The organism is Paenibacillus pinisoli, assembly GCF_003605435.1.
Classification (GTDB): domain Bacteria; phylum Bacillota; class Bacilli; order Paenibacillales; family Paenibacillaceae; genus Pristimantibacillus; species Pristimantibacillus pinisoli.
On record NZ_QXQB01000005.1, the window covers coordinates 287,964 to 402,336 of the forward strand.

General features: G+C 53.2%; 114 protein-coding genes (1 of these 114 running past the window's edge). 26 read left to right on the forward strand and 88 right to left on the reverse strand.

Features of this window, described 5'->3' with window-relative positions:
* The 8 genes from D3P09_RS22320 to D3P09_RS22355 form a co-directional block, all read right to left on the reverse strand.
* Nucleotides 1–415, reverse strand: the 5' end (the start) of a protein-coding gene (locus D3P09_RS22320) for a DUF58 domain-containing protein (RefSeq protein ID WP_120113628.1). The gene continues 701 nt to the left of window position 1, outside the view; 415 of the gene's 1,116 nt are visible here — the first part of the coding sequence; the start codon lies at nucleotides 413–415; the stop codon falls past the left edge of the window.
* Between the two features lie 7 nt (nucleotides 416–422).
* Entirely contained in the window at nucleotides 423–1,382 is a 960-nt protein-coding gene (locus D3P09_RS22325) for an AAA family ATPase (protein WP_120113629.1), read from the reverse strand.
* 33 nt (nucleotides 1,383–1,415) lie between these two features.
* Complete coding sequence (locus D3P09_RS22330) at nucleotides 1,416–2,324, reverse strand: polysaccharide deacetylase family protein (protein WP_120113630.1); 909 nt, start codon at nucleotides 2,322–2,324, stop codon at nucleotides 1,416–1,418.
* 45 nt (nucleotides 2,325–2,369) lie between these two features.
* Entirely contained in the window at nucleotides 2,370–3,029 is a 660-nt protein-coding gene (locus tag D3P09_RS22335) for an MOSC domain-containing protein (protein ID WP_120113631.1), read from the reverse strand.
* 345 nt (nucleotides 3,030–3,374) lie between these two features.
* The gene (locus D3P09_RS22340) at nucleotides 3,375–5,030 is read right to left on the reverse strand and encodes an amino acid permease (RefSeq protein ID WP_165867544.1); all 1,656 of its coding nucleotides are present in this window, start codon (nucleotides 5,028–5,030) and stop codon (nucleotides 3,375–3,377) included.
* Between the two features lie 118 nt (nucleotides 5,031–5,148).
* Nucleotides 5,149–5,739, reverse strand: a complete 591-nt coding sequence (locus tag D3P09_RS22345) for a response regulator (protein ID WP_120113633.1) — start codon at nucleotides 5,737–5,739, stop codon at nucleotides 5,149–5,151.
* Nucleotides 5,740–5,755: 16 nt separating this feature from the next.
* Complete coding sequence (locus D3P09_RS22350; RefSeq protein ID WP_120113634.1) at nucleotides 5,756–6,367, reverse strand: DUF3298 and DUF4163 domain-containing protein; 612 nt, start codon at nucleotides 6,365–6,367, stop codon at nucleotides 5,756–5,758.
* A 59-nt stretch (nucleotides 6,368–6,426) separates the two neighbouring features.
* Complete coding sequence (locus D3P09_RS22355) at nucleotides 6,427–7,152, reverse strand: phosphonate ABC transporter ATP-binding protein (protein ID WP_120113635.1); 726 nt, start codon at nucleotides 7,150–7,152, stop codon at nucleotides 6,427–6,429.
* A gap of 155 nt (nucleotides 7,153–7,307) precedes the next feature.
* On the opposite strand from D3P09_RS22355, the gene D3P09_RS22360 reads away from it, so the two are divergent.
* Nucleotides 7,308–7,532 carry a hypothetical protein gene (locus D3P09_RS22360; protein WP_120113636.1) on the forward strand — a complete coding sequence of 75 codons (225 nt, stop codon included), beginning with the start codon at nucleotides 7,308–7,310 and terminating at the stop codon, nucleotides 7,530–7,532.
* A 55-nt stretch (nucleotides 7,533–7,587) separates the two neighbouring features.
* Here D3P09_RS22360 and D3P09_RS28370 read toward each other — a convergent pair whose 3' ends face one another.
* On the reverse strand, nucleotides 7,588–7,722 hold the full coding sequence (locus tag D3P09_RS28370; RefSeq protein WP_279387144.1) for a hypothetical protein: 135 nt from the start codon (nucleotides 7,720–7,722) through the stop codon (nucleotides 7,588–7,590).
* A 163-nt stretch (nucleotides 7,723–7,885) separates the two neighbouring features.
* On the opposite strand from D3P09_RS28370, the gene D3P09_RS22365 reads away from it, so the two are divergent.
* Entirely contained in the window at nucleotides 7,886–8,623 is a 738-nt protein-coding gene (locus D3P09_RS22365) for an HAD family hydrolase (RefSeq protein ID WP_120113637.1), read from the forward strand.
* A gap of 6 nt (nucleotides 8,624–8,629) precedes the next feature.
* Here D3P09_RS22365 and D3P09_RS22370 read toward each other — a convergent pair whose 3' ends face one another.
* The 11 genes from D3P09_RS22370 to pdhA all read right to left on the reverse strand — a co-directional run bounded on the left by D3P09_RS22370 (nucleotide 8,630) and on the right by pdhA (nucleotide 21,278).
* Nucleotides 8,630–10,909: a type IA DNA topoisomerase gene (locus tag D3P09_RS22370; protein WP_120113638.1), complete on the reverse strand. Its 2,280-nt coding sequence runs from the start codon at nucleotides 10,907–10,909 to the stop codon at nucleotides 8,630–8,632.
* Between the two features lie 31 nt (nucleotides 10,910–10,940).
* A complete protein-coding gene (locus D3P09_RS22375) occupies nucleotides 10,941–11,981 on the reverse strand; it encodes a hypothetical protein (RefSeq protein WP_120113639.1) in 1,041 nt (346 codons plus the stop codon).
* Between the two features lie 91 nt (nucleotides 11,982–12,072).
* Nucleotides 12,073–12,393: a hypothetical protein gene (locus D3P09_RS22380; RefSeq protein WP_120113640.1), complete on the reverse strand. Its 321-nt coding sequence runs from the start codon at nucleotides 12,391–12,393 to the stop codon at nucleotides 12,073–12,075.
* A gap of 102 nt (nucleotides 12,394–12,495) precedes the next feature.
* The gene (locus D3P09_RS22385) at nucleotides 12,496–13,983 is read right to left on the reverse strand and encodes a glutamate synthase subunit beta (RefSeq protein WP_120113641.1); all 1,488 of its coding nucleotides are present in this window, start codon (nucleotides 13,981–13,983) and stop codon (nucleotides 12,496–12,498) included.
* Between the two features lie 230 nt (nucleotides 13,984–14,213).
* Nucleotides 14,214–14,705, reverse strand: coding sequence for a dihydrofolate reductase (locus tag D3P09_RS22390; RefSeq protein WP_120113642.1), 492 nt, complete (start codon nucleotides 14,703–14,705; stop codon nucleotides 14,214–14,216).
* 18 nt (nucleotides 14,706–14,723) lie between these two features.
* A complete protein-coding gene (locus D3P09_RS22395) occupies nucleotides 14,724–15,680 on the reverse strand; it encodes a thymidylate synthase (protein WP_120113643.1) in 957 nt (318 codons plus the stop codon).
* A gap of 121 nt (nucleotides 15,681–15,801) precedes the next feature.
* Entirely contained in the window at nucleotides 15,802–16,290 is a 489-nt protein-coding gene (locus D3P09_RS22400) for an acyl-CoA thioesterase (protein WP_120113644.1), read from the reverse strand.
* Between the two features lie 185 nt (nucleotides 16,291–16,475).
* A complete protein-coding gene (lpdA, locus tag D3P09_RS22405; RefSeq protein ID WP_120113645.1) occupies nucleotides 16,476–17,891 on the reverse strand; it encodes a dihydrolipoyl dehydrogenase in 1,416 nt (471 codons plus the stop codon).
* Between the two features lie 3 nt (nucleotides 17,892–17,894).
* The gene (locus D3P09_RS22410; protein ID WP_120113646.1) at nucleotides 17,895–19,178 is read right to left on the reverse strand and encodes a dihydrolipoamide acetyltransferase family protein; all 1,284 of its coding nucleotides are present in this window, start codon (nucleotides 19,176–19,178) and stop codon (nucleotides 17,895–17,897) included.
* A gap of 34 nt (nucleotides 19,179–19,212) precedes the next feature.
* Entirely contained in the window at nucleotides 19,213–20,190 is a 978-nt protein-coding gene (locus tag D3P09_RS22415) for an alpha-ketoacid dehydrogenase subunit beta (RefSeq protein ID WP_120113647.1), read from the reverse strand.
* A gap of 20 nt (nucleotides 20,191–20,210) precedes the next feature.
* Nucleotides 20,211–21,278, reverse strand: a complete 1,068-nt coding sequence (gene pdhA / locus D3P09_RS22420) for a pyruvate dehydrogenase (acetyl-transferring) E1 component subunit alpha (RefSeq protein WP_120113648.1) — start codon at nucleotides 21,276–21,278, stop codon at nucleotides 20,211–20,213.
* A 283-nt stretch (nucleotides 21,279–21,561) separates the two neighbouring features.
* Between pdhA and D3P09_RS22425 the strand changes: the two genes are divergently transcribed.
* Nucleotides 21,562–22,299: an alpha/beta hydrolase gene (locus tag D3P09_RS22425; protein ID WP_120113649.1), complete on the forward strand. Its 738-nt coding sequence runs from the start codon at nucleotides 21,562–21,564 to the stop codon at nucleotides 22,297–22,299.
* A 639-nt stretch (nucleotides 22,300–22,938) separates the two neighbouring features.
* Here the strand turns inward: D3P09_RS22425 and D3P09_RS22430 are convergent.
* Together D3P09_RS22430 and D3P09_RS22435 are read right to left on the reverse strand one after the other, a co-directional pair.
* Nucleotides 22,939–23,445 (reverse strand): low molecular weight protein-tyrosine-phosphatase, encoded by a 507-nt coding sequence (locus D3P09_RS22430; protein WP_120113650.1) that lies wholly within the window; start codon nucleotides 23,443–23,445, stop codon nucleotides 22,939–22,941.
* 2 nt (nucleotides 23,446–23,447) lie between these two features.
* Nucleotides 23,448–24,113: a trimeric intracellular cation channel family protein gene (locus D3P09_RS22435; protein ID WP_120113750.1), complete on the reverse strand. Its 666-nt coding sequence runs from the start codon at nucleotides 24,111–24,113 to the stop codon at nucleotides 23,448–23,450.
* Between the two features lie 214 nt (nucleotides 24,114–24,327).
* Here D3P09_RS22435 and D3P09_RS22440 point away from each other — a divergent pair, with 214 nt between their 5' ends.
* Nucleotides 24,328–24,966: a thiamine diphosphokinase gene (locus D3P09_RS22440; RefSeq protein ID WP_120113651.1), complete on the forward strand. Its 639-nt coding sequence runs from the start codon at nucleotides 24,328–24,330 to the stop codon at nucleotides 24,964–24,966.
* Between the two features lie 28 nt (nucleotides 24,967–24,994).
* Here D3P09_RS22440 and D3P09_RS22445 read toward each other — a convergent pair whose 3' ends face one another.
* The 17 genes from D3P09_RS22445 to metH all read right to left on the reverse strand — a co-directional run bounded on the left by D3P09_RS22445 (nucleotide 24,995) and on the right by metH (nucleotide 47,533).
* On the reverse strand, nucleotides 24,995–26,971 hold the full coding sequence (locus tag D3P09_RS22445) for an endonuclease MutS2 (protein ID WP_120113652.1): 1,977 nt from the start codon (nucleotides 26,969–26,971) through the stop codon (nucleotides 24,995–24,997).
* A 563-nt stretch (nucleotides 26,972–27,534) separates the two neighbouring features.
* Nucleotides 27,535–29,058, reverse strand: coding sequence for a glycine betaine uptake BCCT transporter (locus D3P09_RS22450; RefSeq protein WP_120113653.1), 1,524 nt, complete (start codon nucleotides 29,056–29,058; stop codon nucleotides 27,535–27,537).
* 71 nt (nucleotides 29,059–29,129) lie between these two features.
* On the reverse strand, nucleotides 29,130–29,933 hold the full coding sequence (locus D3P09_RS22455; RefSeq protein WP_120113654.1) for an MBL fold metallo-hydrolase: 804 nt from the start codon (nucleotides 29,931–29,933) through the stop codon (nucleotides 29,130–29,132).
* The gene (locus D3P09_RS22460) at nucleotides 29,930–30,604 is read right to left on the reverse strand and encodes a GNAT family N-acetyltransferase (protein WP_120113655.1); all 675 of its coding nucleotides are present in this window, start codon (nucleotides 30,602–30,604) and stop codon (nucleotides 29,930–29,932) included. Before D3P09_RS22460 ends, D3P09_RS22455 begins: the two co-directional genes overlap by 4 nt.
* 47 nt (nucleotides 30,605–30,651) lie before the next feature.
* Nucleotides 30,652–31,326 carry a GNAT family N-acetyltransferase gene (locus tag D3P09_RS22465; RefSeq protein ID WP_120113656.1) on the reverse strand — a complete coding sequence of 225 codons (675 nt, stop codon included), beginning with the start codon at nucleotides 31,324–31,326 and terminating at the stop codon, nucleotides 30,652–30,654.
* Nucleotides 31,327–31,352: 26 nt separating this feature from the next.
* On the reverse strand, nucleotides 31,353–32,213 hold the full coding sequence (locus tag D3P09_RS22470; RefSeq protein WP_120113657.1) for a carbon-nitrogen hydrolase family protein: 861 nt from the start codon (nucleotides 32,211–32,213) through the stop codon (nucleotides 31,353–31,355).
* Between the two features lie 28 nt (nucleotides 32,214–32,241).
* Entirely contained in the window at nucleotides 32,242–33,603 is a 1,362-nt protein-coding gene (locus D3P09_RS22475; RefSeq protein ID WP_120113658.1) for a sensor histidine kinase, read from the reverse strand.
* On the reverse strand, nucleotides 33,600–34,298 hold the full coding sequence (locus D3P09_RS22480) for a response regulator transcription factor (protein ID WP_120113659.1): 699 nt from the start codon (nucleotides 34,296–34,298) through the stop codon (nucleotides 33,600–33,602). Before D3P09_RS22480 ends, D3P09_RS22475 begins: the two co-directional genes overlap by 4 nt.
* Nucleotides 34,299–34,375: 77 nt before the next feature.
* On the reverse strand, nucleotides 34,376–35,998 hold the full coding sequence (locus D3P09_RS22485; protein WP_165867545.1) for a serine/threonine protein kinase: 1,623 nt from the start codon (nucleotides 35,996–35,998) through the stop codon (nucleotides 34,376–34,378).
* 162 nt (nucleotides 35,999–36,160) lie between these two features.
* The gene (locus tag D3P09_RS22490; protein WP_207892542.1) at nucleotides 36,161–37,180 is read right to left on the reverse strand and encodes an SAM-dependent methyltransferase; all 1,020 of its coding nucleotides are present in this window, start codon (nucleotides 37,178–37,180) and stop codon (nucleotides 36,161–36,163) included.
* Nucleotides 37,181–37,229: 49 nt separating this feature from the next.
* The gene (locus D3P09_RS22495) at nucleotides 37,230–37,571 is read right to left on the reverse strand and encodes a cyclic-phosphate processing receiver domain-containing protein (protein WP_120113661.1); all 342 of its coding nucleotides are present in this window, start codon (nucleotides 37,569–37,571) and stop codon (nucleotides 37,230–37,232) included.
* Between the two features lie 48 nt (nucleotides 37,572–37,619).
* A complete protein-coding gene (locus D3P09_RS22500; RefSeq protein ID WP_120113662.1) occupies nucleotides 37,620–38,438 on the reverse strand; it encodes an Fpg/Nei family DNA glycosylase in 819 nt (272 codons plus the stop codon).
* The gene (locus D3P09_RS22505; RefSeq protein WP_120113663.1) at nucleotides 38,439–39,281 is read right to left on the reverse strand and encodes a TIGR01457 family HAD-type hydrolase; all 843 of its coding nucleotides are present in this window, start codon (nucleotides 39,279–39,281) and stop codon (nucleotides 38,439–38,441) included.
* The gene (locus D3P09_RS22510; protein WP_120113664.1) at nucleotides 39,278–40,678 is read right to left on the reverse strand and encodes a ribonuclease H-like domain-containing protein; all 1,401 of its coding nucleotides are present in this window, start codon (nucleotides 40,676–40,678) and stop codon (nucleotides 39,278–39,280) included. The genes D3P09_RS22505 and D3P09_RS22510 overlap by 4 nt, the downstream gene beginning before the upstream one ends.
* Nucleotides 40,675–42,957: a DEAD/DEAH box helicase gene (locus tag D3P09_RS22515; protein ID WP_120113665.1), complete on the reverse strand. Its 2,283-nt coding sequence runs from the start codon at nucleotides 42,955–42,957 to the stop codon at nucleotides 40,675–40,677. Before D3P09_RS22515 ends, D3P09_RS22510 begins: the two co-directional genes overlap by 4 nt.
* A 146-nt stretch (nucleotides 42,958–43,103) precedes the next feature.
* Nucleotides 43,104–44,042 (reverse strand): ribonuclease Z, encoded by a 939-nt coding sequence (rnz, locus tag D3P09_RS22520; RefSeq protein WP_120113666.1) that lies wholly within the window; start codon nucleotides 44,040–44,042, stop codon nucleotides 43,104–43,106.
* A gap of 110 nt (nucleotides 44,043–44,152) precedes the next feature.
* Nucleotides 44,153–47,533 carry a methionine synthase gene (gene metH, locus D3P09_RS22525; protein ID WP_424452506.1) on the reverse strand — a complete coding sequence of 1,127 codons (3,381 nt, stop codon included), beginning with the start codon at nucleotides 47,531–47,533 and terminating at the stop codon, nucleotides 44,153–44,155.
* Nucleotides 47,534–47,734: 201 nt separating this feature from the next.
* On the opposite strand from metH, the gene D3P09_RS22530 reads away from it, so the two are divergent.
* Nucleotides 47,735–48,274, forward strand: coding sequence for a 1,2-dihydroxy-3-keto-5-methylthiopentene dioxygenase (locus D3P09_RS22530; RefSeq protein WP_120113668.1), 540 nt, complete (start codon nucleotides 47,735–47,737; stop codon nucleotides 48,272–48,274).
* Nucleotides 48,275–48,367: 93 nt separating this feature from the next.
* Here the strand turns inward: D3P09_RS22530 and D3P09_RS22535 are convergent, their stop codons facing one another.
* The 4 genes from D3P09_RS22535 to D3P09_RS22550 form a co-directional block, all read right to left on the reverse strand.
* Nucleotides 48,368–49,156 carry an HAD family hydrolase gene (locus tag D3P09_RS22535; RefSeq protein WP_120113669.1) on the reverse strand — a complete coding sequence of 263 codons (789 nt, stop codon included), beginning with the start codon at nucleotides 49,154–49,156 and terminating at the stop codon, nucleotides 48,368–48,370.
* 27 nt (nucleotides 49,157–49,183) lie between these two features.
* Nucleotides 49,184–49,690 carry a hypothetical protein gene (locus D3P09_RS22540; protein WP_120113670.1) on the reverse strand — a complete coding sequence of 169 codons (507 nt, stop codon included), beginning with the start codon at nucleotides 49,688–49,690 and terminating at the stop codon, nucleotides 49,184–49,186.
* A gap of 11 nt (nucleotides 49,691–49,701) precedes the next feature.
* On the reverse strand, nucleotides 49,702–49,911 hold the full coding sequence (locus D3P09_RS22545; protein ID WP_120113671.1) for a DUF896 domain-containing protein: 210 nt from the start codon (nucleotides 49,909–49,911) through the stop codon (nucleotides 49,702–49,704).
* A 181-nt stretch (nucleotides 49,912–50,092) separates the two neighbouring features.
* Entirely contained in the window at nucleotides 50,093–50,467 is a 375-nt protein-coding gene (locus D3P09_RS22550) for a LysM peptidoglycan-binding domain-containing protein (protein WP_165867546.1), read from the reverse strand.
* A 158-nt stretch (nucleotides 50,468–50,625) separates the two neighbouring features.
* Between D3P09_RS22550 and lexA the strand changes: the two genes are divergently transcribed.
* Both lexA and D3P09_RS22560 read left to right on the forward strand, forming a co-directional pair.
* Complete coding sequence (gene lexA / locus D3P09_RS22555) at nucleotides 50,626–51,249, forward strand: transcriptional repressor LexA (protein ID WP_120113752.1); 624 nt, start codon at nucleotides 50,626–50,628, stop codon at nucleotides 51,247–51,249.
* 156 nt (nucleotides 51,250–51,405) lie between these two features.
* A complete protein-coding gene (locus D3P09_RS22560) occupies nucleotides 51,406–51,591 on the forward strand; it encodes a YjfB family protein (protein WP_424452482.1) in 186 nt (61 codons plus the stop codon).
* Between the two features lie 48 nt (nucleotides 51,592–51,639).
* Here the strand turns inward: D3P09_RS22560 and D3P09_RS22565 are convergent, their stop codons facing one another.
* The 5 genes from D3P09_RS22565 to D3P09_RS22585 all read right to left on the reverse strand — a co-directional run bounded on the left by D3P09_RS22565 (nucleotide 51,640) and on the right by D3P09_RS22585 (nucleotide 55,165).
* Nucleotides 51,640–51,837 carry a hypothetical protein gene (locus D3P09_RS22565; protein ID WP_120113674.1) on the reverse strand — a complete coding sequence of 66 codons (198 nt, stop codon included), beginning with the start codon at nucleotides 51,835–51,837 and terminating at the stop codon, nucleotides 51,640–51,642.
* A 97-nt stretch (nucleotides 51,838–51,934) separates the two neighbouring features.
* On the reverse strand, nucleotides 51,935–53,758 hold the full coding sequence (locus D3P09_RS22570; RefSeq protein ID WP_120113675.1) for an ABC transporter ATP-binding protein: 1,824 nt from the start codon (nucleotides 53,756–53,758) through the stop codon (nucleotides 51,935–51,937).
* Complete coding sequence (locus tag D3P09_RS22575) at nucleotides 53,755–54,156, reverse strand: hypothetical protein (RefSeq protein ID WP_120113676.1); 402 nt, start codon at nucleotides 54,154–54,156, stop codon at nucleotides 53,755–53,757. Before D3P09_RS22575 ends, D3P09_RS22570 begins: the two co-directional genes overlap by 4 nt.
* A 41-nt stretch (nucleotides 54,157–54,197) precedes the next feature.
* Entirely contained in the window at nucleotides 54,198–54,671 is a 474-nt protein-coding gene (locus D3P09_RS22580) for a hypothetical protein (protein ID WP_120113677.1), read from the reverse strand.
* Entirely contained in the window at nucleotides 54,668–55,165 is a 498-nt protein-coding gene (locus tag D3P09_RS22585; protein ID WP_120113678.1) for a TlpA family protein disulfide reductase, read from the reverse strand. The genes D3P09_RS22580 and D3P09_RS22585 overlap by 4 nt, the downstream gene beginning before the upstream one ends.
* Before the next feature lie 563 nt (nucleotides 55,166–55,728).
* Between D3P09_RS22585 and D3P09_RS27425 the strand changes: the two genes are divergently transcribed.
* A complete protein-coding gene (locus D3P09_RS27425) occupies nucleotides 55,729–56,013 on the forward strand; it encodes a translation initiation factor 2 (RefSeq protein WP_133305046.1) in 285 nt (94 codons plus the stop codon).
* A gap of 968 nt (nucleotides 56,014–56,981) precedes the next feature.
* On the opposite strand, the gene glnA is transcribed toward D3P09_RS27425, so the two are convergent.
* From glnA to D3P09_RS22685, 20 genes are all read right to left on the reverse strand, one after another.
* Entirely contained in the window at nucleotides 56,982–58,310 is a 1,329-nt protein-coding gene (gene glnA / locus D3P09_RS22590; RefSeq protein WP_120113679.1) for a type I glutamate--ammonia ligase, read from the reverse strand.
* A gap of 27 nt (nucleotides 58,311–58,337) precedes the next feature.
* Nucleotides 58,338–58,748, reverse strand: a complete 411-nt coding sequence (locus tag D3P09_RS22595; protein WP_076334621.1) for a MerR family transcriptional regulator — start codon at nucleotides 58,746–58,748, stop codon at nucleotides 58,338–58,340.
* Nucleotides 58,749–58,809: 61 nt separating this feature from the next.
* On the reverse strand, nucleotides 58,810–60,105 hold the full coding sequence (locus D3P09_RS22600; RefSeq protein ID WP_120113680.1) for a methionine gamma-lyase family protein: 1,296 nt from the start codon (nucleotides 60,103–60,105) through the stop codon (nucleotides 58,810–58,812).
* 41 nt (nucleotides 60,106–60,146) lie between these two features.
* Nucleotides 60,147–61,130 carry an AAA family ATPase gene (locus D3P09_RS22605; RefSeq protein WP_120113753.1) on the reverse strand — a complete coding sequence of 328 codons (984 nt, stop codon included), beginning with the start codon at nucleotides 61,128–61,130 and terminating at the stop codon, nucleotides 60,147–60,149.
* A gap of 301 nt (nucleotides 61,131–61,431) precedes the next feature.
* Nucleotides 61,432–62,109, reverse strand: a complete 678-nt coding sequence (locus D3P09_RS22610; RefSeq protein ID WP_120113681.1) for a YdcF family protein — start codon at nucleotides 62,107–62,109, stop codon at nucleotides 61,432–61,434.
* The gene (locus D3P09_RS22615) at nucleotides 62,106–62,663 is read right to left on the reverse strand and encodes a ribonuclease FAU-1 family protein (protein ID WP_120113754.1); all 558 of its coding nucleotides are present in this window, start codon (nucleotides 62,661–62,663) and stop codon (nucleotides 62,106–62,108) included. Before D3P09_RS22615 ends, D3P09_RS22610 begins: the two co-directional genes overlap by 4 nt.
* 186 nt (nucleotides 62,664–62,849) lie before the next feature.
* Nucleotides 62,850–63,503 carry a peptidylprolyl isomerase gene (locus D3P09_RS22620; RefSeq protein ID WP_120113682.1) on the reverse strand — a complete coding sequence of 218 codons (654 nt, stop codon included), beginning with the start codon at nucleotides 63,501–63,503 and terminating at the stop codon, nucleotides 62,850–62,852.
* Between the two features lie 27 nt (nucleotides 63,504–63,530).
* The gene (locus D3P09_RS22625; RefSeq protein WP_120113683.1) at nucleotides 63,531–66,014 is read right to left on the reverse strand and encodes a transglycosylase domain-containing protein; all 2,484 of its coding nucleotides are present in this window, start codon (nucleotides 66,012–66,014) and stop codon (nucleotides 63,531–63,533) included.
* 148 nt (nucleotides 66,015–66,162) lie between these two features.
* Nucleotides 66,163–66,408 carry an RNA chaperone Hfq gene (gene hfq / locus D3P09_RS22630; RefSeq protein WP_116044566.1) on the reverse strand — a complete coding sequence of 82 codons (246 nt, stop codon included), beginning with the start codon at nucleotides 66,406–66,408 and terminating at the stop codon, nucleotides 66,163–66,165.
* A complete protein-coding gene (gene miaA / locus D3P09_RS22635; RefSeq protein ID WP_424452489.1) occupies nucleotides 66,405–67,439 on the reverse strand; it encodes a tRNA (adenosine(37)-N6)-dimethylallyltransferase MiaA in 1,035 nt (344 codons plus the stop codon). Before miaA ends, hfq begins: the two co-directional genes overlap by 4 nt.
* Nucleotides 67,432–68,211, reverse strand: a complete 780-nt coding sequence (locus D3P09_RS22640) for a class I SAM-dependent methyltransferase (protein ID WP_120113684.1) — start codon at nucleotides 68,209–68,211, stop codon at nucleotides 67,432–67,434. The genes miaA and D3P09_RS22640 overlap by 8 nt, the downstream gene beginning before the upstream one ends.
* On the reverse strand, nucleotides 68,208–70,541 hold the full coding sequence (mutL, locus tag D3P09_RS22645; protein ID WP_120113685.1) for a DNA mismatch repair endonuclease MutL: 2,334 nt from the start codon (nucleotides 70,539–70,541) through the stop codon (nucleotides 68,208–68,210). The genes D3P09_RS22640 and mutL overlap by 4 nt, the downstream gene beginning before the upstream one ends.
* A 40-nt stretch (nucleotides 70,542–70,581) precedes the next feature.
* Nucleotides 70,582–73,278, reverse strand: coding sequence for a DNA mismatch repair protein MutS (gene mutS, locus D3P09_RS22650; protein WP_120113686.1), 2,697 nt, complete (start codon nucleotides 73,276–73,278; stop codon nucleotides 70,582–70,584).
* Between the two features lie 271 nt (nucleotides 73,279–73,549).
* On the reverse strand, nucleotides 73,550–74,941 hold the full coding sequence (locus D3P09_RS22655) for a putative amidoligase domain-containing protein (protein ID WP_165867547.1): 1,392 nt from the start codon (nucleotides 74,939–74,941) through the stop codon (nucleotides 73,550–73,552).
* Between the two features lie 191 nt (nucleotides 74,942–75,132).
* Complete coding sequence (locus D3P09_RS22660; protein WP_120113688.1) at nucleotides 75,133–75,702, reverse strand: outer spore coat protein CotE; 570 nt, start codon at nucleotides 75,700–75,702, stop codon at nucleotides 75,133–75,135.
* Nucleotides 75,703–75,977: 275 nt separating this feature from the next.
* The gene (locus D3P09_RS22665; RefSeq protein ID WP_243644401.1) at nucleotides 75,978–77,009 is read right to left on the reverse strand and encodes an aromatic acid exporter family protein; all 1,032 of its coding nucleotides are present in this window, start codon (nucleotides 77,007–77,009) and stop codon (nucleotides 75,978–75,980) included.
* Nucleotide 77,010: 1 nt separating this feature from the next.
* The gene (locus D3P09_RS22670; protein ID WP_243644411.1) at nucleotides 77,011–77,808 is read right to left on the reverse strand and encodes an ABC transporter permease; all 798 of its coding nucleotides are present in this window, start codon (nucleotides 77,806–77,808) and stop codon (nucleotides 77,011–77,013) included.
* 91 nt (nucleotides 77,809–77,899) lie between these two features.
* Entirely contained in the window at nucleotides 77,900–78,694 is a 795-nt protein-coding gene (locus D3P09_RS22675) for an ABC transporter ATP-binding protein (RefSeq protein ID WP_120113689.1), read from the reverse strand.
* A gap of 30 nt (nucleotides 78,695–78,724) precedes the next feature.
* Nucleotides 78,725–79,735, reverse strand: coding sequence for an ABC transporter substrate-binding protein (locus D3P09_RS22680; RefSeq protein ID WP_120113690.1), 1,011 nt, complete (start codon nucleotides 79,733–79,735; stop codon nucleotides 78,725–78,727).
* Between the two features lie 159 nt (nucleotides 79,736–79,894).
* Nucleotides 79,895–81,409: a carboxypeptidase M32 gene (locus D3P09_RS22685; protein WP_120113691.1), complete on the reverse strand. Its 1,515-nt coding sequence runs from the start codon at nucleotides 81,407–81,409 to the stop codon at nucleotides 79,895–79,897.
* Between the two features lie 124 nt (nucleotides 81,410–81,533).
* Here D3P09_RS22685 and D3P09_RS22690 point away from each other — a divergent pair, with 124 nt between their 5' ends.
* Both D3P09_RS22690 and D3P09_RS22695 read left to right on the forward strand, forming a co-directional pair.
* On the forward strand, nucleotides 81,534–81,869 hold the full coding sequence (locus D3P09_RS22690) for an iron-sulfur cluster biosynthesis family protein (RefSeq protein ID WP_120113692.1): 336 nt from the start codon (nucleotides 81,534–81,536) through the stop codon (nucleotides 81,867–81,869).
* A gap of 11 nt (nucleotides 81,870–81,880) precedes the next feature.
* Nucleotides 81,881–82,438: a beta-class carbonic anhydrase gene (locus D3P09_RS22695; protein ID WP_120113693.1), complete on the forward strand. Its 558-nt coding sequence runs from the start codon at nucleotides 81,881–81,883 to the stop codon at nucleotides 82,436–82,438.
* A gap of 77 nt (nucleotides 82,439–82,515) precedes the next feature.
* Here D3P09_RS22695 and D3P09_RS22700 read toward each other — a convergent pair whose 3' ends face one another.
* Nucleotides 82,516–83,046: a DUF309 domain-containing protein gene (locus tag D3P09_RS22700; protein WP_120113694.1), complete on the reverse strand. Its 531-nt coding sequence runs from the start codon at nucleotides 83,044–83,046 to the stop codon at nucleotides 82,516–82,518.
* Nucleotides 83,047–83,181: 135 nt separating this feature from the next.
* Here D3P09_RS22700 and D3P09_RS22705 point away from each other — a divergent pair, with 135 nt between their 5' ends.
* The 3 genes from D3P09_RS22705 to D3P09_RS22715 all read left to right on the forward strand — a co-directional run bounded on the left by D3P09_RS22705 (nucleotide 83,182) and on the right by D3P09_RS22715 (nucleotide 86,028).
* Entirely contained in the window at nucleotides 83,182–83,637 is a 456-nt protein-coding gene (locus D3P09_RS22705) for a hypothetical protein (RefSeq protein ID WP_243644403.1), read from the forward strand.
* Entirely contained in the window at nucleotides 83,637–83,927 is a 291-nt protein-coding gene (locus tag D3P09_RS22710; RefSeq protein ID WP_120113695.1) for a YxcD family protein, read from the forward strand. The genes D3P09_RS22705 and D3P09_RS22710 overlap by 1 nt, the downstream gene beginning before the upstream one ends.
* 172 nt (nucleotides 83,928–84,099) lie before the next feature.
* Nucleotides 84,100–86,028, forward strand: a complete 1,929-nt coding sequence (locus tag D3P09_RS22715) for a glycosyl hydrolase family 18 protein (protein ID WP_243644405.1) — start codon at nucleotides 84,100–84,102, stop codon at nucleotides 86,026–86,028.
* 67 nt (nucleotides 86,029–86,095) lie between these two features.
* Here D3P09_RS22715 and D3P09_RS27830 read toward each other — a convergent pair whose 3' ends face one another.
* The 4 genes from D3P09_RS27830 to D3P09_RS22730 are packed head-to-tail and all read right to left on the reverse strand — an operon-like array spanning nucleotide 86,096 to nucleotide 90,098.
* Nucleotides 86,096–86,242, reverse strand: a complete 147-nt coding sequence (locus D3P09_RS27830) for a hypothetical protein (protein ID WP_165867549.1) — start codon at nucleotides 86,240–86,242, stop codon at nucleotides 86,096–86,098.
* A gap of 12 nt (nucleotides 86,243–86,254) precedes the next feature.
* Nucleotides 86,255–87,445, reverse strand: a complete 1,191-nt coding sequence (locus D3P09_RS22720; protein ID WP_120113697.1) for a Ger(x)C family spore germination protein — start codon at nucleotides 87,443–87,445, stop codon at nucleotides 86,255–86,257.
* Nucleotides 87,438–88,550 carry a GerAB/ArcD/ProY family transporter gene (locus D3P09_RS22725; protein ID WP_120113698.1) on the reverse strand — a complete coding sequence of 371 codons (1,113 nt, stop codon included), beginning with the start codon at nucleotides 88,548–88,550 and terminating at the stop codon, nucleotides 87,438–87,440. The genes D3P09_RS22720 and D3P09_RS22725 overlap by 8 nt, the downstream gene beginning before the upstream one ends.
* 12 nt (nucleotides 88,551–88,562) lie before the next feature.
* Nucleotides 88,563–90,098: a spore germination protein gene (locus D3P09_RS22730; RefSeq protein WP_120113699.1), complete on the reverse strand. Its 1,536-nt coding sequence runs from the start codon at nucleotides 90,096–90,098 to the stop codon at nucleotides 88,563–88,565.
* 308 nt (nucleotides 90,099–90,406) lie between these two features.
* On the opposite strand from D3P09_RS22730, the gene D3P09_RS22735 reads away from it, so the two are divergent.
* The gene (locus D3P09_RS22735) at nucleotides 90,407–90,742 is read left to right on the forward strand and encodes an antibiotic biosynthesis monooxygenase family protein (protein WP_120113700.1); all 336 of its coding nucleotides are present in this window, start codon (nucleotides 90,407–90,409) and stop codon (nucleotides 90,740–90,742) included.
* Nucleotides 90,743–90,824: 82 nt separating this feature from the next.
* Here D3P09_RS22735 and D3P09_RS22740 read toward each other — a convergent pair whose 3' ends face one another.
* Nucleotides 90,825–91,142, reverse strand: a complete 318-nt coding sequence (locus tag D3P09_RS22740) for a sensor histidine kinase (RefSeq protein ID WP_120113701.1) — start codon at nucleotides 91,140–91,142, stop codon at nucleotides 90,825–90,827.
* Between the two features lie 109 nt (nucleotides 91,143–91,251).
* On the opposite strand from D3P09_RS22740, the gene D3P09_RS22745 reads away from it, so the two are divergent.
* On the forward strand, nucleotides 91,252–91,581 hold the full coding sequence (locus D3P09_RS22745) for an ArsR/SmtB family transcription factor (protein ID WP_120113702.1): 330 nt from the start codon (nucleotides 91,252–91,254) through the stop codon (nucleotides 91,579–91,581).
* 16 nt (nucleotides 91,582–91,597) lie between these two features.
* Nucleotides 91,598–92,110 (forward strand): SRPBCC domain-containing protein, encoded by a 513-nt coding sequence (locus D3P09_RS22750; RefSeq protein ID WP_120113703.1) that lies wholly within the window; start codon nucleotides 91,598–91,600, stop codon nucleotides 92,108–92,110.
* A gap of 713 nt (nucleotides 92,111–92,823) precedes the next feature.
* Here the strand turns inward: D3P09_RS22750 and D3P09_RS22755 are convergent.
* Genes D3P09_RS22755 through D3P09_RS22770 form a run of 4 tightly spaced genes read right to left on the reverse strand, consistent with a single transcriptional unit; the run spans nucleotide 92,824 to nucleotide 94,453 of the window.
* Nucleotides 92,824–93,213: a VOC family protein gene (locus D3P09_RS22755; protein ID WP_165867550.1), complete on the reverse strand. Its 390-nt coding sequence runs from the start codon at nucleotides 93,211–93,213 to the stop codon at nucleotides 92,824–92,826.
* Nucleotides 93,210–93,563, reverse strand: a complete 354-nt coding sequence (locus D3P09_RS22760) for a DMT family transporter (RefSeq protein WP_120113705.1) — start codon at nucleotides 93,561–93,563, stop codon at nucleotides 93,210–93,212. Before D3P09_RS22760 ends, D3P09_RS22755 begins: the two co-directional genes overlap by 4 nt.
* A 12-nt stretch (nucleotides 93,564–93,575) precedes the next feature.
* Complete coding sequence (locus D3P09_RS22765) at nucleotides 93,576–93,902, reverse strand: DMT family transporter (RefSeq protein WP_120113706.1); 327 nt, start codon at nucleotides 93,900–93,902, stop codon at nucleotides 93,576–93,578.
* The gene (locus D3P09_RS22770) at nucleotides 93,899–94,453 is read right to left on the reverse strand and encodes a TetR/AcrR family transcriptional regulator (RefSeq protein WP_120113707.1); all 555 of its coding nucleotides are present in this window, start codon (nucleotides 94,451–94,453) and stop codon (nucleotides 93,899–93,901) included. Before D3P09_RS22770 ends, D3P09_RS22765 begins: the two co-directional genes overlap by 4 nt.
* Nucleotides 94,454–94,727: 274 nt before the next feature.
* Here D3P09_RS22770 and D3P09_RS22775 point away from each other — a divergent pair, with 274 nt between their 5' ends.
* The 4 genes from D3P09_RS22775 to D3P09_RS22790 all read left to right on the forward strand — a co-directional run bounded on the left by D3P09_RS22775 (nucleotide 94,728) and on the right by D3P09_RS22790 (nucleotide 99,656).
* On the forward strand, nucleotides 94,728–95,981 hold the full coding sequence (locus D3P09_RS22775; RefSeq protein ID WP_120113708.1) for a serine hydrolase domain-containing protein: 1,254 nt from the start codon (nucleotides 94,728–94,730) through the stop codon (nucleotides 95,979–95,981).
* Nucleotides 95,982–96,087: 106 nt separating this feature from the next.
* Nucleotides 96,088–97,188: a nitric oxide synthase oxygenase gene (locus D3P09_RS22780; protein WP_120113709.1), complete on the forward strand. Its 1,101-nt coding sequence runs from the start codon at nucleotides 96,088–96,090 to the stop codon at nucleotides 97,186–97,188.
* 562 nt (nucleotides 97,189–97,750) lie between these two features.
* Nucleotides 97,751–99,103 carry a lytic polysaccharide monooxygenase gene (locus tag D3P09_RS22785; protein WP_120113710.1) on the forward strand — a complete coding sequence of 451 codons (1,353 nt, stop codon included), beginning with the start codon at nucleotides 97,751–97,753 and terminating at the stop codon, nucleotides 99,101–99,103.
* A gap of 211 nt (nucleotides 99,104–99,314) precedes the next feature.
* Complete coding sequence (locus D3P09_RS22790; RefSeq protein WP_120113711.1) at nucleotides 99,315–99,656, forward strand: hypothetical protein; 342 nt, start codon at nucleotides 99,315–99,317, stop codon at nucleotides 99,654–99,656.
* Between the two features lie 67 nt (nucleotides 99,657–99,723).
* On the opposite strand, the gene D3P09_RS22795 is transcribed toward D3P09_RS22790, so the two are convergent.
* From D3P09_RS22795 to D3P09_RS22805, 3 genes are all read right to left on the reverse strand, one after another.
* Entirely contained in the window at nucleotides 99,724–100,053 is a 330-nt protein-coding gene (locus tag D3P09_RS22795; protein ID WP_120113712.1) for an antibiotic biosynthesis monooxygenase, read from the reverse strand.
* A 97-nt stretch (nucleotides 100,054–100,150) separates the two neighbouring features.
* On the reverse strand, nucleotides 100,151–100,339 hold the full coding sequence (locus D3P09_RS22800) for a hypothetical protein (RefSeq protein ID WP_120113713.1): 189 nt from the start codon (nucleotides 100,337–100,339) through the stop codon (nucleotides 100,151–100,153).
* Nucleotides 100,336–100,995: a phosphatase PAP2 family protein gene (locus tag D3P09_RS22805; protein ID WP_120113714.1), complete on the reverse strand. Its 660-nt coding sequence runs from the start codon at nucleotides 100,993–100,995 to the stop codon at nucleotides 100,336–100,338. The genes D3P09_RS22800 and D3P09_RS22805 overlap by 4 nt, the downstream gene beginning before the upstream one ends.
* Before the next feature lie 95 nt (nucleotides 100,996–101,090).
* Between D3P09_RS22805 and D3P09_RS22810 the strand changes: the two genes are divergently transcribed.
* The 3 genes from D3P09_RS22810 (at nucleotide 101,091) to D3P09_RS22820 (ending at nucleotide 103,974) form a co-directional block, all read left to right on the forward strand.
* Entirely contained in the window at nucleotides 101,091–101,957 is an 867-nt protein-coding gene (locus D3P09_RS22810) for a class I SAM-dependent methyltransferase (RefSeq protein WP_120113715.1), read from the forward strand.
* Entirely contained in the window at nucleotides 101,957–102,664 is a 708-nt protein-coding gene (locus tag D3P09_RS22815; RefSeq protein WP_120113716.1) for an RluA family pseudouridine synthase, read from the forward strand. Before D3P09_RS22810 ends, D3P09_RS22815 begins: the two co-directional genes overlap by 1 nt.
* Nucleotides 102,665–102,735: 71 nt before the next feature.
* Complete coding sequence (locus D3P09_RS22820) at nucleotides 102,736–103,974, forward strand: CapA family protein (protein ID WP_120113717.1); 1,239 nt, start codon at nucleotides 102,736–102,738, stop codon at nucleotides 103,972–103,974.
* A 43-nt stretch (nucleotides 103,975–104,017) separates the two neighbouring features.
* Here the strand turns inward: D3P09_RS22820 and D3P09_RS22825 are convergent, their stop codons facing one another.
* Nucleotides 104,018–104,422 carry a MarR family winged helix-turn-helix transcriptional regulator gene (locus tag D3P09_RS22825; protein WP_120113718.1) on the reverse strand — a complete coding sequence of 135 codons (405 nt, stop codon included), beginning with the start codon at nucleotides 104,420–104,422 and terminating at the stop codon, nucleotides 104,018–104,020.
* Nucleotides 104,423–104,634: 212 nt separating this feature from the next.
* On the opposite strand from D3P09_RS22825, the gene D3P09_RS27835 reads away from it, so the two are divergent.
* Nucleotides 104,635–104,802: a hypothetical protein gene (locus D3P09_RS27835; protein ID WP_165867551.1), complete on the forward strand. Its 168-nt coding sequence runs from the start codon at nucleotides 104,635–104,637 to the stop codon at nucleotides 104,800–104,802.
* Here the strand turns inward: D3P09_RS27835 and gyrA are convergent.
* The 6 genes from gyrA to D3P09_RS22855 all read right to left on the reverse strand — a co-directional run bounded on the left by gyrA (nucleotide 104,783) and on the right by D3P09_RS22855 (nucleotide 113,436).
* On the reverse strand, nucleotides 104,783–107,245 hold the full coding sequence (gene gyrA, locus D3P09_RS22830; protein ID WP_120113719.1) for a DNA gyrase subunit A: 2,463 nt from the start codon (nucleotides 107,243–107,245) through the stop codon (nucleotides 104,783–104,785). The two genes, D3P09_RS27835 and gyrA, sit on opposite strands and share 20 nt — an antisense overlap.
* Nucleotides 107,246–107,257: 12 nt before the next feature.
* Entirely contained in the window at nucleotides 107,258–109,228 is a 1,971-nt protein-coding gene (gene parE / locus D3P09_RS22835; RefSeq protein ID WP_120113720.1) for a DNA topoisomerase IV subunit B, read from the reverse strand.
* Nucleotides 109,229–109,283: 55 nt separating this feature from the next.
* Nucleotides 109,284–110,270 carry an ABC transporter permease gene (locus D3P09_RS22840; RefSeq protein ID WP_120113721.1) on the reverse strand — a complete coding sequence of 329 codons (987 nt, stop codon included), beginning with the start codon at nucleotides 110,268–110,270 and terminating at the stop codon, nucleotides 109,284–109,286.
* Complete coding sequence (locus tag D3P09_RS22845; protein WP_120113722.1) at nucleotides 110,263–111,207, reverse strand: ABC transporter ATP-binding protein; 945 nt, start codon at nucleotides 111,205–111,207, stop codon at nucleotides 110,263–110,265. The genes D3P09_RS22840 and D3P09_RS22845 overlap by 8 nt, the downstream gene beginning before the upstream one ends.
* Before the next feature lie 21 nt (nucleotides 111,208–111,228).
* Nucleotides 111,229–112,059, reverse strand: coding sequence for a GDSL-type esterase/lipase family protein (locus tag D3P09_RS22850; protein WP_120113723.1), 831 nt, complete (start codon nucleotides 112,057–112,059; stop codon nucleotides 111,229–111,231).
* A gap of 186 nt (nucleotides 112,060–112,245) precedes the next feature.
* Nucleotides 112,246–113,436 (reverse strand): M14 family metallopeptidase, encoded by a 1,191-nt coding sequence (locus tag D3P09_RS22855; protein WP_120113724.1) that lies wholly within the window; start codon nucleotides 113,434–113,436, stop codon nucleotides 112,246–112,248.
* A gap of 319 nt (nucleotides 113,437–113,755) precedes the next feature.
* Here D3P09_RS22855 and D3P09_RS22860 point away from each other — a divergent pair, with 319 nt between their 5' ends.
* Together D3P09_RS22860 and D3P09_RS28520 are read left to right on the forward strand one after the other, a co-directional pair.
* A complete protein-coding gene (locus D3P09_RS22860) occupies nucleotides 113,756–114,127 on the forward strand; it encodes a hypothetical protein (protein WP_133305047.1) in 372 nt (123 codons plus the stop codon).
* Between the two features lie 71 nt (nucleotides 114,128–114,198).
* The coding region (locus tag D3P09_RS28520) for a transposase (RefSeq protein ID WP_165867552.1) at nucleotides 114,199–114,373 on the forward strand (175 nt) is incomplete at its 3' end.

A 114,373-nucleotide genomic window follows, 5' to 3' on the forward strand; every position in this document is an offset into this window, starting at 1 on the left:
TCGTATGCTGTAAAAAAACGCCTAGCAGGTCTCCCCCTGTTATCGTTACGGAATTAAGCCGGTAACAGCCTCTCTTGAGCGCTTTCACATAATGGGTGCGCGTCAGCCGCTTATAGCTGCCCAAACTGAAGAGGCTTCGATGATTCTGGTACAGATTGCCGCTGCTCACTTCAATATTTTCTCCTTGCCGGAATTGAAGCTGCGCAGGCAGCTGCGATTCCACGCGCAGCCAAGGCACAGGCAAGCTCTTGCGGTTGTCGAGCTGCTCCACCAGCTCTATCTCATCTCCTGCAAAGCAAGTGTGCTGGCGGAATTTCCGGGAGTAGGTGAGCTCGCGAAGCGCATGCCGCTTGAATAGACGCCCTTGTCCGTAGATGGCAGCCATGCTGAATAAAAGTATCCATAAGATAAACATAATGAGGCTACCTGGATGCCAGGCCTGTCTCGGCCGGCACTTCGATCCCGCGAATGATCTCTTCCAGCACCTTCTCAGCCTGCCCTTGCGTCCTGGCAATCCCGCGCAAAGCGAGACGGTGAGCTAGCGCCGGCTTCGCCATCGCCTTAATATCATCCGGCGTCACATAATCGCGTCCTCGCAGAATCGCATGAACCTGAGAGGCCCTAAGCAGCGCCTGGCTGCCGCGCGGACTTACGCCGATGGACACATCCTCCCTGGAACGCGACCGTTCCACAATCGAGAGCAGATATGCCAGCACGTCGTCAGCGATGGCTACAGAACGATAGGCTTGTCTAGCCGCCGCAAGCTCTTCCGCCCCGGCAATCGGCTTCAGCGTCTCCAGCGGATCATGCTCTTTGAACCGTCTCAGCAGCCGCAGACCTTCCTCAGTAGTCGGATAGCCCATCTTCACCTTGAACAGGAAGCGGTCAAGCTGGGCTTCAGGCAGCGTAAAGGTTCCTTGATGCTCAATCGGATTTTGCGTCGCGATAACCATAAAAGGAAGGCTTAGCTGCATCGTCTCGCCGTCGATGCTCACCTGGCGTTCCTCCATGCATTCCAGCAGGCTGGACTGCGTTCGAGGCGTCGCCCGGTTGATTTCATCTGCCAGCAGCAGATTCGTAAACAGCGGCCCCGGACGGAACTGAAATTCTCCATGCTTTTGGTTGAAATAATGTATTCCGCTTAAGTCCGAAGGCAGCAAATCCGGCGTAAATTGTACACGTTTAAAAGCAAGCGACAACGACTTCGCGAACGACTTCGCGAGCACCGTCTTTCCTGTGCCGGGCACATCCTCGAGCAGCACGTGCCCGCCCGTAAGCAGGCCGATGAACAGCAGCTCTACGACTTCTTCCTTGCCGATTATCACTTCGCTTACATTCCTCTTGATGTCATCGGCCAATATTTTAACCGCTTGTAAAGACATAGAAGCAACTCCTTATGTAATGAGTGAATTGGATTATGCGCGTCTTCGCTGCAATTGCTGCAGATCGCTCCAGCGGATCAGCTTGATGCCTTGTTCCTCGATGGCCTTGCGCACTTCCGCATCGCGGAAAATTTGAAATTCCATGCCTCGCTTCACGGGCTCGCGATGGAAGGCATTCAGCTCATCCGTCACATGGGACGGATGGATAATTAATTCCGATACGCCCGGCTTCAATGAAGCCAGCAATCGCTTCATATCCGCTTTAAATGAATCGTAGCTCTCTCCGTTCTGAAGCGTGAACGGCAAGCCCAGCAAATAATCCAGTATGACTACGCCCTTGGCATCCGCCAATGCCGCAACTGCGCGCGCTTGTTCCACCATCTCCTGCGGAGCGACTCCGCTTTCCACCTGCACAAATCTCGGCAGACGGAACGGCAAGCCGTAAGCGGCGCATACATCCAGCACTTCTGCCATAAAGTGCTTCCCAGTCTCAAGACCGTATAAGCTGCCCATATGATTATCCGCATGCGATGGCTTCATCCCGAGCTTCAATGCCCGCTCGATCTGATTAACCAGCTCCCGCTTTACATGCTCAGGCTCCGCATGCAGCTCGAAGCTGCGCGGATCCGGGTAGAAGTACCCCTCTGTCGTTGTCAGTGAGGATACATCGCCGTTATCCGTAACCGGCCCCCAGCTGTAAGACTCCCATTCGCTCGTAAAAGTCAGATGCACTCCCACATCATACTGGGGATGTGCCGCACTCCAATGAGCAGCTTCTCTTGCCCATCCGCAAGGCATCATAATGGTGGCGGAGCTGATCGCTCCTTCCGTAAGCAATTGCTGCACTGCCGTATTCATCGAATGGCATAGACCGTAGTCATCGGCGTTAATGAGAAGAAGCCGGTCATCCGATTGATACCCTAGCTCTTGCGCCAAACTCATATTCGTTCCTCCTTTCGATTATTAACGGCATAAAGGATAAGGGGGCTATGACAGCTTATTCAGTCTCGCCGTCAGTTGGTCGCGCCAGCTTGCTGCAAGCGCATCCACATCAAGGAGCGACTCGATTGCCCGCTTATTCGATTTCTCCTTATACATGACATGATTGGCTGCTGCGATAGTGAACTTTGCCCCATGGCGCTCTCGAATCATGACCATATCCCCTGCCTTTACAATGCCTTCCTGCAGCACTCTGAAGTAGAAGCCCGTATAACCGGTCTGCTGCGCGAGTGCGGGCAGCTCAGGCCATTCATTGCGCAAGCCCAGCTTGAAGCATGGCTGCCTCGGCTGGCTCACCTGGAGCACTACGTCGCCAACCTCCACAATATCGCCGATACAAAGCTGCTCCTCCGTCCAGTCCGAGAGCGAGAAATTCTCCCCGAATGCGCCATTGTGGAGGGTTCGTCCAAATCTCTCCGACCAATACGGATACCTGTTGACAAAGTAGGCGCAGATGGCCTTGTCAGGACCGCCATGATGAACGGTATCGCCTTGCCCATCGCCTTCTATGCCTAGAAAACCGACATGATGCGCTTCTTCCGAAGCCAATTTGAATATTCCGCTAAGAACTTCCTTGGAACCATGGTGGAGCAATTGGGGCCGGCCGACTTGCAGTGAGGTCAGATAGGCCGTTATGGCTGCATTCATGAATGTGCCTCTTTTCTATTATCTCTACTATATACGATGAACCTTTGAATTCCCTTTGAAAAACGAATCGAATATTCTGAGTATGCAGCCATAGAAACTCTTTAATTCCACTATATATAGTTATTATAAACTTCCCAGGGAGAAGTTGGCAATGAAAACCAATGCCATTAATGATTAATGACACTAGTTTGTGAAAGCCTTCTCCACACCTGACTTTCGACACGTTCTCCTGTTGGCGTACCTGCCGCTGTCGAAACCATTAAGTTTCTGTCCATTATTGCGCTTCCCCGGGAAATGATAAGCCGGAAATGATTCATTTCCCGCCTGCATTTCCTGTCTTCCGCTTCAGTTCAGCTTACGCGTCTCGCTGCTTCGGCTCCCGGCCCTCGCTCTCATATAGACCCATGTCTCGTACATCGTTAATAACAAGCCGAGTCCCATAGCAGCAATCGCAGCGTCAAAACTAAGAAAGGCAACCGCCAGTGCAGCGGTTAAGCCAAGCCAGCAGAAGGATATTGCATTGACAGGCCCGCTCCACTCGCCGAGATGCCACGGCGCATCCTGCCATATTCCCTCCTTCTCCTCACGCCTTCCTCCACGCTGTGAAGGCCTGCGCCTGAACATCTCTCTCAGTCTCAGTCCAATAGGAATCCCGTAAGCGATATGCATAAGAACGATCGCTGCTGCCAGCAAGCCGATGAACATCTCATTGCTCCACCAGAGCTGTGCGCCGGTCAGCAATAACAGCGCAAGAGCTGCGGCAGCCCAACTGCCGTGCGGCGTAATCCTTCCCCCGGTCGTAACGCGTCCAATCCAGCGGCTGCAAGGAATAGACTCATCCCGGGCCAGGCTGTACATCACTCGTGCGGCTACCGTCATCGACTGCAGTCCGCTGGTCCACAGCGACACGGCCACAAAAAGGATGATAAATCCGGCTCCGCCCCAGCTTGCTATAGCCGTTTCTGCGATTAAAGCGATGCTTGACGCACCGAACGCTCCCATAACAGTGTGAAGCAATGCTCCGCTCCCATAGGCAGATGCGACCGCCAAGGAAACGACCGTCAGCATGATTAGTCCGCCTATGTATGTATAAGCCGTAGACAAATAAATTGCCCAAGGAACGCGCACTCTCGGCTCCAGTGTTTCCTCCGCCCCTGCTGCCGCGCCATCCATCCCAAGGAAGAGCTTCATTAGAAGCAGCAAACCAATCAGATAAGACTCCGGACGCACATGCTCGATAAAGCCCGCTGCATCGAATTGATACAATAAGGCGGCAGAATATGAATCCGGCCATAACAGCCATATGACTGCGCCAATCACAAGGCCACCGATCAAAAGCTGCAGCCAAATTCCTGCACCATGCAGCCAGCCTAGCCAAGAAGCTCCCCATTGCAGACACGCCGCTTGCGCAACCGCGATAAGGGCAGCCAGGCATATGAAACTGAATACAGATGACGAGTAGCCGAAGTACCATGCTGCGACGCTGTCCGTCAAATAAGCGCATCCTCCTATAAACAGCGCCAGCATCACGAGATGTCCTGCAGCATGGAACCAGCCTGTCCTTCTCCCCCACTGCACGCCTCCAAGCACAATAGAAGCATGCGACAGGCTGCCTGCCGTAGGCATAGCAGAAGCGATTTCCGCAAGGCTTCCGCTTACACATATATAGAATAGCGCCAGAATCGGCAAGCCAAATCCGATCACGGACAGTCCTCCTTGCCCTACTGCCGGACCGAACCATAATGCCGAGCTTCCTATCAGAGCCATTGTGCCGAATGACAGTCCGGCTGTCTGCCAGCTGCTTCTGTCTCGCCGCAGCGGCTGAGTCAAGCCGAAGCGGTACAGGTCCTGCCTGTCCTGCATGGATTGCGTTTCCTTGCCATAGCGCATCATGCTTTGATACCTGCTGGTGCGATAGCCATTGCTTGCTTTATAAGCCAAGCTGAACATCAGCACGCATACAACTGCTGACAACAGCAATCCGATATAAGCGGCAATCATGTCCCCACCTCCATATCCTACTCTATGTGAGGTTGGCTCAGGGCATGCAACACGTCCATCTGCGCACCATGCAAAAAGAACCCCTGCCCCCATAAGGGGGGGCCAGAGGTTCTCATTGCTAGCCGATCTCCCGATGCTGAATGCCGCCGGTCATGTCACGTACGGCTTGCTTCACATGAAGCAAATCAAATGGTTTATCAAGCAGGCCTTGGAAGCCGAGCTTCCTCGCTTCCGCCAGCATATCCGCGTCAGCGAATGCCGTCATTAGGGCAACAGGCGCCGAATTGTCGCCCTTACGAATTTCTCTTAGCACGTCAATTCCGCTCATGTCCGGCAGACGGATATCGAGCAATACGCAGTCCGGATTCTCAAGTAAACTAATAGCGATTGCGTCCTTGCCCGTACAAGCCTCAAGCACGTCGTAGCCTTCCTCCTGAAGCATCTCAGCGATCAACATGCGCAAGGCATGCCCATCGTCCACGATCAGCACAAGAGGCGTCTCCCGTTCCGGCTGCAATTCCACGGGCCTTTCATTGGGCGGAGAAGACGCACGAGACACGTCTTCTGGTTGCGAAGCGGACTCGGCGTATGGCATGCGGGGAGCAGCCGAATGTTGTCCTTCTTCACGGGCCTTCCGCTTTGCCCGTATGAAGACCGCTGCCAGCACAAGCAGCGCCAAGGCAGCGGCCAGCCAATACGTAACGGTCATATTTTACTCCCTAATGTCAGTCATTTACGAGCATGGGACCAAGTGGCCCTTCTTCATTAATGATATCTTGAAGAGCATATACCGATATCGGGAAGTATAGAAACCCGTACACATATGCGGCCAGCTCATATAATTGAAAATAAACAACCAGCGAACGATCCGCGACATAGAAGGATTGATCAGGCGCGATCGATTGAAACGGCTCCAAGGTGGGAATGTCCCTTTCCTTAATCCCCTTGGCCACAAATTCATTAATTCTGGCTATATAATCGCTGCCCGGCTTGAACAGCTCGCTCAGCCTGTACATTTGGCCCGTTGACGTCTTGAACGTCAACGATTGCTGCAGCGTCATACCGTGAGCGCCTCCCGTATAGGCGTAGTTATACAACGAGAGGCTGAACACATCCTTTTCGTTCGTCTTCACTTCATAAAAGGCAATCATCTCCGCGCGGGGATCGTCCAGGCTTCCTTGGCTGTTCACGAGATGCTGCGCAGCCGCCAGTATCGCCTGATTGATTCGGGCATCCGCCTCGGCGCTTGCCCCGCCGCTTACGTAAGGAATGGACAAATCCGCTTTCGGGAACGTTGCCTTTGCCGTCTGCACGACCAGAGCCGCCTTTGGGGCCATATCGGTTCACCATCCTGTTCTCAAGATGGTTCATTGTATGCCGCGGGGCGCTCGGACCATTACAGCTGCAGCTTCTCGCGTTCCGTCAGGCGTCTTCCGTACACATCCACTACCAGATTGCCGTTATTCAGGCCTAATATGCGGTCCGCATACCGCTCTGCCCAATCTCCCTGATGCAGAACGGCAATGACGATGATGCCTTCGTTCTTGCACAGGTCCTTCAATTCGCTCAGCACGGCGTCTGCCGCATGCGGGTCCAGACCCGACACCGGCTCATCGGCGACAATAACCTTCGCTCCGTGGACAAGCGCTCTTGCGATTGCCATGCGCTGCCGCTCGCCGCCGCTCAGATGCTTGGCCGGAATTTTAGCCTTGTCCAGCAGTCCGCGCTTTTCAATCATATCCATCGCGCCCATGTAATCGTCGCTGCGAACCATGCCTGTCCATCTGCGCCATGCAGGCGTCTGGTTGACGGAGCCGATAATAACGTTTTTAAGTCCGCTTTTTTCCGGGAACAGGAACGGCTTCTCTTCCAGATAGGCAACCTGCTGCTTCACTTTCTGCTTGGCCAGGAAGCCTTCCTTGAACACATCCTTCCCGTTGAACAGGTAGGTGCCGGAGGTCCAGCTCTCCTGGAGCGCCAAGCATTTCAGCAGCATCGACTTGCCGCTGCCGCTGCTTCCCTTCACCGCTATGAAATCGCCTTCGTAAGCTTCGAAGCTGATATCGTTCAGTACCTTGGGACCGCCAGGGATCCGTTTCGACAAACCCTTAATTCTCAACATGTTCCGCACTCCTTCTGCTCGATGCCAGCCTTCTATGAATCTAGTTTAAAGTAAATAAAAAACTCTTTCCACACGAACAAATGTTTGCTATAATAAAAACAAGAACAAATGTTCTGAATATTAGAAATTAAACCTTTAAAGGAGGCTAGATCACCATGAAATCCAACTGTGAAAATTTCCGTTTTGTAGAGAGAGGGCGTTCCTCCCGCGACCTGACGTTCAAGTTTTACGACGACGGGCGGCTCGTTATTATTAATAACGACACAGAGGAGGTGATCAAGCCGGGAGACCTGCGAAGCGACAGCCGCGACTTCTACGTCCGCAAGCGCATCGCCTTTATTAAGAACCAGCTGGCGGCAAGCCAAATGAAATACGCCTGATCGCGAAGAGGAGAGAGCGGCTATCGATAGCGGCTCTCTCCTCTTTTTCGCTGTCTTACGGCTGCTTATCGATTCCGTTCAAGCTCGGAGGGCGTTTCGCTTGCTCCTTCACCTTCGGCGTGATCGCCTCTTCCTTCAGGCTCGCATTGTCCTGCTGGTTATGGATCTTCTCGCTTTTGTTGACTGGCATCCAGATCACCTCCACTTACATTATGCGGAAGCTTGAATCGTCCTATGCCTTCCCCCGCGAGACAGATTGAGCTGCCGCACATTGACTAGCGGCCGCCATTGCGGTAGATTGGTCATACAACAGCAACAGCAGCAACGGCTTATGCAAAGGAGACTGACCTATCATGAAACAACATATATTGTTTGACCTTGATGACACATTAATTTATTGCAACAAATATTTCTTTTTTGTCGTGGACCAATTCGTGGATTCGATGTCCACCTGGTTCAGCGGCTGCGGCATCGTCACGCCAGAGGCGGTCCGCGAGAAGCAAATGGAGCGGGATATTGCGCTTATCGGTGATACCGGTTTCAAGAGCGAGCACTTTCCCCAGTCATTCCTGGACACATATGTTTTCTACAGTGATGCGACCGGCAGGAAACGCTCTGTGGTCGAGGAGGATTTCCTGTGGAAGCTCGGCATCAGCGTCTACGACCATGAGACGGAGCCTTACCCCAACATGGAGCATACGCTCGACGAGCTGGCTTCCGCTGGTCATGAGCTTCATCTCTATACAGGCGGCGAGCTGCTCATTCAGCAGCGCAAGATCCAGCGCATGGGGCTGGAGCGATACTTCAACTCGCGCATCTACATCAGACAACTGAAGAACAATGCTGCGTTGGAGCAGATATTGCAGCAAGGCACCTTCGACCGGGAACACACATGGATGATCGGCAACTCTATCCGCACCGATGTTGTGCCTGCTCTCACTGCGGGCATTCATGCCATTCATGTGCGCACGCCGGAAGAATGGCATTACAACGTTGTTCAGATTGACGTAGAGCCCAAAGGCGCTTTCTTCACCTTGGATAAACTGATCGAAGTTCCGGATACGATCCATCGCTACATGAACCGTGACTAGCAGCGGCTAACGATCCGCTTCTACAGCAAGCTCTCCGGTGACGGGATTCCTCAGTACGATCCTGCCCTGTATCTCCGCCCCATCAGCCATATTCAGCTTCAGCTTGGCGGTTTTGCCTTTCTCCGCAATGGCCCTTACCTGGGCATCCGTCAAGCTCCTGCCGAAGCTTTCCTTCCAGATAACGAACGAGCAGCCGCTCCGGTAGTGGGAGCAGCCGTAACCCTTTCGCCCCATAAATAATCTGCCGCCGCAGCCTGGACGCGGACAATCCGCAATGGTGCCGTCTCCCGGGGCTTCGGCGCGTTCCTTGACCGCCGTGCTTCTGGCCGCCTTACCTGGTGAAGCATCCGGCGAAGCGCTGTTTGTCCGGCTCGTACGCCCCGACGCACCGCTGCGCGAGGAGCGCTGCCCTCTCCCTTTGCCCGGCTTCTCGTCTCCCTCGAATGCCTTAATGTCGGCTCTTGCTTGCTGACGAACCTTATCTACGATCATCGTAGCGAACTTTTTCACATTTTCCATAAAGGCGGCATCCGATGCGCCCCCTCTGGCGATTTCATTCAGCCTGCGCTCCCACATGCCTGTCATCTCCGGCGACGTCAATAATTCTACGCCGGCAGCGCGGATCAGCTCAATGGCTGTACGCCCCTTCTGGGTAATGGCAATGCGTTTGCCCTGCATCGTCACATAACCGACATTCTTAAGCCGCTCGATGGTAGCCGCGCGCGTAGCAGGCGTGCCAAGGCCGGAATCCTTCATTGCATCTCGCACTTCCTCGTCCTCAATCTGCTTGCCTGCGCTCTCCATCGCCTTCAGCAGCGTGCCTTCCGTATATGGCTTAGGCGGCTGCGTCTCCTTCTCCTTCATTACGGCGTCCGTACATTTCACGCCGAGTGCCGGATTGACGGAGAACGGCTCCAGCACCTCTTCCTCATCCTCGGATTCATCTTCCTTGTCCTTCTTGGCGCCTTTCGGCTTGTCCTTCTTCTGATCGGCGTACAGCACCTTCCAGCCTAAGCTGAGGAGCTCCTTCACCGTCGTCTTGAACGTCTCCTTCTCTACTTCAGTCAGCACGGTATGCGATTTGTATTCCGCTGCCGGGTAGAATTGAGACAGGAATCGGCGCACGATCAGATCGTACAGCTTCGCCTCATCGGGCGACAACCCGCTTGCCTTCCGGTGCGTCGGCAGAATGGCGTGATGGTCCTCCACCTTGGCAGGATTGCACACGAACTTGTTGCCTTTGTGCACAAGAGACTTGTTAGCCCCCTTGGCCCAATCATCATATGAAGTGCCATGCAAGGAAGAGAGCGTCTTATGCATCTCCGGAATATTCTGCTCCGTGACATAGTTGGAATTGGTACGCGGATACGTGATTACCTTATGTTTCTCATACAGCGCTTGCGCCGTATCCAGCGTCTTTTTTGCGGAGAATCCGAATTTCCCGTTCGCTTCCCGCTGCAGCAGCGTCAGATCATACAGCTTGAAGGGATATTCCTTCACATCTTTCACTTCATACGACGCGATCGATCCGGCCTTCCCTTTCACCTTCGCAGCTATAGCCTCCGCCTTCTTGGGATCGGTCATTCGTTCGCCTTGCCACAATCCGCGATATGCCGTGTCCTCTTGAAGAAACTTGGCCTCCACCTCATAAAACTTCAGCGAATCGAACGTCTCAATCGTTTTTTGGCGGTCATAAATAAGCGCCAGCACCGGGGTCTGCACGCGGCCGACGGACAACAGCACATTATGCTTGGTCGTAAAAGCGCGAGAGCCGTTCATGCCGATCAGCCAATCGGCTTCGCTTCGGGCAGTCGCGGCTTTCGTCAAGTTCTCGTATTCGGAGCCGTCTCTAAGCTCCGCAAAGCCTCTTCTAATCGTCTCTGGCGTCAGATCGGATATCCAGAGCCGCTTGACAGGCTGGCGCAGCTTCAGATGGCGCTGAATGAGGGAGAAGATATACTGCCCCTCTCTCCCGGCGTCGCAGCCGTTCACAAGCGAGTCGCAGCGCTTCGCAAGCTCCTTGATCACCTTCAGCTGGTCCATCGTTTTTCTGTTCGGCACCAGCTTGAATACGTCCGGAATGATCGGCAAGTCGCCGATATTCCAGCGCTTGTACCTGTCATCATAGGCATCAGGCTCCGCTAAGCCGATCAGATGGCCGATCGCCCATGTAATGATATAATGCTCGCCTTCTATATAAGTGCGGTGGTTTTTTGCTTTTGGATCGATGGCAGCCGCGATATTGCGTCCCATGTCGGGTTTCTCCGCAATGATTAGTGTTTTCAACTGGGCTCGCTCCTTTGGTCGTCCTTGGGTCTCAGGCTGTCTCCAGCGTCTTTATGATCGAAGCGAAGATAGTGCGAACACCCTTCGACCAATTAGGATCCTCTGCATATTCCCGGTTAATCCATGTGAACGGGTCTATGTCAGACGGCCTGTCCTTGCTGAGTCGCGTAATGGTTCTTGCCGCAATCTGCGAGGATTGATCAATCGTAGTATTGAATTCTTGCCAGCTATGAAAGACATTGAAGGGATTGTTCGCAATCTCCTTCGCCCGCTCATGGTTCCGCGGAACGAACCCCTGCTCCTGGCCGGTAATGGCGATCAGGAAAGCAGGATGGATATCGAACTCCCGCGCCGTCTTCATGATGGCGTCTATGTATGGCGGATCTGCTAGAATGGAAGATTTGCTCTCCAAAAAAGCAGCCAGCTTGTCCTTGTCAATAGTGTCATACTTAAGCTCATCCGGCAATTCGTTAGGCGATGCGGCCGGTGCTTCCGCAGGCGTCAGGAGGCCGCTGTCCGCCAGGGCGGACTCTGACTCTTGCGCTCCCTCTTGGGTCATCGACCAGCCAAATACTATTGATGCCGTGATCACTATAGCCGTTAATGCCCCATAAAGCGCTGCCTTCCTCCGGCGCAGCTTCATGATAACCGCGGCGCCTGCCGACGGCAGCGGAATAACAACTGCAGCCTCTGCTTCGGCAATCCCGCTTCCCGTTAACGGCATGCCTGCTGCTTGGCCCCTCCATGAAGCTTCTTGCTGTCGCGTCCACCTGCGGAGCGGCTCCGCGACAGCGGGATCCTCCAGGTCCATCTCCATGCATAGGAGATAGATATCATCGGGACTGACGGGACGCTGCTCCTCCAAGACAGTCGAACGGATGAGCTGGTGCGTTAATTGTTTCTTGGTCTCCAGATCAAAGTCGGGCAATTGATTATGAATAATGCGCGTAACCGCGTCCGCGACAATCTCCGCACGCTGATCGCTAGGCATGGAGGCATACTTATGATGAACGTAGCTGCGTATGTTGCGAACATCGGTTGGCGTTAACACATAAGCATGTTCTGCGGACATCGATATCTCTCCCTCACATCATCTCACCCTATATTTTACCACAACTTATCTAATAGAGGTTGTTCAAAAAGTCCGCTTTTGATCACGCAACTTACTGCGGAATTGTAAGTCTGGAAATCGCCTCTTGAATCTGCGGCTGCATGATATAGGCCTGCACCTGCTCCTTCTCGCTGAAGGTAAGCTGATATTCGCAATCGCAATCCTCATCCTGCGGGATCATCTGAACTACTGTGCCGTCCACCGTGCATATCACATAGACCGTGAACTGAATCAGGTCATCAGGCACCGGCGTGCGCTCATCCAAAGTCGGGCGCAAGACGATATCCACCCATTGGTCATCCCGTCGCTCCATCGTTGCATCAAAGCTGAGGAACCGAAGCTCTGTCATATGATCAGAACCGTATTTAATCATATCTTCTCTCTCCGTTTACATGACATTTTGGACAAGCAAGAAAAGCGCCCTAGGGCGCTTTCTTATTCCATCTATACAATTAGACTACCATAGCGGCGCTTATTATGGAAGCATCGAGGAGCCCATCAAATACTTATCTACCTCGCGAGCTGCCTCACGGCCTTCATTGATTGCCCAGACGACCAAGCTCTGTCCGCGGCGCATATCGCCGGCAGCGAATACTTTCTCAACGTTTGTGGTGTATTTGCCATACCGGGCTTTGACGTTGGAGCGGCGGTCTTGCTCAAGTCCGAGCTGCTCGATCAGCGTAGTTTCCGGACCTTCAAAGCCTACGGCGATGAAGACCAGATCCGCAGGCCATACTTTTTCGGTGCCTGGAATTTCTTTGTAAATTTTGCGGCCGGTTTCATCAACCGTACGTTCGATTTGAACGGTATGAAGCTCTTTCAAGTTGCCGTTCTCGTCGCCAACGAATTTCTTCGTCAAGACGGAGAATGCGCGAGGATCTTCGCCGTATAGCGCCTTCGCTTCCTCTTGTGCGTAGTCGAGCGTGTACACATTAGGGAACTGCGGCCAAGGATTGTTAATCGGATCGCGCTCAAGCGGGGCTTTCGCATGCGTACCGAATTGAGTAACCGACTTGCAGCCGTGGCGAAGCGCCGTTGCTACGCAGTCCGTACCGGTATCGCCGCCGCCGATCACGATGACGTTTTTATCCTTAGCGGAGATATAGTTGCCGTCTTCCAGGTTGGAATCCAGGTAGCTCTTGATCGTGCCGTTCAAATAGTCCATCGCCATATGAACGCCCTTCAGGTCGCGTCCCTCGATCTCTACGTCGCGTGCGCGGGTAGCGCCGCCGCACAGAACAACCGCATCAAACTTCTCCATTAACTCGCTAGCCGAAATATCTTTGCCGATCTCGGTGTTCGTGACGAACTCGATGCCTTCTTCCGTCATCAAATCCACACGGCGCTGCACCACATGCTTCTCCAGCTTCATAGTAGGGATTCCGTATGTGAGCAAACCGCCAATGCGGTCAGCGCGCTCGTATACTGTAACGGTATGGCCAGCTTTGTTAAGCTGAGCTGCTGTCGCCATACCGGCCGGGCCGGATCCTACGACGGCAACACGCTTGCCTGTACGCATCTTAGGAGGTTGCGGTACAACCCATCCTTCTTCGAAGCCGCGATCGATAATCGCTTGCTCTATTGTCTTGATGGTAACGGCATCGCCGATAAGTCCGACTGTACAAGAGCCTTCGCAAGGCGCAGGACATACGCGGCCTGTGAACTCCGGAAAGTTGTTCGTCTTGTGCAGGCGCTCCAGCGCTTCGCGCCACAGGCCTCTGAAGATCAGATTGTTCCACTCGGGAATCAGGTTGTTGACCGGGCAACCGGACACAGATCCGGCGAGCTCCATGCCCGTATGGCAATAAGGCGTTCCGCAATCCATACAGCGTGCGCCTTGGGTACGCAACTGTTCGTCGGAAAAGTGCTTATGAAATTCGTTCCAATCCTTGATGCGCTCAAGCGGGTCGCGATCGGCCGGCAATTCGCGCTGATATTCCATAAATCCAGTTGGTGTAGACATGATCGAATTTCCTCCATCCCTGTTTCCCGGTTGCTTCACGTACACGTACAAGATACGATAGGATACCACTTTCGGGAATTCATATATTATTGAACACAGCGTACTGTGTCAAATCCGGTAGCTTATTATAACATGCTAGCATTCCACGGATGAGCGCGTTAATGGACTTTCCGTACAATCATTTGCACTTTATGACATATTGTTCGTACAGACGCCCCTAAACGAAAGGATTATTTACCCGTTCGTTCATAGGTCTGGAACGTGTAGTCGTATCGGTTTCGCTCGTCTTTTCCGTTGAAAACGCTATCCGTTAATTTCCATACTACTTGATCGAATTCCGGGAAGTAGGCATCGGCCTTCTCTATTTCCACATCGACTTCCGTAAGGAGCAAACGGTTAGCATATGGCAGCATCAAGCTATAAATTTCGGTCCCGCCAATGACCATCAAATCCTCGTGTCCGAACTTCTCCAGAGCTTCTTCAGGATGGTGAAGAAGCTCACAGCCTTCAATCACCAGATTATCCTGGCGGGTCAAAATGATGTTGCGCCGGTTGGGCAGCGGTTTTCCAAGGGAATCGAATGTCTTTCTGCCCATCAGCACTGTTTTGCCGGTCGTCATCCTTCTGAAGAAAGCCATATCGCCGGGAAGATGCCACAGCAGCTTATTCTCGTATCCGATGGCTCTGTTCCGATCCATCGCTGCAATTAGCGTAATGCTCATCGTTTTCTCCCCCTTTCCTTATACTGCTACAGGCGCCTTGATCGCCGGATGAGGATCATAAGCCTCTAGCGACAAATCCTCCATCTCAAAATCAAAGACCGACTGCTTGTCCGTATTTAATAGAAGCTTCGGCAAAGGCCTTGGTTCGCGGGTAAGCTGAATCTCAATCTGCTCCATATGATTCGAATAAATATGCGCATCGCCAAGCGTATGGACAAAATCGCCTACCTCCAGCCCGCATTCATGCGCAATCAAATGAGTCAGCAATGCATAGCTGGCGATGTTGAAAGGAATGCCTAAGAAGATATCGCCGCTTCTCTGATAAAGCTGGCAAGAGAGCTTGCCTTCCGATACATAGAATTGGAACATCGTATGACATGGAGGCAGCGCCATGGACGGCACATCCTCGGGGTTCCAAGCCGATACGATCAGCCGTCTGGAATCCGGATTGCTCTTGATCGCAGCGATCACATCTTTAAGCTGGTCAATCGTACCGCCTTGAGCGGTTGTCCAGTCTCTCCACTGCTTCCCGTACACATCGCCGAGCTCACCATACTTTGCGGCAAATTCATCATCCGTCAATACCCGTTCCTTGAACGACTCCATCTGTTCATCGTATTGCGCGGCAAAAGCCATATCCGTCTGGGAACGAAGACCGAAATTGGTCATATCCGGCCCGGAATAAGCATCGCTCTCGACCCAGCGCTTGAACGCCCATTCGTTCCAAATGTTGTTCTTATGCTGAAGCAGATAACGGATGTTGGTGTCCCCTTTAATAAACCATAACAGCTCGCTCGCCACGAGCTTGAAAGGCACCCGCTTCGTCGTCAGAAGCGGAAACCCTTCGCTAAGCGGAAATCTCATCTGATAACCGAACGTAGAGATGGTTCCCGTCCCTGTCCGATCTTCCTTTCGGACGCCTTTCTGCAGCACATCCCTTAATAATTGCAAATAAGCCTGTTCGCTCGTGCTCATCGGAGACCTCCTCAGTTGAATGGCATACCTTGCGGTCATGCTATATGTTAAGCCCTGCGCTTCTGCGCGTTAAAGCAAGCTATCTCTAGCAAAATAACTATTATTATAACATTAGTTGTAATTAGTTGCCCAGCCTGTCTTTCTTGCGGTTTTTGCGCAGCTGATGGCGGTCAGGCGCAGAAGCGAACAGCTGCCGCTCCAGCTCGCTCTCTGGCACTACAGAAGGAACGGGACATGGCTTGCCGTCCTCGCCTAGCGCAACAAAGGTGAAAAATGCTGTGACCGTAACGGCGCGTGTGCCGGCGTACAGATTCTCCGCAGTAACAGACACGTAGATCTCCATTGAGCTTCGGTGCGTCCAAGAGACGAATGCCTCCACCTCAATGACTTCGCCTACGCGAATCGGCGCCAGAAAATCCAAGCTGTCCGTCGAGGCCGTCACCACTCTCGTCCTTGCATGCCGCATGGCTGCAATAGCCGCTACTTTATCCATATACTCCATCAGCTTGCCGCCGAACATCGTATCATAATGGTTCGTATCCAGTGGAAAAATGAGCTGCGTCATAATCGTACGTGAATCGCTCGATCGTTTTTGCCCTTCCTGGCTCATGCTGCTCCAGCCCCTTCTCTTCATCTGCTCATTTTGTTATTTCATTATAATATATGCAAAAAGGGATAGGCAAAGGAAAGCATATGAAATAAATGCATAGGCGGCAAGAAGCCCCGCGGCACTTTATTAGCAAAAGCGCAGCGGGGCTTCTTATTGGTCCTTCTATATCAAGTTGCCTAAGCTAATTACTTCGCAACAGTGTGGATTGGATGTCCCAGAGCTACTTCAGCTGCATCCAATACGATCTCGCCCAGAGTCGGGTGAGCGTGGATTGTCAGAGCGATATCTTCAAGCGTTGCGCCCATCTCGATTGCCAGAGCAAGCTCAGCAATCATGTTGGAAGCTTCAAGGCCTACGATATGCGCGCCCAGTACTAGACCGGAATCTGCATCTGCAACCAGCTTCACGAAACCTTCTGTAGCGTTAAGCGACATTGCGCGGCCGTTGATTGCGAATGGGAATTTGCCCACCTTCACGTTGTGGCCTTGCTCCTTAGCTTCTTTCTCGCTCAGGCCGACGCTTGCGCATTCCGGATCGGAGAAGCATACAGCCGGTACGCATTTGTAATCGATAACGCTTGGTTGTCCTGCGATAGCTTCAGCCGCAACGCGGCCTTCGTACATCGCTTTGTGCGCAAGCGCTGGACCAGCAATAATATCGCCGATTGCGAAGATGTGAGGAATGCTGGTACGGCATTGTTGGTCAACTTCAACCAGTCCGCGGTCAGTCGTTTTCACGCCGATCAGGTCAAGGCCAAGCTCCCCATCCGTGTTAGGACGGCGGCCAACTGTAACAAGCAGGTAGTCTGCCGTTACTTTTTCTTCTTTGTCGCCTACAGTGTAGGTAACAGTTACGTCTTTATCCGTTTGCTCTGCGCTTTTCGCTTGAGCGCCAGTAACGATATCCACGTTTTTCGCTTTCAGCTTCTTCGCAACGATGGAAGACATATCTTTGTCGAAGCCAGGAAGCACGGAATCGGAACCTTCGATAACCGTTACTTTCGTGCCGAACTTGGAGTACATTTGGCCAAGCTCGATACCGATGTAGCCGCCGCCGATAACGACAAGGCTCTTCGGAATTTCAGGCAGCGACAATGCGCCTGTCGAGGACACGATGCGTCCGCCGTAAGGGAACGCCTTCAGCTCGATCGGACGGGAACCAGTCGCGATGATGCAGTTTTTGAAACGGTAGCGCGGCGCTTCTTGATCGTTGAATACGCGAGCTTCGTTTTCGTTGATGAACATCACTTCGCCTTGGAAGTATTGTACCTTGTTCGCTTTCAGGAGCGAAGCTACGCCGCCAGTCAGCTTTTTCACGATACCGTTCTTGAATTCTTGAACTTTGCTGAAGTCAACCTTCGCTTCGCCCACTTCGATGCCGAATGCGGAAGCATGACTTACAGACTCATATTGGTGGGCTGCAGAGATCAGAGCTTTGGACGGGATACAGCCAACGTTCAAGCACACGCCGCCAACATGCTCTTTGTCTACAACCAATACGTTTTGACCAAGCTGTGCAGCGCGGATAGCGGCTACGTAACCGCCAGGACCTGCGCCAATGACTAGAGTATCAATATCTAAGGAAGCATCTCCAACTACCATTTGTTAGACCTCCATTATGAACAGCTCAGGCTGTGCCAGCAGCTGTTTGATATAGTTCATAAAGTTTTGTGCTGTCGCGCCGTCGATCAGACGGTGGTCGAAGCTCAGGGACAATGCCATTACAGGTGCTGCTACAATTTCGCCGTCGCGTACAACTGGCTTCTCGGAGATACGGCCAGTACCCAGAATTGCAACTTCAGGGAAGTTGATGACCGGAGTAAAGAACATGCCGCCAGCGGAACCAATGTTCGAGATCGTAATTGTGCTGCCTCTCAGCTCGTTCGCAGCAAGCTTGCCGTCGCGGCCGCGTACTGCCAGGTCACGAATCGTGTCGGCAACCATAAAGATGTTTTTGCGATCGGCATCTTCGATTACAGGAACGATCAAGCCGTTGTCTGTATCTGTAGCGATACCGATATTGTAGTACTTGCGGTACACGATTTCTTGGTTTTGCTCATCCAGCGTGGAGTTCATGATTGGGAACTGGCGGCAAGCCGCTACCAGAGCCTTCACGATGAACGGCAGATACGTAAGCTTGGAGCCTTTTTTCTCTGCGTATGGCTTGTATTTCGCACGCAGCGCTACCAGCTCGGTTACGTCCACTTCGTCCATAATTGTAACGTGTGGAGCCGTGTACACGGATTTCACCATTGCATTGGAGATCGCTTTGCGGATGCCTTTGAACGGTACGCGCTCTTCTGGACGGTAAGGCGTGCCAGCTGCTGCTGGAGCTGCTGCTTTCGCTTCGCCAGCCGAAGCCGCTTTCTCTTCAGCAGGTGCTGCCGCTTCTGCAGCTGCAGGCGCTCCGCCGAATCCGTCCACATCGTCACGCGTGATGCGTCCGTTCTTGCCAGTGCCGCTAACTTGAGTCAGGTCTACACCCTTCTCGCGAGCGTACTTGCGAACGCTTGGCGTTGCCAATACTTGAGCGTTCGTTGCTGTAGCTTCTGGAGCAGGAGCTGCAGCTGGCGCGCTTGCAGGAGCCGCCGCTTCTTCCTTCTTCGGCTCTTCAGCCGCAGCAGGAGTCGCTTGCTCAGGAAGATCGCCTTCCGCGTCAATGACGGCTACCAGTTCGCCTACGTGGCATACCTGTCCGTCCTTCACCAATACTTCCAGCACTTTGCCGTTAACCGGGCAAGGCACTTCGACGATAGCTTTATCGTTCTGCACTTCCATAATAATGTCATCGTCCGTCACTGTAGCGCCCGGCTTAATCAGTACTTTGATGATTTCGCCCTCGTGCAGGCCTTCGCCTAGCTCTGGGAATCGATATTCGAATTTAGCCACCGATCGTAACCTCCTTTAAAAAATGTTCCGTTATTTAGAAATTGATAACTTTTTGAGCCGCAGCTACGATACGTGCTGGAGTCGGCAGCCATTGGTCCTCGATTTGCGCGAACGGATATACTGTATCCGGACCAGCAACGCGAAGCACCGGCGCTTCCAGGTGCAGAATCGCTTTTTCGTTGATTTGCGCGATAACTTCAGCTGCTACGCCGGAAGTTTTTTGCGCTTCTTGAACAACGATAGCGCGGTTTGTTTTTTGGATCGACGCCACGATCGTGTCGATATCCAGCGGCACTAGGGAACGAAGGTCAATGATTTCAGCTTTGATGCCTTGCTTCTCGAGCTCAGCCGCTGCTTTTACAGCTGTATGAACCATCATGCCGTAAGCGATGATCGTTACGTCGCTGCCTTCGCGAACTACGTTCGCTTTGCCAATCTCAACCGTGTATTCGCCTTCTGGCACATCGGCTTTGAATGCACGGTACAAGTTCAGATGCTCCATGAAGAATACCGGATCGTTATCGCGAATCGCGGAGATCATCAGGCCTTTTGCATCGTATGGATTGGATGGGATAACCACTTTGATGCCTGGAGTTTGAACAGCCAGACCTTCCAGGGAATCCGTATGCAGCTCAGCTGCCTTAACGCCGCCGCCGAATGGCGTACGGAATACGATAGGCGAGTTGTAGCGGCCGCCGGAACGGTAACGCATACGCGCTGCCTGGATGAACATTTGGTCAAGCGCTTCATAAATGAAGCCAACGAATTGGATCTCGGCGATTGGACGCAAGCCTTGTACGCCCATGCCTACTGCCAAACCACCGATTGCGGATTCAGCCAGCGGCGTATCGAATACGCGCTCTTCTCCGAATTCTTCCTGCAAGCCTTCCGTTACGCGGAATACACCGCCGACTTTACCTACGTCCTCACCGAAGATGAGCACGTTCGAGTCACGTTTCAGTTCTACGCGCATCGCATCGCGAATCGCTTCAAGCATATTCATTTGAGCCATGATCGTTTCATCCTCCCCTTTTATTGAAAATCAGCCTTTTGCTCTTCCAAGTGCTGTGGTGTTGTTTCGAACATTGTATCGATCAAGCCGGCAACAGTCATTTTTTCAACTGCTTCTGCTTTTTTGATATTTTCGTTAACCGCTGCTTTTGCTTCTTCTTTTACGCGGTTTGTATCTTCTACTGTCCAAAGGCCTTTTTTCTCCAGGAATTTGCCGAAGCGGATAAGCGGATCCTTCAGCGCCCATTCTGCTTCTTCATCCTTTGTACGGTACTTCGTAGCGTCATCCGCCATGGAGTGCGGACGGAAACGGTAAGTCAGCATCTCGATCAATGTCGCGCCTTCGCCGTTGCGGCCCAGCTCAGCAGCATCTCTAACCGCTTTGATAACAGCCAGAACGTCCATGCCGTCAACTTGCACGCCTTTGATGCCAGCAGCAACCGCTTTGTGAGCGATCGACAACGCAGCTGTTTGCTTCTCGAAAGGTGTCGTGATAGCGTAACCGTTGTTTTGTACAGCGTAAATTACAGGCAGTTTGAACACGCCTGCAAAGTTCAGGCCTTCGTAGAAGTCGCCTTCGGACGAACCGCCGTCGCCAGTGTACGTAATCGCAACGCGCTTCTCGCCTTTTTTCTTGAATGCCATCGCTACGCCAGTTGCATGAAGAATCTGAGCGCCGATGATGATTTGCGGCATGAGAACATGCACGTCTTCAGGAATTTGGCCGCCGTGCTGATGGCCGCGGGAATATAGGAATGCCTGGTACAGAGGCAGGCCATGCCAGACAAGCTGCGGCATGTCGCGGTAGCCAGGGCAGATGAAATCGTCTTTGTTCAGCGCGTATTCGCTGCCGACCATCGAAGCTTCTTGACCCGATACAGGCGCATAGAAGCCAAGGCGGCCTTGGCGGCCAAGGTTAACGGCACGCTCGTCCCAAGTGCGGGTGAATACCATGCGATACATGATCTCTTTAAGTTGCTCATCAGTCAAATCAGGCATCAAATCCGGATTAATTACGTCTCCATCGAGTGACAATACAGATAGCGGCGTGACCGGTTCCGTTTGAACTTCGTATGGCAGTTTGCTCATTTTGAACGCTCACCTCAATCGAAATATTTGAAAATCGTGTATCTCTGTTATAGAATTATTATAACCCTGTTTAACGAAAATGGTCAAAGCAAAAAACAAAAAAACCGTTGTTTTTTCGCTCATTCTAGACATTCTGTTAAGGAATTGTATATGCTACAGCATTCGAAATTTAGTGGTACAGAATAATACAACAGCTTGTACTCGCCTCTTTTCCCGTATACACCTTACTATTGTTTACCCACAACAGCGGTAATCCATTCAATTGAGATAAGGAGTTTTGAACATGACAGACGCGCGGTATTTGAAAAGAACGATTTTGAAGGAAACGGTCGACAGCCGTTACTTGCCTGAAGGCCAGCGCAATCTGCGCGTATTCCTTCCGCCGGGCTATAATGAAGTGCTGAGCTACCCGGTCGTCTACTGCCAGGATGGAGAGGATTTCTTCAACTTTGGCCGTGTAGCGACGACGGCGACGCAGCTTATATTGGACGAAGGATTGGAGCCCTTCATTATAGTAGGCGTTGACGTCGACAAAAAAGTGCGCACCGAGGAATACGCTGCAGACGGCAGCCGCCATGCGGCATACCTCCGCTTTTTCGCCGAGGAGCTCCTCCCCTTCATTGAAGAGAAATATCCGGTACGCCGCGAGCCGGAGCACCGCTTGCTGGCTGGCGACTCGCTAGGCGGCACTGTGTCGCTGCACCTGGCACTCGAGTATCCGCAGCTGTTCACGCGCGTTATGTCGATGTCCGGCGCATTTTATGCCAGCTCGCAAAGCATCGTAGGCAATGCCCTCGATCTAAGCTGGCTCGATATCTACATGATTGTCGGCCTGCAGGAAGACGCTTATGAGACAGACCGCGGCGTCTACGACTTTGTTGCGCTCAACCGCAACACCCGCGCGCTGCTGGAGCACAAAGGCGCCAACATCTTCTACGAGGAAAAAGACGGCAAGCACCAATGGGGCTTCTGGCAAAAGGAGATCCCTCAGGCTTTGCGTTACTTTATTGATGTGGAGTAGGCAGGCGTAGGGCAGGCAAGCATGGAGTAGGTAAATCACTTGGAGAGTGGTACTTCCTCTCGCAGTATAAATGAGCTTCAAGGCCGGTTGGCTTTGAAGCTTTTTTGTGCGTTGCTATTGGTGCTGTAAGCCGAGTTTCTCGGTTTGCAGCACGCTCCCCAGCTGTTTTCCGCTCTCTTAGCCGAGTTTCTCGGTTTGCAGCACGCTCCTCAGGTGATTTCTGCTCTCTAAGCCGAGTTTCTCAGTTTGCAGCACGCTCCCAGCTGCTTTCCACTCCCTAAGCCGAGTTTCTCGGTTTGCAGCACGTTCTCCTGCTGCTTTCCGCTCTCTAAGCCGAGTTTCTCGGTTTACAGCACGCTCTCCAGCTACCTTCCACTCTCTAAGCCGAGTTTCTCGGTTTACAGCACGCTCTCCAGCTACCTTCCACTCTCTAAGCCGAGTTTCTCGGTTTGCAGCACAAACAAAAAAAGCTGCCCCATTAATTATGCAGCATAATTAATGAAACAGCCCATATCAAACATCACAGTTACCTGCCTAAATCAGCATGATTGCGCGCTACAAACTGCATACTCTCCACCGCTGCTACACTCCAACTTTGCTATAACAGAATGGTACAGAAGCCCGCGCCGCTTATACTAATCAAACCAACACTTTAGCCCAGCCCATATCCGCCTTGATTTGATCCAGCAAAGCGCTGCAGCCCTCATCGACCAACTCATACACATAGTCGAAGTTTCCTTCATAATACGGATCCGGCACATCCGCTACGCCTCTGCCCGGGATAAGCTCCATAAAGGTGAACACCTGGCCGGAAGCGCCATCTTCCGCAGTTTGCCCCATAATTTCGCGCGCATCCTTGAGGTTTTTGCGGTCCATACACACGATATATTGAAAATCAACCGCATCCTGCGGGATGACTTGACGGGCTTTCATGCCGGCATACGAGATACCGTGTGCATCCAGCACGCCCCGAGTCCCTTCATGAGGCTCACGGCCGATATGCCAATCCCCGGTGCCAGCAGAATCAACTGTAATACGATCCTCGAGCCCCTGTTCTGCAACGAGCTTGCGCATGACTGCCTCCGCCATCGGCGATCTGCAAATGTTGCCCAAGCATACGAATAATACACTTATATTAGGTTTCAAGCTTATTCTGCCCCTTTCTTATGTTTCAACTTGCGAGCGGCTATCTGTTCCGAAGCGGTAAAAGCACCTCTAAGCGACCTTCTTGGAAGCTTCCACTTGTAGTACACCGACAACATCCTGAACGTAATTATGATAGCGAATAAAGCCAGCAGCTCCACAGTCGACTTGAACCAGCCAAGCCCGATCGCCACCCCTGCCAGCATCGCCCATACTGCGTAGATCTCATCCTTCAGAACGAGCGGCTTGCGTCCCGCCAGCACGTCGCGGATAATACCGCCCCCGATACCAGTGAGCATTGCTGCAACGAGCACCGCGCTTAGCGGATGCTCCATCTTGGTCGCATACAATGCGCCCTGTATGGCAAATGCGGACAATCCGATCGCATCGAAAAAGGCTTCGCTTCGCCTCCAGCGCAATATCCATCTTACTGGCAGCAGGAAGACAATGGTCATAGCCGAGAGCGCCGTCAAGAACAAGTAGCCTTGGCTCCACAGCGTTGTAACCGGTACGCCGATGAGCAGGTTCCGTACGACCCCTCCTCCGAAGGCTGTCACAAGCCCCAGCACGTATACGCCCAAAATATCATATTCTTCCTCCATCGCCACAACCGCGCCGCTCACTGCAAAGGCAATTGTGCCGATCAGGCTGAATACATTGAAAATGTCCATACTCATGGTCAAGTTCACTGCCGCTATCCCCGCTTCCCGTCCATTATGCATGGCAATCACCATGCGTCCCTAACCATTTTATATCCGGCCTCATCGATTCGCAACGACAATTTTTGAGCGCATTGTCGAATCCGGCGGGAAACGCTATACTGAGAGTCGTATCCGCTTGCGGACACATGACCCTTATCTATAAGCCAGAGAGGACGTACCTTTCATGCACCATCGCATTATTATTTTTGCCGGAGGGAAGCTCGGGCCTTGGGCTCTTCAGCATATCACGCCCTCTGATACATTGATCGGCGCAGACAGCGGCGCCATATATCTGATTCATAACGGCTTAACGCCTCATATTGCGATCGGCGATTTCGATTCCGTTACGGAAGAGGAGATGAAGCTGATCCGCGAACGAAGCGGCAATACGATCTCCTGCGACCCGATTGACAAAAACTACACGGATACCGAGATGGCCTTCCGCCTTGCGCTGGATATGAAGCCTGACCAATTGCTGCTAATAGGCGTGCTTGGCACGCGTTTCGACCATTCGCTGGCGAATGTGCATCTGCTGGCACTGGCGAACGAGCAAGGCATAGAAGCGGCTATTATAGACGAGCATAATGAAATTTGCCTCATTTCAAAAACAACCCAGTTCGATCGCGGCCAACACTCGCAAGTATCCCTGCTGCCATTGTCCGAACAAGTAACGGGCATTACGCTGAGCGGCTTTCAATACCCGCTGAATGATGCAACCCTGACTATCGGCCAATCCCTTGGGATTAGCAATGTCTTGACTGCCGAGGCAGGCAGAATTGAAGTACGAGATGGCAGGCTTTTAGTTATTCGCAGCAGGGACTGACGTCAACATGCCTTTTTATTCTGCCCCCCTACTCGGGGGGCAGAATGATTTCCAGACCTTCCACATGCTTGCGGCTCATTTCATGGCGGACCTTCCGATGCTCTTTGGACTCAAAGACGATGTCCAGATCATACGATTCGCCAGGATACAGCTTCTCCTTCGCAATATAAGGCTTCAGGCGCTTCTGGTTAAAGTTTAGTTTCTCCCCTTTCACTTGAACGATCACATTCCCTCTCTCATCTGCCGGCCGGTATACGAATCCTGACCGCTTCAGCGGATAGATCCACACCACATCGCCTTTTTGAAATGCCCGTTTCGGCTTAGCCGGTTCAGCAGTTGACTCTAGCTCGCTTGCATGCTGCAGGGGCGGTCTGCCAAGCGATGGCATTAAAGAAGGCTTCTTTTCTTCCGTTGGTTTGCGTACTACTTCGGAGCGAATCGAATTGACAGCGATCGAGTCCTTATTCTCGTGATGTTCCTTCTTGTCTGTTAACAATTGCTCTGCTCGCAGCATAACCGTTTCCGGCAATCCGAATCTTCTGGCAATAGCAAAAGCGTGACTGTCGCCCGCCTCGCCAATCTCCAGCCTGTAAAGCGGCTTAAGCGTAACCGGATCAAAAGCCATCCGGCCGTTCTGGCAGCCTGGCGTCCGCGCCGCAAATGATTTGATCTCATTAAAGTGCGTAGTCGCGCCTACTAACGCCCCCCTCTCCAGCAGCATCTCCAGCACAGCGATAGACAACGCAATTCCTTCTGACGGGTCGGTGCCCGCTGCCATTTCGTCCAGCAATAGAAGCGATCTGGAGTCGGCCACATCGAACATTTCCTTCAGTACCGCAATATGCGAAGAGAAGGTGCTTAGCGATTGCTCCAGGCTTTGGCCGTCCCCTACATCCGCTATGACATGACGGAAGATGCCAAGTAAGCTTCCTTCCTCGGCTGGGATGAGCAGACCGGATTGCGCCATCAGTACAAGGAGCCCGATTGTTTTCAGCGATACCGTCTTCCCGCCTGTGTTCGGCCCTGTAATGATGAGCTGCTTCCAGCGCATCCCCAGCTCTGCGTCTAGCGGCATACTGCCTGCTCCTAGCAGCGGATGTCTCGCGCTCTTGAGCCAGATGACCGGCTGTTCGCTCAGCGCGACGCGGCGCCCTTCATACCCCCGGGCAAGCTTGCCGCGCGCCATAATAAAGTCGAAGCTCGCCATAGCCTGTGCATCCGTCTCCAGCGCATGCGCATACTCTTCAGCCAATTGGGATAGCTGCGACAGCACAACAATGCGCTCCCGCTCCTCCGCCGCGCGCCATTCTGCCAGTTCTTGCTGAAGCTCCGATACGTCCAAAGGCTCGATAAACAGCGTCTGGCCGCTGGACGATTCGTCCAGCACGGTGCCCGGCACTTGCTTGCGAAGCTCCCGCTTTACAGCCAGCACGAATCTCTCTCTTCTCTTGCTGACAATGCTTTCTTGCAGCGAGCTGCGGTACTTGCTCAGGGCATGATCCATCTTCCGGCTAATCTTGTCTTCAGTCGAGTAGATATGCCTTCGCACATAACCGAGATCAGGACTTGCTTCATCCGTGAGTCTGCCATAGCGGATGCATCTCTCCAGCTCTTCACGCAGGGGCTTGCAATCGTCCAGCGACTCGGCATATGACGCGATGGTAGGGGCGATATGCATTTTGCCGCGCATATATTTCTTCATCTGGGCAACAGAAGCAAGCCAGACGGACAGCGATTCAAGCTCCCCTTCGTTATAGCTTCTGCCTTTCCCAAGCAGCACCAGAAATGCCTCAATCCCTTCCATTGCGGACAATGGGATGCTCGCGCCGCTTCCGAGCAGCTCGGAAGCCTCGAACGTCTCAGTCTGCCATGCTTCAATTTGCCTTTTGGACAAACTCGGCTGCATATTCTCCGCCAGTCTTCTGCCCGCAACCGAAACGGTCAGCTCAACCGTCATTTGCTTGATCTTGTCATACTCTAATTTTCGCAGTGTTGCTTCATTCATGTCTTGATCCTCCTTCTGAAAATAGGCATAAAAAAAGACAGGAACGAAAACGCGAGCGCGCTTCCGTTCCTGCCTGATTATTGATGAAGCCCTTCATACCCCAATAATCCGCGCCAACTATACGGCGCAGCACTGAAAATGGGTATAAAAAAACCGTGCCTGGGAGCACGGTGATTTGGGCCTCATCCTTATCGCATGGCGGGCGGAAATCCTCATGTTCTCAACTCTTGGGATCAGACGACGAAATAAGCCTACAATTACCGCGAAAAATTTCGCAGCCTTGAGGTTATCGTGAAGCGGTCCTCAGGCAATAATGCCGCCAGGGAGCCACCTTCGTCCTGATCATATCCAATTAAGAGTTAAGAACACCGTTAATCATCAAAATTTCCCCTTCGTCATGCATATTCCCTCTTATCGTATAGAAATCAGCTTCCCATGTCAAGCTGGCTAGTCATAATAGGCAAAGTCCATTCTATTCTGCATGCTCCGTGAGCTCCTGCTATGCGCGTCACCTTTCATCCTGCCATTTGTGTTCGCCCTGTCATCCATCAACCACACTAACGCTACATATCATCAATGAGCTCATCAAGCTTCCGCTGCCGCTTTCGCTCCCGGATGCGGCGCACCTTCTCCTCCTCGCGCAAGCAGCGGATCAATGCAAAGCACATGCCGACGATAATCGCTGCGAATGGAAGCGAGGTAACAATCGACGCTGTCTGCAAGCCGTTCAGCCCTCCACTTAGAAGCAGTACGATTGCAATTGTGGATTGCAGCACACCCCATACCAGCTTCACCTTCGCTTTCGGATTCGGATCGCCGTCTTGTGACAGAATGCCCAACACAAACGTAGCTGAATCCGCTGAAGTTACAAAGAAAACAACAATAAGCAGTGTTGCTATTCCGGAAGCAATTTGTCCGAGGGGCAGCTGTTCAAGCAATAGGAACAGAACGGATGTCACATCTTTCTCCGCTGCTGCGGCGAGCGGAATATGCTTCAACAGCTCCATATGCAGACCCGTTCCCCCGAATACCGAAAACCATAGGAAACCAAGCAGGCTCGGCACAATAAGCACCCCAAGAATAAACTCCTTGATCGTCCTTCCTTTCGATACTCTCGCGATAAACGTACCTACAAATGGCGTCCATGAAATCCACCATGCCCAATAAAAAAGCGTCCAATTGCCGATCCATTTGCTCTCCGAGAATGGAGACAGCCGCAGGCTCATGCCGATCAGATTTTGCACATAAGAGCCGAGCGTATTCGTCAGAGTATCCAGAATAAAAGCGGTGGGTCCCACGCAAAACACAAATAGCAGCAAACAAAACGCCATTATGAGGTTTGCCGTGCTCAAAATTTTGATTCCCCGGTCAAGACCCGACAAAGCGGATGCCATAAATAAAAAAGTCATTACAATGATGATCCATATTTGTGTGCCTGTTGTCGTCGACAAACCGAACAAGGCATTCAAGCCGCCATTGATCTGCAGTGCGCCAAGGCCAAGAGAGGTGGCTACGCCGAATACAGTGGCGATGATGGCCAGCAGATCGATGCTTTTGCCGATCGGCCCGTAGACACGGTCGCCCAAGATAGGCAAAAACGTAATGCTGATGAGCCCCTTGCGTCCTTTGCGGAATTGATGATAAGCCAAGATCAGCCCAACGGTCGTATAGATGGCCCATGGATGAAGCCCCCAATGGAAAAACGAATACCTCATCGCGATTCTTGCCGCTTCTGGCGTACCTCCGGTCAGCCCCTCTGGCGGCACTAAGTAATGCGACAGCGGCTCTGCGACGCCCCAGAATACAAGTCCGATGCCCATCCCTGTGCTGAACAGCATGGAAAACCATGATAGCAGCGAATATTCCGGGTCATCATCGTCGCTGCCCAGCTTGAAGCTGCCGTATTTGCCAAAGGCAAGCACAAATGAAAAGATCAGAAAAGCGAACATCGACAGCAAATAAAACCAGCCGAACTTCTCGATCGTAAAATCGAATACCGTATTAGCGACTGACGATAGCTGATCCGGCTGCAAAGCGCCCCATAGCACGAACAGTGAAACAATAATGATGGATAGCCGGAAAACCATGACAAGTGCCTCCTTTTATGCCATAGCATCTCCTGCCGGTTGCAAAAATATAGGGCTGCCTGGCATGTTTTTCACATGCCGGGCAACCCTGATTCATCGCATAATGGGATACACATGCCGGTTCTTGCGAACTGTACGCGCTGCGGCAGCATATCCGTCTTGTTCACATCAATATCGTGGGACATATGAGTGAGAATCATTCGTCCTGCCTTCCATCGCTCAAATAACGCCACCGCTTCCTCCACATCATAGATCGACCTTGATTCTCTCGGGTAAGGCTCCTTGACGAAGCTCGTTCCCAATATAACAAGATCAGCTCCGTAAAAGGGCTGCTGCTGTTGCTCGGTCATATCGAAGGCGTCCGGACAGTAGATCCAGCGGTATCGGCTGGCTGTATGTACGAACTCAAAGGCGTAGGAATAGCCGTTGCGCCCATGATGAACGCGAAAGCAGCTGACAAGCCATGGCCCCAGCGCTAGCGGATGCTCCATTGGAATGAAACGTATTCGCGAGCTGATCCACGGGAATCTGGATGCAATCTCGGGGATCACTTCAGGCGGGACATGCGCCTCGCCTACTATGTCCGTCCATCTGCAGGCATCATACCATTCCGGCAATCCGCCAATATGGTCATAATGGGCGTGAGTAATCAGCATACGCTCTAAGACTCGAAGAGAGGCGCTCTCCATCTGGCGTCCCCAGTCCGGCCCGCAGTCTATCCACGTCGCGCCGGATTGGGGGTCTTCGATTTGCAAGGACGGCCGGAATCTTCGATTGCGGCCTGTTGCCCTCGCTTCCGAGCATACTCCGCAATCGCAATAAGAACGGGGAACTCCTTGCGAGTCCCCCGTTCCGCGGAATGTAATAGTGGTCATAGCGGCAACAGACGGACCTTATTCATTCCTTTCAGGTTGTCGATCATCGTCAGCCAAGCCTCAGGCTTATTCGGAAGCGCAGAATAGTAGCCCTTCAGAAAAGAAACAACCAGCGCCGCATCAACCTCTTCTACTGTCTCATCTTGCGGCAGGAATCCAAGATCAAGCTCTGTAACCGCATGGCCTTCATGATCCCAAGAAGGATGCACATAAGGAATATCCAGTCGCTTGTAACCGATATGGGACAGCACTTCTCTGCGAACATATGGATTCATTGGCGATACGCCGCCGAATTCATGGGATGCCGCACGGTAAGGATCATAGATCTCCGCGAACATGCCGATCGGCTCTGTACCCGATTCCTTGGCGAGCCGCTCCAAATCCTGCTGGCGGCTGCGCATCAAGAATCGGCCAACGCCCAGCGAAGGCTTGCCGATAATCGTAAAGTCGGTCATGGCGACACGAAGCGCAGGATAGTAACGGTACTCCGTAGAGCCGACAACCTCTTCTCCGTGCAGTGCAACATAGACATGAATGCTCTCATCTTGCAGCGGTTCTCTCCAAAGCTCGTATGCCAGCACTTCCTCCGGCGGGAAAATAGAGCCTAGCAGCTCGTGCAATGGCTTGAAGTAAGGATCTTCAATCGAAGTAATGCGATGATAGGTTAACATAAGTTCGTCACTCCAATTCTGCTTGATGTTGTCTTTGCCTGGCCTTATTACTTAGCTGCTGAGGCGCGAAATGGATTCCGCCATTCCATAATGACAGCGTGATTAAGCGATTCCTCGTCTTGCAGATAGTTCTCCGCAATACCTACCGGCACTCGTCCGCAGCGCAACAGAAATGAGATGACAGGGTCAGACCACTCTCCCGTCAGCACTTTCTCAACATATTGCTGCGGAGTTGCTTCCTGCGACTTGGTTCCGTAACCCGGCATGCGCCCCCCTCCAAGCAGGCGGTCCAGCTGAAGCTGGACAACCGTCTCATACATCGACTGCATGAGCCATTTGCCAAGTCCCGTCTTGCGGTATTCAGGAATGATGCATATATCGACGACATAAAGCGTATTGCCGTCAGGCCGATGATTGCGGATATAACCGTTATCCGTGACGGTCTCCCAGCTATGGCTATGACCGTATTCGCTTATATCGACGATAAGTCCGGTCATGGAGCCGACAATGCGGTCGTCAACTTCAGCGCACAACGCGCCTTCCCGGAACAGGGCAACGTGTTCCCTCAGCTGCTCCTTATTCCAAAGCAGCTCCTCAGGGAACGGCGGCGGAAAGCTTAAGCGCTGCGCCTCAATCAGTCCGTCAAAGTCCTGCTCCGAATAATTGCGAATGATAGCCTCGACCGGCTTTCCCTTATGCCACACATATAATTGCTTGTTCAATCGCTAAGCTCCTTTCCGCCTAAGGCTTAGCTCCAGTCCGGATACAGGTCCGATCTTCTGTCTCTCCAAGTCATAACCGAGCCGCTCTTCCTGACTTCCTCCAGCAGCGACAGGTCCAGATCGCCTACTACGAGCATATCGTCGTTAATGACGCCTTCCGCAATAATGCCTGCGGGAGGGAACGGTATATCGTTCGGCGCGAGAATAGCAGCTTGACCGAAGTTGGCGCGCATAAAGTCGACCTTGCGCAGAGCGCCGACCGTTCCCGTCGTCACGACATAGATCTGATTCTCAATCGTTCTCGCATGGCAGCAATAACGGACGCGATAGAAGCCATGACGGTCATCTGTGCAAGACGGGCAGAATATGACGTCCGCCCCCTTCGCTCTTGCCATGCGTACAATTTCCGGAAACTCAATATCATAGCAAGTGAGCATCGCAATGGTGCCGAAAGGCGTCTGGAACACCTCAACGCCGTCCCCAGGCGTCATATCCCACTCCTCAACCTCAGTAGGCGTAAGATGGATCTTGTGCTGCACGTCGATTCTGCCGTCCGGATGGAACAAGTGAGCCGCGTTGCGGCGTTTTCCGCCCTCTACTTCCACGACATGAGTACCGCCAATAATGTACATGTCGTAAGATTGGGCCAGTTCAGCAAACAGCCGTTTGTAGTCTTCCGTAAAGTCAGGCAGCCTGCCGATCGGAAGCGCCTCGCCTTGGCCATCTCCAATCGAGAGCAGCTGAGTCGTCATAAATTCAGGGAAGAGCAGGAACTGGACGCCGTATTCCGACGCGTTCCTGACATAGTGGGTAACTTGCTCTTCAAATTGCTTGAAACTCTGGATGTCGGCAAGCTTGTATTGCACCGCCGCTACACGATACTTCATGGTATTGACTCCCCCTGAATTCATTCTATTATTTGCGTTGCTTGAATTGAAGTGTAATCGTCGTGCCCAGCTCCGGCAGACTGAAGACATCAATCTTGCCCTCATGCAGATCGACGATTCGCTTGGCAATCGAAAGACCAAGACCTACGCCGCCTGTCGAGCGGCTTCTGGCGCCGTCTACACGGTAGAAGCGTTCGAACAGATGCGGAATCTCCTTCTCCGGAATGCCCATCCCTTTATCCTTCACTTCGATCTTCACAATGTTCTTCATAAGCGTGATCGACACATCGATCGGCTCTTTGGAATACTTGATCGCATTGTCAAGCAAGATCACGAGCAACTGGCGGATCTTGTCCTTGTCGCCCATCATCCGGACGACTCGCGACAACGCCTTCACGCGGATCGGCCGCTGGAATGTTGTTTGCATCATCGTCGCCAGCTCGTCAACGACCTGCACCACATCGAACATCTCCAGCCGCAGCCAATCCTCCTGCTCCGCTTCGGCAAGCGTAAGCATCGATTTGGTCAGGTTTTGCAGCCGCGTCGCTTCCTTGGCGATCGCCTCGATCGCTTCGTCGCGCACGCTCTCGTCATCCCTTCCCCACCGCTTCAGCATGCCGGCATAGCTGCTGATGACTGTAAGAGGCGTCTTCAGCTCATGCGAAGCGTCCGCAACGAATTGCTTCTGCCTCGCAAAGGTGCGGTCGAGCCGCTCGATCATCTGATTGAAGGCCCGGATCAGCTGCTGCAGCTCGGCGGATTCCTCGCGGTTCCCCATATCAATCTGCCGCAGCTTGCCGCTCCGGTCGATCTCGCGCATCGTATTGACCATCTGCTGGATCGGCGCAGTCAGCCTCGAAGTGAACCAATACGTGCCAAAAATAGCGAACAGAATAGCGCCGGCGCTCGTTACGCTAAGCGCAGCGACAAGCACCTGCAAATAATCGTCCAGCTCATCCAGTATGCGCATCACCTCAAGCATGGCGATAACCTTGCCGCCCTCAAAAAGCGGCACCTGCATGAAGATGATTCGCTCCCCGTTTCTCGTAATCATGCCGGAGTCATGATAAGGCTTGAACTCCGCCGGAATTTCCAGAATCGCCGGATGAATATTCATGCCCGTAATGCTTAGCACGCGGTTATTGGGCGCAATGATACGGACCATCTCGTTCATGCTGCTGTATTCCTCCAATATCTCTGGGGAACTGAGTCCGCGGCCGCTCTGTATTCGCGGATTCTCCAGCAGCAGATTAACTTTGGTCATGATCACTTCTTCTTCGCTCTCGGTCGTAATCTTAATGACGTAGAAGTACACGAATATATTAAAGAAGATTAATATTAATATAAGCCAAAAAATCGTAAAAAGCGTAAACCGTTTACGCAGCGTCATGCATCTGGCTCCTTTATCATATAGCCAACGCCGCGAACCGTATGGATCAGCTTATGGCGATAGCCCTTGTCAAGCTTTTGGCGCAAATATCGGATATAGACGTCAACGAGATTCGTCTCGCCGATGAAGTCATAGCCCCATACCTCGGACAGAATATCCTCGCGCGACTTCTCTTCGTTGCGGTTCTCCACCAAATAGACGAGCAGCTCGAATTCGCGCGGCGTCAGCTCGATCAGCAGATCCTTGCGGAATACTTTGCGTGTGCGCAGCTCGATTGTCAGATCGCCAAGCTTGATCAGATCGGAGCCTTCCGCTTCCTTCGGATATTGCTGGAAGATGCGCAGAATGTTCCTCACCCGCGCCAGCAGCTCCTCGACCGCAAACGGCTTTGTAACGTAATCGTTGGCTCCGTGCTCGAAGCCGCTTACCTTGTCTGGAACGGTATCTCTCGCCGTAAGCAATATGATAGGAACGGGATTGCCCGCTTGACGGATCAGGCGAAGCACTTCAATACCGCTCATCTCCGGCAGCATCACATCCAGCAGCACAAGCTGCCATTCACCGGAGGACGCCATCTCGTAGCCTTTGCGGCCGTCACTCGCCACACCTACCGTATATCCTTCATGTTCGAGCTCTAACTGCAATATGCGGGCGATCCCCGCTTCATCTTCAACGACTAATATGCGTTCATTCATGAGTTTGGACCTTCCTTCTTGTTAGAATCCCAACAATATTATCATCATAAAGAAGGATATGTCCAATTGCAAGAGAGCTATCGGCTGCTTTCGCGGTCAATATGCCGAGTCAGCTTATCGCACAGCGGGCTCATCGCCTTACTGAGCCTGTAGTCGAGAACGGTATTTTCCGTCATCCACTTATTGCTCCATAGAGCGTTCAATACCGCGTCCTGCGGCAGCAGCGGGACCGTGCATATCGGGCTGTCCGGGAAGAGAGAGAGCCACTCTGGCCTGGCGCGGAACCGCACATCCTTGTTGGCAACCCAATGCAGCATCCCGCCCGTACCCTTCAGCTTCTCTCCCAGCTCAATTAGCCGCTGCACATGATCTACCTGCCATTTTGCAATAAAGGGATCTCCGACTGCAATGACATGAGTCGATTCCATCAGCCAATACAACGCATCGGGCTCATGCCATTTGCTGGAGAAGTCCATAATATTGATTTCGCTGCCGAACTGCCTCAGCTTCTGCTCGAACAATCGGGAATCATGGCCATTCTGCGACAAATGATGGGACGGAACCACACACCAGTGAACGGGGTTACTGTCCTTCTTTCTCCGATTGTAGAACTCTGTATAGCGGATCATTCCGCTTTCGTCACTGGGGTCCTTCTTGGATCTGGCAGGCAGCAATTCGATCCATTCCGGCTGTACGCCGTAATATTCCGCAGCCGTCACGGTGCAGCCTCGCCGTCCAAGCAGCATGGACAATGTAATGGACAGCATCGTGGCGCCAGCCCCGGGAGACATCGAGATAACGCTTACAAGCGCTGGCTTCAGCTGGTTCATATGCATATCCCATCGCTTCGGACCGTCATCCGGGAGCACCGCCTGAGAGGAAAAGGCCTTCAGCGCCTGCTCCACATCCTGCATCGTCTGATAGCGATGCATCGGCATAGGGTGTAGCATCCTCTCCAGCACCGTACCGAACGAAGCTGGATAGTCCTTAGGCAATTGGGCAAGGATCGAGCGGTAATGACCGGATTCGCCGTCATAGGTCCGTACGCCGTTCGATGCAATATAGAACAATAAGGCTCCAAGCCCGTAAATATCCGTACGGGCATCGCTCTGTCGGCCGTCCCGCTGCTCCGGCGCCGCAAACCCAAGCGTGCCGAGCTTCACCGTATCTCCATGCTGCCCTTCCTTATATTTGCGGGAAATGCCGAAGTCAATCAGCTTGATATTGCCCTTCCGATCGATCATCACATTAGATGGCTTCAGGTCGCGGTGAATGATGGCAGACGGCCGCGTATGCAAATAGATTAGCGCGGAGCAAAGCTGCAGACCGATATGCACAAGCTCCGGAAACGTAAAGCCGCTCATCGACTGGTTCAGCATGCCTGCAATCGTATCGCCGTCGATGTAATCCATGATCAGCACTTCTCTGCCGCTGCCGTTCCGCGGCGGGAAATAATCGGTAATAAGCGGCAAATACGGATGGCTTAATTTCATTAGCGTATGTGCTTCCGCCGAGTAAATTCCCTGTTCTATGCTGCCCGACGTAACTTTCATCGCGCGCACCGTTCCTTCAAGCTTCATATCTTCTACAGCATAGACTACACCCATGCCCCCTTGGCCAATCACGCGGATTACCCGATAGCGTTCTTCTACTATGGTGCCGTTTTTCAATTGTGCGTTTCCTGGAACATGATCGCTCATATCTCTAGTCTCCTTCTTTTCACAACGAAAAAAAGCATCGCGAAACCACCCGCAGTCGGCAGGTCGTTTTCGGGATGCTTTCCCATTACACATATAAGATTGGTTGTGCAGTCATTATAGCACAGCAGCTCAAGGAGCTACAACGTTGTGAATACTGCCTCGTTACTCTTTGAGACGGAGATGAAGTGTAATCTCTTCCCGGTTATGGAAGAGCTGCTTGGCCTTTAGTACGGTAAACGCTGTGCCGAGACGCTCCTTGACCTCTCTGATCGTCTGCAACGGCTTGCGATGCATCAGCTTGACGGTTATGATTGCCGTGGCTTCGTGAGCCAGCGCTCCCTTCAAATCCAGAACAAGCTTGCTCATCAGCATCGGACTCCAGCTCATATCGCAGACTAGCAGATCGAATGCGCGCTTCGGAAGCTTGGCTTCGGAAGCGTTGCGCTTGATATGCGTCAGCGCTGGGCTTGCGAGCAGCGACGGATGCATATCAGCAGGATCGATAGCCGTTACGCGCAGGCCGCGTTCCAGCAGCAAGGACGTCCAGCCTCCCGGTGCCGCACCCACATCAAGCGCTTGCCGGTAGTCCGTATAGCTTAGGCCGAATGCCCTCTCCGCTTCAAGCAGCTTGAACTTCGCGCGGGATACTTGCCCCTCTTCCCGCTGGAATCTTACAGCACCACCCGGCCAATCCGACAGCATTTCCTCCGGCGTGGCGAAGCCGACATAAAGCTTGTCCCCTGCAGCATAGGCCGATATGATCATTTCGGGCTGCTGAACGACAGGCTCCGCATCCAGCTCCTCCAGCACGGCATCCAGCAGCGCTTTCGTATCGGAAGTCGTGTAGTGAAATGATGTTTTGGCATTTCTGCGAATATGTACTGCCGTCCGCTTTTCCTCAAAGACAAGACGGGCGTTGCGGATCATGTCCGCCAATCCCTGCAAATCAGACGCGCTCCCGTCAATATCCATAATCCGGTCGACCGGCTGAATATGACGAAGGAAGATCGGCTCTTCCCGATGTATCGCCGCCAGAGCCTCTGCTTGCTCCATGGCGCAGCTCATAAGGAATACCTCACCTGCGGCAAGCTGGGTGAAGCTTGCCCCCGGTATGATTCTTCGCAGCTCCTCCATTGCATAAGGAGCATAAGTTTGATTTGCTGTTCCGATCCATTGACTCACGATGGCTAAGCCTCTTTCATTATGATGTAATAGTATGCCGGCCGCGCCGCTATCGGCGCGACGCCTCTGCTACTTCGTCTAGCAGACGCTGAGGCATCGGCCCGCCGAACAGCTGAACATCCTCCGGCACATGTTCGGAGAGCGCATGATGCATCTGCTGCTTTCCCGGGGCGCTGGATGTATGCAAATAAATCCGGCGAGGATAGTTCCCAGTCTGTATCAAGTGGCGCACAACCTCGTATCCCGTCGGCTGGCCCCAGCCGAGGTCATAGTCCAGCGAGAGAATATCAATCGCCTCGACGTCAATCAGGAGCTTGCACTCCTCTGCTGACCTGGCGAATACGAAGCCTTGCGGACATTTGCGGAAATCATCCAGATAAACGTGGATCATGAGTGACCCTCCATCCGATATGCTTGCGATGTTCTGTACCTTAACTTCTTATTCGATTAATTCCTGGCAGCTTGGGCAGGCGAATGCTTTGCGGTTGCCCGCCGTCACCTTCTGTACCGTGCCGCCGCATCTCATGCAGGACTGGCCTTCACGCTTATAGACCTGGAGACGCTCCCGATACCCGCCTGTAAGCAAATCCCCCTCGAACATTGGCTTCTCTCCGGCGCCGCCATGAGAAATGGCATCGCGAAGCACGCTGCCCATCGCTTGGTACAATCTCTCCCATGCGTCGGCATTCAGCGATTGAAGCTTTGTCTCGGGGCGGATTTTGGCAGCAAAGGCAATCTCATCGGCATAGACCGGTCCGATTCCGGAGATCAGCCCGGTATCCAGCAGCGCTGTACGGAGCGTGCTTCTTTTCTTGGAGAATCGCTCCACGAAGCGCGACAGCGTCAGCCGCTTGTCTAGCGGATCAACGCCGTTTACTTTCATGTACTCCTCCAGCCCTTTGACAGACATAGTCAGAATGTGCTCCGGCATTAAGCCGTAGAAGGTCACATAGCGATCTCCGAAGGAAATCGTGGCGAAGGCTTTGGAGTCCTTCTTCTTCTCTCCGCTTCCGCAGAAAGCGTAGGCTTCATACGGAACGTACACAAGCAGGCGCTTGCCGTTATCCAGATGGAAAACAAGATGCTGCGCTCTCCGTTCCACAAACCAGACAGTTGTGCCCACTACGTGGCCGATCAGCTCAGTCTTGGCGGCTTCATCCATACCCTTCTTATGAATTGTTAATGCTGTTATTTGGGCGCCTGCAAAACGTTCCGCAAGCATCGCCCGATATATATCCAACTCCGGCAGTTCCTGCATCTAGGCTTTATCCTCCCTGCACATGCTGTTTGCACTTAGATTGCTTGAAATCTCCATTCTTAAATCATCCAGCGTCTTGCATATCCGATCAGGCTTGCAGCCGGCAGCCGTCGCGTAATGCTCGTAATTATCGGCATTGGTCAGTCCTGTCAGAACTAAGACAGAAGCGCAGCCCGCCGCAATGCCAGCTGCAATATCCGTCGCCATATTGTCTCCGACAACCCATGTATTCTCAGGTGTGGCGCCTAGCCGTTTTAACGAATAGTTCATCAATATCGATGACGGCTTGCCGATGACAACGGGCTTCACTCCGCTCGCGGCTTGCAGCATCGCTCCAATAGAGCCTGCTCCCGGCATCAGGCCGTCAGCCGTCGGCAGCAGCAGATCGGGATTCGTCATCACGAAAGCCGCGCCAGCGCGTATGTACCCGACAGCCTTCGCCATTCGCTCGTAGCTCATGGAGCGGTCGATTCCTTGCACGACATAGTCCGGCTGTTCGTCCTCCGTCATACGGCAGCCCGCTTCCTGCAACGCCTCGCGCAAGCCGCTCTCGCCTATTACGAAGACCGATGCGCCTGCAGACTGCTCGGCAATATAGCTGGCAGCCGCTTGCGCCGATGTGCACACGTCTGTAGCATCGGCGGGAATGCCCATGGCAGTCAGCCGCCGGGCCACTTCCTCCGGTGTTGCTGATGAGTTGTTTGTAACATATTGATAAGGCAAATGATTATCATTAATAAAATGAATGAGGCGATCCGCCCCGTCAATTCTCTGGGAACCGTGATACAGCGTCCCATCCAGATCAATTAACAATCCGCGCAAGCGGTTGGTTGTTTCTTTCATGATTCTATCCCTCTTCTGTCCAGCTTGCGGCGCAGTCTGGCCGCCCGGTTGCGAAGGCTGTCCTGATCCGACTGATGCTTGCGGTTGCGCTGTCCAAATAACGTCAGCCGCTCATGCCTCTCCAGCGCCCGCAGAGCGAACGCAAGCGCGGATTCCAGCTCTTTGGTTCGGTGCTCATAATACATCGCAAGCTCAATGCAGGCCTCGATTACATCCTCGTGAAACTGCGCTCCGGCTTGCACAATGGCTTTCTGCCACAATAACACAGCCCGCTCCCAATTGCCAGCCTTCTTGTCGCTGGCTGCCAGCATGAGAAGCGGGGACGGCGCAGCCTTCTCATGCCGAATAGCCCGGTCGTATAAGGTCTCTGGCAATCCATTCATTCCCATGCGGTTCAGCCATAAGCCGGTACGCACCAGCTCCTCGGCTTCTTCCGGGTATGGTATGCGTCTGAAGATCTGCTCCTGGAGAAGCCAGCCGAAGCGGATCGACAAGCAAGCCAATGACAAGAGATCGCTTTCATTATGACGGAATACGCCTTCCAGCGGCGCCGGATCTCCATCAGACAAATACTGGAAATAAAGCTGAGGAGCCAATGAACCCGGCACATCATCCGTACGGGTAATGCCGAGACGCTCCTCCTCGATATGGCTGAGCCTGCAGGAGGCAAGCGTATTCCGCCATATCGAACGCGAAGGATGCAAGAAATCAAGATGAAGCGGCGACCAATCCTTTAGTCTGATCGCATTCATAATCATGCGATTCTGCACCAGCGGCCAATCGAAAGTCTTACCATTATATGTGGCGAGATACGTATAATTGCGAAGCTTTTTCTGCAAATCCGACAGCATGGCGAATTCCTCCGCCGGATGGCGGATCAGCGTCTGCTCTACAACAAACGAATTCCCGCTTAAGTACCCGATGCCGATCATGAACGGCACATTGCCTGTGCCCACGCCGAGTCCCGTCGTTTCCAAGTCCAAATAAAGTATCGATTCAGGCGCCGGATCGCCAGCTGCCGGATGGAATGGCGACAACCCTGCCGCAGCCTCTCTCAGCTCGCCGACAGCATGTGTGCCATGCCGATGGTCCAGCGGATAGAGCGTACGTCTAATCAGGTAAGAGCCCGCTTCATTGCGGCACACGGTTACTCCGAACGCGGACCATCCAGGATGCAGCTGCTCTTCGTTATCCGCCTCCTCAGACAGAGATGTCGGCTCTGCAAGATGCGTTGACTTCATAGGCTGTATGTCAGTTGGATACGAATCAGCTTCATGGTCGGGCAGGATGGGCAACGCATCAACTGACGCCGAATGGACAACAGATGCCGGCTGCGCCGGCTGCATACCCGCTGCCGATGCTCTAAGCCGGTTCATCCGATCGCGAAGTCCGCTCATACCGCACCTGCTTCCTGAAGCAGCTCAAGCGCTTGTTGTTTGCCCAGCAGTCCAACCTCTTCGATAGGACCCACGCAAGCAGGGCAGCCGCTGAGGCAGCCGCAGGATACGATCATCGATTTCGCGTGAGCGAGCAGCTCGTCATGCACTTCGTACAACCGTTCACTAAGGCCTACACCGCCGGGATAGCGGTCATAGAAGTAAATCGTCGGGCGCTGCGTATGCACCGCCTTCACCTGAGGCACGACACGTATGTCGAACGGATCGCACATCAGATAGAGGGGTGCAATATGCACGAGCACGTTCGCAATGCCGAGCAGCGCAAATTGCATTTCGTTCTTGCTTTTGCGTGCCGCCGCTTCCTCGCTGAACGAGAACCAATAACCGCTCGTATGCAGCTCCTCCTCGGGCAAATGAATCGGCCCCGAGCCGATATTCTCGTGAGTGCGCAATCGGATTTTTTTGAAAATCGTCGCTTTGGCATTGACCGTTACTTCTCCGTATTGCCGGAGCAAGTCACCGGACTGCTTCTCCTTGTCCACATGAAGGACCTTCAGCTCGACAGCCAGATTGGCATCTGTATAGTAGTCGACATCCACTTGGCGAACATATGCCTTTTTCTCCGGATAATCAAGCTTCTCGACTTGAAATTGAACCCCTTCGTGGATGTAGATCGCTTCTTCATGGATTAGCGTAGGCGCACTGAAGCGGTCGACCTCGCCGAGCACTCGGTTATCATGGGTCATATCTACAATAATAAAGTTTTCCTGCGCGGCGGATCGAAGCGAAATATTGTGCGCCGGGAAGGACTGCTCCATCCAGAACCAACGGTCGCCCGCCTTGTGCAGCACCTTCTCCTCTACCAAAAACTCCATCATATCCGCCAGCGATTCCGACCCGAACGTCTCTCCCTCGCGGAAAGGCAGCTCGTACGCTGCGCATTTCACATGATCGATCAGGACAAGCAGATTATCCGGGTGGATCAGCGCCCGCTCCGGCGGATGGCCGAAGAAGAAGTCCGGGTTCTGGATCATGTATTGATCCAGCGGGTTGCTGCTGGCGACCAGGAATGTCACAGAGCTCTCCATACGCCGGCCGGCGCGGCCGGACTGCTGCCAAGTGCTTGCGATCGTGCCCGGATATCCATTCAAGACGCAGGCTTGCAACTGTCCGATATCGATACCGAGCTCCAGCGCGTTCGTGCTGACGACGCCGCGGATTTCGCCCGTGCGCAGCCCTTTCTCAATCTCGCGCCGCAGCTTCGGCAAGTAGCCGCCCCGGTATCCCCTGATTGTTCTGTCATCCAATTTGTCACGAATCAACTCTTGCAAATAAGTAAGCAACAGCTCGACGCGCACACGGCTTCTGGCGAACACAATGGTCTGTACGCCTTGCTTCAGCAGCATAGCGGCAAGCTTCTGCGTCTCCAGCACGCTGCTGCGGCGGATGCCAAGCTGCTTGTTGACGACAGGCGGATTGTACAGCACGAAGTGCTTCTCGCCCACTGGCGCGCCGTTGTTGTCCACGAGCTCGACTTGCTCGCCAATCAGCCGCTCCGCGTGTTCTCTTGGATTGTCTATCGTTGCGGAAGCGCAAATGAATTGCGGCTTCGAGCCGTAGAATCGGCAGATGCGCTTCAATCGCCGAATGACGTTGGCCACATGGCTGCCGAATATGCCCCGGTAAGCATGCACTTCGTCGATCACTATGTATTTGATATTCTCGAACAGCTTGACCCATTTGGTGTGATGCGGAAGAATCGCGGAGTGGAGCATATCAGGATTGGTCACGACAATATGGCCGCTGTTGCGGATGGCGGAGCGAACCGTCGGAGGCGTATCCCCGTCATAGGTATGGGTCTTGATGCTGCTGTCCATCAGGTCGGCGAGCACCTGAAGCTCCGCAACCTGGTCCTGTGCCAGCGCCTTTGTAGGGAACAAATAAAGCGCTCGCCCCTCTTCATGCTGGAGCAGGCTCTGCACGACCGGCAAGTTGTAGCATAGCGTCTTGCCTGAAGCTGTGGGCGTCACCGCTACTACGTGATTGCCTCGTCTGACTGCATCGTATGCGGCCGCTTGATGCGAATATAGCTGCTCGATTCCGCGCTTACGAAGCGCTTCCCGCCATGCCGGATGAAGATCCTCCGGCAACGGCGCGAACTTCGCTTCGCGCGGCGGCAAAGTCCGCCAATGCGTCACATTTTCCATTATTGACTCGTTCGCCTTTAGCCCCCCGAGCCATTCCTCCAGATTTGCCGCTCTCCCCGTCCATCGATTCATTGCCTTCACTCCTCTGCCCAGCCTTGCTTGACTTCTTCTATGTCGTATTTCAATTCAATAGCGCAAATTCATAGATTCGATCTTTATTGTACAGAATACATGTTCGCGCGGCAATGTCATTTTCAGGACTTTGCTTTTAATTTCCCTTATCGTTCATGGATGCGTGCAATCTCCACCACGCCAAAATCCGTTGCGGCGATTACATCCGGGAACACTGCTGCCGCCTCATCAACGAGCTTCCCCAAATCCTCATTGCTGTATCTGCCGCTGAAATGCGTCAGCGCCACTTTTTTGGCTCCTGCTCTCAGCGCCGTCTGCGCCGCCTCTATCGTTGTGCAATGGCCGAACTCATGCGCCTTCTCTTCCAATCCCGCGGCAAAGGTCGCTTCATGCACGATGAGATCGGCATGCCTGCCAAGCGTATCCGCCATCTCGCATGGACTCGTATCCCCAAGCACCGTTACGATTCTGCCTCTCAGTACACCGTCCGTTACGTCCGCCGGCGTTATGATCGTGCCATCCTCCAGCGTAATCGGCTGGCCGGATTTGAGCTTCCCGAACAACGGCCCTGACTTCACACCCAGCCCGCGCAGCTTATCCGCCATAAGAGGCCCCGGCATGTCCCGTTCCTCGACCCGGTAGCCAAGGCATGGCACGCGATGGACGAGCGGACCGGCTTCTACCCGGAACCGGGCATCTGTATAGATAGACGCTTGCTCCTCTTCCAGTTCATGAATAACAAGCTCATAATCCAAAGCAGTCGCCGTAAGTGAAAAGACAGTGTCTATATATGCTTTCAGGCCAGTTGGGCCATACATCGTCAGCGGCGTCACGCCGCCATCGAAGGACCTGCTGCTCAGCAGACCCGGCAATCCGTACAGATGGTCGCCATGAAGATGGGTAATAAAAATCTTCTCCAGCTTGCTCAGCTTCAGCGGCACATGCATCAGCTGATGCTGTGTCGCCTCCCCGCAATCGAACAGCCACCACCCCGTATCCGGCTCAGGCAGCTGAAGGGCGATAGCGGTTACATTGCGATGCTTGTTCGGCCGTCCGGCCCCTGTGCCCAGAAACCACATTTTCATCGTTCAGCCCTCGCTTATTCTTGAGATTGAATTGCTGTGCTTCAATTAGAAAGGAGCCCTCCGCCTTCGGAATGCGAACATCCGAAGACGAAAGGCTCGTGCATAATGAGTTATACTTTCTCGACGTTGAAGTATTGCGCCTCCGGATGGGCGAATACCATTGCCGACACCGATGCTTCAGGCTCCATCATAAAACCTTCCGTCAGCTCTACGCCGATTGCATCCGGCTGCATAAGCTCGAACAGCGGGCCCTGATCCTCCAGATTCGGGCAAGCCGGATAGCCGAAGGATACGCGAATGCCTTGATAACGGGCGCCGAGGCGCTGCTTCATCGTGAATTCAGGCGGGTCGGGATAGCCGCACAGATCGCGCATTTGGTGATGGATACGCTCCGCCAATCCTTCTGCAACCTCCAGCGCAACTGACTGCAAGGCATGGGAACGCAAGTAGTCCCCCTTATCTTTCCACTCGTTCGCTAATTCACGGATGCCTTGGCCCGCCGTTACAACGAGGAAACCGACATAATCCATAACGCCGCTGTCGACTGACTTCAAGTAGTCCGCCAAGCAAAGATACGGCTCCACCTGCTGGCGCGGGAACGTGAAGCGCTTGATCTCTTTGCCCGGCTGTTCAGGATCGTAAATGATGACATCGTTGCCGGAAGACTGCGCCGGGAAGAAGCGGTACATGGCATTAGCCTTCAGATAGCCCTCTGCGCTGCCTTCCCTTATAATCTCTTCCACAGTCTCCTTCAGCTGCTGCGCCTTTTCGTTGCCTTCAGCAAGCAGCTTCTCAACTGTGCCTTTCAGTCCAAGGTGATGGCCGAGCAGCATCTGCATATTGACATAAGGCACGATATGCGGAATCGGCACATCTCTTAGAATATGGCGTTCCAGATCCAGCGGAGCAAAGACAGGCGCATTCGGATCAATCTTGGAGCGGACGGCGCGCGTCAGCTGCGGCAGCGTCTTCGTCTCCTCCTCGATCGCCGCTCCGGCAGCCTTGAACGCAGCAAGCTCTTCCTCCAGCTTCTGGCGGTGCTCAGGATCCATCAGCCTGTTGGCGATATCGAGCCCGTCCATCGCATCTTTCGCATACATGACAAGACCGTCATATTCCGGGCCGATTCTTGTTTTGGTAAACTTCCGCGTAAGTGCGGCGCCTCCGACCAGAATCGGTGCATCAATGCCAGCGGTGCGCAAGTCTTGCGCTGTAATGACCATTTGCTGCGCTGATTTGACAAGCAGACCGGACAGGCCGATAGCGTCCGCTTTCTCGTTGCGATACGCTTCGATCAGCTGCTCAGGCGGCACTTTAATGCCCAGGTTAATAATTTTATACCCATTATTGGAAAGAATAATCTCGACCAGATTCTTGCCGATGTCATGGACGTCGCCTTTGACCGTAGCCAATATGATTTTGCCTTTCACCGACGATTCCGACTTCTCCATGAACTGCTCCAGATGGGTAACAGATGCTTTCATCACCTCAGCGCTTTGCAATACCTCGGCTACGATCAGCTCGTTGTTGTTGAACAACCGGCCAACCTCTTCCATGCCTTTCATGAGCGGCCCGTTAATGACTTCAAGCGGAGCATATTTCTTGAGCGCTTCATCCAGATCCGGGATCAAGCCTTCCTTCGTGCCTTCTACAATGTATGAGCCCAGGCGCTCCTCCAGCGTCAAGTTCGAGATCTTTTCCTTCTTCTCTACCTTCTTGTTGCGGAAAGCCGCAACGAACGCGGCAAGCGTATCGTCATTCGTATTGTAGATCAGCTCTTCCGCCAGCTTGCGCTCTTCATCCGGAATGGATGCGTATCTCTCCAGCTTCTCCGTATTGACGATCGCGTAATCCAATCCCGCTTTGGTCGCATGGTACAGATAGACGGAGTTCAGCACCTCGCGTCCCGCATCCGGCAAGCCGAAGGAGATGTTGCTAAGGCCCAGAATCGTCTTCGTCTCCGGGTACTTCTCTTTGATCATCCGAATGCCTTCCAGCGTCTCGACCGCCGAGCCGATATACTGCGGATCGCCGGAACCTACCGGGAACATGTTCGGGTCAAAAATAATATCCGACGGATTAACGCCATACTTCTCCACCAGCAGCTTGTAGGAGCGGTCCGCCACCTCAACCTTCGCTTCACGGGACACCGCTTGGCCCCGCTCGTCTATAAGGATCATGACTACCGCTGCGCCGTATCTATGAATAAGTGGGACAATCTTCTCAAATTTCGACTCGCCATCCTCCAAGTTGATGGAGTTAATAATAGCTTTGCCTTGCGAATATTTGAGCCCGAGCTCAATAATATGATCATAAGTGGAATCCAGCATCAGCGGCGCTTTGATCTTCTTCACGACCTGCGGAAGGAAGTTATGAACGGCGAATGCTTCGTCAATATCGGTATCCTGCAGGTTGATGTCGATGACATGCGCTCCGCCCTTCACCTGCGATCTCGCGATTTCGGACGCTTCGTCGAACTTTTCTTCCTTAATAAGTCGCTTGAACTTTCGCGAGCCGGAAATATTCGTTCTTTCGCCGATCATAATCGGGCGGTTGTCAGCTTCAATAAAGACGGTGTCAATGCCCGATACCGCGTCAGGATGCTCGCCAAGCTTCGTTCTTGGTGCATACTTGGCCATTGTCTCGGCCATTGCGCGAATATGCTCAGGCGTTGTGCCGCAGCATCCGCCGGCAATATTCAGCCAGCCCTGCTCCGCAAACGCTGACATCTTCAGCGCGAGCGAATCAGGCGATTCATGGTATTGGCCGTTCTCATCCGGCAAGCCCGCGTTCGGATAACAGCTGACCGCGGAATTGGCAATCTCGCTGAGTGTCCGAATATGGTCACGCATAAACTCCGGGCCTGTCGCACAGTTCAGGCCAATGGAGATCGGCTTCAGGTGCTCCAGAGAAATGTAAAACGACTCGATCGACTGACCGGCAAGCGTCGTTCCCATAGGCTCAATGGTTCCGGAAATCATAATCGGCAGCTCGCGTCCGAGCGTCTCGAATGCGTTGCGGATGCCGATGCTGCCGGCTTTCACGTTCAGTGTATCTTGGGATGTCTCAAGCAGGAGCGCATCGACGTCGGCTTCAATCAAGGCAAGCGCCTGTTCGTAGTAGCTTTCGACCAGTTCGTCGAATGTTACGCCGCCTGTTACAGACAGCGTCTTCGTGGTCGGTCCAAGCGCGCCCGCTACGAATCTTGGTTTGTCGGGCGTACTGAACTTGTCCGCCGCTTCGCGCGCCAGACGGGCCGCCGCCAAGTTAATCTCGCGTGCCTTCTCTGGAATATCATAATCAGCCAATACAACGCTGGTAGCGCCGAATGTATTGGTCTCCAGAATGTCGGCCCCTGCCTCCAGGTATTGCTCATGTATCGTAGAAATGACGTCAGGTCTCGTCAGCACGAGCATTTCGTTACAGCCGTCCAGCTCTGCGCCGCCGAAATCTTCTTCCGTCAAATTCGCTTGCTGAATCATGGTGCCCATCGCGCCATCCAGTATAAGGATGCGCTCCTTGAGCAATTGTTCTAGTTTCTGTCTCGACAATGTGCTACACCCTTCCCAAAATCATTACCAAATAGTTTAACAGAATCGCCTTGTACTGAAAAGGAACTTCCATCGACAATCGCTTCAATTTGAATTATAATCATTATATCATTTAATTTCTATTGGAAAAGAGGGAATGGTATGGCTGAAATTCGCATTCGCAATACAGAGGAACGGATTAAAGGAGAAGAAAACGTTCGCGCTTTTCTGGACAGCCAAGAGGTGCTGTACGAGCATTGGAATCCAAGCAAGCTATCCGAGGAGCTGCAAAATAAATTTGTGCTTTCCGATGAAGAGAAAGCTGCAATTCTAAAAACGTATGAAGAAGAAATTAACGATCTTGCCGCTCGCCGCGGTTACAAAACCTGGGATATTATCTCCCTGTCTGACGCAACTCCGAATCTGGATGAGCTGCTCAAGAAGTTCGAGAATGTCCACACGCATACTGAAGATGAGGTTCGCGCGATTACAGCAGGCCGCGGCATCTTCATTATTAAAGGTACAGATGATGTCGGTTACTTCGATGTCGAGCTGGAAGCTGGCGATGTTATCTCCGTGCCGGAGCATAAAGCGCATTTCTTCACGCTCATGGAGAATCGTCAAATCGTAGCCGTTCGCCTCTTTATCGAGACAGAAGGCTGGATCGCCCATCCTTACGCAGATCCTACATTTTCGAAGTAAGACAGCCGTAGAATAAAGTTGCAAGCCCCTGCCGGCCGAACTGCCGGACACGGGGCTTGTTTTTATGCTTCGAGCTATTCTTTATCGCCAGAATTATTGCTCCAAAAGTTGAAGCAGCTCTTCCAGATTCGCAATTTCATAAGTAGGAACGATCTCATCGCTTCGCTTCATGCCATGACGATTAATCCAGACGGAAGTCATGCCGATCGTGTTCGCGCCAAGGATATCCGTCGTCAGCTTATCTCCCACCATGATGCCGTGATCCGCTTCAATATCAAGCTTCTCCAGCGCATGCTTGAAGATCGACGCTGCCGGTTTGCCTTCGCCAAACTGACCAGAGATGATAATATGATCGAAATAAGGAATGAGTGCGGGAACCCCATCCAACTTCTCCTTCTGAAGATCAGGAGAGCCATTGGTCAGGAGCAACAGCTTGTATTTGCCCTTCAGCTTGTCAAGAACAGCAAAAGTCTCGTCATAAACAATCGGCCGCTTGCGCCGCTCAGCCGGGAATTGCTCTGCCAGCTTGGCCCCTAGCTCCGCATCGTCGACGCCAAGCGCCTTCAGTCCGCGTGTCCATGCTTCTCTGCGATAATTCGGCGCAAGCTGCTGCAGCTTGCGGAATTCCTCTTGCTCGCCTTCCGCAAAATTCGCCCACAGGCCTTCAAACGGGTTAATGCCGATCATTTTCGTAAATGGAAATGTCTCATACGATTCATACAGCTCTCTTGCTTCCTTGCGGACAGCAGCTTCCAGCTCGCCGATATCTAAGCCTGTCGCTTCCGCACCCGCTCTGCAGGTTGCCTCGAATGCTTCCTTGACGCTGCGGTCATCCCACAACAGCGTGTCATCCAGATCGAATAATACCGCCTGTTTGGCCATGATGGTCTCTACTCCCCCACGAATCGATTATTTTTCGTTAAACTCAATATTATGCGTTGCTGCGAATGCCTTCAGCTTAGCCGCCATCTCTTCGGTCTTAAAGCGGTTGAGCAGTCGCGAATATGTCCAGCTTGCGCCCCTCTGCGGCATAATGGTGACGTAGCCGTCTTGAACGCGAATGCCTTTGATGTCCGCCACATTCAGACGCTTGTCCCCTGTCATGCGGCGAGATTGCACATAATCCTTGCCGATCGTCAGGTATGGCTTGCGGAAGAAAAACAATGCAGCCAAGATGATATAACACGCTACGGTCACCCAGTACATCGTCGTAGCCTCAAAATTCGGGTCGCCTTGCATCACAAAGCTGTATAAAGCTACAAAAACCAATAGCAAAATCGGAAATACATAGTTCCGGCCCGCATATCGGTCCTTCTTCTCTGCATTGAATACAACCGGCGAACCGCCGTGCTTCTTGCGGTCCTTATTAATCTTGCCCATGTTTTTACGTACTTTGCGTTCCCATGACCGTGACAAGGCTGTTCCTCCTAGTGCTTCAAATTTTGGTCCCCGTTTTGATCCTCTTCGTCTTCGACGTATTTAATCGAATCGAGCTGCTGCTTGAAGTTGCTTTTGAAGTTGTTCAAGTAACGCTGTCTCAGCTCATCGCGCTCCTTCGTTTCCTCGTCCGTCAAGCCTACTGTTTTATTTTTGCGGGAAAGCTCATTAATACGCGCAATCAATTTATCGAAATCCATCCCTTTCAACTCCCCTCTAGCTGTAAACATTTGCATCCCCACCGGTACCATACGTCTCATTAACGCCATGGTTGCGGGAATGACCATCATTTTGAACTCAACTCTACTATTATAACAGAAAATAAAACAAAAAAAGAGCGCTATAACCCAAAGGCTGCAGCGCTTCTTGCACTTCATTCTATTATATATCCGGAATAATCAGCTGTTGTCCAGGGACGATGATGGAATCCGTCAAATTGTTGCGGTTCTTAATGGAGTAAACAAGAAAACCAATGTCATCATGTCTCTCCGCGTAACGAACAGCGATCGACCACAAAGAGTCGCCGCTCCCTACGGTCACGACTTGCTCTTGCTCCGACGGCTTCATTGTTCCCGATGCCTTAGTGCCCATCAGCATAAAGCTGCTGAACAGCAACAGTGCTATCAATAAACTAACAACGATTCGCATGCCATGTCCCTTAATCCAGCTGCCAACCGCGCCTATGTATGTTGTATTCATGGATGTGTCCCGCTCCGGATGAATGGAACGGTATGAAGAAGGATTCATTATCATCATTATCAGCACCCCAAACATTTGTTCTGTTTTCAGATTAGCACGAACAAGTGTTCCAGTCAACACAAAAATACGAACCTTTGTGCTTGAGAACTTATGTTTGTACGAACTGTGGTTCTGTGTTATAATTTGACACAATAAGATGAATGGAGATGATGTACGTGTCGAAGCTGTCCAAACGGCAACATTCGATTCTTGAATTTATCAAGCAGGAAGTACGGGAGAAGGGTTACCCGCCCTCCGTTCGGGAAATCGCAGAAGCCGTTGGCCTGCTGTCCAGTTCCACCGTTCACGGCCATCTGGACAGGCTGGAGAAGAAGGGCTTCATCCGCCGCGACCCGACCAAGCCCCGCGCTATCGAGATTTTGAACCAAGACGATAACCAGGACAACGTCATCCCGTTCCCAGTCGCGCAAGTACCGATCGTAGGCAAGGTTACGGCTGGTATTCCGATTACGGCTACGGAGAACATAGAGGATTATTTCCCCCTTCCATCCCATTATGTGGGGGACAGCAAAGTGTTTATCTTGAACGTTGTAGGCGAAAGCATGATCGAAGCCGGCATACATAACGGCGACTACGTCATTGTGCGCCAGCAGCAGACAGCCAACAACGGCGAGATCGTCGTCGCGATGACAGAGGATGACGAGGCTACGGTCAAGACGTTCTACAAGGAGAAGGATCATATCCGCCTCCAACCGGAGAATGAGACAATGGAGCCGATCCGTCTTAAGAATGTCACTATTCTCGGCAAGGTTATCGGATTGTTCCGCGATATCCACTAGGACAGCAAGAAGGCTGCTCGCATGAAGTTAACTTCATGAGAACAGCCTTTTTTATTTGAATGGGTTAATCAAGCGACGGGTTCTCTCTACATAATCAAGCCATTTCAGTTCAATGCTTCACCATCGCATTCATACTGCCGATATATAGAGCAGGAGGTGTATAATTTGGATATTGGCGCACTATCAATAGCACTGAGTCAATCAAAGCTGGCGCAATCCGTAGGCATCAAGATGCTGAGCATCGCCAAAGGACAAGCCGAGCAGCAAGGTCAGCAGTTGGCCGAGATGATCGGCAAGAGCCTGGACCCTAATATCGGACAAAACCTGGATATTCGAGCTTAATGATCCAACCCGCAAATATGCGGGTTTTTCTTTTGTACCGCTTCCCTGCTACACCTTACGCGCTAGTTTGGATATTTCCACATCGACCACATTATCCGTTTTGAAAATACGCATGGCCTCAGCCGAGTAACAGTATGCTTTGAACTGATTGCCCTTTACAGAAATAATTCGCACATCGCGAATCGATACGTTTTTCTTCCTGTCGATGTATATCAGCTGCACGACTTTGCCAATATAGCTCTCCATGCCATCACCGCCTGAACGAATGTATGTTCTTATTATACCCAAAACATACGTTCGCGTAACATGCAGTTTTTAACTTTTTTCCAGGCAACGCCATCCGTTATACGCCCAGCGCCTGCTCCTCCCATTCCTTCGTATACCAGCCCGCTTGCTTGCGGAACATCGCGGCATATTCCCCGTTGCGCTCCATCAGCTCATCGTGATTGCCCTCTTCTGCCAGACAGCCGTCCTTTAACACTAGAATGCGATCAGCAAACCGGCAGCTTCCAAGGCGATGAGTAATAAAAACCGCTGTCTTCCCGCTTGTCAGCTTCATCAAATTTTCGAAGATCGCCGCTTCGGTCATCGGATCAAGCGATGCAGTAGGCTCGTCCAATACAATCAGCTCGAACTCCCGGTAAAACGCCCGATTCAGCGCAATTCGCTGCCATTGCCCGTAAGACAGCTCATGGCCGCCATCAAATTGAATGCCCAGCACAGTATCCCAGCCTTGCGGCAGCTTATGGATGAAGGAGGCGGTATTCGCCTCTTCGCTGGACCTGCGAAGCTTGTCCCGGTTGCCCAGCTCGTCAATACCGCCGAGACCGATGTTCTCCCATACGGGGAAAGGAAACTGAACAAAGTCCTGGAATATCGCGCTCATACGGTTTCGAAGGCCTTCCGGCTCAATATTCTCATACTCCACCCCATCCACTGCCACCCTGCCTTTGTCCGGCTTATATAGACCAAGCAAACACTTAGCCAGCGTGCTTTTGCCCGCTCCGTTATCCCCTACAATCGCAATGGTCTCGCCAGCCCTGATCGCGAAGCTTATGCCATTCAAGGCCGGATTAGGCGCACCGTCATAATGAAACGTCAGCTGCTCTACCGTTATCCCCTGCTTAATGGGAGAAGGAAATGGTTGATCTCCCTTTCCTCCGCTTTCTTCAGGAAGCTCGATGAATGAAAGCATTTCATTGGCATGCAGCAGGCCCTGATGAATATTGGAGTAGCCCTGTGCCAGGCCTTGTACAAGAGACTGCGAGCTGAATAGCGCTTGCGCCAGCGCCACATATTGACCGATGGCCAGTCCGCCATTGGCGCCGGTATGCAAAGCGAACAGCAGCATGACGCTAAGCAACATTACCGTCAGCATCTGCACCCCGTAGGTGATGCCGATCGTTTTGCGCTCAAGCGACAGCAGCCTGTCCATATTTCTGAGCGCAATCCGTTTCCATTTGGCAATCAAATAAGAAGCCATTCCAAACACGCGAATTTCCTTGGCCCCTTCTCTGCTCTTGAGCAAATTGCTGATAAAGGATGACATCCGCTCATCCGGCGTTTGTCGTATAATGAGCTTGAACAACGCTTTGCTCTCGTACAAATAAGACCCAAGCATCGGCACAACAAGCAAAAGCATACCCAGCGACAGCAGCCAATGGAATTGGGCCAGCACCACCATATAGCCGACCACGGTTATTAAATTTTGAATCATCGTCAACACGGTAAATATAATGCCGATTCCTTGCATCTGCATGCTGAAGGAAGTTCGTTGCAGCCGGTCATAATTCAAGTGGTTGTCAAAATAAGAGAGCGGCAGCCGGTTCACCTTCGTCGATAGCAGTTCATCAAAGTATAGCTTGGCACGCTGGTTAAACAATTGCTGCGTGTATTTGAATACGGCTCCTATCAATACGCCTGATACAAGCAGTGCAAGCTGAAGCCCGACAAGCAAGTATACGCCGCGCATTCCGTCCCCGTTATTCCCTTGGAAAAGCATCGCCGCTTCCTCGACAAGCTTGCTCGTAATAGCCAGCTGCGCAATCGGCACAAATGCTTGCGCTAATGTCAGAGCAATCAGAACGACAAGCGCCGTCCCGGATATTCTCCACAGTATGGGGATCATCGACCCGAATGTGCGCAGCTTGCTGAACGATTCATTCATGAGATCTCCTGGCGGGCAATATAGAGCGGATAATGGGCGATTGTCTGCCCCTCTTCATCCGTCATAACAAAGTGGAACAACCCCTCACCGTGTACGACAAAACGCGGCTGAAACGCCATATCGATACCGGCCGGAACCGGCGATACACGCTTGTTGACTAATCCTTCGCACCTCTTCTCCCATACGATCCCCTGATCGTCGTCATAAACCTTTATCCATACCACACCTTGGTTCATGCCGAAAAACAATACTTTTGCCCAAAGATAAAAAAGCGTAACCGATGGAAACGTACGTATGTGCACGACATTGCGCACATTCTGAATGCAGTGGGCTCTTGCCTCGTAATTGTCCGTCACCCGGTCTGCGATAATAAGCTGTCCGCTTACTGCTGCATGCATGATCAACGTCCCCTTTGGAATGAATGATGGAAATTTTCGGCCTACTCTCTATGGGTCTCGCTTTGCTCATATAGATGCTCGATGTGCTGAATCGTAAATTTCTGCATCATAAGTCCCTTTTCCAGCATGATGGCCCCAGGAGTCGCCTCTAGCCCGAACCTCGCTTTATACACATTTTCCTCCATCGTATGGACGGGGAATGAGTAATCGTAATAACTAACCAACTCCTCATTCTCCTCCTTCTTCCCGCTGCTGACAACCAGGAGCAAACCGTCGAAGTTATCCGCATAGGCAACCAGTTCAGGAAGCAGATCTATACAGCTGCTGCAAGTTAGCGAAACAAACAGCACGGCGGCCCTCTCCGCGTCCGCTAGCCTGGGATCCAAGTCCATACCAGGGAAGGGCTCGCCAGGGACAAAAGGCTGTTCTGCCGTTTCTGTCGGACCTGAAGCGTAGGTCTGCTCTCTCTCCAGCGTCTCCCGTTTGAATAAATCCCGAAAGTTCAGCTTGCTCATCCTTGTTCCTCCTTTAGCGCGAGCGCAATTTCCGGCTCCATAAATCGTTTGAACGGAGCCATCAGCTTGCCCCAGAACTCCAAGCTTCCCGCATGCTCGATCGTAATGATCTGGCCCTCTGCATTCAACCCGTAGGCCCATGGATAACCGCGAGTCTTCAGCTCGCCAAGCAGCACATCATCCGTTGCATGATAAAGCCGCGCAGCCGGGTGGAAGATTTCCTTTGCTTGTTCGAATGCCGATTCCTCTGTATCGATGAAGACAATCAGATTCATTGAAGGGTGGCGATGGATCAAAGCGTCGATCGCCTCCATCGCGGGCAAGCAAGGCGCACAGGTCGTGCTGATCGTAGTAACCAATAAGTAATCCGTAATAAAATCATATAATTGCAAGGAATCGTAATTAGGAATACGTATATTAGGCATGAAATCGCCGATTTGCAATCCTTCTTCTACTTTCAGAAAAGACGGCACCGCCTTCTCCCTCTGGCTCATAATGCATGCTCCCCCTCTTCGCAACGAAATAGCAGAAAGAGAATCTCTCAAGCAAGCTGAGAGATTCTCCATGAAACCTAATTTTACCAGCAATCACAAGGCCCGTTCACACTGCAGTTCTCCGAAGGGCACACGAGTACTCTTCTTCTCGCGTTATTCGGCCCTGGGCAATAGCTCGTGCAATACGTGACCCATACTGTGGATCTGCATCCGTTTGGACATGCCATTATGATTCACCTCCTTTCAAAAGCTGCTAATCATGAAAATTTATCTATCACCTCAAGCATAATTATAATATTTTTAGCATTTTTTCCTTTGATAGTTAACAATATATAACCATAATCTATTAATGTAAACGGTTTCAACGAAAGTTTACAAAACATTACAGCAATCGACAACATTCTCAATCAATAATGACCTTCTCTCTCACTCCTGATTTGTAAAGCTCATTTGCTTTACTACTGGTTGAGTGTCCATGATCTTCTCCCTCACGCCCATCGTCCAATGGCATATAATGCAATATGTATTTTGTCAATTCTCATCCTAGCAGGAAGGAAATGATTATGAATAAAAATACAAATACAAATACAAATTCAAATTCAAATTCAAATTCAAATACAAACGCATCAAATCAGACATCTACACCTTCATCAACTGATATTCTGATTGCTACATTAGGAGATGGAATAACCGCAATCGCCGCTGGTCTTGCCTTAGAAGCATTGGAACACCCCAAGGGTCAGAGATCGCAAGTCCACGGCAATTCATCAAAGCAATTAGAAACAACAGAAGAACAACTGGATTTAATAATGAGTGAGTTAGCACAAATCAGAAGCCTCTTTAGATGATTGCTTTTTGAGTGTTTTAGCCCCAACACCGCCATTACCTTATCCCTAGTCATCTAAGACCTTCCTTTAGCTTTACTTCGCCTGAGTGATTCGGTCGAGGCGAGGCCCTTTAAAGCCTATATTTGCACCCATATTATTAGAGCAAGCTTCATCATACGTGTGTTGTGAATAGATTGATATCATCAATTTTGAGGAGGTATTAGAAATTGGCACTTACCCCTTACCAAATGCAACATCAACAACAACATCATGAACCACACCATGTCGTTCATCATCATCACTACCATCATTACCATCCCATGTATTACCATCCTCATGGTTCACACGGATATGGAATGCATGGACATGGAATGCACGGACAGGGAATGCATGGACAGGGAATGCATGGACAGGGAATGCATGGCATGCACGGCGGGCATAGTGAGATGTCTGAACGGGTGAATCTTTATCGAAAAAAATAAATATACAAGGAGAGAGTATTCATGCTCTTTCCTTTTCTCCTGTTCCCTCCACTCTTTGAGGCTAATGCATTTCATTTTGCCGCGAACTGTTTGCCTCAAAAAAGGGACTCGTTTCCCTGGCACCGCAAGCAATTCTTATTGTTTTGATACATAGTATGTTATACGATCCCAATACTTTTTGTGTTTGACAGCCCTGTGAACTACGGACCAATTCTGCTGGGCCGCTTAACAGCTGCCTCTCTCACCAATATTTCTGGATGATTGTTTGAATAAGGGGTTAAGCAAGAGGAATTGTTCGAAGTAACGAAAACTGAACATTCAGATCGATTTATTGCCATCCTACTGCGAAACTTGAATAAAGAAACATACAACGTTTCGTATCATTTACTACTACTTATATAGAATCAGGGGGGCATATTGGGGGCGTCGATAAAATCGAACTAACCCTCACCAATATTGCCCCCCGATGTTAAACCTCAAACCCTTGTTATTACTAAACTTCCCCTATTAGTAATGCGTCAAATACTGATCGCGTTCCCATTGGTGAACTTGCGTGCGGTACATATCCCACTCGATTTCCTTCAGCTCGTAGAAGTGAGCCAAAGCGTGATCGCCGAGCGCTTCGCAGACGATGTCGCTTCTCAGCATCTCGTCAAGCGCTTCTCTAAGGTCGACCGGCAGGCTTGGGATGCCCTCGTCTACACGCTCTTCTTCCGTCATGATGTAGATGTTGCGGTCGATTGGCGCCGGAAGCGGAGTCTGGTTGCGGATTCCGTCCAGGCCAGCCTTCAGCATAACAGCGAGTGCCAGGTATGGATTCGCAGTCGGATCCGGATTGCGGACTTCGACGCGAGTCGAGAGACCGCGGGAAGCCGGAATACGGATCATCGGCGAGCGGTTGCTGGCCGACCAAGCAACGTAGCAAGGCGCTTCATAGCCTGGAACAAGACGCTTGTAGGAGTTGACCGTCGGATTCGTAATCGCCGCCATAGCGCGGGCATGCTTCAGCACTCCTGCCATGTAGTGACGGGCAGTATCGCTCAAGCCAAGCTTGTCGCTCTCGTCATAGAATGCGTTCGTGCTGCCTTGGAATAACGACTGGTGGCAGTGCATGCCGGAGCCATTGACGCCGAACAGCGGCTTCGCCATGAAAGTCGCATGCAGGCCGTGTACACGGGCAATTGTTTTGACAACGAGCTTGAATGTTTGAATTTGGTCCGCCGCTTTGATAGCGTCGGCATATTTGAAGTCGATCTCATGCTGGCCCGGAGCCACCTCATGGTGGGAAGCCTCGATCTCGAAGCCCATCTCCTCAAGCGTCAATACGATCTCGCGGCGGCAGTTCTCGCCCAGATCCATCGGCGCAAGGTCGAAGTAGCCGCCTTGGTCGTTCAGTTCAGTCGTAGGCTCGCCGCGCTCGTCCGTCTTGAACAGGAAGAACTCCGGCTCAGGTCCAACGTTCATCGCCGTGTAGCCCATCTCCTCCGCTTCCTTAAGCGCGCGCTTCAGAATGCCGCGCGGATCGCCTGCGAACGGTGTGCCGTCCGGCATGTAGATGTCGCAGATGAGTCTTGCAACGCGGTCCTGCGCCACCCATGGGAACACTACCCAAGTATCTAGGTCAGGGTATAAGTACATGTCAGATTCTTCGATACGAACATAACCTTCGATGGAAGAACCGTCGAACATCATTTTATTATCAAGAGCCTTGTCCAGCTGGCTTACCGGAATTTCGACGTTTTTGATCGTACCGAGCAAATCGGTAAATTGAAGACGGATAAACCGTACGTTCTGCTCTTCTGCAATACGCTTGATATCTTCTTTCGTGTAGCTCACTAGATCATCTCCCTTAAGTCGATTGGTCTACCGTTTATTCAAGAAACGGGTAAGCTGTCCCTGAATGAGAGAAGCTTGTCCCGGCCTCTTCTCAAGAAGCTGCTGCTTCAGCAGGCGGTGCAATTGCTGGTCGGACAGCTCGCGGCGCTTCACCTCGGACTGCTCGCTGACGATTGTCGCATCATCCGATTCCTTGGATACCGGATTCATGACCTGCTTGATGCCTGCGATATTGACGCCCTTCTCGATCAGAGACTTGATTTCGAGCAGCCGTTCCACGTCGTTGAACGAGAATAGCCGCTGGTTGCCGGCCGTGCGCGCCGGCACGATCAGCTCGTGCTGTTCATAATAACGGATTTGCCTGGCCGTTAGATCCGTCAGCTTCATAACGATGCCAATTGGAAATAAGGCCATATTTCTGCGAATTTCATCAGCCATATCGCATCAACCTTCCAGTCGCTCATTTATAGGTTCATTGTATCGTCGAGCCATAAATGTGTCAAGTTATGTGAGGTTTAATTACAACCAAACCTTTTTTGACCAGATTAGTTAACGCGATAAGCACACCGTATTTCGCATGGGCATAAGTCAGTCCGCCTTGCATGTAGGCGATATATGGATCGCGGATTGGCGCATCGGCAGACAGCTCCAGACTGCCCCCTTGAATGAAGGTTCCCGCCGCCATAATAACGGGATTCTCATAGCCGGGCATGTCCCACGGCTCGGGGACAACATGAGCGTCCACTGCCGCCGCTTCCTGAATGCCTTGCACGAAAGCAATCAGATGATCGGCTTGTCCGAAGCGGACGGCCTGAATGAGGTCAGTCCGCGGCTCCCGCCAATGCGGCTTGCTCTCGAAGCCGAGACGCTCGAACATCGCTGCGGCAAAGACACTGCCCTTGAGGGCTTGACCCACAAGATGCGGCGACAGGAACAATCCCTGGTACATCGAACGCATTGTTCCCAGCATAGCGCCGACCTCCCCGCCAATGCCCGGGGCTGTCAGCCGATAGGAAGCAGCCTCTACAGCCTTCTGCGTCCCGGCCACATAACCGCCGGTTTCTGCTAGCCCCCCGCCCGGATTTTTGATCAGCGAGCCTGCAATAAGATCCGCCCCAACCTGAGTCGGCTCTGTCAGCTCTGTAAATTCGCCGTAGCAATTGTCTACAAAAACCTGAACATCGGGCTTAAGCGACTTGACCCTGTGAATCATATCGCCGATTTGCTGCACAGTAAAGCTCGACCGCCAGTCATACCCGCGCGATCGCTGAATGCCGATCACTTTGGTTCTCTCGGTCAGTGCCGCTTCTATTCCAGCCCAGTCCAGTCCTCCGTCAGGAAGCAGAGCAACCTCGTTATAGCCTACGCCCCAATCCTGCAGCGAGCCTTTGCCGTCGCCTGGCTTGCCGATGACTTTGTGCAGCGTATCATAAGGCTTGCCCGTAATATATAACAGCTCGTCTCCTGGACGGAGCAATCCGAACAATGCACAGCTGATCGTATGCGTGCCGGAAGCAAAATGCGGTCTCACGAGCGCCGCTTCCGCGCCGAATACATCCGCATAGACCATATCCAATACTTCGCGGCCCCGGTCGTTGTAGCCATAACCCGTTGATCCCGCAAAGTGGTAATCGCTGACCTTATGGCGCTTGAACGCCTCGATCACCTTCCACTGGTTGCGTTCCGCAGTCCGGTCGATGCTGCGGAACGCTTCATGCACCCTGTCTTCCTCTTCTTCTGCCAGCTGGAGCAGGCTTTCCCATAGCTCCCCGTTCTCTTGTTGAATGTTGCTCATGCTTCTGTTTCTCCCCTATTCATATCGCAGCCTGTCTTGCTTTAGCTTCGTTCCAGTTTCAGGTCCTCCGGCCGTATCGACATCAGCTCGCCTTTGCCCGGAACGGAGTTGGAATATTGGCCAATCAGCCTCACGGCTTGATGCCGGATCGCCTTCTCAATCGTATTGCGCACAAATCTTGCATTGCTGAACGAAAACATATCGCTTTGTTTCTCCTGGATTAAGTGCTGTCTCAGCTTGAACACCGTCTGCGGCATCATCACATAATCCCGTTCCTTCACCATCAGCTCCCCGATCTGGATAAGCTGGTCCACCGAATAGTCGGGAAATTCGATTTGGATTGGAAATCTCGAGGGCAGCCCGGGATTCGTCATCAGGAACTGCTCAATCTCAAGCGGATATCCCGCCAAAATAAGCACAAAGCCGTTGCGATGGTCCTCCATCGCTTTGACTAAAGTATCGATCGCTTCCTTGCCGAAGTCCTTCTCGCCGCCTCTGGCGAGGCTGTACGCCTCATCCACAAACAATACGCCGCCCATCGCCTTGCGCACAAGGTCTCTGGTCTTCTGCGCCGTATGGCCGATATATTCGCCGACCAGGTCGGCTCGCTCTACCTCGATAAGATGACCTTTGGTCAGCACGCCCATCTTCTGAAACAGCTTTGCCACTATTCTTGCGATGGTCGTCTTCCCCGTACCGGGATTGCCCTTGAAAATCATATGATAAACTTGAGAGCCGCCGTACAAGCCTGCCTCTGTCCGCATCCGGCTAATATAAAGCAGCGCATAAATCTCATAGACCAGCGACTTTACATTATCCATGCCGACCATCGGCTCCAATTCCTTCTGGATATCGGCGAAGTGGTCTACCGCAGGCAATGGCTTGACGGAAGGCAGCGGCTCCGCTTCAAGAGCCTGGGCCGAAGCGCTGCTGCCGATTGTCTCATGGCTGCGCAATACAACGTTAATCTGGCGGGAAGGTCTACTCGTTCCGCTGCCTGGTCCCGATATGACGTGTCCGCTCATCTGGCGCATCACCTTTCCTTTTCAGAAGCTGCTCGCACTACAAGAGGTGGTTCAAGAAGTCCACTTTTGATCACGAAGCCGATCAGGAAGCCTACTCGACTTCGAATATTGCATTCAGCCGGAACTTCCGGTGCTCACGTAGCCTCCACTACGCTCCGCTCCTCATTTCCTAGCTTCATCCAATCTTCTCGATGCTGAAAACCGGACTTCTTGAACTCACACTGTAAAAGGTGGTTCAAGAAGTCCACTTTTGATCACGCATTACAAGTGTATTCTATCTCGCAGTGCCATATTAGCAGATTCAAAGCATGGATTCGGGTGATCGCAGACCGGAGACGAGAAGCAGCCAGTCCAGCTTCCATTTCGTAAAGGCCAGCACTTCCCTGGAATCATTATAGAACTCGTTCAAGACACGGGACTTCACACCTGCAACGCCAGCCAGGTCAAGGCCTGCGTATTCCGCAATCTCACCGGCGCGCGCCGCATGATAATCATGGGTAATGACCAGATAAGTCGATAGCCCTTTCTCTTCGGCCAGCATGCTGCTGAACACGAGATTCTGATATGTGCTTGTGGAATCCATCTCTAGCAACAGCTTGTCTGCCGGCACGCCCTTCTCCACCAGATAGTTGCGCATGCCCTCCGCTTCGGACAACGTAGATGCCCGGCCTCCATGTCCGCCGGAGAGGATCAGCGTCTTCACCGTCCCGTTCTCCAGCAGCGTGCGGGCATACTCCAGTCTCTCCCTCAAGGCAGGACTGGGACGGTCGTTCCATAACGCCGCGCCCAGCACAATGCCTGCGTCTGCAGACGGATACGACGCTTTGGGACTATAGCCGTTAATCAACCATAGCATATAACCGCTCCAAAGGATGCCGGCTGCGATCCCCCACATGACTACACGAAATAAGAGCAGCCACGGGCGAAATACACGCTTCCGTCTCCGCGGTCTGCTCTTCTTCTGCACTGCAGCTTTCATGATTCGCTTAATTCCCCCGTCCTCTCCGCCAGCGTCTTGCGATGCTTCAGGCTTAGCGTAAAATAACGGAACCTTCCATTGCGTATGCTGGACAGCAGCCTGCCAGCCGTCTTGCGGGCCAGCGCAACATCTCTGCTGCTGACATCGCCTTGACGCAGCGCATCCTCCAGCTCATCCTCATCCATCAAATAAACCTCGCCGCTCGGCAGCACAACCACATCCAGGTACAGGTCATCAAACCATGGCACCTGCTGATCCGTTAAGCCTTGCGTCTTGCACACATCGATATACCACTGAACAACGCGTCCCTTGTCATCGAACATCGTCGTTACAACAAAATGCTCGCCCTTCGGAAAGTGCTGCATCCACAAATAACCGCGATCGGCCAGACAGAGTCTCCGCCCGTCATATTCCTTCCATAGCGGCTCCCTTAACTCATGAATCCGATAGAAGGTAACCAGACCTCGGAACTCGTCGCCGTCAAGCGCCAGGCAGGAGTAGCTTCTCCGCAGGATGCGGCGCCAATTCGCCCGGTCGGAAAATTTTCTCTTCATGCGGAACGTACCTTTCCGTTCATATTGGTAACCCCTATAGAGAAAGATTACCATATCTTAACGTCCATCTCCAGCCGACGGGTAAAATAATCGCGGAACGCCTGTACCGATTGCATTCACATCCGCCTGAATGAACAAAAAAAGCGCCCCTCCGGCTGTAAAGTCCAGCCGGGGATGCGCTTCATGCTATGCCGCTTCAATCGTAATCGATTCAATCACAATATCCTCGATGGGCGAGCCGTTGTTCTCCGGACTGGACGCAATCTGCCGGACAGCATCCATGCCGCTTACGACCTTGCCGAAGATGGTGTAGTTCGGCTGCCGGTTCAGATTGGACGCTTCAGGTCCTGTGCAAATAAAAAACTGGCTGCTGCCCGAATTCGGCGAGCCTGTATTGAACATAGCCACCGTGCCTTCCTCATATACCGATTCCGAGTTCAGCTCATCGGGAATGCGGTAACCCGCATTGCCCGTGCCGTTGCCCAACGGATCGCCTGTCTGGATCATAAAGGATTCAATAATGGAATGAAACTTGAGGCCTTCATAGAAGCCTTCCTTCGAGAGGAACACAAAGTTGTTCACCGTAACAGGAGCGGACTTTGCGAACAGCTCCACCACAAATTCTCCCTTGCTAGTTGCAATTCTGGCCTTGTACTGCTTGTCCAGATCTATCGACATTTGCGGCATTCTATCCCAGCTCGAGGCTTTTACATGGTCTGCGCCGGACAGACCGTCCGGCACAGACACAGTGCTGCCCTTGGAACCGCAGCCGGCAACCAACAGCATCAATGCTATGGCTGCAAGCGCATTGCGGAATGTTCCTGACCAACGTATCGACATGTCCAACCACCTATTCCTGCTTTATGCTTAGAGTCCGCCTACGGACACTCCTTCACCGGCGTTGCCGGCAGGAGGAGGCGTCGGATCGACGAGACCGCCCTCGCCTTCTCCTCCTCCAGGATTGCCCGTATTGCCCGGCGTCTCTGGCGTTCCCGGGTCTGTGCCTTCGCCGCCCGTTCCGCCGTTGCCCCCTTCTCCGCCTTGGTTGCCTTCTTCAGGCGGCGTCACTGGAGGCGATGTAGGATTCTCCGGCTCCATCGGAATTTCCGGAATGTCGATATCAATCTCCGGTATCGCAAGGGACACGACGTTCGACGGCTCGCTGCGCTGATTGGTCGCAGCATCATAAGCAACCACATAATAATCATAAGTGATGCCCGGGAAGACGCTCATGTCCTCGACATATGGCGTAACGACGTCCACAAAGCGGATATAGTCGCTAGCACCGCTTTCCTTCCGGTACACCTCATACGTAATTTCCTTCTCATTCACCGGATCCCAGCTCAGCAATACTCTTGCGCCGGTCTCGGAGAACTCCGCCTTGAAGTTCTTGATCGTCATCGGCGGCTTATCTTCCTTCACATCGTTCGGACGCTTGAAGCTGTCATTCGCAACGCCTTTCATTGCCGGGCGCATAACCTTGGCGAACAATGCCGCAGATTGCCCTCCGCCCTTCGTCAGCAAATGATTGACGTCGGTCTTATCGTAGCCCATCCAGACGGCGGCTGTCCACTCCGGCGTATAGCCGACGAACCAGGCATCCTTGATGCCGTTGCCTTTGTAGCCTGGAATACCTGCTTGCGTCGTGCCTGTCTTGCCCGCCACCGGACGGTCGATTGCCGCCCTGGCGCCGGTGCCGCCCTTCTCGACGACCGCTTGCATCATCTCGGTCAAATACCATGCCGTCTGCGGCGACATCAGCTGCTTGGATGGCGGCGCTTTGTATTCCCAATTTTTCTTGCCTGTAATCTTTGTAATCGCATGCGGATCGACGGACTTGCCGCCGTTCGCCATGATGCTGTAGGCCGTCGCCATCTGCAGCGGCGAAGCGCCGCGCGTCAGACCGCCAAGCGCCATCGCCAGGTTGCGGTCATCAGGCTCCAGCGTAAGGCCCAGCTTTTCCGCGAATTCCGCGCCTTGCTTGACGCCGACCTCATTCAGCATCCATACCGCCGCGAGGTTGCGGGAGTCCTTCATCGCTTGTGTCATCGAGACCGGAACGGCTCCCCATCTGTCGGACGGACAGTAATTCGAGAAGCACTTCTGGTCATTCTTCAGCGTTGACCACGGGAAGTACTTGCCTGATTCCAGGGCAGGGCCATAAGCGACAATCGGCTTGATCGCCGATCCCGGCTGGCGCATCTTGTCCACGCGATTCCAGCCGCGCGACGAATAGTCGCGTCCGCCGGCGATCGCTTTAATCTCGCCGCTCCGGTGATCGATTATGATCATAGAGCCCTGTACAAGCTGGTCATCCTTACTTTCCTCGAAATTGGACGGATCGGCAAATTCCTTATCCATCGCATCCTGTGCCTGCGGTTCAAGCGACGTATAGATTTGCAGGCCGCTGACACGCAGTTCTTCCTCGGACAGTCCCGTAATCTTCATCGCTTCATTCAGCACAAAATCGGAGTATGCATAGTATTTGCCGGTTTTCATATCATTCTGGTTCGGCGGCGCCTCGTAGACGACAGCCTGCGCTTCCTTCATTTCGCCTTCCGTAATGTAGCCTTGATCATACATCAGACGAAGCACGACCGCTCTGCGGTTCATCGATTCGTCCGGATTGACCAGCGGATTGAAGCGGTTAGGCGCCTTCGGCATTGCGGCCAGCGTCGCCGCTTGCCATAGCTTCATATCTTCCAGCTCTACGCCAAAATAAAACTCTGCAGCTGCCTTGATACCATGTATACCTTTGCCGAAGTAAATCCGGTTCAGATACATCGTCAAGATCTCATCCTTGGTTAATTGCTGCTCAAGCGCTACTGCAATAGATGCTTCCGTCGCTTTGCGGAAAAACGTCTTGTCCGCCGACAGGAAGACGTTCTTGGCCAGCTGCTGCGTAATGGTGCTGCCGCCCTCGACGGCGCTCCGGGCGATTACGTCTTTCACAAGCGCGCGCCCGATTGCCCAGAAGTCCAGTCCCGAGTGCTCATAGAACCGCTGATCCTCTGTTGCAACAATCGCATCCTTCATAAACTGCGGAATTTCCGAAAAATCCGCGACTTCGCGGTGATCCAAAATATCGTAGAGCCTGGATATTTCATTGCCGTTCACGTCATAAATAATGGACGCCTCTCCGAACTCCAGCTTGCTGCCGTGCTCTTCAAGAAGTCTCTCGCCGTTCAGAATAATTAACAAATAGCCGATAATGCCGCATACGATGGCGATTACGATCGTGAAAAACATGCCGTAGAACCAGGCTTTCCCTGACATCCTTCTCTTTTTCTTTGTTTTTGCTTTTGGTTTCGTAGTAGTGGTAGTGGTTCTTCTCCTAGGTTGCTCTGCCATGATGACTCCCCTCCTGCTTCCTTGCTCCGTTTTATCTAGCATTGCCGCGAAAAGGCAAGAGCAACCCAGCTCAGAGCGGGTTGCCCTTGCATGCCGCTATCTAGTTAAACGAATCCCTCTATAAGAAAGTTTCACATTGATCGCTAAACTAGCCCTCAGACGGGTTTTGTTCCTGCTGCATCAAAGAAACGTTCCGTTGCGGTACGAAGGTGGAAATTGCGTGCTTGTACACCATCTGCTGACGGCCTTCGCTATCAATGATGATCGTAAAATTATCAAAGGCTTTGATCACGCCCCGAATTTGAAAGCCATTCATCAAAAAAACGGTAACCGGAATGTTATCCTTTCGCAACTGGTTCAGGAACGTATCTTGAATATTGATTGATTTGTTCATTGGACGTTACCCCCGTCTAAAAAAGATTGATTAGAAGTATATTCAAGATGATCTTGAAACTTTCCTGCTATTATACCATGAATCGAACGCAAATTGTTGTGAAAATTTTCCCCCATATCGAACCAGCGGATATCTCCCATATGCCGGAACCACGACAATTGCCGCTTGGCAAACCTTCTCGTATCCCGTTTCAGCAGCTCTACTGCCGCTTCATAGCTGCACTCGCCGCGCAGGTACCGGGCAATTTCCTTGTACCCGAGCGCTTGCATCGGCACGGCATGCGGCGGCAGGTTGCGGGCAAGCAGGCGCTCTACCTCCTCCACCAGCCCTTCCTTCAGCATCTCGTCGATGCGAAGCTCGATTCGCCGGTACAGCTCCGCCCGGTCCATCGTCAGGCCGATCATAACCAGATTGTAAGGAGACTCCTTCTTCTGTCCCGCTTGCTGGTCGGTGAATGATTGGCCTGTTGTATGCTGCACCTCCAGCGCCCTTATCACGCGCCGCACATCGTTCTGATGCAGCCTCTCGGCAGCAACGGGATCTACTTCGGCAAGCTTCCGGTGAAGCGCCTCTGCTCCGTGCTCCTCGGAATAGGCTTCCATCTCCGCACGGAAGGCTTCGTCAGAGCCTCTTTCGGCGAACTGGTAGTTATAGCAGAGCGATTCCACATATAATCCTGTTCCGCCTACAACGAAGGGCAGCTTGCCTCTGGAGGCAATGTCGGCAATTGCACTTGCGGCCTCCGCTTGAAAGTCGGCGGCGGAATAAGCTTCCTCCGGTTCCCTTATATCAATAAGATGATGAGGCACGCCTTGGCGCTCATCCCCTTGAATTTTCGCAGTTCCGATATCCATCGTCCGGTATACTTGCATGGAGTCTCCGGATATAATCTCCGCATTCCAGGCTTGGGCGATGCTCAGGCTTAGCGCTGTCTTGCCGACAGCTGTCGGGCCGATCAGAACGAGCAGCGGCTGCTTTCCCGCATGATGACCGGCCGCTCCTTCCTCCGGTACTCCCGTAAAATCAGTCAATGGTAATCACTCCGTATGCTATTTTCGATGACTTGAACTCGCTGCGCGTAAATCCGAGACGCGAGAATTCGTCGCTGATTCCGTTTTCCTTCATAATGACCGTTTTCCTTGCCACACGCATCGCCTGCTCGACCACTTCATGGCCCAACTCATCCATATTGGCGAGCGAGCGGAATGCGCCGATAGCGGCAGACTCCATAATCGGCTGGCGAAACATGGGGTCGAAATAAACGATATCCGCGCTTTTATCCGGTTGTGAGGCCAAATATTCGGCATGATTGCCGCAGTGCATCTCAATACGCCGCATCGCCTCGTTCACATCCGGCAGCCCGGTATCATAATGCTTTAGACCTTCCCTTACTAACGCACAAAGCACTGGCTCGCTTTCGATCGCCGTAACTTCACCTGTATCGCCGGCCGCGTAAGCGAACACAAGCGCGTCGCCTGCCATGCCAGCCGTGCAATCGATAATGCGGTCCCCGGGCTTGCAGCGGGACAGCTCAACCAGCGGATCGCTTTCGCCCTTGCGCAGCCGTTTGGCCCGGATAAGCGCCATGCTGGGATGAAAGAACAACGGCGGCTCCTCCGGATGGCTGTAGAAGCGCGTCTCCGTGTCCGTGACAATAATGACGCGATTGTCGCCGCTAAGCTCCAGCAGCTTGCGCACTGACATGCCTTTGCGCGGCCTGGCAGCCGTCTTCAGCTCGGCGGCCAGCAGGCTGGCTTGCTCTACCGATCTCGATGTAGGCTTCGGCGCCGTCGTTATGATCATGACATCACCCGTTTGAACATTTTTTCCAGCTGATAAGTGGACAGATGAACGATAATCGGCCGTCCGTGCGGGCAAGTGTAAGGCTGTGAGCAGCGCGACAAGCGCGCCAGCAGCGCATCGCCCTCTTCCCTCGTCATCCGGTCATTGGCCTTGATGGAAGCCTTGCACGCGCACATGATCGCCGCCTTCTCTCTCAGCTTCGTCACGTTGATCGATTTGCGCTCCTCGATAAGCAGCTCGGCCATTTCCTCGATCAGCGACTGCTCCTCGCCCTTCGGCATCCATTCGGGATAAGCCCTTACAAGGAAGGTCTGCGCGCCGAACGGTTCGATCTCGACGCCCGCCTCGCGGAACAGCTCGGTCATCTCCCGCAGCTGCGAGGCGTCTCCAGGCGTAAATTCCAGCGTCAGCGGGACGAGCAGCCCTTGGCTTGCAGCAACAGGATTCCCAAATTTATGAAGGTAATACTCGTAATTAATCCTCTCATGCGCAGCATGCTGATCAATGAGATACAAGCCGTCATCCGCCTGCGCCACTATATAGGTGCCGTGATGCTGTCCGATCCAGTGCAGCTCTGGGAAGCTTGGATCTGTGCTTGCCGCATGATCTTCCAGACGGGCGCCTGCATTCGGGGCGGAATCGTCAGGTTCTGTTAGAAGGCTTGCAGATTGGGAATCCGTTATTCCGGCTGTATCATTCTCAGCGGCAGCGATCGGTTGGCTAGCATCGTTATCAGGCAAGGATGGCGCTTGCTTATCAACTGGAGCCTTATCCCGGTCTGCTTGCATGTTGTTCGCGGGGCTGTCATACGTCTGCGATGCCGCTTCCCTCCAAGCCCAGCCGTCACCGCGGGGATCAGCCGACGCGTTCGGCGGCGTGTACAGCCTCCGAGCCGCATCGCGCGGCACTTGCTCCCTGCCCTCCCCCTGGGATTGCCATGCAGGCCGATCTGGGCGGCCCTGCTGAGCAGAACGGCTGCTTGCCGTCCGGCTTCCGCCTCCGGCGGAGGACGAACCATAGGATGAGGAGGAGCCTCCATACGGCGAATTCGCAGAACGTTCCTGGCGCGAAGCATCTGCCGGCCGATCAGCCTGAGCTCTATCCATGCGTGTGTTGAAAGGCGTGAGACCCCGTGTCTCCGACGTTGCGGCTGATTCCGCAGCCGCTGCTGCTTCAGAGCGAGCCGTTTGCTGCTGAGCGGCTTCGCTCGCATGGGTCGTAGCCGAAGCCCCGTTCCCTTGCAGGGGCTCGCCTATGCGGTCCGCAATATGGAACGAGATTGCATCCTGCACATACAGCGGCTTGGAGCGGCTGCTTCCGGTCGAAGCGCCGGGTATGTACCGATGCGCGCCAAGCGCCGCCTTCACCGTCCGTTCGATAAGCGCGCGCAGCTCCGCCTCCTTGCTGAAGCGAACCTCCATCTTCGAGGGATGCACGTTCACATCAAGCAAGCCGGGGTGCATGCCCAGCTCCAATACAACTAACGGGAAGCGATTGATGGGCAGCAGTGTATGATAGGCTTGCAGCAGCGATTGGTTGACCGCATGGCTGCGGATATATCGGCCATTCACAACCGCTGTAATGCCGTTGCGGTTCGCCCGGGTCAGATCCGGCTTGGATATAAAACCGGTCAACTCATAATCGGGATCCGAGCCTGCAACCGGAAGCATCGCCTTCGCGGCGCTGGTGCCGTATATCGCGGCGATTACCTGCAGCCGGTCGCCGGTGCCCATCGTGCGGAGCAAGACGTTGCCGTTATGCTTCAGTGTAAAGGCAATGCCGGGATGCGCCAGCGCAAGCCGGTTGATGTAGTCGGAAATATGGCCCAGCTCCGTTTGGATGGATTTCATATACTTGAGTCTGGCCGGCGTATTGTAGAACAGGTCGCGCACGCTCATATCCGTTCCGCGCGGCGCACTCACCGGCTCGTCGGCTGTGACATTGCCGCCTTCGATGACCAGCTTGCGCGCAAGCCCGGTGTCGGCATTGGAAGAGATGCAAGTAAGCCTGGAGACCGCCGCGATACTGGGCAGCGCTTCTCCCCGAAAGCCCAGGCTGGCAATCCGGAACAGATCGCTGCTCGTGGAGATTTTGCTGGTCGCATGGCGCTGGAAAGCGGTGATGATATCGTCCGGCTCGATGCCGCCTCCGTTATCCTTCACCCTGACCAATGTCAGGCCGCCTTCCTCAATAGCGATGTCAATCTCCGTGCTGCCGGCGTCAATCGCATTCTCGACAAGCTCCTTCACAACGGAAGAGGGCCTCTCTACCACTTCGCCTGCGGCAATCTGATTCGCAAGCTGCTCGTCCAGCACCTTTATTTTCGACATGCCTTCACTCTCCTTCCGTCATGGCTGCCGCTTGCGGCCATTAATCCCGCAGCTTGGCCTTTCTGTCGTTCAGCCATTGCATCGCCATCATCGGCGTCATATTGAACAGATCCAGGTTGCGCAGCTCATCGGCCAGCTGCTCCGCCTTGGCCGAAGCCTTGCGCGCCTTCGGCGTCTCCGCCGCTGCCGCAGCTTCTTCGAACATGGACAGCTGTACGACTCCGGCACTCTTGTCCGGCGCCGATTCAGCAATGAGGGCAGGCTCCGCAGTCGCAGCATCGGGACTATAAGCCGCTGCCGCTTGTCTGACAGCTTCCCGCTGTACCCCGGCACCATGCGATGCGCGATTGCCGCCGTCCTCCGTCTCATCAAGCAGCTCGTATGCTCTGCCAATTATGGAATTGGGCAATCCCGCCAGCTGGGCGCAATAGATGCCGTAGCTGGTGCTGGCCGCTCCCGGAATCAGCTTGCGCAGGAAAGTCACGTCATCTCCGCTCTCCTCAACAGCCATTCGGACGTTCGAGAGCGACGGCAGCGAATCCTCCAAATGGGCAAGCTCATGGAAATGCGTGGAGACCAGCGCTTTGCAGCGGATATGGTCATGCACATATTCAATGACCGCTTGAGCGATGGCCATGCCCTCGCCTGTAGACGTGCCGCGGCCAAGCTCGTCAATAATGACCAGGCTCGCGGGGGTCGCTTTTTCGGTCATCGTCTGAATATCCTTCATCTCAACCATAAAGGTGCTTTGTCCGCCGATCAGATCATCCGCTGCTCCGATACGAGTGAAGATACGGTCGACGAGCGGCAGCACAGCCGACTTGGCCGGCACAAAGCAGCCGATCTGCGCCATAACGCTCATAAGAGCCGCTTGGCGCATGTACGTGCTCTTGCCTGCCATATTCGGGCCGGTAATGAGCAAGATGCGCTGCTCCTCCGCGCTCAGGCGCGTATCGTTGGCGATGAACGGCTCCCCGTCCATCATGGCTTCCACAACAGGATGCCGCCCTTCCGCAACGGCAATCTCGAAGCCCTCTGTCATGCCCGGCCGAATATAGCGGCGTTCCGCGCTGACCGTTGCGAACGACTGGTAAACATCCAGCTCCGCAATCATCCCCGCGGCGCGCTGCAGGCGGTGCAGATGCAGCGCGATATGGTCGCGCAGCTCCAGGAATCTTGCATACTCCAGATCTACCATCTTGTCTTCCGCTTCAAGGATAAGGCGTTCCTTCTCCTTCAGCTCCGGCGTCACAAAGCGCTCGGCGTTGGCGAGCGTCTGCTTCCGCTCATAACGGCCTTCCGGCAGCATGGAGAGATTCGCTTTGGACACCTCCAGGAAGTAGCCGAATACTTTGTTGTAGCCGATCTTCAGCGACTTGATGCCCGTTGATTCGCGCTCTGTACGCTCCAGCTCGGCAAGCCATTTCTTCCCGTTCGTGCTTGCTTCGCGAAGCTGGTCAAGATACTCATCGTAGCCTGCGCGAATGAGTCCGCCCTCCCGAATGGACACAGGAGGCTCTTCGACGATAACCGTCTCGATCATATCCGCAAGATCGGCGCAGTCGTCCGCATCCTGCACAAGCTCCTGCAGCACGGACGAGCCCGAAGCGGCGCAGAGCGCGGTCAGCGCCGGAATGCGGCGCAGCGAGCTCTTTAGCGCATTCAGGTCACGGCCGTTCGCATTGCCGTAGGCGACGCGCCCCACCAGCCGCTCCAGATCGTAGATCGGCGACAGCTCGGCGCGAAGGTCCTCGCGCAGGATCAGATCGCGGTAGAGCGTCTCCACCACATCAAGACGGCGGTCGATCGCGTTCTTGCTGAGCAGCGGCTTGTCGATCCAGCGCCGCAGCAGCCTGGCGCCCATCGAAGTGCCTGTCCGGTCCAGCAGCCACAGCAGCGAGCCCTTCTTGCTGCGGTCGCGAACCGTCTCGGTCAGCTCCAGATTGCGCCTTGTATAATGGTCCAGAATCATAAATTGATTCGGCTCATAGGATTTGATTGTCGTCACATGGCCCAGCGACCGCTTCTGCGTCTCCTCCAGATAGCCGGTCAGAACGCTGACCGCCTTGAGACGCGCCTCTTGCAGGCCGGCAAGCTGCGCTTCCCCGAACTGGGCCGCCACGCGCTCGCGGGCTGCTGGCATACGCTCCGTCAGCGGTATCTGGCGTCCCCACGCGGCGTCGCCGGACAGCTGCCGGATCAGCGCTTCGTCGCCGACCACCTCGGACGGCATATAGACGTTCAATTCGTCAATCATCGAAGCCGGAGAGTCCCGGAACGAGGTGACATAGAGCTCGCCCGTCGACAGATCGCAAGCCGCGACGCCGAGCATCCCGCTGGCGGAAGCGACCGAGGCGATAAAGTTGTTCGACTTGCCTTCCAGCGACTTGGCCTCCATGACCGTGCCCGGCGTGACGATCCGGACGATCTCGCGGCGCACGACACCTTTGGCCGCGGACGGATCCTCTACCTGCTCGCAGATCGCTACCTTATAACCCTTCTCGATCAGGCGGTTGATATAGTTCTCGGCGGAATGATAGGGAACTCCGCACATCGGAATTTTGCCATTGCCGCCGCCTTCCCGGCCTGTGAGCGTAATCTCCAGCTCGCGCGAGGCGTTGATGGCATCGTCAAAAAACATTTCATAGAAATCGCCCAGACGGAAAAACAGGAAAGCGTCCTTCGCCTCCTCCTTCACGGACAAATATTGCTGAATCATCGGAGTATAACCGGCCATTTCTTCGTTCCTCCCGGGTATGTACTTGATCATAAATGCGTGTATGCGTGAAGACCGCCGCCGCGAATCCGGCGGCTTGAGTCCTGTAATGCGGTCTGATCAGACAGGTTGTCCTAATGGCAAAGTATCACCTTAGTCACAGGGTGAGACGCTGTGGAAACTCCCATTTGGCCTCAAGCCATCTCTTCATTATACCAATCGGAAGGAGTCTAGGCTATAACCCGCAGGCAGGAACTGGCGAACAATGTCGGTTTGCGGCGCTGTTCGCCGCTCATTGAACAGGAACGGGAATGCGCCATTTTGCCCGGATGTCCTTGCCCTCGTCCCAAGTCTTCCCTTGCCGCGCAGACTCGAACAAGGGCTCGATATAGCGGGCCAGCGGCTCATAGCTTTCAGTAGCGGATACAGCGGCCGCGACCGCGTCCAGACAGCCGGCCAGCTCTGTGCGGTCGCCGGCGTAATACGCCTCCTCGTAGCGCTCCTCCTGCGCCGGCAGTCTCGGGATGCGGAGCGCCTCGCGCGCGCACAGCAGCGCAAGCGCGAACGCAGCCTTCGCCGCGGCAGGAGACACAAGCCAGCTCGGCAGCGTGCGGTACTCGAACCCGCCATGCGGCTGCGGGCGGAAGTCTCCGAGCGCGCCATAGCGGGGACGGCGGCCCCGGCCGGCGGGGTCCTCCACCAGCGCGAGCGGATATGCCGCGCAGCTGTCAAGCAGGCGGAGCAAGCGGCCGGTCAGCGGCGCTCCGCTAATATGGATATGCCCGCCGAGCGCCAGACCCCGCAAGGGCATCGCCCCGGCGGCCCAGCGCAGCTCGGGGTCGCCGATCTTGGCAGCGGCGCGCGCCAGCAGCCGCCGCACATTCGCAGCGAGCGCGGCGGGCGTCTCCGCCGGCTCGGGCCGCAGCTCGGCGACGGGATAGAGCAGCCGCCGCCCGATATACATCGCGTCGGCGCCGGCTGCGCCCCTTGCGCCTTCGCCAAAAAAACGCGAAGCCGGAGCCAGCTTGCCCGCCGGCGTCAGCAGCGCGAATTCGGGATCGGCGCCGATCAAGATCCGCCTCTCCGCCATACCGGCTGTCTCGGCGGCATACTTCGCCGCGAACCGCCTTGCCAGCTCCGCTCCTTGCAGCGTATCTGCCGCAAGCGGCCATGCCGCCACAATCGACGCGCGCCCTGTGTCGCTCAGCGAGACCTCGGCTTCGCCGATCTCCAGCCCGAGCGCATAGAGCGCCCTTACCGCCGCTCTCGCCACACGGCTCAGCGGAGGCGCATCCGGCCAACCCTCGGCGGCGATCGACTGAGAGCGCCCTCCTGCGAGCCGGTGGATCGCAAAAGGCTCCAGGTTGACGACGGTCACGCGGTACACTCTCGTATCCGCTTCTCCTTCTTCCTTGGGGCTCAAGCCCGCCCGTCTCCATATCCGGCTGCGCTCTGACGGGCTCATGACGGCAGCGTGCGCCGCTCCCGCGTTCACCACCCATATGCCGTCATAAGCGTCAGGCGAAATTGCCTTTCGGGGCGATGAAGCAATGACGGCATCGCCCGCCTGCAAAGCTATTTCTGAAGCTGCGACAATTGCCGCTGCCTCGCCATCCTGCTGTCCTGCGGGCTGTACGCCGGCAAGAGCGCTGTCATCTCCTCTCCATAGCCATGTGGAAGCCATCGCCACCGCCTCTTTTCCCCTCAAGCTAAGTATGAAGCCTTCCGCAAGCCCGCCCATCGCTGTCCGCCTGCCCGTCTCCAAGCCAAAAAAAAGGGCTCTGCTCAAAAAAAAGGAGGGCTTTCGCCCTCGAATCTGCCGCATATTCGGCATATACTGCGTTATCCGCTCCAAGCGCGGAACGATCCATTCCCTTACAGCTCGTCGTCCAGCAGGTCGGCGTCCAGATCCTCGTAGTCGCCATCGTCATCGCCGAGGCTGAAATCCAGATCCTTGTCGTCCAGGTCGTCGCAACCGCCTGGAACAACCGCTACGCATACCTTCGTCTCGGCGATCATCTCAACCGCGAACTCGCGCTCTACACGAACAATAACGTTTTGTCCGCTCGACGAGATATTCGCTTCGATACAATTAGGCTCCTGGAGCACTTCCGCAGACACTTCCTCCGTGGAAACCCTATGTTTAGGATCTACATACGAGAGCGGTACATTTTCGACGAATTGTACGGATTCTTTGGCTACATCTGTTTGCGAGTTCTTGTTGTACGAATACCAAATGTTGATATCGTAAGTACCGATCACCTCAATACCGTCGCCCGAACGAACCGCTTCATACTGATGGTTGATGATCCATGCGCCCAAAATGCTGGTCGGATGGTGAGGCGGTGTAACGGTATGGGTTACAGTGGAAAACTTACGACCTTTGCCGCAGACAGCTTTAGTAATAATTTCTCTGCACTGTAGCTGTTTATCTGCAATAGTCATTGATTTAACCTCCTCCATACAATCATTCAATTAAAGTGTATGCAGGTCATAGGCGTTTGTTGATTAAACGAGTCTAAACAACGAAATTTATTTTACATGCCTCCTGCGGCAAAGCGCCATTCCCCGCAGGAAACGAAAGCAAGGCCGTCGGTAACATTCCTTCTGGTACATCTATATTCATCCATCGGCTGAAATATGAAAAAACCTCAAGCGCGGCCGTTCAAAGCCGAGCGATTCGGATGCTTTACAAATGATATTGTAATGAAATAAGCGGCTCAATTCGAGCCGCTTTTCCTCTTTTCCCCAGCCTCAGCTGCGGGCTTTTTCTTCATCCGCTTCGCTACAGCCAAGTAACGGTCAACCTCATGCAGCAGCGTCAGAAGCGCAGCCCGAATCTCGAATTCCTCTCTCGTCTTCGGCAGCTCCATCTCCCGGAACGAGCGCATCAGCTCGAATACCATCTCTTCTGCCTTGCCCTGATAGACTTCCGACTTGACGTCTCCGGCAAGCCGCTCCAGCAGCTCGGCGATCAGCTCGCCCTGCGGCCATTTCTCATACACGAGCGACAGCTCCGCCAGCATCTGCTGGATGGAATAAAGCTGCTGCCTGCGCATCTCGAAGTATCCCGGCCAGTAGGTTGAAGGCTCCTGATACCATAGCCTGTTCTCCGAATTGCGGAGGGAACGCCTTGCACCGTCTTCTATAATGCGGTGAGCCTCCAGCAGCTCCGAGCCGTTCCATAGATGCGACGGATTGCGCAGCGTCGCCGCCATCTCCCGGAAGATTGTGCTGAGCGCATGCTCCAGCTCCGAGCGTACCGCAAGCAATTCCTTCTCATCCTTGGGCATATAAATGAAATTGATCGCAGTCGCCCACCCGAGGCCGACGAACAACAGTAGAATCTCATTGCCGAGGAAGGACGGCGTAACTTGTCCATGCGTGAACAAATGAAAGACGATAACCGCGCTCGTAATGATGCCGTCCTTCAATTGGAACCTGGACAGGATCGGGAACGAAACGAGAATATAGATCGCCACAGCCCAATAGTGGAAGCCGAATACCGAGAAGATCAGCGAAGCGAAAAAAAGACCCAGCACCGAGGCGACGAACCGGGCAGAAGCGCTCTTAAGCCCCTTCTTCCGCGTCACCTCAACGCCGAGTATAGCCAGCATGCCGGCCGATAATGCCGGCTCCAGTCCCAAATAATAAGCTGTATAGATGGCGGCGATCGCCGCAATTGCCGTCTTAATGACTCTAATGCCCATGAAGATGCCCTCTAATCCGGTAAAATAATGTCCTCCCATCATCCTACCGTTCCCGCCAGCCCTCCGTCAACCGCTTCTCCAGCGCCGCGACCAGCTGATACATAATCGTGGCGACAATCCCGATAACGACAAGGCTGGAGAGGACAAGCGTAAAGTTGAACACTTGGAATCCGTATATAATCTGGTAGCCAAGGCCGATTCTCGCCACCAGGAATTCTCCGACGATTACGCCGACCCAGGCCAGCCCTACATTCACCTTGAGCGTAGCGATAATGACTGGAAACGAGCCGGGCAGGATGACCAGCCGGAACAGCTGGAGCCGGGACGCTCCGAACAAACGGACGACTTTAATGTAACCGGAATCGATCTCCCTGAACCGGTTGTATATATTAATGGTCGTAATAATGACCGTAACGGATAGCGTGATCGCCACAATCGACATGAATCCCGGTCCCAGACCTACGATAAAGATCGGCCCGAGCGCTACCTTAGGCATGCTGTTGAGAACGACAAGATAGGGATCCAGCACCCGGGAGAGGAACGGGAACCACCATAGCAGCGCCGCAATCACAGTGCCCAGGATGGTGCCAAGCGCAAAGCCGACAACAGTCTCTGTCACGGTCGCCCCTACATGGGGCCACAGAGATCCGTCGGTTGCCGTCCGGACGATTTGCTCCAGCAGCTTGCTGGGATAGCTGAACAAGAGAGGATCGATCCACTTGTTCCTTCCCGCAGCCTCCCACAGTCCGATGAATAGCACCAGCAAGGCAAGCTGCGTTGTGCCTACCGCCCAGGACAAGGACCTGGACTTGCGTTTGTGCCTGGAGTACAGGTTATTCATCAGAGCGGCCCGGTCTTCCTTTACCCCGGACAGCTCCAGCTGCCCTGCGGACATATCCGTACGTTCATTGGACTTCTTTCCAGAATGACTGTCACTCATGGCTGTCACCTCCTGGCTCGACCGCATCCAGCTCCGCCCACAGCTCCTCGAATAGCGGCTGGAAGCCCGGCAGCTTGCGGGCCGTCATTGGGTCTGCGTCTCTTATCTCCGCCGGAACGGTAATTTCCTTGCGGATATGTCCCGGATTGCGGCCAAGCACGATGACCCTGTCACTCATCGCGGCAGCTTCAGCCAAGTCGTGCGTGACAAGCACTGCCGTTTTGCCCAGCTTTCTCAGCGTCTGTACGACCAGATCCTCAAGCTGGAGCTTAATATGCAGATCCAGCGCCGAGAACGGCTCATCGAGGAGCAGCACCTCCGGCTCCGTAACCAGCGTGCGTGCCAGCGCTACCCGCTGGCGCATGCCGCCGGACAGCTCATGGGGATAACGATGCCCGGCATCGTCCAGCCCAAGCTCAGCAAGCCAGCCGTCAACCGCAGCCATCGTTGTGCGGTTCTTGGTTCCGTTAATCTCCAGCCCAATTGCGGCATTGTCCCTGATCGACCGCCATGGAAACAGAAAGTCCTGCTGCAGCATATAACCAACCTTGGGGGAAGGACCGCTTACCCGCTCCCCTCCAAGCCATACATTCCCCATCGTTGGCGGGAACAGTCCCGCCAGCAGGCTTAGCAGCGTCGTCTTGCCGCAGCCGCTGGGTCCGACCAGACTGACGAACTCTCCTTGCGCCACGGAGAGATCGATGCCTTCTACGGCAAGCGACGCCCCTTTGTCATTCACATACACATGAGAGAGCCGCTGCAGCGCCAGCGCCGGAGTTTCCTTCATTCCATCGCCCCCTCGCATTTTTTGAATCATCTACTTCACCGATGCGATAGCTTCCTTGGCAAACTCAGTATTCACCAGAACGCTATGTTCAGGACGCTGATCCAGCTCTCCTGCGGATGTAATGACATCGAGCAAATTGTTCCATTCCGCTTCATCGACAATCGGATCAGAAGCGAATGAGCCCTGCTGTTTGTAGCGGTCAATCGAGCTGATCAGAATGTCGCGGTCCACATTCTCAAAGTACGGCAGCACAACATCGGCAATCTCTTCCGCGCTATGGTCCGCTACCCAGTTCTGCGCTTTGTAGACGGCATTCGTGAACGCCTGAACATCCTTTTTGTTCTTCTCGATAAAACTTCCTTTTGTCATGAACACTGTATAAGGCAATAGTCCGCTCTCTGTACCGAAGGATGCCGCGACGTGCCCTCTGCCTTCCTTCTCGAAGATCGATGCCGTCGGCTCGAACAATTGCACATAGTCTCCCGTGCCCGAAGAGAAGGCAGCCGGAATGTTAGCAAAGTCGACATTCTGGATCAGCTCCAGATCATGATGCGGATCGATGCCATGCTTCTTCATGGCGAATTCCCCTGCCATCTGAGGCATGCCGCCGACTCTTTGGCCCAAGAATACGCTTCCCTTCAGCGAGTCCCAGTCGAAATTGTCGATTTTCTCGCGTGCGACCAGGAAGGTTCCGTCCGTCTGCGTCAGCTGCGCGAAGTTGATGACCGGATCATCGGCGCCTTGCTGATACACGTAAATCGACGTTTCAGAGCCAACCAGCGCGACATCGATGACGTTCGAGAGCAGCGCTGTCATCGTCTTGTCGCCGCCCGGCGTTGTCGTCAGCTCAATCTTCAGGCCCTCCTCCTCGAAGAAGCCTTTTTCAATCGCTACGTATTGGGGCGCGTAGAAGAGCGACCTTGTCACCTCTCCGATCCGGATGAGCTTTTTATCCGAATCTCCCTTGCCGCAGCCGGCTAGCGCCGCGGTTGCTGCCAGCATCATAACCAGCAGCAGCGTGCCATATGCACGTTTGCCCATAACTATACCTCCCGCCAAATAAACAAAAAATAGATGTACCACAGCCTATGCGGGAGTCTCCGGCCCTGTGATAGCAAGCTTGACACGAACGCAAAAAAGCCGGTCCGCTCCCGTCTCAGGACGGCAGTGAACCAGCTTTCTTCTATTATATAGAAATCCTTACAACTTGTAGATGTCCGTATACTTCTTCGTCAAGTAATCGACGAGGTATTGCGGATCAAGAGGCTTGCCTGTAACGGCTTGCACCAGCTCGGACGGCGTACGAAGCTTGCCGTATTTGTAGATGCGCTCCGCCAGCCAATCCTTGATCGGATGCAGCTCGCCTTTGCCAACCAGCGACCACAAGCCGGCAATCTCCAGCTCCATCGTATCCGCGAACTGAGCGGCATACATATTGCCAAGCGAATAGGATGGGAAGTAGCCGAACGCACCGCCCGACCAGTGCACATCCTGCAGGACGCCCTCTGCGTTGTTCGGCGGCGTAATGCCCAGATATTCCTTATACTTATCGTTCCAGAGCGCAGGCAGATCGGCAGCTTTCGCGCCGCCATTGAAGATGAGCTTCTCCATCTCGTAGCGGATAATAATATGGAGGTTGTACGTCAGCTCATCAGCCTCGATGCGGATGAGCGACGGCTGCACCGTATTGTTGCCTCTATAGAACTGGTCCACCGATACGTCAAGCTGGCCCGGGAACTTCTTCTGCAATTCGCCGAAGTAGCGCTCCCAGAATGGACGGCTGCGGCCAATTACATTCTCCCAGAAGCGTGATTGCGATTCATGGATGCCCATCGATGTGCCCGTGCACAGCGTTGTATTGATCAACTCAGGCATGATGTTCTGCTCGTACAGCGCATGTCCGCCTTCATGAATGGTGCCGAACAACGCGCTGGTTACATCATTCTCCAGATAGCGGGTTGTAATGCGCACATCGCCAGGGTTCAGCCCGGTTGCGAATGGATGCGCGCTCTCGTCGAGACGGCCCGCCTCGAAGTTATAGCCCATTTGCTCCAGAATGTACAAGCTGAATTCCTTCTGAGCAGACTTGTCGAACGTCTGGCGCAGGAACGATGTATCCGGCTGGTGCGGCGATGCGGCAATGGCTGCAGACAGCGGAACCAGCTTGTCGCGCAAGCCGCCGAAGATGCTGTCGAGCTGAGCCACGGTCATTCCCGGCTCATACTGGTCAAGCAATACATCATAACGCGTATCCTTGACGCCCCACAGATCAATGAATTGATTGGTATAAGAAATTACCTTGTCCAGATAAGGCTGGAAGCCGGCATAATCGTTGTTCTCCTTTGCTTCCTCCCACTTGTTCTCAGACTGCGAAGCCAGCACGACATACTCCTGGTATAGCTTCGGCGGAATCTTCACGCTGCGGTCATAATCCTTGCGCGTCTCTGTTACGAGGCGCTGGTCAATCTCCGACAGCTCCCCGAACGCGCTCTTCTCCTCCAGCGCCGACAGCAGCTCGCCCAGCTCCGGCGATGTCGACACCTTGAACATGTCGGCAGACAGAATGCCAATCGATTCGGACCTGGTATCCATCCCCTTACGCGGCGCTCCGGTGCGCAGATCCCAATAGAGAACGCCCAGCGCTTCCTCATAGCTTTTAATTTTATGTACGGTATCTCTGAATCGTCCAAGTACGGTTTCGTTTGCTTCCGTCATGACTTCATTCCGCCTCTCTTGCCGGCTTCGATTCCCCGGCATGCTTGATCTTGGAGTATTCACTCCTTATAATCATCTTAAACCTGCACGACCGGCATTCGCAACATGAGAAGGAGAGATATTGATGCACATTACATTTACGGAATCGGCCGCGGGCCGTCTTGAGCCTCTGCTGCAGGACGGAACAGCAAAGCTCAAGCTGCTGCATGATACCGAAGGCTGCGGTTGCGTCATGAGCGGCGTTCCGGCACTTCAGCTCGTTCGCGAGGCTACCGTCGATGACAAGGAAGCGGCGGGAGATCCGTTCCCGTTCCTGTATGAGCCAAGGCATGAAGTATTTTACGAGCCGCAGCTGAAAGTCGACTTTAATCCGGCAAGCAACAGCTTCTCCTTGCGCAGCGACAATCAGACCTACACAACGCAGCTTCGCCTTATTCCATTGCAGTCTACCGAACGCTAGGAGGATATCAAGTGGGCAAAATCGACGACATCCTGAGCTACAACGAGCAATTCGTTGTGACCAAGGCTTACGAGCAATACGCAACAAGCAAGTTTCCCGACAAGCGAATGGTCATCTTGACCTGTATGGACACGCGGCTTACCGAGCTGCTGCCGAAGTCGATGAACCTGAAGAACGGCGACGCCAAAATCATTAAGACAGCCGGCGGGATCATCACCCAGCCCTTCGGCAGCGTCATGCGAAGCGTGCTCGTCGCCCTGTATGAGCTTCAAGCCGATGAAGTGTTCGTCGTCGGCCATCACAATTGCGGCATGACGGGCCTTAATCCGCAGGAGATCATCCAGCATATGACCGAACGCGGCGTCCCGGAATCCACCATCGAGACGCTGAAGCATTCCGGGGTCAATCTTCTTCGCTGGCTAAGAGGCTTTGATAATGTCCGCGACAGCGTCGTAAACAGCGTAAGCATTATTCGCAATCATCCGCTGCTGCCTGCCGATATTTTGGTTCACGGCCTTATTATCGATCCCGATACAGGCGAGCTGGAGCTGGTCGACAAAGGCGAGTAACGCCTTCAGGGCGCGTATGACCATTAAGAAGAGGGAGCAGCAAATAGCTGCTCCCTCTTCTAATACGTCATCCGTTGCTATAACTTTCTTCCATCACTCTGTTTCTTTAATAATGCCTCCTGCCGGGCGGCAACAACCTCCGTCCGGTCTCTCCTCAGGTGGCGGTGAATAATATCCGCATCCCCCATCGGACTTGCGGTTCCCCATGCCACTCCGAGTTCGTCACTGGCTTGTCTGCACAGCTCCAGGAGCTCATGATCCAGCAGCTTGATCTCCATATCCTTGTAGGGCTGGCCGCTTTCTGCCCCTTCGCGCCGCTTTGCCAGCTGATGTTGAAGCGACGGCGCATCTATGCCGAGTTGCATTAGCCCCTCATCCGCCAGCTTTCTCTCCGCGCTTTTATACATCATTACTGCCCCGCGCCTATTGCCGCGCCGTTCATGATATTGTCCGACCGCAATCTGAATGAGGCCGACCCAAATATCGCTCATGCCGTCATCCGGATGCTCCTTCCAATACTCCTCCAGCAGCTCATGGCATTCAAAATAGTCGCGATTTGCATGAAATTCAACCAGATACGCAATATAAGCATCAGGATATATGCCCATAAGAGCCTCCTTCCTGTCCGTTTCCGAAAAAAGATTAAAAAGTTTTTTAAGAATATGAAACCTTCGTTCATCTTATCCGTATTTCAGGATGATAGCAATATATGCACATCACCAAGCAGGAGGAGAAAGATCATAATGAAAAAAGGAATTCTCGTAATGCTGGCTCTTACACTGTTCCTGAGCTTCGGTTTCGGACAAGTAGCAGACGCCAAACGCGGCGGCGGCTTCAAATCGCCAAAACAAAGCTTTACCCAAACGCCTAAGAAAACGGACAACGTAAACCAGTCCAATCCGGGCACGGGTTCCAAAGCGGGAGCAACTACTGGCGCTACAACTGGCGGCGCTGCCAAGTCCGGCGGTCTGTTCGGCGGCAGCAGCTTGATGAAAGGCCTTATGATCGGCGGTTTGGCGGGTATGCTGTTCGGCGGATTGTTCGGCGGCATGGGCGCTTTCGGCGAAATCTTGGGTCTGATGATCAACGTGCTGGCCATCTTTGCGGTCATTATGCTTATTCGCGTAGCCTGGGTTTACCTGCGCAACAACAAGAACAAGAACAACAATGGCACGCCTGACCAACGGAGACCTTACTAATCGTGAGAATTTACACCGATGAGATTATAAATGCAGTGTGCCTGAACTACGCTGAGCGCAGAGGCGTGCAGCCTTCCGATATCGAGGTGCAGCTTTCCTGGGATGAGGAATACGGCTACACTGCAGAGCTTTGGGTTTCCGGCCGCAGCCAATATTTGATTGAATCCAACTTGCTGGAATCGATCGAGCAATACATGCATTCCCATTACAACCGCAGAGTTTTCCGCTCCGATATCAAGCTGGATATCGACGAGGATGCAGGCGAGTTTTTTGCGGAGATCGCAGAGTAAGGACACCTAGACCACTATCAAGAAGCAGCGCTTTCGGGCGCCGCTTCTTTTTTTGTCTCCTCAAGCGGTTCATTCTCTCTCATCCTTCGATTATTCCCACTATTTTCATATGATTTTCATAGCAACTCCTCCCTCCCCTTCCGCGTCTAATAGAGTAGATTACGAGAGGAGTGTGGTACTAATACGTAACGCAAAACGAATAAGCATGGCGGTGGCGCTCATTCTGCTGCTTCAGTCGTTCCTTACGCCTGGCGCTCATGTCGCGGAAGCGGCGCAAGCTACCAAGTACCGGGTATACCAGTATGACAAGGCGCTTAAGGAATTCGCGAAGGAAGCCGACGCCATCCGGTATGCTCAAAGCTTCAACTACAGCCACGTCGAGCAGATTGCGGACCGCAAGTGGCTATGGAACAACTTCCCGAGGTATAAGATCTACCAGCGCGGCGAATCGAATACGAAGCTGGAGTATCGCACCTACCAGGAAGCGCTGAACGCAGCCAAATACCTGAAGGATGTACATATCCGCGATTTGCAAAATGTAGGCTGGGCCTATGAAAACTATCCAAGATACCAGCTCTACCAGGGCGACAAGACTATGCCGAACTGGTCCTTCCATACGCTGGATCAAGCCAAGAAGGAAGCTGCCAAGTGGTCTAATGCGCATATCATTGAATTGTCCACAAACAAATGGATTTGGGATAACCTGACTGCTGCGCAGGTCACAGCGCAAGGCTCCGCTAAAGCGGTGTACCAGTTGACAGTAGACGGAGAACCTGTGGCGGATAGCAAGCTGTATTCGTTCCTGAAAAACGCGATTGCCGCTTCCGCTTCCATTCCGAACAGCCAGGTTGTCAATACCGCCCGGGACGAGGTGGTGCACTCCAATGTGCCGACCTTCGAAGTGCGGCAGAACGGCAAGCTGATCCGGACGTATATCGGTCTCGATGATGCGGTCAAGTACGCCAAGACGCTTGCCAATGCGGAGGTTCTGCAGAATGGCGCAGCGCTATGGTCGAGCTATCCGTATCTGGAAGTGTTCCAAGGCGACCGCAAGATCAAGACGTTCCACCAAATCGATTCGGCGCTCGCTTATGCGAAGTATTATGCCAACATCACGATTCGCACGTTAGACGGACGTTCGCTCTGGAGCAATGCCAAGACGCTTCAGCTATTGGGCTGGAACGGCAGCAGCGCCAGCTCCACCATCCTGAGCCACGTAGCCAATACGCAAGGGCTGACGATTGATTCGCCAACCTGGTTCGAGCTGACAGCGGCTGACGGCACGATGAAAGACATGTCGGACCCGGCCGTAGTGAAAGCTTTGAAGGAAAAAGGCATTCTGGTCACGCCGCTGCTTCACAACGGCTTCAACCGGAAGATGACAACGGAATTTCTGAAGAGCGACTCCGCTCAGAAGAAATTTATTGACGCGCTTGTGAAGCGTTCCGCCGAGCTGGGCGTTCACGGCATCAACATCGACTTCGAGGAAGTCGCAGGCGCAGATCGTACAGCATATACCGCTTTTGTGAAGAAGCTGACAGAAGCGGCGCATGCCAAAGGCCTGAAAGTCTCCATTGACCTTCCGCGCGGCAGCGTCAGCTGGAACCATTTGACCGCTTATGATCACGCTGCTATCAGCGCGATCGTGGATACGGTCATCATTATGGCCTATGACGAGCACTGGAAAGGCAGCGACAAGCCGGGTTCTGTTGCGGGATTAACATGGGTCGAGGAAGGCGTCAAGCAATTTCTGGATTACGGCGTTCCTCGCAACAAGCTGATGCTGGGCATGCCGTTCTATGTCCGAGAATGGCGCATTGCGCCTGACGGCAAGCTGGTCGACAATCGCGCCATCTTCATGAAGGAGCTGCCGAAGCTGATTGCCGATACCGGCGCCAAAGGCGAGTTCGACGCAGTATCCGGCCAATGGAAATATACGTACAGCAAAGACGGCTATACGCATGTCTTCTGGGCGGAGACGCATGATACTGTGCTTGCCCGGATGGCCATTGCCAAGAAATACGATCTTGCTGGCGTAGCCGCATGGCGGCTTGGCTACGAGGACGCGGAGCTCTGGACGAAGATGCTCAGAGCCAAATAGACTATAGCGAGAAGCTGTTGCAGCAGCAAGCCCTGAGCCGGATTACCCGGCTCAGGGCTTGCTCTCGTTACCCTCTTCTGTTGCGCTTCCAAGGCGGATCGCCATGCTCCCTCATGCTCCGAAGGACGGCGCTAAGCAGCACCGGAATGATGACTGACAGCGCAGCGCATACGAAGCTTAGAATCGAAGGCAATTGACCAATCGACGACAGCATAACGTCTCCTCCTTACCGTCTCTCCGTATTGTTGACGGATCCGATTCTTCTTACTTCCACATTAGCCTTCACTTGAATATCGCTATTCGCAAAGTAGTTGCGTCCGGTATCCCATTCTTGCTCAAGCTGCTTCCATACGCCAGGATGCCTCTCCTTCAGATGGTTGCCCACTCCAAGCACATCGCGCTTCAGTTGGTTTTGCGTTTTGTTCAGCGTTTCGTTCACAAGCCTTTGGACCGATTCATTCACCTTTGCTTCAATTTCCTCAATGGTTGGCTGCTCCAGATAGTCCCTTCGCTCGAACGCCTCCAGAATGCTTCCTTCCACCCAAAGCTCAATCGTAAATTTGGGATTGGAGGGATCGGACAAATCCGTATTCACCCGCCGGCTTACTTGCTCCACCTTGTAGGCGACCAGATTGTCTCCAACGTCTACTTCCAGAACGCCCCCCCTGATTCCCTCCCGCAAAAAGTTGAACCCTGCTGTCTCCATCTCATCCATAAAGCCGACCAGATTGTTTTTGATGCCATCCATGATCCCCCCGCCGATCAAAGAAATGGAGCTGTCCTTCGAGGTCACCTTCTGGATGACAAAGCTTTGCCGCTTAAGCAAATATTCGTGAATATCGCCAATCCGCGTCTCCGGCACCATCCTGTACGTATCCTGGTTTTTGGAGATGGACTGAATGAACATCACTGGCGTCTTCTCCCCCTGCGGCACCGTGCTGAGGACGCTCTTCGCTTCCCCCTTCGCGACCATCACCGATACGTTCCGCCTGGCGTCATTGTTGCGCAGAAAGTAGTCCAGCACATTGGCAAAGCCATAATCCGACTGTGCTACCTTCTCCGATACGACGATCAGCTTCAGATGCTCGAAGAAAGGCGTTCGGCTCGTCATCGTCGACATCTTGGCGATAATGGACAGCATGGTCTTGCCCTCCAGCGTAACGTTGAAATAGGACTCGCCCGCGAGGGAGCTCCCGGAGCCGCCTTCCTGCTTCAGCCCGGCCGGGATGACCTCCTGGAAAGTTACCTTGAAGCTCTGCTTGCCGTTTGTATGATTGGGATGAAGCGGAGCGTTCCCCTCGTCTATGGCAACGCCAATAACGAAACCCCGCTGCTCCAGCTCCATGCTGTCCCAGCATCCCGCTAGCGGTAACACGGACCACAGCAGCAAGCATATGGCTGCATATCGCTTACGCACGCGCCATCACCTCGCGAAGCTTGACGATGAGGAAGATCAGAAGAGGGATAACAAGCGCCGTCACAATGCCCATATAGCTGACTAGCTTGCCCAGGTTCGATAGCTGCACAATATTCTGGGGATACATGGACAGCAAGTAAAGGATCGGCGCCAGCACGTACAACAGCTTTTTCTTGTCGAGCTTCGTGAAGCATCTGACAGACTGAACCGATACATCCAGGGCAATCGAGGTCGTCGCAAAAATCGAGACCAGCCAGAAGATCAGGAACAGCGACTCCAGCCGTTCAAAAAAATCGCCCGGAACCGTTACTTCCCGCGCCAGCTCGATGGTCGGGTACATGATGTTTTCGGTCACTTCATAGGAGAAGACAGCAATCGTAAAGAGATAAATGGAAACATAGGTCACGATGGCGATCATGACGCCAATCAAGGTCAGCTTAGGCGCCTCCTCCGGCTTGCGCATTAGCGTCACATAGAACAACACTCCCTCAAAACCCAAGAACGAGAAGATCGATTCCTGCACGCCGTTCAGAATCGATCCCCAATCGGAATGCAGGACGGGCATTAGCTTTTTGAGTTCGAACAGGTTGACGCTCATGAGAAGGAAGACTCCCGTTACAAGCAGCACAAAGGGCAAAAACAGCATTGTCAGGCGGACCAGGCCGACCCGCGAGCCTGATACCGCATAGATGACCACGAGCAGAAAGCCCAGTGACACAACCTCCACCGGAGTCCGTTCGAACAAATATTGCTTCGTCAGCTCTGCCACGGAACGTGTAATGTAGGAGGTGAACGACAGGAAATACAGGAAGAATGCCAGCCCCACCGCCATGGCGACGGGCTTGCCTGCTTTATCCCCCACAAACTCCAGAAAAGTCCGATTGCGGAACCTGGTGCTCAGCTTGGCTACCAGCCATGCCATAATCAGCGTAATTCCGCCTGCAATCAGGATGGACATCCATCCATCGGAAGAGTTGGTCGCTTTGGCGACCGTACGGGGAAGCGTCAGAATGCCGACGCCGATCATTAGCGAAGTGATCGTAAACACGGTTTCCTTCCCGCCGATTCGCTCATCCCCGTATTTCCAGCTGCGCAAATTCGCCATATTATCCCTCCTCTAATCGTACATTCTGTCTTCATCTTTGGTCTGCATCATTTGCGGCCGCTTCCGCAGAAGCGTCACAGGCGCGCGCAGCACAAGATCCTTCCAATCCCGCGGCAGCAGCGGCGAGATGGGAGCCAGGTACGGCACGCCAAAGCTCTTCAGATTCACCAGATGGATGCAGATGACCAAAAACGCCAATATGACGCCGAACAGACCAAACACGGAGGCCGCTACCATGATGAAGAAACGCAGGATCCGCGTAACGATGCCAAACGTATAGGACGGGAGCGTAAACGATGCGATAGCGGTAACAGCCACGACGATAACCATAACCGGACTGACAATCCCAGCCGATACGGCAGCTTCCCCGATGACCAGGCCGCCCACGATGCCAATGGTCTGGCCGATTGGCTTTGGCAGGCGCACACCGGCTTCGCGCAATATTTCGAGAGTCGATTCCATGAGCAAGGCTTCAATAAATACTGGAAATGGTACGCCTTCTCTTGCGGAAGCAATTGAGAAAGCGATATTGGACGGAATCATACCGTGATGGTATTCTGCTAGCGCTATATAGAATCCCGGCAAGAAAGTTGCGACAAAAGCGGAGATGTAGCGGAGCAATCGGATCAGGCTGGAGATCAGCCAGTGCTGGTAATAATCCTCTGGGGATTTGAAGGCGTCGGAGATGCTGATCGGCATAATCAGCTGAAAGGGCGTCCCGTCTACGATTAAGCCGATTCTTCCCTGCAGCAGCGAGGCGGCGAATCGGTCCGGCCTCTCCGTATTCATAATTTGCGGGAAGGGGGACAAGAAGCTGTCTGTAATCCACTGCTCGATATAACCCGAGCCTTCGATGTCATCGATCTCGATCGTGAGCAGCCTTCGCTTGACTTCAGTCACCAGCTCCGGGCTCACAATATCGTCAATATAGGCTACCATCACTTCGCGCTTCGATCGCCGCCCGATCAGATAGGAATCCAGCCGCAGATTAGGATCGATCAGCCTTCGCCTGATCAACGAGCTGTTGGTTCGTATGTCCTCGGTGAATCCGTCCTTCGGCCCCCGGATCGTCGATTCTGTCTGCGGCTCCTCAATCGCCCGGCTTTCCCAGCCCTTCGAGCCGACCACGAGCGCCCGCCTGGAGCCTTCCATGAAGAGGCATGTATCTCCGGACAGAATTGCGAACAAGGCTTCATGCATCGCGGAGATCGTATGCACTTCTTCCAGCGGCAGCACTTCATCCTTTATCCGGATAATAGCCGCAGAGCCTTCCGGAGAATCCAAGGCGGGTCCGTCATATTCGATGATAGGCCGCATCAGATGCTGATGGATCAGCGTCTTGTCGATCATTCCGTCGATGTTAAGAATGACGCAGGTTAATCCCGTCGACCCAAGCTCAAGCTCTTTGGTCATCAAGTCACCAGGTGAATGGAGCCTGTGGTGGATATAGTTTACGTTGCGCTGGGCTTCTGCCTCCAGCGGAAATTCGTCATTGGTTCGGCCATCCTCAAAGGTTCGCGTGTTCTTGTTGCGCAAATTACGTTTCATGGTCTGCGCCTCCTTTCCCTTGGCTTCCCCATCAGTTATTGCCTGATTCGATGAAATTGAAACTACATAATTCGACAAAGTTCACGCGCTGGTATCCAAAAAACCGCAAGCCAAGGCTTCTCCCAACAGCCTTGGCTTGCGATTTTTATGTATAAAAAATATTATTTTTTTCAGCAAATCGAGCCTTATGAAGGTTGAATATGACCATGCCGGTTCATGTGCATTTATAGGAATATAGGTTTTCTTTGCGCGCCGATATGAGTATAATCTTATCTATTCATACGCTTCAGCCAAGGAGGAATCATGACATGGAATCATCACAACAGCATGAAGGCAGCAGCTCATATTATGCGGTCATATTCACCAGCACCCGCACGGAGGGAGACAACGGCTATGGCCTTATGGCAGACCGAATGGCCGAGCTCGCTTCCCGCCAGCCCGGGTACATCGGGGTTGACAGCGTCAGGGACGCATCTGGAGCAGGCATTACCGTCTCCTATTGGGAAAGTCTGGAGGCCATCCGCAACTGGAAGGCGAACGAAGCGCATCTTGTCGCGCAGGAGAAGGGCAAACAAGATTGGTACAAGCATTATTCCGTGAAAATATGCAAGGTCGAGCGGGAGTATGGTTCGCAAGAACGATAGTTGCGGCAATAAGAAAACCGTTCCTTCTGGATATCGGGCTACTCCCCTATATCCAAGGAACGGTTTCTTTTTCATATAGCTGCTATTCTGCGCCAGAGGCGAAATTCGCCCCGGAGGCGGGTTCTATCGGCAAGAAGATCGAGAAGCAGCTTCCTTTTCCGCGCGCGGACGTTACTTTCATATAGCCGCCTTGCCTTGCAACAATCTTGCGTGCCAGATAGAGGCCGATGCCTCGCCCCTCTGCTCCTCTGACAGCTTCTCCACGGTAGAAGCGCTGAAAGATTAGATGCTGCTCGTCTTCATCTATTCCTATGCCCTCATCTTCAATATCAATTCTGACGAATAGATCGTATTTCAGCATGGACAGGATAACTTGTCCGCCAGCCACCCGCAACTTCATACAATCTCATGACATGAATATTCCTTGACAGGAATATTCCCTATGAGGTATATTTTAAACAACAACAATAACACGCTAGTTCTGGAAGAGAGGTGAGCTAAGTCGGACCATGGATACGACGACATTCAGCGCACTGGCCGAGCCGAACCGCCTGCACATTGTTGAGCTGTTGATGAACGGCCCTCTGTCCGTAGGCGATATCGCTGAGAAGCTGTCGCTCCGGCAGCCGCAAGCGTCCAAGCATCTCCGTGTATTGCTGGAGGCAGGTCTCGTCGAAGTGCAGGCGGAAGCAAATCGCAGGCATTACGGTCTGCGGATGGAGCCGCTTCGCGAGCTGGACGCATGGCTCGATTCCTACCGCCGGCTGTGGAGCGAGCGCTACGACAATTTGGATCAATATTTGGCATTTCTTCAATCCAACCCAAAAGACAACCATTAATCAGGAGGCGTTACCCATGACAAGCAAAATGAAAACTAAGGTTGACGGCAATGTACTTACGATTGAGCGTGATTTCAATGCGCCGCGCAGTCTCGTATTCCAAGTATATTCCGATGCGGAGCACATCAAGCAATGGTGGGGTCCGCGCGGATGGGAAGTAACGGTATGCAATCTCGATTTTCGCCCGGGCGGCATCTGGCATTACTGCATGAAATGCATCGACCGCAACCAAGGCGACTTCTTCGGCATGGAATCATGGGGCAAGGCCATCTACAGCACGATCGTACAGGATGAGAAGATCGAATATACGGATTATTTCTCCGATGCGGAAGGCAATGTGCCTGAGGATATGCCGGCGTCGGATATTACGCTCATCTTCGAGGAGCAGGACGGCCGCACGAAGCTGGTCACCATCGCTCGCTACGTTTCCGCCGAAGCGCTGCAAACCGTGCTGGACATGGGCATGGAGCGTGGCTTCTCCGAGACGATGGACCGTCTGGAAGAGCACCTCGACAGCGTCAAAGGCTAATCCGATCCGGTCCAAAAATAGCAGCTTAAACAGGCGAGGAACGTGTTGCGACGCAATACGTTCCTCGCCTGTTTTGCTGAGTTGCAGATTCAGGAAGATGCAAGGGTGCCACGCATCGCTGCACGCGCCAATAGTGCTAATTTGTGCATGTAGCGGTGCTAGGCGGCGTTAGAAGCTCGGATGAGCTCCAAACGATGCTGCAACGGTGCCACGCATCGCTACACTCGCCAATAACGCTAATTCGTGAATGTAGCGGTGCTAGGCGGCGTTAGAAGCTCAGATTCGCTCCAATCGATGCTGCAACGGTGCCACGCATCGTTGCACGCGCCAATAACGCTAATTCGTGAATGTAGCGGTGCTAGGCGGCGTTAGAGGCTCAGATTCGCTCCAATCGATGCTGCAACGGTGCCACGCATCGCTACACTCGCCAATAACGCTGATTTGTGAATGTAGCGGTGCTAGGCGGCGTTAGAAGCTCGGATTCGCTCCAATCGATGCTGCAACGGTGCCACGCATCGCTACACTCGCCAATAACGCTAATTCGTGAATGTAGCGGTGTTGAGCGGCGTTAGAAGCTCGGATTCGCTCCAATCGATGCTGCAACGGTGCCACGCATCGCTATTCTAAGCCCATTTCCGAAAAGGGCAGCATCAGATCACTAGCGATCTGATGCTGCCCTTTGTGTTACGGCGCAATCCCAGCAGGATAATTTTCTACTCCGCATATATCGTATGAATATTGCCCTCCGGATCGGAGAAAAAAGCAGTCGTATGGCCCCATGGCATCACAGCCGGTTCCTTGACAGCTCCTGCTCCGCATGTCAACAGATGGGTGTAGGCAATGTGAACCATTTCGGGTGACTCCAGCCGGAAGCACAGCTCCACCGCTTGGCCGGAAAACGGTATCGAATAACACGGATTCCCTCCGCTCTGCTCCGCCATCAGCTTTCTGGAGCTTAAAGAAAATTTCACCCCTTCGTTCTCCAGCTCGGCATAATCCTCGGTATCAACAACAACCGCAAAGCCAAGCCCCTCCCGATAAAAACGCGCCATACTTGGCACATCACTTGTAATCAGTGTCACTACAGTAAGCTGCGCTTTCATGCCGCCTCTCCCTTCGTGCTCTTCGGCGCCGAGTCTGATGCATGCAGCAGCACCACGCCGCCTACGATCAGCACAAAGCCGGACAACGTGAGCATATTGAATGGATCCCGCCATAGGATAACGCCGATTAGCGCAGTCAGCGCCGTACCTACGCCAGACCAGATGGCGTATGCCATCGACAGTGGAATGGTGCGCAGGCAGATAGACAGGCTGTAGAATGCAACGCCGAAACCAATTAGAACGCCGATGGACGAAAGCAGCTCCGTAAATCCATGCGACAGCTTCAGCATCGTTGTCCCGAACACCTCAAATATGATCGATACGGATAATGCCACATAACCTTTATTCATAAACGTCCCTCCCTAGCCCATATCTGTAGACAGCTTCATTAATATAACGCCGGCAATTATCAATGCTATAGCCAGCACTTTCTTCACATTCAGCGCTTCTTTCCATAATGCGACGCCGACAATTGCCGTCAACGCCGTGCCGACTCCGGACCAAATCGCATAAGCGACACCCAGCGGCAGCTCCTTCAGCGTCTGCGACAAAAAGAAAAATGCAGAACCCATTCCTAACAGTACACCGACGCTGGGCAGCCATTTCGTAAAACCTTTCGATAACTTTAGCATAGAGCTGCCGAACACTTCGCTAACTATTGCAATAATAAGCAAAAAATACGGATTCATATGATTGCTCCCTCTTCTGTCCACTTCATCAGTGTGTCAATCACAACATCCAGCGCCTCTTCATCCAGCGGTTTAATCCGGTACATCTCAGAATAATACAGGCCGTCGATGGTAAGACGTATCAAGTTCACAATGACGGGATCAAGCCCATCCTCGCTCATCTTTTCGAACCAATAGGCATAGCTGTTATTCATGCTCTCGACAAACACCGGCTCCAGCATCGCCGACGACATGACACCGACATTCAGAATGCTGTTATGCTTCAAATCTTCCCTGGAAGCTTGTATATACGCTCTGCACCATCTGCCATGCTTGCGGTTGTCCCTTGCTGCATAGGAATGGAACATGTCCGTGAACTCATCGAAAATATATACCGTTATGCCTTGGAGCAGAGCATCCTTGCTTGGAAAATGGTATAGCAAGCCGCCTTTGCTGACACCTGCTTCCTTAGCTACGGCATCAAGCGTCAGCGCATTAAAGTCGACGGTCAATACCAGCTTCATCGCTGACTTCACGATATGTATGCGCTTGGACTTCGCTTTTGCGCTCAAGTCTATTCCCCCTCAAAAAAACTGTGTCGGCTGGATGGTTTTTTTATTCGAATTGCTATAGCATCCAGTCGATTTTCATATTCAAGCAGCTGAACCATCTGGATCGTTCTCTCACTCGATTAACTATACCTCAGGATCGTATTCTCACTATACCGTCTGAACGGTTTTCTCACTCAGAAAATTATACCGTCCGGACGGTTTTTTTGTCAAGCCAACCACCTCCCTCTCTCCCTATGACGTATGGTAAAATAGGTTATTGGAGGGGGAAAACACGATGGCTAATTTGCAACAAAAAATATCGTCCTATATGGAAGCATACACGGCGAAATATCCATTCAGCGGCAGCGTTATCGTCGCGCTGGACGGCAAGCCGATCTATAATCAATGCTTCGGCTATGCCAGCGTCGAGCATCAAGTCCCGGTTGGGCCCGATACGCGGTTCGGCATCTGGTCCGTATCCAAATCCTTTGCCGCTATGGCTATTGCCTTGCTGGCAGAGGGCGGCCTCATTCGTTTCGATGACCCCGTCAGCGACTATATGCCGTCATTCAAGGCTTATGAACCTATGACGATTCGGCATCTGCTGCAGCACCGCTCAGGACTGCCCAACTTTACGAATATGCCGGAATATAATGCGCATTTGAACAAATGGCCGCTGGTCAAGGAACAAACATTAGCCTTGCTCCAGGACAAGCCGCTGGATTATTCCCCGGGCGAATCATTTGCCTACAATAATACCGGATATTATGTACTGGGCCTTATTATCGAGCAAGTATCCGGAATGTCCTTTGCATCCTTCGTCTCATCGCGAATACTGCAGCCGCTCGGCATGCTGGACACAGGCGTCAACAACGGCCGGAGCATCATTCCGAACCTGGCATCGGCGTATGCCGCTAGCGGAAGCGAGCTGGCGCCGGCGGAATATATCGATATGAGCACGGTCACCTCAGCGGGCGGCATGTATGCGACTGCCGCGGATTTGCTAAAGTGGGATCAGGCGCTCGGCTCCGGCAAGCTGATCAGCAAGGAACTGTCGGATCAGGCGTTCGACTTCACCGAGGACGGTTATGAGCTGGGCTGGTTTCTGGACCGGAGGCTAGGCCGGAGAAGAATCTCCCATAGCGGAGCCTACCGCGGCTTCCGGAGCGAGCTGCACCGTTATCCTGATGATGGCATTACGGTCATCCTGCTCACCAATTATGATTTTGTCCCGTCGACGAAGCTGGCCCAGTCGCTGGCCGACCTGGCACTTGGCGAAGAGGCGGCCGTTCCCGAACAGCCTCCACTCTATTCGATGACGACAGAGGAATATGATGAGCTCAGCGGCATCTACGAAGGCTTCGGCTGCAAGGCGGAGGTTGGCAGAGATACGGAGGGTTTTTATTTTATCTGGAACAATCGGGAAATACACCGATTTTATCCGTTCTCGCGGACGGAGTTCCGTCATAGCTGGCATGACCTCTCCTATGTCTTCAAGCTGAAAGACAACGGCGAATGGACTTTTTTGGGGATGAAAAAAAGGGGCTGATGCCGCTCATCCTCCGGGACATAGATTGTTCACATGTGCCTCGTTTGGCGGCAATTCAATATTGCTATAATAATGCCATAACATTCAGGTACGGGAGAGAACCAGCATGAACGTCACAAGCACACAGCAAGACCTCTTGGAGCAAGCATCCGACTTTATCCGCAAGTGTTATACAGAGCTTGGCAAGTCCGAACAAGACATGCATATTCGGCTTCAGGAGATAGAAGCAGAAATCATAATGCAAGGGCATTATGAGCATACCTCCGAAGAGCTTACGCATGGAGCCAAGATGGCTTGGCGCAATAGCAACCGCTGCATCGGCCGGCTGTTCTGGGACAATCTGTCCGTCTTCGACGCCAGACAAGCCATTACGACCGATGAAATGGCCGAAGCGATCTGGCGGCATATCAGCACGGCTACAAACGGAGGGAAGATCAAGCCATTTATTACGGTATTCCCTTCATCGGGCGGCGCAGCGGAGCAGTCCCCGCGCATATGGAACCATCAGCTGATCCGCTATGCCGGGTATGAATCCGGCGATGGCACTACAATCGGGGATCCGGCCTCCCTCTCCTTCACGAAGCTGTGCCAGGAGCTCGGCTGGCAAGGGGACGGCACCGCCCATGATATTCTACCGCTTGTTCTCAGCATAGGCAGCAACGAGAAAAAATGGTATGATATACCGAAAGAGCTTGCGCTTGAAGTGCCGCTCTCCCATCCCGATATTCCGGAATTCGAGGCGCTTGGCCTTCGCTGGTATGCTGTACCTTTTGTCTCGGACATGCTGCTTGAGATCGGGGGCATCCGGTATACGGCGGCGCCGTTCAACGGGTGGTATATGGGCACGGAGATTGGCGCCCGCAATCTGGCCGACAAGGACCGCTACAATAAGCTTCCTGAAGTCGCCCGCTTGATGGGGCTGGATACGTCCAGCAATTCGACACTCTGGAAGGACAAGGCGCTCGTAGAGCTCAATGTGGCTGTGCTTCATTCCTACAAGGCTCACGGCGTTACCATTGTCGACCACCATACCGCAGCCCAGCAATTTATGAGATTCGAACGCAATGAACAAGACAGCAGCCGCGAAGTCACCGGACGCTGGTCATGGCTCGTGCCGCCGCTCTCCCCTGCGGCAACGCATATTTTTCATCACCGATACGAGGATCGTGTCGTTTCTCCGCAGTTTTTATATCAAAATAAGTCGTAAGGCCCTTTACAGGGCCCTCTTTTTTCGGACAAGTCATGATACAAATATTAGTAAATTTACACAATTTGCAAGAATTACTCGTAATATTGAAATTAAACCTCATTAAAAATGATGCAATAGGGGGAAAATTTGCTTAAAATAATAATTCCCCTCCACAATCTCCGATTATTCCCCTATACTAGACACATCTTCAACAATCCTTAACGATTACCCGATTGACCGCTCCAAGTCCAATCATATGATTGCAAAAGCGTTTGCAATTCCTTCGCTCTGAAATTGTTTCATTCACTGCGCTTTATCGGCAACTTTCAATCAGCAACCCATCTTACAACCTCACGGCACCTGCATCCAAGAGATTCTTAGCGGCTTTTTCACTTGCGTGTATAAGCTCTTTTTTGAGTTTATATAAAATCACGAGGGAAAGGAGTTTGCATTATACGTTGTGAAATTTTAGGTTATTTAAGCTTCCCTAAGATTTAAAGCAGTACCTGCAATGTCATCAACTAGAACCGCATATTGGACTAACCGATCTACTCTACCATTATTAGGAGGTTATCTACCAATGACACTGCTTCAAAATCCGCGTCAACTGTTCGTAAAAGCTTTGCTCGCCAGCGGCTTCGCACTTTTGCTGGTGGCAATCATGACAATCATGGCCGACAGAGTATCTGCTCACGGCTATGTTGATTCGCCGGGAAGCCGGGCTATTCTTTGCAAAAACGGCGTAAATACGGACTGTGGCGCGATTGTGTACGAACCGCAAAGCTTGGAAGCACCTAAAGGCTTCCCTGCTGCAGGCCCTGCAGACGGCAAAATCGCTAGCGCAGGCGGCGCATTCCCTAAGCTTGACGAGCAATCCAGCACACGTTGGAGCAAAGTTGCACTCTCCGGCGGACAACAAACGTTCACTTGGAAATTTACGGCTAACCATGCCACAACATCCTTCCGCTACTTTATTACAAAACCTAACTGGGATCCAAACTCCCCGCTGACTCGCAACCAATTCGAGTCCACTCCGTTCTGTACGGTTAACTACGGCGGCGCTCAGCCTCCAATGACTTATTCGCACACTTGTAATGTACCGACTGACCGCACTGGCTACCATGTAATCCTGGCTGTGTGGGATATCGACAATACAGTAAACGCTTTCTACAATGCGATTGACGTTAACCTGAGCGGAACGAGCAATGGCGACACTACGGCTCCTACGGCTCCGGCTAATTTAAGCGCTTCCAATGTTGCTGCGAATAGCGCAACTGTATCCTGGTCCGCTTCCACTGACAATGTTGGTGTTGCCGGCTACCGGATCTTCAACGGATCGACTCAAATCGGTTCTACGACTGGCGCGCTGACGTACAATTTGACGGGCCTATCCGCCAATACGGCTTACAATATTACCGTTAGGGCATTCGATGCCGCCGGCAATGTGTCTGCTGCGAGCAATGCCGTAACGTTCACGACGCCTAACATCTCCGGACCGGATACAGTTGCGCCTACTGCTCCAGGCGGCCTTCATGTGATGGGCAGCGCAACTCAAAACTCCGTGCCTCTGATGTGGAGCGCTTCGACAGACAATGTCGGCGTAACTGGCTATCAAATTTTCCGCGGCACAACTCTGGTTGCTACGGTTTCCGGCACTACGCTTGAATACCTGGTAACTGGCCTGTCCGCCAATACAGCTTATACGTTCACTGTGAAAGCGATTGACGCTGCTGGCAACGTATCCGCTGCAAGCAACGCAGTAAACGTAACAACTCCATCCGCTCCTACAACTTACCCGGCTTGGAGCTCCACTCAAGTCTATGTTGGCGGAGACAAAGTAACTTATAACGGCGTTAACTACGAAGCTAAATGGTGGACGCTGAATAACATCCCTGGCACTCCTGCCGGCGATGTATGGAAAGTCATCCTTTAATCCCCGCAACAAACTCAGACTGGTTCTCAAATCTCATAACAAGCTGGTGCCGATGCCTGTCGGTATCAGCTTGTTTTTCATTTTCCTCCCCTTGCCCTATTAAGCGCTGGACTATAGTCCCAAAATGACGTTTACAATATTCAACAGTTGCGATACTATTCTTAATAAAGAACTGATATGTTCTTTATATTATGCTAGGGAGTGGATCCAGTTGAATACCTTAAGACGGGTCATCGCCTGTGCCACGCTCCTCACTTTGCTCGCCTTCCCCGCATCCGCATTCGCTTCCGGCAAAACTGCCGGATACGAGGATGATCGGAATAAAGGAGTGCTTGCAACCATTTCCTCCCTTTTTTCCTTCCTTGGGGGCTCCAGCAGCAAAGACAAGAAGGAAACTACATACGGCTACTACAACAAGTATAATAACGACAAGAAGGGCGGAAAAGGCAGCTTCTGGGACTGGCTGGATCACCACTGGTGGGATGATCTGAGCTGGTGGAAGAAACATGAGGCTGATTCATGGAAGCTGTGGGAGAAGTATTACTGTTACTAAGGCTAAGGCGGCAAGGGCTGGCTCGCGATCAACGTCGCAAGCCAGCCCTTGTCTCTCTAACTTGAAATTATACGCCTGCTGCGGAGCCGGCGATCACTTTTTTGACATCATACATTTTCACCGTAGTGCTGAGGATATAGCTTGGAGGAGCATCATTTCGCTTCTCGCGGTGCCCTGCAATATGAGCGGGACTCTTCTCCCAGTTTTTCCATGCCTCTTCGGATTCCCAGCGAATCATGGCGATGACTTCTTCCGACTCTTTATTTTTGCGGCTGACCATGACCGTACGGTCAACCAGGCCCGGCATTTCGTCAATAGCGCCTGCAGAGCTGAACCGCTCTGCAACCTGCTCCGCATGGCCTGGCTCTACAACAATCGTTCTCAATTGGATGAACATGATATCACCTCGTCAGATTTTTAAGAAAACAGCATGCAACCGATCGTCCCTGTTATTCTCATCCATCATATCGATAACGATTATCAATGTCAACATCCTACTCATAGTTCTTCAGCCTGTAACGATAACCGCAGAACGAGCATTTGAATACAATGCTGTCCTCTCCAATCATAAAGCTGAAGCGGTCGTCATCCTCCAGCTCGATATACTCCCTGCCGTGCTCATCTCGATCGCCCGTAGCGAACAGATTCGTGCGATTGCCGCATTCGCATTCCAAATGCATCATTTTGTATACGCTCCTCTCTTTCTTCCTGCACGGCTTGCCAGCAGTACCGTCGCTGCAAGGACAGCCAGTCCCGCGCTATAGCCGGCGAGCACATCCGATATGTAATGAACGTGAAAATAAATACGGCTTAAGCCCATCAATAAGATCAGCAATGCCAGAATGATGGATATGACCGATTTAACCCATCCGCTCCAGCTGCTCTCGCGGACAAGAATAACGATAATCATGCCGAACATCACAAAGCCAAGCATCGCATTGCCGCTCGGGAAGCTCGCCCCGTCCGCAGCCAGCTCCCATGCGGTGTCTGGACGCACGCGCGCGAAGCCTTTTTTCAACAATGTATTTAGGAGAAAACCAGCCGCAACGCTGCCGATCAGCATGGCTGCATAGCGCCAGCGGTACCGATAGCCGAACCATCCAGCCCCAACTAGCGTAATGCCGGCAATGACAGCCGTTGATCCCAGAGTTGACAATAGCCTCAGCATCGCAGTCATCCCCTCGCTTCTCCACTCCGTCAAGAGATCATGCGCCCAATTGTCAAAGGCATGTCCCCCTTTGTCCGGCACTGTCCAAGCCGCAACGGCGAATCCAATGACGCCGATGGCCAGCATGATGAACCAAAATCCCCGTTCCTTTCGAATAAATACCGCCCCCATAGGTAAGTTTCATTGCTTACTTTTCCCTGCTTCGTTATAATAATCGATGATATTAATATGTGACAAGACTAGAGTCTAGGAAGGAAAGACGAATAATGTACATAGCAGATAAATGGACGGACTACGAGGTTATCGATACAGGAGAAGGCGACAAGCTGGAACGCTGGGGCAATTATATCCTGCGCCGCCCGGACCCGCAAATTATTTGGCCGATTGCCGATGAGTCGGGACCTTGGAAAAAAACAGACGGACATTACCACCGCAGCTCCTCCGGAGGCGGCCAGTGGCAGATGTCTTCATCGCTCCCAGAGAGATGGACAATATCATACGGCGAGCTGTCTTTTCATATAAAGCCTACCAACTTCAAGCATACCGGACTATTCCCGGAGCAAGCGGTCAACTGGAGCTGGATGATGGACAAGATCCGCAATGCGGGACGCCCGATCCGCGTCTTGAACCTGTTCGCCTATTCCGGCGGTGCAACAGTGGCTGCCGCTAAGGCAGGCGCCGAGGTTTGCCATGTTGACGCTGCCAAGGGCATGGTGCAGTGGGCTAAGGAGAATGCGCAGCTGTCAGGCCTGGAAGCGGCACCGATCCGCTACATTACAGATGACGTATTCAAGTTCGTGCAGCGCGAGCAGCGCCGCGGACGCCAATACGATGCGATTATTATGGACCCGCCGTCTTACGGGCGCGGACCGAACGGTGAGACATGGAAGCTGGAAGAAAACCTGTATCCGTTCCTTCAGTTCTGCACATCCATCCTGTCGGACAATCCGCTGTTCCTGCTAATTAACTCCTATACGACCGGCCTGTCGCCAACTGTACTTCATAACATGCTTCATATGACGATGAAGTCCAAGTACGGCGGCACGATCAACTGCGGCGAGATCGGCTTGCCGATTACCAGATCCGGACTGAATCTGCCGTGCGGCATCCTGGGCCGTTGGGAGTCGCAATAATGCGGATCCCCGTATTATTTGAAGATAATCATTTGCTTGCGGTTGTAAAGCCGCCGGGCATCCCTTCCCAAGAGGATGAGACGGGCGATCCGGATATGCTCACGCTGCTGAAGGCGGATTTGAAAGAGCGGCACGGCAAGCCGGGCAATGTGTTTCTTGGCCTCGTTCACCGGCTGGACCGTCCGGTTGGAGGAGCGATGATCTTCGCCAAGACGTCCAAGGCCGCCTCCAGGCTGTCCGAAGCCGTGCGCAGCCAATCCTTCGGCAAAACCTACATGTGCGTCGTACAAGGCGCTCCAGCGGCCTCTGCGGGCCTACTAAGGCACTATCTCTGGAAGGATCAGAAGCGCAATCAAGTAACAGTGTTCAACAAGCCGCAGCCTGAAGCCAAGGAAGCCATTCTGGAGTACAAAGTGGCGGCATCCGATGAACGGTTCAGCCTGATCGCTGTCAAGCTCCATACGGGCCGATCTCATCAAATCCGTGCGCAGCTGGCGTATATCGGCTGTCCGCTTGTCGGCGATCTTAAGTATGGCGCAGCCAAGCAGCCGGGCATTGCGAATATCGCTTTATGGTCAACCTCTGTAACGGTTCCCCATCCGGTCTCCAAAGACGAGGTAACGTTCAGCTCTTTGCCGGACGCCGGCGTGCCCTGGAGCTGGTGGGAGGATGGCCAGCTGACGTACGCTGCCAAACTATATATCTAATACATCAATGGGAAGTGCAGGCTAAGAAAAGCCGGCTTCCCATTGCTTATGAGAGGACGAATAGAAGCCCTATGAGACGCAAGACCGTCTTAATTCCCGCTGTTATTCTATTAAGCATTCTTTCTGTCATTGTTCTAGTTTTGCTGGCCCAAACCCTTTGGGACAAAAGCGGGGCGAACCGTGCTGGACAGCAAGACCTGATCTCCGCCCCTCCAACGGTCGCGGCAGCAACCTCCCCGCCTCCGACGCCGGAGCCGACGCCCGCTCCGCCAGCTTACACAGAAGCGGTCTGGGTAGGCGTCGGAGACATTATGAGCCACTCGCCGCAGCTTCCCGGCGCCTATGACGCAGCGCTTGGCGTCTATGATTTCAACCCGTTTTTTGCAGAGGTGAAGGACATTCTGGGCCAAGGCGACTGGATAATGGCGAATCTCGAGACGCCGATAGCCGGCGCCGACTTCGGCTACTCCGGCTATCCAGCCTTCAATGCGCCATATGAGCTGGCTGAGGCGCTCAAGAACGCCGGCTTTAACCTGTTGTCGACGGCCAACAATCATTCTCTGGACAAAGGAGAGCGCGGGCTGCTGCGGACGCTGGAGCATCTGAAGGAGCTGGATCTGCAAGCGATCGGCACCGCCGACTCGCAGGAGGAAGCCGACTCGCTGATCATCTCGGAGAAGAACGGCATCCAGATGGGGCTGCTCGCTTATACCTACGGCACTAATGGCATTCCGATTCCGCAAGGCAAGCCTTATCTCGTTAACCTCATTGACGAGGATAGGATAAAAGCGGATATCGCCCGGCTCAAGGCAAATGGAGCCGATCTCGTGACGGTAGCGCTGCACTTCGGCAATGAGTATCAGACTGCCCCGACGGAGAACCAGAAGTCGCTGGCGCGTTCGCTCGTTGCGGCTGGCGCCGACATTATTGCCGGCTCCCATCCGCATGTGATTCAGCCTTATGAGGTCATTGAAGGCTTCGATGACCAGGGCAACGAGAAGCGCTCGCTCATCATCTATTCCATGGGCAACTTCATCTCCAACCAGCGCGGCGATTCCAAGGATTACGGCGTTATCTTCAAGGTCGGCGTCCGCAAGAATGTGACGGAGCGAGTGACGACGCTTACCGATATTGAAGCGATTCCGACCTGGGTGCACCGCTACAAGCCGGACCGCTCCTTCCGCTATCGCATCCTGCCCGTAGAAGAGACGCTTGCCATGAATAACGACGAGCTGTTAAATGCCGGAGATTATGATCAAATGAAAAAGGATTTCGACATGCTCGTACAGCGGCTGGAATCCATGCGATAACAAATAGGGCCGCTTCCCGATTATACGGGGGCGGCCCTTCCTATTATGAATTGGCGACTTTGCCTAGCAGATAGACTAGAAGCTGCTGATTATGCGACGAGATACGGTCAAGCGACTGCTCGATCATGCCATTGCGAATGCCCCGGCCCCGCTCGGCTTCCGACAGCCCTTTCTCTGTCACCGATATCCATACGATACGGCGGTCATTGTCGTCTCTTGTGCGGGCGATAAGCCCGCCTCTCTCCATCCGGTCCAGCAAGGTCGTTATGGCCGCTGGCGTCGTGGATAAAAATTGGATAAGATCAGACGGTTTCATCGGCTGAGATTCCAGCAGCAGCTCCAGCACATTCAACTGGCCTTCCGTGAGCGGAGCAAGCGCCTGCTCCAGACTGATCTTCCACTCCCGCGACAGCTTGGTCCATACCCGGGTAAAATCTTCAGAAATCAAACTTCCCACCCGCTTTCTGTCCTATTAACCTCTTCTATGTCTATTATAGCAATTGCCAATGTCGAATAAAAGGTTAACCCAATTAATAGTTTGCGCCATTAATCGCTATAATAGCGAACCGTTTGACAGCAGATGACATATAATGTGGCGACAGCCCAGCTTCACGGGCGAAATTCCACTAACCTTGACGACAAAGAAGGAGCGTGAACCCCTTGGAAGGCAGAAAGGCAGAAGTCATGGAGCGCATTCGCGCGTACGGCATTATAAAAGACCCGCATTGGCTTGACCGCCCGGATGAGCTGGTGCCAATGTGGGTCATGCTTGATGCCATACTTGAATTAATTGAACGTCTCGACCCGCCTAATCGGCCTTTTGATTAAGCTCCGGCACATGCCGTTCGAACGTCGTCGCAATGCTGTCGTTCTTCTCTACGGCCAGCAGTCCTTTGCCGACTGACTTGCGCTCTTCGATCGGCGCTTTCTCCGAATCCAGCGTCAGCTTGGCGCCGCCGGATGTAAGCGCCACAATTTCGATCGGCTGCCTGCAGTAATAAGCCGCCGCCAGCTTGTCTCCATTGGAACGAACACGCTTGCCTTCCTTGAACTCGAACGTCTGAACCCCTCGGCCACCTCTGCCCTGGATCGGGTAATCAAGCAGCAGCGAGCGCTTCACATAGCCGATATCAGAGATGACAAGCACCTCTCCCTCGTCATCCGACACCCACAGCGCAGACACCAGCTCATCATCGTCCTTGAGCTGCATGCCCCTTACGCCGGCCGCTACACGGCCCATCGGATTGACCTCTGTCTCCGCAAAGCGGATGCTCATGCCGTTGCGGGAGACAAGCAGCAGCTGCTTCTGGCTGTCGCTGACGGTAACGCTGATCACTTCGTCGCCATCAGCTACCTTGCACGCCGCAACCGCAGTGGAACGTGTCGTCGCATATTCCTTCAGCTCCGTACGCTTCACCTGTCCGCGCTTCGTAACGAAGACGAGCGATAAGCCCGCTTCCTGAATATCCTTAATCGGGATGACGCTAATAATGGAATCATCCTTCGGCAGCGGAATAATATTGACGATCGCCGTGCCGGTATCCTTCCACTTGAAGTCCGGTATCTGATGTACCGGCAGCAAATAGTACTGGCCCTTGCGGGTGAACAGCAGCAGGTTGTCAATCGTGTTCACTTGCAGCAGCTCGCGAATGACATCCCCGTCCTTCACGCCTGCGCTGCCTGTCTCGCCGCCTGAGCGGGTGAAGGACAGCATGCTGGTCCGCTTCATATAACCGTCCTGGCTCAGCGTCACCAGCACATCCTCCGGCGTCACAAGAACCTCCAGATTTACCTTCAGCTCTTCTACTTCGCCTTTAATATCCGATCTGCGGTCCAGGCCGTACTTGTCGCGAATCTCCACCAATTCGTCGCGGATGACGCCGATCAGCTTTTTCTCGCTATCCAGAATGGACCGCAAGTAAGCGATCTTCTTCTGCGCTTCCTTCAGTTCCTTCTCAAGCGAAGTAATCTCCAGATTCGTCAGCCTGTACAGCTGGAGCGTCAGTATCGCATCGGCCTGGCGTTCTGTGAAGCCAAACTTCGCAATCAGGTTGTCCTGGGCGTCTGCGCGGTTTTTGGACGCTTTGATCGTATTGATGACTTCATCCAGGATATTAAGCGCTTTGACAAGCCCTTCCACCACATGAGCGCGGTCTTCCGCTTTCTCCAGCTCGTATTTCGTGCGGTGAGTGACGACTTCCTTCTGATGGTCGATATAGGCGGACAGCATCGGGATCAGACCCAGCTGCTGCGGCGCTTTGTTGACGATTGCCACCATATTGAAGTTATAGGTAACTTGAAGATCCGTCTTCTTAAGCAAATAAGCCAGTATTCCGTTCGCATCCGCGTCCTTCTTGAGCTCGACGACGATTCTGAGGCCGTTGCGTCCGCTCTCGTCCCGCACTTCCGCGATGCCTTCGACCTTCTTCTCCAGCCGTATGGTCTCCATCGCCGTCACGAGGCGCGATTTCACAACCTGATACGGAATTTCTGTAATGACGATTTGCTGCTTGCCGCCGCGCAAGTCCTCGATCGCCGTCTTGGAACGGAGGTATATGCGGCCTTTCCCTGTGGAATACGCTTCGCGTATGCCCTCCTCGCCCATGATGATGCCGCCTGTCGGGAAGTCGGGGCCTTTCACGATCGCCATCAAATCTTCCAGCGTGGAATTCGGCTTCATCATATAGGTAATGCAGGCGTCAATCACCTCGCGCAGGTTATGCGGCGGAATTTCCGTCGCGAAGCCGGAGGATATGCCGCTGACGCCGTTAACCAACAGGTTCGGATAACGGGACGGCAATACAACAGGCTCCTTGGTCGTATTGTCGAAGTTGTCCTTGAACTGGACGGTCCGCTTGTCGATATCGCGCAGCAGCTCCAGCGCTATCTTGGACAGGCGAGCTTCCGTATAGCGCATTGCCGCAGCCGGGTCATCGTCTTGCGAGCCCCAGTTGCCGTGTCCGTCGATAAGCGGGTGGCCCATCTTCCAAGGCTGGGCCATTCTCACCATGCCCTCATAGATCGAAGAGTCCCCGTGCGGATGGTAGTTGCCCATAACGTCGCCGACCGTTTTCGCCGATTTGCGGTATGGCTTGTCCGGCGTATTGCCCGCATCGTACATCGCGTACAGAATGCGGCGCTGAACCGGCTTAAGCCCGTCTCGTACGTCGGGGATCGCTCGATCCTGTATGATGTACTTCGAATAGCGCCCGAAGCGGTCGCCTACGACCTCCTCCAGAAACGCCGGCAGGAATTGTTCCAGGATGCTCATGCTAGCTCCCCCCTATTCTTCATATTCAGTAAAGTCTACGTTTTCAATAATCCAGCGCTTGCGCGGGTCAACCTTGTCGCCCATCAGCGTCGATACTCGTCGTTCCGCCTTGGCAGCATCCTCAATCTGCACTTGAAGGAGCGTTCTGGACTCCGGATTCATCGTCGTCTCCCACAGCTGGTCCGGGTTCATCTCGCCAAGACCTTTATACCGCTGCAGCTCGTAGCCCTTTCCGTATTCCTTCAAATAGTTCTGAAGCTGCTCATCCGTCCACGCATAGCGCACCGTCTCCAGCTTGCCGGATTTCCGCGTAATCTTGTACAGCGGAGGCTGCGCGATGTAGACCTTTCCGCTGTCGATAAGCGGCTTCATATAACGATAGAAGAATGTCAACAGAAGCACCTGAATATGCGCGCCGTCTGTATCGGCATCCGTCATAATAATAATTTTATTGTAATTGCTCTCATCCGCTTCGAATTCAGGCCCTACGCCTGCTCCAATTGCGGAGATGATTGCCTTGTATTCATCATTCTTCAGAATGTCGGCGAGCTTTGCCTTCTCCGGATTCATCGGCTTGCCCTTCAGCGGCAGAATCGCCTGATGCTTGGAGTCGCGGCCTTGCTTCGCGGAGCCTCCCGCGGAGTCTCCTTCGACGATGAACAGCTCATTGCGCGCATAGTCCTTCGACTGCGCAGGCGTCAGCTTGCCGCCCAGATTGGAGCTTTCGCTCTTCTTCTTGCCGCTGCGGATTTCCTCGCGCGCCTTGCGGGCGGCTTCGCGAGCCTTGGATGCCTGCACCGCTTTCTTCAGCAGCGACTGGGCGACCTGCGGATTCTCCTCCAGGAATATCTGCATTTTCTCCGTAACGACAGCGTCAACAGCGCTGCGCGCCGATGCGCTTCCGAGCTGATCCTTCGTCTGGCCGACGAATTCTACCTCGGACATCTTGATATTGATGACCGCCATCATGCCTTCGCGAAGATCGTTGCCCTCTAGATTTTTGTCCTTCTCCTTCAAGAGCGCGGCTTTGCGGGCATATTCGTTCATGACGCGCGTATAAGCGGTCTTGAAGCCCGTCTCATGCGTGCCGCCGCCTCTGGTCGGTATGGAGTTGACGAACGAAGCGATCGTCTCTGTATAGCCGTCATTGTATTGCAGCGCGACCTCAACCTCGATGTCGTCGCGTTCGCCCGCGAAATGAATGACATCATGCAGAACGGTCTTGTCTTCATTCAAATACTGCACGAATTGGCTTGCGCCGCCTTCATAATGGAACACATCGGCTTTGCCGCTGCGGTCGTCCTTGATCGTCACCTTCAGTCCGGAGTTCAGGAATGCAATCTCCTGCAGTCTCTCCGCAAGCGTGTCATAGTTGAACGACGTTCCGTTCTGGAATACGCGGCTGTCCGGCTTGAATGTTACCTTCGTGCCTGACCGGTTCGTATTGCCGACAATATCCAGCCCCGTGACCGGCTCGCCAACATGCTCCTTGCCTTTGTCGTCGACCCAATATTCAAAGCGCATTTTATGTATTTTGCTTTCGCGGAAAATCTCAACTTCCAGCCACTCCGACAGCGCATTCGTAACCGAAGCGCCAACACCGTGAAGGCCACCGGACTTCTTGTATCCGCCGCCGCCGAACTTGCCCCCCGCATGCAGAATCGTAAAGACGACTTGAGGCGTTGGAATGCCGGTCTTATGCATGCCGGTCGGAATTCCGCGCCCGTTGTCATGGACGGTGATGGAGCCGTTCTTGTGCAAGGTTACTTCGATTGCGGAGCAGAACTTGGCCAGATGCTCGTCCACTGCGTTGTCGACGATTTCCCATACCAAATGATGCAAGCCGGATGTGCTTGTGCTTCCGATGTACATGCCCGGCCGCTTGCGTACGGCGGTCAGGCCTTCCAATACCTGTATATCATCGGCCTCATAATTACGGTCTGCGGCCGCTGTGCCTGTCATAATATCCATTTGCTCAGCCATGAGCTTCCCCCAATCCTTGTCTGCTTCAATCTCGTACTCATATCTTCAAGCTATTTTAATTCAAGATATCCCCTTTCGTAAAGACGCGAAACGAAACGATCAGCCCCAAAGCTCCCCAAATCGCCAATACGGACAAGGAAAATGGGAGCGTCATGCCCTCAATCGGGGGCGGCGTTCCTTCCAAATAACCGGTCAGCTTCAGGTTGACCGAAAATAAATATTTGGCGCTGGCCCACGAAGAGGACATCGAGGACAATATTGTACCGGCGATGATCGCCGACATCATCGTCACCAGGCTGGCAGCCGTACTGCGGATCAGTACGCTGACCATCAAGCCCAGCGCCGCGACGGTCATGGCGGAGAACCAGCATAATCCCGCCTGCATGAGCAAGAACCGCCACTGCGGCACCGCATGCACCGATGAGCTGTCGATAGCCGATCCCTCGATCTTGAATCCGGTCAGAATCGGAGCCGACCATCCCCCATAACCAAAAACAAAGCCGGATATAAGGTAACACAATATAACCGTAACCGCAATGGTTAATGAGACATAGAGGGTAAGAGCGCATAATTTGCTAAGCAATACTTTCCACCGCTTCACCGGCCTGGTGAGCAGCATCTTAATCGTGCCGCTTGTCCGCTCCCCGGATACGATATCCGTGCCGATTGCCAGGACCAGCATCGGGATGAACAGCGTAATCGAATTGCCCAGAAACTCCCGCGTGAACTGCACGCCGCTCGGCTCGCTGGGATTGATATCATGGTCCAAATAATATTGAAGCTGCTGGACCGCGATTCGCCGATCCCTCTTCCATTCTTCCGGAATCCGGTCGCTGGACAGCGTATTCTCCATATCCGCGATTTGCTGCAGGATCTGATTGCGCCAATCGGCAAAATGCTCGGCGTGATTGCTTACCACTTTATGCTCGGCATACGTGAATACCGGGATAAGGATCAACAAAATAAGGACGATAACGATGAAACGCTTTTTCAGCCAAAGCTTAAGCGTCTCATTCTGCACAAGCGCCGCCAGCTTAATCAAGCGACTCGCTCCCTGTGAGCGCCAGGAACAGCTCCTCCAGTGTAGGTTCCGTCTGGTAAACGGCTTTAATGCCGATGCCGCAAGCGGACAGCCTGTCTACTGTATCCGCGATAATCTCCTCCGGCATATCGGCAGCAATCGTATCCGCCGGGTGGCTTTCGGCGGCCGGTCCGCTTCGCAGGCTGATCCGCGGATCTCTGCCCAGCTCGGCAGCGCCTGCCTCCAGGCTGTCGAAGCGCCAGTAGACATAGCGTGGGGCCCCTTGAATTAATTCATCGATTTTGCCGGTCGCAATCATTCGTCCGCGGTCCATAATCAGCACCCTTTCACACAGCATTTGAACCTCGCTAAGCATATGGCTGGAGATTAGCAGGCTGATGCCTTCTTCCGCAAGCCGGTGGACAAATGCCCGCAGCTCTTTGATCCCTTTGGGATCAAGTCCGTTAGTAGGCTCATCCAAGATAAGAAGCTTGGGCCGCGCAAGCAGCGCCTGGGCAATTCCAAGCCGCTGCCGCATCCCAAGGGAATACGTCTTCACCTTATCATCAATCCGCTCCTGCAGCTTGACGATTTCGGCTACTTCCTGAATGCGTTCCCTGCTCACTCCGTCTGCCATTCGCGCAAAATGCTCAAGGTTTTCCCGGCCCGTCATATAGCTGTAAGCCTCGGGATTTTCGACGATGCAGCCAACATGGCGGAGCGCCTGCTCCGGGCGGCGCTGGACATCGTACCCGCAGATTTCAACCGTGCCGCCAGTCGGCTTGATGAGATCGACCAGCATGCGGATCGTCGTTGTCTTCCCCGCTCCGTTGGGGCCGAGAAAGCCGAACTTCTCCCCCCGTTGTATCTCAAAGCTGATTCGCTCCACGATCGCCTGTCCCCGGATGGTTTTGCGGAGATCCTTCACACGAAGCACCGGAGAGTTCTTTTCTTCCATATAATATTGTCCTCCTATTCGTCAATCCAGCGACTCCAGCATTCGGCCGGCAATCCGCTCATAGCCTTCGCGGTTCGGGTGAAAATGATCGGACGACAAATACTCCCCGATACGGCCCTCGAACAAATCAAAGGTTGGAATCATCAGCATGTTGGGATAAGGATGGATCGCCGCATACGCTCCCGTATTCCATTCCTGCATGCTGATGCTGGCCCTCCTAAGGTTGTCCAAATCATAGAAAGGGTTATATAGCCCCATATACACAACTTTAGCTGAGGGGTTTAAGCGATTGATCGTATCCGCAATGCGGCGAAAGCGTTCCAGCGCCTCCTCTATACCCTGTGCCAGCCCGTCCGCCTCGAGCGTCTTCCAATCTTTCTGTGCCATCCTTGCCCGGGCTGACAGGAACAGATCATTGCCGCCGATCGTAAAAAGAATCAAATTCGCCTGCTTCACCGCGTACTGATAGCCTGAATCATGAGATAAGCGCTCTATCAACTCGGATGCCTGCATGCCATTCACAGCGAGGTTATTCAAAACCTGCACCCGTTTGCCGTATTTTTTCTTTAAGCCGTCAGCAACATGCTGGACGTATCCCTTGCCGGAAGGGTCCCCTGTTCCCTTCGTCAGCGAATCTCCCAATGCGACGATCCTAATCTCCTTCATGTCTGCAAGCGATGAGGCTTGTTCCGCCGAAGGGGAAGGAGAAACATTCGCTTCAGGCTTACGGTCCGCAGCTGCAGGCGCGGCTAGCAAATCCTTGAATACCAGTCCCAGCCCTGCGGCGAGCACTACTGTCGCGAGGATCGAAGAGGCAGCTATCCAGCCCCATAATACCCGGCTTCTACTCATATTGCCCCTCCCCGTCCGATTAAATCTTCATATCTTGAGCATTCGCAATTAACGTGTCAGATGTTACCATGGTTTGCATTTCCGCCTTGCCTTATGCCAGCAGAACGAAAAAAAGATGCGCATGTGCGCATCCTTTTCCGCCATAAATGAATTAGCAAGATGAAAAACGGTGGTGCTCCCCTTCAGCTATTGCGTAAGAGCAACGAGCATTATGCTGGACAATGCCTCATATATTCGGCTGTATTGGCTCAGCGGCAACGGATTGGTTCCTCTCCCCAGCTCGATCGTAAAGCCCGGCCTGCGCCAATCCTGTATGAACCAGTCCTTATAGCCGGCCGCGCTGTCTGCATACCGGATAGCCTCGTACCCGCTCGCATCCGCGAATGCCTGCGCCAACGCTGCCGATTCCGGCGGCTCCAGCCCTTCGAAGCCCCAGAACAAGACCTCGCCTTGCGTATGATAGGCCAGCACCCGCTCGAAGGAAGCCCTCCGGGTCAGCTCCGCCAGCGCCTGCACCTCCGGCTCCGTCAGCGGCGCTGTGCCGGAATAGTCTCGCGGCGCGGGCGACTGAGGCCCGATAACGGCATCGCGCTCCCACAACGCCGGGAATTGCTTATTCAGATCGACGCCCCTTATATTAGCCTTCCAGCCGCTGAAGTCCATGCTTCCTTCATTAATGGACAGCACCTCGCTGCGGAGGGGCTCCGATTCCGGCAGACCGTTCACCACCAAATCAACTCCGTCAGGATTAAGCATGGGCACAATCGATACCGTCATCGCCAAATATGGAGCGTACATCGATGTCCCGCGCCAATCCGTACTGTTCGTTACGGCCATTGCATATTCGTTAAGAAACTGTACTAAAGGCGGTGTTGTAATCCATTCATTCGCATGGATCGAGCCATTCGCATGAATGATTCGCTCGCCGCTGCCGATGCGGATTTCTGTTATGGGCTTGCCCATCACACTATTGCCGATGGAGGCGCGTCTCAGGAACGGATAGACCGCCAGCAATCGGCTTAAGTCCTCCTCCAGCGCCGCTGTATTATAATTGCGCTGCGGATTCACAACCAGCTCCGTGACGCGTCTCGGGATGCGTATCATCTCTCCGACTTGAAGATTGTTGCTTTGCAAACCCGGATTGGTCTGAAGCAGCAGCTCCGCCGAAATTCCGTTTCGTGCAGCGATTCGCCATAATGAATCTCCGCTTGCGATGCGGTATTCCACCCACTCGTAACCCGGTATTTGGATAGCTTGCCCGATGTACAGCGACTCCGGATTAACGCCCGGATTGGAATCTACAACTAGCCGAAAGGGTACGCCAAAAAGGATGCTGTACCTCCATAGCGAATCCCCGTTTCTTACAGCAACTTGCATGACGTGAGCGCCTCCTTCATCCCCAATGCTTTCATTAAAATAAAGTATGGGCTTGCGCCGGGATTGGTGCAGGGGATAAAGCAACTCCGTCCAAAAGGCGGAATAGTTGTAGTTGTACTAAGCTGTGTTAATCGAGCCGAGCGTGCTGAAACTCGAAATAACGTGGTGAAGCAACTTTTGCTTACTCGGAATCCCAATAAAAGCATAATAATAGTGCCAAGCTACGCTACACTACAAGCTCTATGCCGACTTTTTCGGGTTACAGCCCGCTCAGTCGCAGCTTTTCATGCTCTATGCCGACTTTTTCGGATTACAGTCCATGCCAACGCAACTTTTCATGCTCTATGCCGACTTTTTCGGGTTACAGTCCATGCCGACGCAGCTTTTCATGCTCTATGCCGACTTTTTCGGGTTACAGCCCACTCAGACGCAGCTTTTCATGCTCTATGCCGACTTTTTCGGGTTACAGCCCGCTCAGTCGCAGCTTTTCATGCTCTATGCCGACTTTTTCGGATTACAGTCCATGCTAACGCAACTTTTCATGCTCTATGCCGACTTTTTCGGGTTACAGCCCATGCCGACGCAACTTTTTTTGCTCTATGCCGACTTTTTCGGGATACAGTCCATGCCGACGCAACTTTTCATGCTCTATGCCGACTTTTTCGGGTTACAGCTCACTCAGTGGATGTAGACTAAAAAGTGGACACGCTGTAACAGCGACCTGATACAATAAACCTAACAACAGAGAGGTTGAGGTGAATCATGGGAGAGCAGCGTCAACATTTTGATGAAGCATTTAAACGCGAAACCGTAAGGCACATGATGGAGACAGGCAAAACCGTCACCGAAGTATCTAAGGAGATCGATGTGCCAGTGAGCAGCATCCGTTCGTGGAAGCAGCAGTACGGAAACTCAACTGAAAAATCGAAGTTGTTTG

Excerpts from the sequence above, each read along its gene's own strand:
- D3P09_RS22600 (WP_120113680.1), bottom strand. The coding sequence starts at position 60,105 with ATGAGCAACATTCAACAAGAGAACGGGGAGCTATGGGAAAGCCTGCTC.
- D3P09_RS22510 (WP_120113664.1), bottom strand. The coding sequence starts at position 40,678 with ATGAGCGGACTTCGCGATCGGATGAACCGGCTTAGAGCATCGGCAGCG.
- D3P09_RS22800 (WP_120113713.1), bottom strand. The coding sequence starts at position 100,339 with ATGATGCATTTGGAATGCGAATGCGGCAATCGCACGAATCTGTTCGCT.
- D3P09_RS22615 (WP_120113754.1), bottom strand. The coding sequence starts at position 62,663 with ATGAAGAGAAAATTTTCCGACCGGGCGAATTGGCGCCGCATCCTGCGG.
- D3P09_RS22480 (WP_120113659.1), bottom strand. The coding sequence starts at position 34,298 with ATGAATGAACGCATATTAGTCGTTGAAGATGAAGCGGGGATCGCCCGC.
- D3P09_RS22675 (WP_120113689.1), bottom strand. The coding sequence starts at position 78,694 with ATGAAGGAAACTCCGGCGCTGGCGCTGCAGCGGCTCTCTCATGTGTAT.
- D3P09_RS22470 (WP_120113657.1), bottom strand. The coding sequence starts at position 32,213 with ATGAAGTATCGTGTAGCGGCGGTGCAATACAAGCTTGCCGACATCCAG.
- D3P09_RS22395 (WP_120113643.1), bottom strand. The coding sequence starts at position 15,680 with ATGAGCACGAGCGAACAGGCTTATTTGCAATTATTAAGGGATGTGCTG.
- D3P09_RS22570 (WP_120113675.1), bottom strand. The coding sequence starts at position 53,758 with ATGAATGAATCGTTCAGCAAGCTGCGCACATTCGGGTCGATGATCCCC.
- lpdA (WP_120113645.1), bottom strand. The coding sequence starts at position 17,891 with ATGGTAGTTGGAGATGCTTCCTTAGATATTGATACTCTAGTCATTGGC.
- D3P09_RS27830 (WP_165867549.1), bottom strand. The coding sequence starts at position 86,242 with ATGCTGTCGTCGATTGGTCAATTGCCTTCGATTCTAAGCTTCGTATGC.
- D3P09_RS22855 (WP_120113724.1), bottom strand. The coding sequence starts at position 113,436 with ATGCAAGTTGCTGTAAGAAACGGGGATTCGCTATGGAGGTACAGCATC.
- D3P09_RS22705 (WP_243644403.1), top strand. The coding sequence starts at position 83,182 with ATGAAAAAAGGAATTCTCGTAATGCTGGCTCTTACACTGTTCCTGAGC.
- D3P09_RS22485 (WP_165867545.1), bottom strand. The coding sequence starts at position 35,998 with ATGAGCGATCATGTTCCAGGAAACGCACAATTGAAAAACGGCACCATA.
- D3P09_RS22680 (WP_120113690.1), bottom strand. The coding sequence starts at position 79,735 with ATGGGCAAACGTGCATATGGCACGCTGCTGCTGGTTATGATGCTGGCA.
- D3P09_RS22380 (WP_120113640.1), bottom strand. The coding sequence starts at position 12,393 with ATGATTAAATACGGTTCTGATCATATGACAGAGCTTCGGTTCCTCAGC.
- D3P09_RS22535 (WP_120113669.1), bottom strand. The coding sequence starts at position 49,156 with ATGGCCAAACAGGCGGTATTATTCGATCTGGATGACACGCTGTTGTGG.
- D3P09_RS22335 (WP_120113631.1), bottom strand. The coding sequence starts at position 3,029 with ATGAATGCAGCCATAACGGCCTATCTGACCTCACTGCAAGTCGGCCGG.
- D3P09_RS22435 (WP_120113750.1), bottom strand. The coding sequence starts at position 24,113 with ATGGACATTTTCAATGTATTCAGCCTGATCGGCACAATTGCCTTTGCA.
- D3P09_RS22385 (WP_120113641.1), bottom strand. The coding sequence starts at position 13,983 with ATGTCTACACCAACTGGATTTATGGAATATCAGCGCGAATTGCCGGCC.
- D3P09_RS22610 (WP_120113681.1), bottom strand. The coding sequence starts at position 62,109 with ATGAAAGCTGCAGTGCAGAAGAAGAGCAGACCGCGGAGACGGAAGCGT.
- D3P09_RS22775 (WP_120113708.1), top strand. The coding sequence starts at position 94,728 with ATGGCTAATTTGCAACAAAAAATATCGTCCTATATGGAAGCATACACG.
- D3P09_RS22755 (WP_165867550.1), bottom strand. The coding sequence starts at position 93,213 with ATGAAAGCGCAGCTTACTGTAGTGACACTGATTACAAGTGATGTGCCA.
- D3P09_RS22390 (WP_120113642.1), bottom strand. The coding sequence starts at position 14,705 with ATGAGCATTACGCTAATTGCAGCGATGGATCGGAACAGAGCCATCGGA.
- mutL (WP_120113685.1), bottom strand. The coding sequence starts at position 70,541 with ATGTCGAAAATAAAGGTGCTGGACGAGCAGCTTGCGAATCAGATTGCC.
- D3P09_RS22810 (WP_120113715.1), top strand. The coding sequence starts at position 101,091 with ATGTACATAGCAGATAAATGGACGGACTACGAGGTTATCGATACAGGA.
- D3P09_RS22375 (WP_120113639.1), bottom strand. The coding sequence starts at position 11,981 with ATGTCCGCAGAACATGCTTATGTGTTAACGCCAACCGATGTTCGCAAC.
- D3P09_RS22340 (WP_165867544.1), bottom strand. The coding sequence starts at position 5,030 with ATGATTGCCGCTTATATCGGATTGCTGTTGTCAGCAGTTGTATGCGTG.
- D3P09_RS22445 (WP_120113652.1), bottom strand. The coding sequence starts at position 26,971 with ATGAATGAAGCAACACTGCGAAAATTAGAGTATGACAAGATCAAGCAA.
- D3P09_RS22455 (WP_120113654.1), bottom strand. The coding sequence starts at position 29,933 with ATGACCACTATTACATTCCGCGGAACGGGGGACTCGCAAGGAGTTCCC.
- D3P09_RS22620 (WP_120113682.1), bottom strand. The coding sequence starts at position 63,503 with ATGTCGATACGTTGGTCAGGAACATTCCGCAATGCGCTTGCAGCCATA.
- D3P09_RS22545 (WP_120113671.1), bottom strand. The coding sequence starts at position 49,911 with ATGGATTTCGATAAATTGATTGCGCGTATTAATGAGCTTTCCCGCAAA.
- D3P09_RS22730 (WP_120113699.1), bottom strand. The coding sequence starts at position 90,098 with ATGAAACGTAATTTGCGCAACAAGAACACGCGAACCTTTGAGGATGGC.
- D3P09_RS22530 (WP_120113668.1), top strand. The coding sequence starts at position 47,735 with ATGGCTGAAATTCGCATTCGCAATACAGAGGAACGGATTAAAGGAGAA.
- D3P09_RS22795 (WP_120113712.1), bottom strand. The coding sequence starts at position 100,053 with ATGTTCATCCAATTGAGAACGATTGTTGTAGAGCCAGGCCATGCGGAG.
- D3P09_RS22365 (WP_120113637.1), top strand. The coding sequence starts at position 7,886 with ATGAAACAACATATATTGTTTGACCTTGATGACACATTAATTTATTGC.
- D3P09_RS22685 (WP_120113691.1), bottom strand. The coding sequence starts at position 81,409 with ATGACGGAAGCAAACGAAACCGTACTTGGACGATTCAGAGATACCGTA.
- D3P09_RS22815 (WP_120113716.1), top strand. The coding sequence starts at position 101,957 with ATGCGGATCCCCGTATTATTTGAAGATAATCATTTGCTTGCGGTTGTA.
- D3P09_RS22690 (WP_120113692.1), top strand. The coding sequence starts at position 81,534 with ATGCACATTACATTTACGGAATCGGCCGCGGGCCGTCTTGAGCCTCTG.
- pdhA (WP_120113648.1), bottom strand. The coding sequence starts at position 21,278 with ATGAGCAAACTGCCATACGAAGTTCAAACGGAACCGGTCACGCCGCTA.
- D3P09_RS22425 (WP_120113649.1), top strand. The coding sequence starts at position 21,562 with ATGACAGACGCGCGGTATTTGAAAAGAACGATTTTGAAGGAAACGGTC.
- D3P09_RS27425 (WP_133305046.1), top strand. The coding sequence starts at position 55,729 with ATGAATAAAAATACAAATACAAATACAAATTCAAATTCAAATTCAAAT.
- D3P09_RS22575 (WP_120113676.1), bottom strand. The coding sequence starts at position 54,156 with ATGCATGCAGCAGTAAGCGGACAGCTTATTATCGCAGACCGGGTGACG.
- D3P09_RS22565 (WP_120113674.1), bottom strand. The coding sequence starts at position 51,837 with ATGGAGAGCTATATTGGCAAAGTCGTGCAGCTGATATACATCGACAGG.
- D3P09_RS22345 (WP_120113633.1), bottom strand. The coding sequence starts at position 5,739 with ATGACCGTTACGTATTGGCTGGCCGCTGCCTTGGCGCTGCTTGTGCTG.
- D3P09_RS22360 (WP_120113636.1), top strand. The coding sequence starts at position 7,308 with ATGAAATCCAACTGTGAAAATTTCCGTTTTGTAGAGAGAGGGCGTTCC.
- D3P09_RS22415 (WP_120113647.1), bottom strand. The coding sequence starts at position 20,190 with ATGGCTCAAATGAATATGCTTGAAGCGATTCGCGATGCGATGCGCGTA.
- D3P09_RS22660 (WP_120113688.1), bottom strand. The coding sequence starts at position 75,702 with ATGACTATTGCAGATAAACAGCTACAGTGCAGAGAAATTATTACTAAA.
- gyrA (WP_120113719.1), bottom strand. The coding sequence starts at position 107,245 with ATGAGCATCCTGGAACAATTCCTGCCGGCGTTTCTGGAGGAGGTCGTA.
- D3P09_RS22605 (WP_120113753.1), bottom strand. The coding sequence starts at position 61,130 with ATGAGCGGACACGTCATATCGGGACCAGGCAGCGGAACGAGTAGACCT.
- D3P09_RS22725 (WP_120113698.1), bottom strand. The coding sequence starts at position 88,550 with ATGGCGAATTTGCGCAGCTGGAAATACGGGGATGAGCGAATCGGCGGG.
- D3P09_RS22515 (WP_120113665.1), bottom strand. The coding sequence starts at position 42,957 with ATGAATCGATGGACGGGGAGAGCGGCAAATCTGGAGGAATGGCTCGGG.
- D3P09_RS22625 (WP_120113683.1), bottom strand. The coding sequence starts at position 66,014 with ATGGCAGAGCAACCTAGGAGAAGAACCACTACCACTACTACGAAACCA.
- D3P09_RS22355 (WP_120113635.1), bottom strand. The coding sequence starts at position 7,152 with ATGTTGAGAATTAAGGGTTTGTCGAAACGGATCCCTGGCGGTCCCAAG.
- D3P09_RS22460 (WP_120113655.1), bottom strand. The coding sequence starts at position 30,604 with ATGTTAACCTATCATCGCATTACTTCGATTGAAGATCCTTACTTCAAG.
- D3P09_RS22760 (WP_120113705.1), bottom strand. The coding sequence starts at position 93,563 with ATGAATAAAGGTTATGTGGCATTATCCGTATCGATCATATTTGAGGTG.
- D3P09_RS22670 (WP_243644411.1), bottom strand. The coding sequence starts at position 77,808 with ATGAATAACCTGTACTCCAGGCACAAACGCAAGTCCAGGTCCTTGTCC.
- D3P09_RS22665 (WP_243644401.1), bottom strand. The coding sequence starts at position 77,009 with ATGATGGGAGGACATTATTTTACCGGATTAGAGGGCATCTTCATGGGC.
- D3P09_RS22805 (WP_120113714.1), bottom strand. The coding sequence starts at position 100,995 with ATGGGGGCGGTATTTATTCGAAAGGAACGGGGATTTTGGTTCATCATG.
- parE (WP_120113720.1), bottom strand. The coding sequence starts at position 109,228 with ATGGCTGAGCAAATGGATATTATGACAGGCACAGCGGCCGCAGACCGT.
- D3P09_RS22845 (WP_120113722.1), bottom strand. The coding sequence starts at position 111,207 with ATGGAAGAAAAGAACTCTCCGGTGCTTCGTGTGAAGGATCTCCGCAAA.
- D3P09_RS22550 (WP_165867546.1), bottom strand. The coding sequence starts at position 50,467 with ATGATGATAATGAATCCTTCTTCATACCGTTCCATTCATCCGGAGCGG.
- D3P09_RS22325 (WP_120113629.1), bottom strand. The coding sequence starts at position 1,382 with ATGTCTTTACAAGCGGTTAAAATATTGGCCGATGACATCAAGAGGAAT.
- D3P09_RS22350 (WP_120113634.1), bottom strand. The coding sequence starts at position 6,367 with ATGGCCCCAAAGGCGGCTCTGGTCGTGCAGACGGCAAAGGCAACGTTC.
- D3P09_RS22450 (WP_120113653.1), bottom strand. The coding sequence starts at position 29,058 with ATGGTTTTCCGGCTATCCATCATTATTGTTTCACTGTTCGTGCTATGG.
- D3P09_RS22820 (WP_120113717.1), top strand. The coding sequence starts at position 102,736 with ATGAGACGCAAGACCGTCTTAATTCCCGCTGTTATTCTATTAAGCATT.
- D3P09_RS22785 (WP_120113710.1), top strand. The coding sequence starts at position 97,751 with ATGACACTGCTTCAAAATCCGCGTCAACTGTTCGTAAAAGCTTTGCTC.
- D3P09_RS22330 (WP_120113630.1), bottom strand. The coding sequence starts at position 2,324 with ATGAGTTTGGCGCAAGAGCTAGGGTATCAATCGGATGACCGGCTTCTT.
- D3P09_RS22440 (WP_120113651.1), top strand. The coding sequence starts at position 24,328 with ATGCACCATCGCATTATTATTTTTGCCGGAGGGAAGCTCGGGCCTTGG.
- D3P09_RS22595 (WP_076334621.1), bottom strand. The coding sequence starts at position 58,748 with ATGGCTGATGAAATTCGCAGAAATATGGCCTTATTTCCAATTGGCATC.
- D3P09_RS22500 (WP_120113662.1), bottom strand. The coding sequence starts at position 38,438 with ATGCAGGAACTGCCGGAGTTGGATATATATCGGGCGATGCTTGCGGAA.
- D3P09_RS22585 (WP_120113678.1), bottom strand. The coding sequence starts at position 55,165 with ATGAGCCAGAGGGAGAAGGCGGTGCCGTCTTTTCTGAAAGTAGAAGAA.
- D3P09_RS22780 (WP_120113709.1), top strand. The coding sequence starts at position 96,088 with ATGAACGTCACAAGCACACAGCAAGACCTCTTGGAGCAAGCATCCGAC.
- D3P09_RS22860 (WP_133305047.1), top strand. The coding sequence starts at position 113,756 with ATGCCAACGCAACTTTTCATGCTCTATGCCGACTTTTTCGGGTTACAG.
- D3P09_RS22640 (WP_120113684.1), bottom strand. The coding sequence starts at position 68,211 with ATGATCATAACGACGGCGCCGAAGCCTACATCGAGATCGGTAGAGCAA.
- D3P09_RS22505 (WP_120113663.1), bottom strand. The coding sequence starts at position 39,281 with ATGAAAGAAACAACCAACCGCTTGCGCGGATTGTTAATTGATCTGGAT.
- D3P09_RS22735 (WP_120113700.1), top strand. The coding sequence starts at position 90,407 with ATGGAATCATCACAACAGCATGAAGGCAGCAGCTCATATTATGCGGTC.
- D3P09_RS22850 (WP_120113723.1), bottom strand. The coding sequence starts at position 112,059 with ATGAGTAGAAGCCGGGTATTATGGGGCTGGATAGCTGCCTCTTCGATC.
- mutS (WP_120113686.1), bottom strand. The coding sequence starts at position 73,278 with ATGGCCGGTTATACTCCGATGATTCAGCAATATTTGTCCGTGAAGGAG.
- rnz (WP_120113666.1), bottom strand. The coding sequence starts at position 44,042 with ATGAAAATGTGGTTTCTGGGCACAGGGGCCGGACGGCCGAACAAGCAT.
- D3P09_RS22580 (WP_120113677.1), bottom strand. The coding sequence starts at position 54,671 with ATGAGCAAGCTGAACTTTCGGGATTTATTCAAACGGGAGACGCTGGAG.
- D3P09_RS22745 (WP_120113702.1), top strand. The coding sequence starts at position 91,252 with ATGGATACGACGACATTCAGCGCACTGGCCGAGCCGAACCGCCTGCAC.
- metH (WP_424452506.1), bottom strand. The coding sequence starts at position 47,533 with ATGGGCACCATGATTCAGCAAGCGAATTTGACGGAAGAAGATTTCGGC.
- D3P09_RS22700 (WP_120113694.1), bottom strand. The coding sequence starts at position 83,046 with ATGGGCATATATCCTGATGCTTATATTGCGTATCTGGTTGAATTTCAT.
- hfq (WP_116044566.1), bottom strand. The coding sequence starts at position 66,408 with ATGAACAAATCAATCAATATTCAAGATACGTTCCTGAACCAGTTGCGA.
- D3P09_RS22750 (WP_120113703.1), top strand. The coding sequence starts at position 91,598 with ATGACAAGCAAAATGAAAACTAAGGTTGACGGCAATGTACTTACGATT.
- D3P09_RS22655 (WP_165867547.1), bottom strand. The coding sequence starts at position 74,941 with ATGGCTTCCACATGGCTATGGAGAGGAGATGACAGCGCTCTTGCCGGC.
- D3P09_RS22475 (WP_120113658.1), bottom strand. The coding sequence starts at position 33,603 with ATGACGCTGCGTAAACGGTTTACGCTTTTTACGATTTTTTGGCTTATA.
- D3P09_RS28370 (WP_279387144.1), bottom strand. The coding sequence starts at position 7,722 with ATGCCAGTCAACAAAAGCGAGAAGATCCATAACCAGCAGGACAATGCG.
- D3P09_RS22765 (WP_120113706.1), bottom strand. The coding sequence starts at position 93,902 with ATGAATCCGTATTTTTTGCTTATTATTGCAATAGTTAGCGAAGTGTTC.
- D3P09_RS22495 (WP_120113661.1), bottom strand. The coding sequence starts at position 37,571 with ATGATCCACGTTTATCTGGATGATTTCCGCAAATGTCCGCAAGGCTTC.
- D3P09_RS22400 (WP_120113644.1), bottom strand. The coding sequence starts at position 16,290 with ATGAGCCAGGAAGGGCAAAAACGATCGAGCGATTCACGTACGATTATG.
- D3P09_RS22740 (WP_120113701.1), bottom strand. The coding sequence starts at position 91,142 with ATGAAGTTGCGGGTGGCTGGCGGACAAGTTATCCTGTCCATGCTGAAA.